Source organism: Pseudomonas sp. Pseu.R1 (assembly GCF_045764065.1).
Taxonomy (GTDB): Bacteria; Pseudomonadota; Gammaproteobacteria; order Pseudomonadales; family Pseudomonadaceae; genus Aquipseudomonas.
This window is the reverse complement of sequence record NZ_JBJGEE020000001.1, coordinates 4,908,553-5,022,026: the sequence shown is the minus strand read 5'-3', so window position 1 is coordinate 5,022,026 and position 113,474 is coordinate 4,908,553. Positions and strand designations below refer to the sequence as shown.

The window sequence follows — 113,474 nt, the reverse complement described above, 5'->3', positions numbered from 1 at the left end:
CTGCTGACGATCATTTCGATGATCATCGGCACCGTGGTCGGGGTCGTCTGTGGCATGGCCCGCGCTCTGTTGCCCCGCAGCACGATCCCTTTGGCGTGGTTGCTCGACGTGTTTCGCAGCGTGCCGCTCTTGATTCAGTTCGTGTTGTTCAACGCGCTGAAAAGCATCGCCGGGCTGAACTGGAGCGCCTTCACCGTCGCCTGCATCGTGCTCGGTCTGTACGTCACCGCGTACTGCACCGAGATCGTGCGCAGCGGCGTGCTGTCGGTGCCGCTGAGCCTGCGCCGCGCCAGCCGCTCGCTGGGCCTGAGTTACTGGCAGGACCTGCGCCAGATCGTCATGCCGATGGCGACCCGCGTGGCCTTTCCGGGCTGGGTCAACCTGCTGCTGTCGGTGATGAAAGACACCGCACTGGTGATGTGGATCGGCATCGTCGAACTGCTGCGCGCCTCGCAAACCATCGTCACGCGGATTCAAGAACCTCTGCTGGTGCTGTGCATCGCAGGCCTCATTTACTACGTCATGAGTCTGGTAATCGCCCGCCTGGGCGCCCGGCTGGAAACAAGGTGGCAGGAAAATGATTGAGATCGACAACGTACACAAATCATTCGGCGAGCTTGAAGTGATCAAGGGCGTGAGCCTGCAAGTGCAGAAAGGCGAAGTGGTGTCGATCATCGGCGGTTCGGGCTCGGGCAAGTCGACGCTGCTGATGTGCATCAACGGCCTGGAGTCGATCAAGAGCGGCAGCATCCGCGTCGACGGCACCGAGGTGCACGCCAAGAGCACCGACATCAACAAGCTGCGGCAGAAAATCGGCATCGTCTTTCAGCAATGGAACGCCTTTCCACACCTGACCGTGCTGGAAAACGTGATGCTCGCCCCGCGCACGGTGCTGGGCAAGAGCAAGGAAGAAGCCGAGGCGCTGGCGGTCAAGCAGCTCAAACACGTGGGGCTGGGCGACAAGCTCAAGGTCTTCCCCGGCAAGCTTTCGGGTGGCCAGCAACAACGCATGGCGATTGCCCGGGCGTTGGCGATGTCGCCGAATTACATGCTGTTCGACGAGGCCACATCGGCCCTCGATCCGCAGTTGGTGGGCGAGGTGCTGGACACCATGCGCATGCTCGCCGAGGACGGCATGACCATGATTCTGGTGACCCACGAAATCCGCTTTGCCCGCGATGTCTCCGACCGCGTGGCGTTTTTCCGCAATGGCCTGGTGCATGAGATTGGCACGCCGGAGCAGGTGATCGGTAACCCGCAGCGGCCGGAGACGGCGGACTTTTTAAGGTCGATTAATTGATGTAACGCGCGGTATTTCGGCTGTATGGAGATCAAAACTGTGGGAGCCGGCTTGCTGGCGAAAGCGGCAGTCCTGCCACAGAGGTGTTGACTGACACACCGCTTTCGCCAGCAAGCCGGCTCCCACAGGTAATCCGGTGTCGTCAGATAAACGTGTTCGACAGGAGGGCTTTGAAGCATGCGCTCATCGAAAGTGATTCATGTGGTCAGTTGCCACGCGGAAGGTGAAGTCGGCGATGTGATCGTCGGCGGCGTCGCACCACCACCGGGGGATACGATCTGGGAGCAGTCGCGCTGGATCGAGAAAGACAACGTGTTGCGCAATTTCATGCTCAACGAGCCGCGTGGTGGGGTGTTTCGTCACGTCAACCTGCTGGTGCCGCCGAAGAACCCGAAAGCACAGATGGGCTGGATCATCATGGAACCGGCGGACGTGCCACCGATGTCCGGCTCCAACTCGCTGTGCGTCGCCACGGTGTTGCTGGACAGCGGCATCCTGCCGATGATCGAACCGGAAACCCGTTTGGTGCTTGAGGCGCCGGGCGGTCTGATCGAGGCCATCGCCCAGTGTCGCGATGGCAAGGTGGAGCGTGTCGAGGTGCACAATCACCCCTCGTTCGCTGACCGGCTGGACGCGTGGATCGAAGTGCCGGGCATCGGCTCGCTTCAGGTCGACACGGCCTACGGCGGCGACAGTTTCGCGATTGTCGACTCGACCAGACTGGGTTTCTCCCTGACCGCAGACGAGGCGAAGGACCTGGTGGAAACCGGCCTGAAAATCACCCTGGCCGCCAACGAACAACTGGGCTTCACCCACCCGCTGAACAAGGACTGGAACCACATTTCCTTCTGCCAGATCGCCGCGCCCGTGAATCACGACGGCGGCGTGGCCAATGCGGCCAACGCGGTGGTGATCCGCCCCGGCAAGATCGACCGTTCGCCCTGCGGCACGGGCTGTTCAGCGCGGTTGGCGGTGCTGCATGCCAAGGGGCAATTGCAGGTGGGCGAGCGCTTCATCGGCCGCTCGATCATTGGTTCGGAGTTTCATTGCCAGATCCAGCGCGTGACCGACGTGGCGGGACGGCCTGCGATTGTGCCGAGCCTGTCAGGGCGCGCGTGGATTACGGGGACCCATCAGCACATGCTCGACCCGAGCGATCCATGGCCGGAGGGATACAAGTTGACGGATACCTGGCCGGTGGGATTGAAGTTGTGACACGACAACGCGATTGATTTCTGTGGGAGCCGGCTTGGTGGCGAAGGCGTCAGGACAGAAACGCTTGTGGTGGATGGCACACCGTATTCGCCAGCAAGCCGGCTCCCACGAAAAGCGTCGTGAAGCCATAGATCGTCCAAGCCGGAAAAACTGCGGGTGAGGTCTGCCCAAACCAAAACGTATACGAAATACATTTCATCCAACAAGGAGTCACTCATGAGCCAGTCCGTATCCTGGAGCGGTGTTTTCCCCGCCGTCACCACGCAGTTCAACGAAGACTTTTCCCTCAATCTGGAGGCCACTCACAAGGTCATCTCCAATCTGGTGCGCGATGGCGTGTCGGGCCTGGTGATCTGCGGCACCGTGGGTGAGAACACCTCGCTGAGTGTGTCGGAAAAGATTAGCCTCGTCGAAGCCGCGAAAGACGCCTCGGCCGGGCGCGTGCCGGTTATTTCCGGGATCGCCGAGTTCACCAGCGCCAACGCCAGCGCCGTCGCCAATGAGGTGAAGAAGGCCGGAGCCGACGGGATCATGCTGATGCCTGCGCTGGTGTATTCATCGAAGCCGTTCGAGACCGCCGCGCATTTTCGCACCGTCGCCTCCGCCTGCGACCTGCCGATGATGGTGTACAACAACCCGCCCATTTACAAAAACGACGTGACCCCGGACATCCTGATTTCCCTGGCCGACTGCGACAACGTGGTCTGCTTCAAGGACTCGTCAGGCAACACCAACCGCTTTATCGACGTGCGCAATGAAGTCGGTGATCGTTTCGTACTCTTCGCAGGGCTGGATGACGTGCTGGTGGAAAGCGTCGCGGTGGGCGCGGTGGGCTGGGTGTCAGGCATGTCCAACGCCTTCCCGAAAGAGGGCGAAACCCTGTTCCGACTGGCCAAGGCAGGTCGTTTCGCTGAGGCGATGGCGCTTTATGAGTGGTTCATGCCGCTGCTGCACCTGGATGCACGTCCGGATCTGGTGCAGTGCATCAAGCTGTGCGAAGCGATCATGCAACGCGGCAGCGCCCTGACCCGCCCACCGCGCCTGGCGCTGCCAGACAGTGACCGGACGTATGTCGAGGGGCTGATGAAGACGGCGCTGGCGAACAAGCCGGTGTTACCAGAGGTAGGGCTCTAAAACGCTACCGGATGATCGTTCCCACGCTCTGCGTGGGAACGATCATGCGATGTGTTTAGAGGTTAACCACATTCACAAACCGCGAAGCGGCGGTCTCGTCGATCTTCAGGCTGGTGAAGTCGAACAGGTTGCGGTCGGCCAATTGCGAAGGCACGACGTTCTGCAAGCTGCGGAAGATCATTTCCGAACGGCCTGGGGTCTTGCGGTCCCATTCCTGAAGCATCTCCTTGACCACCTGACGCTGCAGGTTTTCCTGCGAACCGCAGAGGTTGCACGGGATGATCGGGAATTGCTTCATGTCCGAATACGCCTGGATGTCTTTCTCGGCGCAGTAGGCCAGCGGGCGGATCACCACGTTGCGACCATCGTCGGCACGCAATTTCGGCGGCATGGCCTTGATGGTGCCGTTGAAGAACATGTTCAGGAAGAACGTTTCGACAATGTCATCGCGGTGGTGCCCCAAGGCCATCTTGGTCGCGCCGATTTCGTCAGCGAAGGTGTACAGCGTGCCGCGACGCAGACGCGAACACAGCGAACAGGTGGTTTTGCCTTCCGGTACCAGTTCCTTGACCACCGAATAGGTGTCTTTCTCGACGATGTGGTACTCGACGCCCAGCTCTTTCAGGTACGCAGGCAGCACGTGCTCGGGGAAGCCCGGCTGCTTCTGGTCCATGTTCACGGCGACGAGGTCGAACTTGATCGGCGCGACTTTCTGCAAGTGCATCAGCACATCGAGCATGGTGTAGCTGTCCTTGCCGCCGGACAGGCAGACCATCACCTTGTCGCCCTCTTCAATCATGTTGAAATCGGCCACTGCCTCGCCTGCAAGCCTGCGCAGACGCTTCTGCAGTTTGTTCTGATTGACGGAAAGGGTGCCCATGGCGCTGGTATCGCTCGCTGTAACTTGAGGAAAGGGGCGGTATTTTACGCATAAACGTGATGGGGGGTAATGCCTGTTGATCGTGTCGCACAGATGAACTCTGTGGGAGATGAATTCTGTGCCGGCTTGCTGGCGAATGCGGCGTGTCAGCCACATATGAGATGAATGACACACCGCTTTCGCCAGCAAGCCTGCTCCCACATGAAATATGCCGTTCATCCTACCGAGACAGACTGTTGATCACCTTCCGCTATTAACGCGGTCTTTTAAGACGTAATTACTCTAAAGCCCACGTTTTTCGGGGCCTTCAGCTTTCTATACTGCCATTGAGGTCGCAGCCGTTTTCCCTTGTGAGAGTGTGACCTTGCCCTGACAGCATCTGGCCGTCAGGCGCGACGGGTTTCACCATGAGGAGTCAAGCGCATGATCCATCACGTTTTGGGGCTGTTCACACACCCCGATCAGGAATGGCAACAGATACGTGGAGAAGAAGAAACCATCGGCCACATGTACCTCACCCACACCTTGATATTGGCGGCGATCCCGGCGGTTTCCGCGTACATCGGCACCACTCAAGTCGGCTGGGTCATTGGCAGCCGTGCGCCGGTCATGCTGACCAGCGAAAGCGCGATCTGGATGACGATCATGTCCTACATCGCCATGCTCGCCGGAGTCGGGGTCATGGGTGGTTTCATTCACTGGATGGCGCGAACTTACGATGCCAGCCCGAGCCTGGCGCGCTGCGTGGCTTTTGCCACCTATACCGCCACGCCGCTGTTCATCGGCGGGCTGGCCGCGCTGTACCCGCACATGTGGCTGGGCATGATGGTCGGCCTGGCGGCGGTCTGCTACACGGTGTACCTGCTGTATGTGGGCTTGCCGGTGTTCATGAACATCCACCCGGACGAGGGCTTTATGTTCTCAAGCTCGGTGCTGGCAGTGGGTCTGGTGGTACTGGTGGCGATCATGGCGTTCACGGTGGTGCTGTGGGGGATTGGGGTGGGGCCTGAGTACACCAATTGAATGGGTTTTCCCAACGTATTGATTCATGCACAACCCTGTAGCAGTCCGGCTTGGCGGACTGCTACAGGGTAGAGCGCTACCATTCGGCCCCTGGCTGTTCGACAACGCTTCGCTTTACGGCATACTCGCCTTCTCTGGAGACCGATGAAGCATGCTCGAACCACTCAACACCCGCGTCGAATCCTGCTACCAACTCGCTGAAGATTTTTTCAAACGTCCTTTCAAACGCCCTGTCGTCAGCCTCAAGTTACGAGGCCAGAAGGCCGGTGTCGCGCACCTGCACGAAAACATGCTGCGCTTTAACCCGCAGTTGTACCGGGAAAACACGGAAGACTTCCTGCGTCAGACCGTGGCCCATGAAGTCGCGCATCTGGTCGCCCATCAACTGTTCGGCGACACCATCCAGCCTCACGGCGAGGAATGGCAACTGATCATGCGCGGTGTATACGAACTGCCGCCCAATCGCTGCCACAACTACGAAATCCAGCGCCGCAGCGTGACCCGCTATATCTACCGCTGCCCCTGCCCGGAAAGCGATTTTCCGTTCTCGGTGCAACGGCACAAGCTGGTGCGCAAGGGGCGGCGGTATCTGTGTCGCCGTTGCCGGGAGATTTTGGTGTTCAGCGGTGAGACGCGGGTGGAGTAACGCTCACCCCAGCGCGCCCGCCTCACGCAGGGCCAGGACGTCCTGCTCGCTGAAGCCCGCATCTTTCAAGACCTGATCGCTGTGCAGCCCCACCGAAACACCCCTATGCCGGGGTTCTGGCAAACCTTCGGAAAACTTGATCGGACACGCCATTTGCGCCTGCGATGTTCCATCGCCCCGAGGCACCTGCGTCACGACCTGCCGCGCTTGCAATTGTGGATGCGCCACCGCCTCGGAAAAGCTCAATACGGGCTCAACACAGGCATCGATACCGGCAAATAACACCTGAAGTTCGTCGAAACCCCGCCGTTCGAACTCAATCTGCAATTCAGCCTTCAGTGCCGTCTGATCCTCAGGCTGAGGCGACAAACCGCGCCTGGCCAACTCTGGTCGACCCAAAGCGTCGCACAGCGCCTGCATGAACACCGGCTCCAGGCTGCCCACGGAAAACCAGCGCCCTTCCCGGCTGCGGTAGTAATCATAAAAACTGCCGCCGTTCAGCATGTGGCCTTCGGGCTCCGGCTCCACGCCTGCCGCCAGTGCGCCCGCGCCTGCCAGCGTATTCAGGCTGAACGCACAGTCGGTCATGCTGATATCGACGAACTGCCCCAGCCCGGTCTGCTGCCGGGCCACCACTGCGGCTAACAGGCCGATGACGCCGTGCAGAGAACCCCCTGCCACATCGGCGACCTGAACACTCAGCGGCAGCGGGCCGCTGTCCTTGCGCCCGGTGTGACTTGCCAACCCTGCCAGTGCCAGATAGTTGATGTCATGCCCGGCGCGCTCGCGATAAGGGCCGGTCTGGCCGTAACCGGTGATTGCCACGTAGATCAGCTTCGGGTTGATCGCCTTGAGCGTTTCATAGCCAATGCCCAGTCGTTCCATCACCCCGGGCCGAAACTGCTCCAACACAATGTCGTAATCGGCCACCAGACGCTTGACCACCTCCACGGCTTCGGGCCGCTTGAGGTCCAGCGCCAGGCTGCGTTTGTTGCGATTGAGGTACGCGTGACTGGCTGACACGCCATGGTCATGAGGCGGTAATACACGCAGCAGGTCCAGCCGCGTCGGCGATTCGATGCGCAACACCTCGGCGCCCATGTCAGCCAACAGCAGCGAGGCGAACGGACCGGGCAAGAGCGTGGAGAAATCGAGGACCTTGAGTGAAGCGAGCGGGCCTTGCATGTGCAGACGTCCCTGAATCAGTGGTGAGGGACAGCGTAGGTGGCGGGGTTCGAGGGAGCAACCCAGCACTGCTACGCCCTTCGGGCAGAAACAAAGCCGCGAACAACAAAAAGCCCGCCGCGGTTTCCCGGGGCGGGCTTTTGTTCAATGCAGCGCTAACCGGTTACGAACGGGTCGCCTGCGCAGGGCCTTCGGCCACGCCCAGATCGTCGTGCGGACGGTTTTCTTCGATGGCACGACCGCCCGACGCCAGTTCGGCATTCATTTGCGGTACGTCCAGCTCTTTCACCCACTTGGCAACCACCAGCGTGGCGACGGCGTTACCGACCAGGTTGGTCAATGCGCGGGCTTCGGACATGAAGCGGTCGATACCCAGAATCAGCGCCAGACCGGCCACCGGCAGGTGACCTACGGCCGACAGGGTAGCGGCCAGTACGATGAAGCCCGAACCGGTCACGCCAGCGGCGCCTTTGGAGGACAGCAGCAGCACCAGCAGCAGGGTGATCTGATGGGTGATGTCCATGTGGGTGTTGGTCGCCTGAGCGATGAACACAGCGGCCATGGTCAGGTAAATCGAGGTACCGTCCAGGTTGAACGAGTAGCCAGTCGGGATCACCAGACCCACGACGGATTTCTTCGCACCCAGACGCTCCATCTTGATCAGCATGCGCGGCAGTGCCGATTCAGACGAGGAGGTACCCAGTACGATCAGCAGTTCTTCGCGGATGTACTTGATCAGTTTCAGGATGCTGAAGCCGTGTGCGCGGGCGATAGCACCCAGCACCACCAGCACGAACAACAGGCAGGTGATGTAGAAGCACACCATCAGTTGGCCCAGTTGCACCAGCGTGCTCACGCCGTAAGCACCGATGGTGAAGGCCATGGCACCCAGAGCACCCAGCGGTGCCAGCTTCATGATCATGTTGATGATGTTGAACATGATGTGGGCGAAGCGGTCGATGAAATCAAGAACCGGCTTGCCGTAGGCGCCCAGGCGATGCAGCGCGAAGCCGAAGATCACCGAGAACATCAGCACTTGCAGGATGTCGCCGTTGGCGAAAGCACCGACGATGGTGTTCGGGATCACGTTCAGAATGAAGCCGATGACGCTCTGATCCTGACCTGCGGTGACGTAGGCAGCGACTTTCGAGGCGTCCAGGGTCGAAACGTCGACGTTCATGCCGGCACCCGGCTGAACCACGTTGACCACGACCAGGCCGATGATCAGCGAGATGGTGGAAACGATTTCGAAGTAAAGCAGCGCATAACCGCCGGTCTTGCCCACGGATTTCATGCTCTGCATGCCAGCGATGCCGCTGACCACGGTACAGAAGATGATGGGGGCGATGACCATTTTGATCAGCTTGATGAAGCCGTCACCCAAAGGCTTGAGTGCTTTACCGGCATCGGGATACCAGTGGCCGATCGCAATACCGATGATGATGGCGACGATCACCTGGAAGTACAGGGATTTGTAGAGTGGCTGACGAGTCGTCATTGCAGTTTCCTCAAGAGCCTCGGCTGCATCATGCCTGATACACCGGTGCCTAAAGTGCGAACCCTCCTGCCAGGAGGGATTTGTTGTTGTCGAGCTGCGCGGGGCAGACCTCTGCGCCCTCTATCGCAAGCACCGTGCCATTATCTGAAAAATTCGCTGAAAGCCCCGAACGGCATGGACTGCCTGGTTAACACTAGCCAAAAATCCGCGCCTGCGATGGCGGATTTCCGCCCTTTCCCGACAGAAAGGCTTCGGTATTGGCGGTTATCCGCCTATCGAATGGCCGTTGCCACTGGCGCTCGCTCTTGATCTTGCCGCTGCTCTTCATGCGCAAGAGCGTAGGGCAAAGGGCTTTGGGAGTTGGATGTGGTCCGTAAAATCGGGAGCAGCCCTTAAATCGCAAACTGAATCCTGAACGCTGCCCCGCCCAGCACAGACTCTCCCAGCGTCAATTGCGCGCCATAGCTTTCGATGATGTCCTTGACCACTGCCAGCCCGATGCCCTGCCCCGGATTCTGCCGGTCCAGCCGCTCGCCACGCTCCAGAATCCGCGCCCGCTGGCTTTGAGGCACGCCGGGGCCGTCGTCTTCGATGCACAACTCATCGCCCATCATCGACGGCCGCCAACTCACGCGCACTTCGCCCAGACAAAGCCGATAAGCGTTTTCCAGCAAATTGCCGAGCATTTCCAGCAACGCGCCCTCTTCCATCTGCACCTGACAGTCATCCGGCAGATCGAGGGTGACGCCGACGCGCTTGTCTCGGTAAACCTTCTCCAACGTGTTGCACAGGCTCTCGACCACCGGTTTTAGGTCCACATGGTGTCGCACCAGGCCGCTTTTGCGCAGGCTCGCCCGCTGCAATTGGTAGCCGATCTGTTGGCTCATGCGCTCGATCTGCGATTGCAGAATGCGCGCCTGTTCAAGATCTTCAGGGCGTTTGGCGATTTTCTCACTGACCCCTTGCAACACCGCCAGCGGGGTTTTCAGGCTGTGGGCCAGGTCGCCCAGTGAGTCGCGGTAACGAATGCGTTGCTCGCGCTCGCTGCGCAGCAAACGGTTGAGTGAATCGGTCAAACGCAGCAGTTCGCTGGGGTGCTCTTCACTGAGGCTTTCACGCGATCCGGCCTCGACCTGATCCAGTTCCTGGCTCATGCCCCGCAGCGAGCGCAAGCCCCAGGTCAGGCCGACCCACAACAGGATCAGCAACACCAGCAAGGCCGCGCCAAAGCCTAGATAGAGCTTCTCTCGCAGGCCGGAAATGGTTTGTTGATATTCACGCACAGGCTGAACAGCCACGATGCTATAGGCCGCATTGCGCCCACCGAGCAGCTTGATTTCCACGTCGTAGACGAAAAACTCCTCGCCGTCGTCCTGACGAATCTTGGCGAATTCGGTGCCCAGCCCGTCGTAACGCGGCTGGTAATTGATGTTTTCGTCCTCGGTCGCTCGGGAGCGCCACACCAGTTTGCCCGCGCGGTTGTAGATGTAACCGAGCAGGCGGCTGTCAGGCAGGCTGAATTGCTCACCAGGCAAGAGCGTCGGCATCAGCAGCCGATCGTCCTCGACACGGGCCGCCGAAATGAGCGTGGTCACGTCCGACGCCAGACGTTTTTCGATGGAGCTTTCCAGCGCCAGGCTGAACGCGCTCTGCAAGGCGGGGAGCATCAGCAGCATGAAAATGACCGCCAGGGTCGCGGCGGCCAGCATCAAGCGAACGCGTAGCGATCGAATCATCGACAGCGCTCAGTGAACAGATAGCCCAGACCGCGCACGGTATCGATCGGTTTGAAGCCGTCCGGCCCTTCCAGCTTGCGCCGCAGGCGACCGACCAGCACTTCGATCACGTTCGGATCACGCTCGTCGTCGTCCGGGTACAACTGCTCCATCAGGCGCTCTTTGGGCACCACTTGCTGGTGATGGCGCATGAGGTATTCGAGGATTCGGTATTCATAAGCGGTCAGCGCCAACGGCTGCTCGTCCAGCGAGGCCTGCTTGCGGTTGATGTCCAGGGTCAACGGCCCAGCCACGATGGTCGACTGGGTGAAGCCGCTGGAGCGACGCAGCAACGCATTCAAGCGGGCTTCCAGTTCCTCGAACTGAAACGGCTTGACCACGTAGTCGTCCGCCCCGGCCGCCAGCCCTTCGACTTTGTCTTGCCAGTTGCCACGGGCGGTGAGAATCAGGATGGGGAACGCCTTGTTCTGCGCACGCAGTTGACGAATCAGGTCCAGCCCGCCAATGCCCGGCAAACCGAGGTCGATCACCGCCAAATCGTGATTGAACTGGCCGACCTGATACAACGCCTCATCGGCATTGCCCACCGCTTCGACCACATGACCGCTTTCCGTCAGGCGGGTCTGCAAGTGATGGCGCAACAGGGCTTCATCTTCGACAACCAGCAGTTTCATGACGCTCTCCCAGGCACAGACATACCTCACGGTGGGTGATCCTTTGACAGTGACGGCTTACAACCGGTGATGCACAGGCAAATAGTTGTCGGGACCCTGACTCAGGCTAGACGATCGTGACGCATAGGCACTGCTCGTTGCAGAGGTCGCGTCGGACAGTTTAACCGCGCTCGCCATCATGATTCCCGAGAGTTTTTTGCTGTTGCGGGTCAGGTCGACGCGCGAGACGTCGGAATTGCCCTCAGAGGCCTGAGCGGCTGCGCTGCCGCCCAAAAAAGCCAGTGCCAGGAAAAACTTGTTGATCGTCAGCATGTGCAGGTCCTCCGGCGCCAGGCGCCTTGTTGGGTACGGCACCGAGAATACGCAGCAGGCGCTGAACCCCTCCTGAACACGTTCTGAACCTGGGCTGAACACATATGTACCGCACGGAGTCGGAATCCATGAGACACAATCGTCTAGGCTCAACGCCAGACAAGCCCTCGATCATTCGATTAAAAGGAGACGAACATGCGCTATCTGATCGCCCTCGCCCTGATGTGTCTGGCGGGTCTGGCACAGGCCGAAATCAAGACCCGCACGATCGATTACCAAAGTACCGACGGCACGAAACTGGTCGGTTATTACGCCTATGACGACGCCATCAAAGGGCCGCGCCCTGGTGTTGTGGTGGTCCATGAATGGTGGGGCCTGAACGATTACGCCAAGCGTCGCGCCCGCGATCTCGCCGCACTGGGCTACAGCGCCATGGCCATCGACATGTACGGCGAAGGCAAGAACACCGAGCACCCCAAAGACGCCATGGCCTTCATGCAAGCCGCGAGCGCCGACGCGGCGGCCTCGGCCAAACGCTTCGATGCCGGTGTCGCGCAATTGAAGAAGCAACCGGAAACCAACCCGCAGAAGATCGCGGCCATCGGCTATTGCTTCGGTGGTGGGGTGGTGCTGGATGCAGCACGACGGGGTGAGCCACTGGCGGCGGTGGTGAGTTTCCACGGCGCGCTGGCCACCAAAACCCCGGCCAAAGAAGGCGTGACCAAAACACCGATGCTCGTCGAGCACGGCAATGGCGACACCATGGTCACGGCGCAGAACGTCGCGGACTTCAAGAAGGAAATGGACACCGCCAAGGCTGACTACAAATTTGTCGGCATCGACGGAGCCAAGCACGGCTTCACCAATCCGGACGCCGACAAGCTCAGCCACGGCGACCACGGCGGCCCGGACATCGGCTACAACCAGGCTGCCGATATGAGTTCCTGGGCTGACATGAAGGCGTTTCTGAAAGAGCAGTTTGCGAAGAATTCGACGATGTGATCCCACAGCAAACACTTGCCGCTGTGGGATCACCTGTGGCACAGCGAATCGGAAAATCTGTAGGAGTGAGCTTGCTCGCGATGGCAATGTCAGCATTCACCACCTGATGTGTCTGACGAATCGCAATCGCGAGCAAGCTCACTCCTACAGTGTTGGCAGCATTCAGTCGGTCGGCTCGCTACTGCGCCAGCCCAACCTTCAAAAGCTTGCCGCTGTCTTCATCGGTCAACACATAAAGGTAACCATCAGGCCCTTGGCGCACATCACGAATGCGGGATTTCAATTCGCCCAGCAGTCGCTCCTCGTGCACCACCTTGTCGTCCTTCAACTCCAGACGGATCAGCACCTGCGCTGCCAACGCGCCGATGAAGACGTTGTGATCCCATTGTTTGAAGCGGTCCGAATCGTAAAACGCCATGCCGCTGATGGCCGGCGATTTTTCCCAGACATGGAAAGGATTCTTCACGCCCTCGACGATCTTGCCCTTGGACTCAGGAATGGGCTGACCGCTGTAGTCGATGCCAAACGTGGAAATCGGCCAGCCGTAGTTTGCGCCACGCTCGATGATGTTGATTTCGTCCCCGCCCATGGGACCATGCTCGTTGGTCCACAAAGTGCCCGTCCACGGATTGAGCGCCGCCCCCTGCTGGTTGCGATGGCCGTAACTCCAGATTTCAGGCCGTACATTCTTCTGACCGACGAAAGGGTTGTCCTTGGGAATCGAACCATCGGGATACAGGCGCACGACCTTGCCTTGCAGCTTGTCCAGATCCTGCGCCGTGGGGCGATTGTTGTTCTCGCCTAGCGCGATGAACAGGTAGCCGTCGCGATCAAAGACGATCCGCGAACCGAAGTGATTGCCCACGGACAACTTGGGCTGCTGCTGGAAAATCCGGGTGAAGCTTTCCAGTTTGGTCAAATCATCCGACAGTCTTCCCCGGCCCGCTGCCGTGCCACCGGTCTTGCCGTCCGCGGCCGCCTCGGCATAGGTCAGGTACACCATGCGGTCCTTGGCGAAGTCCGGCGACAACTCCACGTCCAGCAAGCCGCCCTGCCCTTGCACCCAGACTTTTGGCACGCCGGAAATCGGCGCCGACAATTTTCCTTCGGGCGTCACCAGACGCAGGTTGCCCGTGCGCTCGGTCACCAGCATGCCCTTGTTGCCCGGCAGGAACGCCACCGCCCACGGATGCTGCAAACCGCCCACCACCTCATCCACCGTCAAGGTACCCTCCTCGCTTTTGTAGGTGGCGGCGGACGCTTGCAGCGGGAAACTGAAAAATGCACTGACGCACAGGCTGGCGAGCAGCGTCTGGCGGATCAGATGCGGGCGGATCAGAGAGCTACACAACATGGGCGATTCCTTTTGCTGAAGTTGGACGTGATCGATCGAGGCGTGGGTCAGGTCAATTGTTCCCACGCTGAGGGGTGCTGGAGGGACGGGGCGCGTTCTGTCGGGTCGGGTAGCCATTGCCGATGCCGCCATTTTCCAAGGTGGGCGTGCGAGACGGCGTCGGGCTCAGATTAGGCCCTCGCATACTCGGCGAGATGGATTCGGTACCTTGGCGGCTGTTGGGATTGGCCCGGCGAATAGCGCCGTTGTCGGTAGCGTTGTTGCTGCGGTTGGGGTAAGTGGCCGAGGCCAGCAGCGTCGAGGACTGCGCAGAGCGCTCTCCCGCGTGGGCAAGACCGAGGCCAAGCAACCCACTGAAAAAGAACAGCGCCAGGCACCGCAGAAAACTGTTCATCATTTACCTCGTCTGATACAGGCAGGAATGAGTGACGATTTCGGTCTTTGATGGCCATCGAAGGCGTAGGTTCGCGCTGCGCGAATGGATGAGCAACGCGTAGGACAATGCAGTTTGTAACAAGGATAGTCAGAGGACTGCCGGTCGGGTACTGCACAAATGTTCCAGACGCGGGGGCGGAGCAACGATACAGTTGGCCATGCACGCCCGGTTTCGACAGGCAACACACCGCCCTGTAGCAGTCCAGCTTGCCGGCGGCAGCAATTTCAAGAACGCCACCATCGGCACGTGAACCCACTTCGCCAGGAACCCGCCATGCCCGACCGCAACTGGATCGATCTCAAGCAGGACCCGGTGTCCGGCATCGAGACGATGCGCGCGCATTTCGAGGGCCATGCCTACGACCCACATTGGCATGACAGCTATCTGGTGGGCCTCACCGAGCAAGGGGTGCAACAATTCAACTGTCGTCGCCAGCAATACAACAGCACGCCGGGCAAGGTGTTTCTCCTGGAGCCCGGCGACATCCACGACGGCCACGCGCCGGAGGCCGAAGGCTTCACCTACCGCACGCTGTACATCGACCCGCACTGGCTGGATCGCGAATTGCGCGCGCAGTTCGATGAAGCGCCGGATAACGCCCAACTGAGTGTCGCCGCGACGCTGGCTGATGATCGCCGTCTGACCATCGCCACGGCCAACGCCTTCGAAGCGTTGCACAGCGATGAATTGCTGATCGTGCGCCAAACCGCGCTGGATGATCTGTTATCGACGCTGACCCGCCATCTGCGCTGGCGCACACTGATCAGCCCCGATCCGCGCTTGCCCTTGGTGGCGCAACGCGCACGGGATTATCTGCACAGTCATATGCATCAGGACATCGGCCTGGACGATCTGGCGCACGCGGCCGGTGTCGACCGTTTTCGCCTGACCCGGGCCTTCAAGGCGGCGTTCGGTCTTGCGCCTCACGCCTACCTGATCCAGTTGCGCCTGAGCCGCGCCCGTCGCTTGCTCGCCCGTGGCGAACTGCCCGTCAGTGTCGCCGCCGCATTGGGCTTCGCCGACCAGAGCCACATGGGGCGCTGGTTTCAGCGCGCCTACCGCATGACGCCCGCCGACTACCGCAGGCGCTGCTCAAATATTCCAGACTGACAACCTCCTCGCCGCGATCATCAACGTCTGATCAATCGCTGCCGAGTTGTCACCCATGGAAACCTTTCTGCCTTTTCTGCTGTTTGCGTTCGTCGCCTCCATCACCCCCGGACCGACCAATATTCTGGTGCTGACCAACAGCTCCCGGCATGGCCTACTGCGCACCTTGCCCATCGTGCTGGGCGCCTGCGGCGGCGCCGCGTTGCTGGTGCTGATGGTCGGCACGGGACTGGGCGACGTGCTGGCGCGCCATCTGCAAATCCAGACCGTGATGTCGTGGATCGGCATCGCCTGGCTGACATGGCTGGCGTGGCAAATCTTCAGTGCCCCCGCCGAAGCCATCGACCCTGAAAAAACCGGCAACGGGCCACGTCTTGGCCTGTGGAGCGCCGCCAGTTTGCAACTGATCAACCCCAAAGTCTGGATGATGGCCGTGGCGGTGATCAGCGTGTTCGCCGGGACCGACGCCGACCGGATGTTGCGGGTGATGTGGCTGTCTGCGTTGTTCTTTCTGGTGTCGATCCCGTGCATGAGCGCCTGGGCCTATCTAGGCGTCAGCGCCGCGAAATTCTGCCGCTCGGCCCACAGCATGAAACGCTTCAATCAGGCCATGGCGCTGCTGTTGGTGGTCTCGGCGTGGTTGACGTTGGTGGTGTGACTACCTGAGCTACCGATTTCCCGCTGTGGGAGACTCTATGTTGCCTGATTAACAGCTTTCGCCACCCAGTTGGCTCCCACAAGGACCGCGTCGGACCCATGCCTGATGTTCGACGCCGAACCTGTGGGATCGGCGTCAGCCTGAACTGCGTGATTTAATGCAGCCCTTCCCCCCAACACCGGACCCACCATGGCCCTTTTCTACGATGCACGCGGCAATATCTACGCTGTGACTTCCCCCGAAACCCTGCGTTCGATGGGCATCAACGTTCCCGCATCGGCGGCCCAAGCGGCTCAATCCCGTCAAAGCTGGGCGCCTCAGGCCGTGGCAGCAATCTGTGACTGGCCCGAAGGTGCACGCCCTGCGGGCAGCAAGGCGCATCGTTCGGACGGTTTGTTGGTGGGACCCTTTCAGCAGTCGGCGCCCTTCGACGTGCTGATCGTCAACACCGACGGCACACTGGCTGAACGCAGTGGCAACGGGCTGACGATTTTTTCGCAGTCGCTGGCCGACTCGGGCCTGACGCCGAAAGAGGGTGGTTTCACCCTGCGCGTGCATCACGACCATGACGACGCCATCAGCCCCTCGCCCACCGAGGTTGTTCCTGCGACCATCGACGGCGTTTCAGGCTTCTGGCTGGACATCGGCGCGCCAGGGTTCGGCCCTGCCGCGGTGGGAGCCAAAGGATCTGGCGTGAGCGCTGCTGTGCTCGGCGCTGCCTCAGTCAATCGCGTCGAACGTCTCGCCCGTCTGCATCCCGACTGGCACACCAGCGCGTTCGTCAGGGTAGGCAATCCGCATTGCGTCACGCTGGTGGCAGACACCGCGTCGCTGCCCACTTTCGAGCAGTTGCATGAAAACCCGCTCAATGACGCCCTCACCCGCATCGCCTTCGCGCAGGGTGAGTTCGGGGAAGGCGACCCCTGCCCTGCGGGCGTGAATCTGCAATGGGCAACGAAGGTCGAGCCGAACCGCGTCATGGCCCGGGTGTTCGAGCGCGGCGAAGGACCAACGGCCTCGTCGGGCACCAGTGCCAGCGCAGTGGCGTCGGCGGCGTGGCTCTGCGGCTGGGTGAGCGAAGGTCTGGTGGAGGTGGTGATGCCCGGTGGCACGGCCCCCCTGCGTCTGATCGAGCAGGATGGCGAATTGCAGCAGGTGCAGCTTTTTGGCACGGCAAAACCGCAGCCGTGACTGGCCGCTGATCGGCGTCCCCGCAATCGAATGTGAAATAGCCACTATTCGGATTGCAACCCGCCTGCCCTTGTCTATGCTCTGAGCAATCGCCCAATGGCCTCGAATTCCGGGCCTGCGGGCGAGTGGCAGCACTCATCGACCAGGGACGTGAGGTAGGTGGCAGATGTTCAATTCACACCGCAAAGCCGTCGAATACGAATTGCAGGTTTCCACCGCCGCGCTGTGCCAATCGAAGGCCAAGCTGGCAGCGATCAGCCGCTCCATGGCGATGATCGAATTCACCCCCGACGGGATCATTCTCGACGCCAACGAAAACTTCTGCCTGACCATGGGGTATCAACCCGGCGAACTGGTGGGCAAACATCACCGGATCTTCTGCGAAAAGGCGTTCTGCGACAGCGACGCCTACACCAAGCTGTGGCGCGATCTGGCACGTGGCGAGCCGCTGTGCGGCGAGGTCATGCGGCTGGATAAGTCCGGCCGCGAAATCTGGCTGGAAGCCAGTTACATGCCGGTCTACGACAACGACGGCGTGGTGCAGAGCGTGATCAAGGTCGCGTCCGACATCACTGATCGCGCCTACAAGGATCACGAAAACCAGAGCATGATCGACGCCATCAGCCGCTCCATGGCAATGATCGAGTTCGCGCCGGATGGCAAGGTCATCACGGCCAACGAAAACTTCCTGCGCACCATGCACTACACGCTCGATGAGGTGGTGGGCCATCACCACAGCATCTTTTGCACCCGCGAAGAAGTCGACTCCCCGGCGTACAAGGCGTTTTGGGCCTCGCTCAATCGCGGCGAATATCACTCACATCGTTTCGAGCGGGTGAACAAGCTGGGGCAAACGGTGTACCTGGAAGCCACGTATAACCCGTTGTTCGACGTCAAAGGCCGACTCTACAAAGTCGTGAAGTTCGCCAGCGACATCACTGAGCAAGTGACCGTGCAGCGCAATGCCGCCACCACGGCGCATGACACGTCCGTGCACACCGACGCCTGCGCGCAGAAGGGTTCGAGCGTGGTGCAACAGGCCGTGGACGTGATCCAGCAAATCTCCAGCGACCTCAACGAAGCGGCGCGCAGCATCGACGCGGTGAACAAGCAGTCGGAGGTCATCGCTACCATCGTTCAGACCATTCGCAGCATCGCCGACCAGACTAACCTGCTGGCCTTGAACGCGGCCATCGAAGCGGCCCGCGCCGGAGAGCACGGGCGCGGGTTTGCCGTGGTGGCCGACGAAGTGCGAGGGCTGGCGGCGCGAACGAGCAAGGCCACGGTGGAAATCGTCGATGTGGTCAGGCAGAACAACGAACTGGCCAAGAGCGCGGTGTCGAGCATGCAATCGAGTCTGAGCCGAACCGGCACCGGGGTCGAGCTGGCGCATGAGGCGGGAGAAGTGATTCTGGAGATCCAGCAGGGGTCGCGGCATGTGGTGGACGCGATCAGCCAGTTCAATTCGACGTTGCGGCTGGATTGAGAACAATGCATTTCCCGTTGTGGGAGCCGGCCGGGCGGCGCTCCGTTTGCTTACGAAAGCAGTGTGTCAGTCAACAGATGCGTGTCTGATGTACCCCTTTCGCCAGCAAGCCGGCTCCCACAGGTTCGGCGTCGAACATCAGGCATGGGTCCGACGCGGTCCTTGTGGGAGCCAACTGGGTGGCGAACGCGCTTGATCAGGCAACATAGAATCTCCCACAGAAATCTCAGCGCTACCAATTGTGCTGTTATTCCCCAATATCCTCATTCCACAACTCGGGCTTGTCAGCGATGAACTGCTTCATCAGGCCGATACAGGTCGCGTTATGCACCACGTCCACCTGCACGCCCCGTGAGCGCAGCAATTCTTCTTCGCCCATGAACGTCTCGTTCTCTCCAACGATCACTTTGCGAATGCCATACAACAGAATCGCTCCGCTGCACATCGCGCAAGGCGAGAGTGTGGTGTAGAGCGTCGCCTCGCGGTACACCTTCGCAGGCTGGCGTCCGGCATTTTCGAAGGCGTCCATTTCCCCGTGCTTGATCGCGCTGCCTTCCTGAACCCGGCGGTTATGGCCGCGACCAATGATTTTGCCGTCGTGAACGATCACTGAACCAATCGGAATGCCGCCCTCGTCCAGTCCCTTTTGCGCCTCGTCGATGGCCGCCTGCATGAATGGGTCCATGGTCTCTCCTTCCCGTGTCGATCAAAACGAATGCCTCGCGCGCCCCGGTTAAGGGACGCAAGCGTCAAGGCTTGGCTTTTTTCAGAGCGTTGTCCAGTGCTGTCGACACGTAGACCTTGAGCAGCTCACTGGACCGGTTCTTCATGTCCAGCCCAACGTCACGCTGCTTGGTGCGGAATTTGTTGGCGATGTCGGGTGGCGGGTCCCCGACATCGAGGGCGGTGAGTTCTTCAGGGGTGAAAGAGGCCGCGTAGGCCGCCGCAAGATTACGGTCCCACTCCTGTTGATATTGGGGTTGCAGATACTGAAGCTCGTCCTGAACGATCTCCTGGGCTTTGGTACGTCCGACCGCGTCGACAATCGTGGTGAAGGTGACTGTGCGCGAGGCCACCTGATACCCCAACCAGCCAAGGCTTTCGCCCAGATGGCGATCCTGCACGAACGCCAGCGCACTGGGGGGCGCGGCAGGCGGCGACGCGCTCTCCTCGGCCCGCGTGACCAACGGCAGCGCGAGCAACAGGCTCAGCAGGGCCGTATTCAATCCCGTCCACGCAGCCGATCTGCTATATCCCATGTCCTCTCCCCGGCGACTTCACATCGGTGATCAACGCACTGACTGCCCGGGTGAAACTAGCAGGTGAACAAGCGTTTGCCAGTCATCCGGGCCTGAAAGGACGTGAATCGTCACGATCCTGTCGCATTCGGTGTTCAGACCGCGCAAATGGGCCAAGGTTGAAAAGACATGCGCGTTACAGGCTGGCGCTGACCTTCTTCGCCACCTCCGCAGGTACCCACGGGTTCCAGATGTCCGGATGATCCTTGAGGAAAGTCTTGGCCACATCGCTCGGTTCCAGGCGCTTCTCGCTCATCTCGCCCAGCGTCTTGTTCAGTTGATCGATAGGCAGGTCGACTTTTTCAAAGAAGCTGACCAGTTCCGGGTACTGCTTGTGAAACGGCTCCGACACACCAATGGCCAGGTGCGCCGCGAGGGAGCTGGAGCCAATCGGGTTCGGGTTTTTGGCGTCAGCCAGCGTCTTCCATGCCGCCTCATTGAACGGCGGCTCTTCGAGCTTGATCAGTTTGAAGCGACCCAACAGCGGCGTCGGCGACCAGTAGTAAAACAGCACCGGCTTGTTGCGCCGGATCGACGAAGCGATTTCCGCGTCCAGTGCCGCGCCCGAGCCGGTGCGGAAGTTCACGTAGCTGTCGTTGAGCTTGTAGGCCTTGAGTTTTTGAGTGTTGACGATTTCCGAGGTCCAGCCGGTCGGGCTGTTGAGGAAGCGGCCTTTGTCAGGCGATTCCGGGTCTTTGAACACGTCTTTGTATTTGGGCAGGTCCGCCACCGATTTCAGGTCCGGGGCCAGGGGTTTGATGCCCTTCTCCGGGTCGCCCTTGATGACGAATTCCGGCACCCACCAACCCTCGGTCGCGCCTTTGACGATATCGCCCAGGCCGTACACTTTGCCTTCCGCCTCGGCCTTGACCCAAGCGGGGCTGCGTCCTGCCCACTCTTCACCGATCACTTGAATGTCGTTCTTGGCCAGCGCTGCCTCAAGGCTCACGGTGCTGCCCGGCAGTTTGTCGGTCGGGTAGCCGTAGCCCTTTTCCACGATGGTGCGCAGGATCTCGGTGATCAGGCTGCCGCTCTCCCAAGTGATGTCGCCAAAGTGGATCGGTGCAGCCTTTTCCGCGCTGTGCGCAGGCTGCGTCAGGACCGCCAGTGCCAGCAGCGAGCCGCCGAGCAGGTGTTTGATCGATGTCATGAAGGTCTCTCGTGGCTCAAAAAGGGGAACGCTGATTGGGTTTAGCACAGCACGCGCTTCATTCCAGACACGCGCGTTGGCAGCAGGTTTCAGCTTTTTCCATGTAATCGCTGACTGAGCGCGAGGAGATGCCCAGCCGGGTCGCGATTTCAGGGTAGGTCAGACCGACGCTGCGCGAGAGCAGGAAGGTGGTTTTGATCTTCAGTGGCAGGCGGTCCAGACGCTGATCGATGCGGTCCAGGGTTTGCCATGCAGCGACACGATCTTCAGGCGTTGAGGGTTCTGCCTCTCGCTCCGTCGCCAGCGCCTCAAGGTGTTTGCGCTCCAGATCTCGACGTCGCCAGCGCTGGAAAATCAGCCGGTTGGCGATGGTGGTGAGCAGCGCGCGCGGCTCCCGTATTGGAACCACATTGGGCGAGGTCAGCAATTGCACGAAGGTGTCGGACGCAATGTCTTCGGCGCTCTGCGCGCTGTCCACGCGACGACGAAGGCGCTCGCACAACCAGACGTAATCACGCTGAAAAAGATCGTTGAGGTATTGGCGATGGGACGGATCGGCGCCAGACATAACACTTCCCTTGCATGGTTTTATTGTTCTGTCCGGTGGTCCGGTAGGGCCATGCTAGCAAGGTGGTTATGCGATAAAAAATAATTAAAAACGATTCAAATAGACCATAAGGAAATATAGAGCCGCTACAGGACAACCAGACCCGCCGCCTCTGCCTGGTGTTGATAATCGAGCAACACCTGATAATCCGCCTCGCTCGCGGGTATGACCTCGCTGATTGCCAACACCTGCGCCACCTCTGGCAAGTCCGTCAATGCCTGATTCATCGCCAACCGGATGACCTCGCCACCTTCGTCGATACACGTGATGTAAGGCAGACAAGGCCCGAATGCCGTGCGCCCGATAACCTTGATGCCGACGACTTCATCGCTCTGGTCTCGCACCAGGTAATCGAAGGTCACGCTGTCAATGGCCGCCAGATCACCCTGCCCGGCCTTGATCGCCGCAAGGCTGTTGCGATGTCCGCCGGTCAACGACACATGGCCGAAGAACGTCCCGTCGCGCTGCAACGGCGCCAATACGTGGCGAAACAGGTTCATGCCGGAGTTGGAGTCTCGTGAATTGAGCAGCCCATGGCTGCCCCGGAAATCTTCAAGTCGCTGCCGAGGATCGTCCGCGCGCGCCACGATCAGGCTGCAGTGATTGCCCCCGGCGCTGTTCGGCAGGACATAGACCGGACGCCCCACAACCTGCACCTGCCCCCGCAATTGCGTCATCAGCGGATAACCGCAGGTCTGCGTGATCAGCAGTCGGGGCGAGCGCCAGAGCTGTTTGAGGTCTACCCCCTGGGCATCAAGACGCTCGACTGCAAGCAATTGCAGTACACGGCCCAGCCATTGCTCCTGAGCCTGACGCACCCGCTCAGGGGCAACATACATCATTAATTCCGCGAAACCTTGAGCCATGGGCGAGACCGGCGTTAGACGTGAGGGTGCTGTGGGCTGTCCACAGGGTTGAAGCTGTGACGGCGAAACAGTTCACCATAACCGGCCACTCGAAAACCACCGCTGCGCGCCAGCCACTGCTCCCGACGAGCGTGATACACCGTGGGAATGTGATACCAGGCCAGCCCCGGCAAGTCGTGATGCACCAGATGCAGGTTGAGATTGAGGAACAGCCAGCGCCAGGGCCAGGACGCCTCGTTGATCACCGTGCGTTGGTGCGAATGCTCGGCTGGCCGGTGCTCGTAATAGGAACGCACCATGGAAATCGCCAGCGCAGGCACGCTGACCAGCAGCACGTAATGCAGGCTCGAAAACGCGCTGTAGTGCTCGATGAACGTGAACATCAGCACCAGACACAGCCCATGGGTCGCCCACATCGCCCACGCCTCACGATCGCCGCGAATCAGTCGCACCGACTCACCGGCCAGCAAATTGCTTAACGCCAGCGGCACACCGAACACCAGCCTGCCCGGCGGTGTCTTGTCGAGCCAACGCAAAACACGCATCACGGGGCCGGTCTGCGCCCAACGGGACTGACTCAAGTAACGGCTTTCCGGGTCGAGGCCGGGAACGGTCAGGTCTTCGTCGTGGTGGTGCTGCAAGTGCGTGTCGCGATACAGCGTGTAGGGATACCAGACCGCAAACGGCGCATAGCCCAACAGTTTGTTCAGCGCGGGCCGGCGGGTCGGATGACCGTGCAGCAACTCGTGCTGCAACGACATCCACAGTACGGTCAACGGAATCAGCAACGCCGTGGTCGGCCAGACGCCCAGTCGGGGGCTGAGCGATAACAGAACTGGCCAGGCGCCGTACACGCCGATCAACAGCAGCCAGGTCGGCCATTCCGTACGGCCAGTGAACCGCTCACGCAGACGGACAATGTCTTCGCGTTGGGCGTTGTCGAGGTAATGGGCCATGGCCGCTCCTGCATCGGGCTGATAACCCTATGTGCATTGGCGGCGAAGAACCTTGTAGATCGATTGGTTATGACGGTAGAACGAACACCCGAACGTGAACACGAGCCACCGGTCATGCAGTTTCAGCCTCTCCCGTCGCTTCAGCGCCCGCTGCTGGAGAAGTTCTACAAAACCCATCGCTCGGGCATGCGCGCTCGGGGCGAGGCGCAGATGTGGGTGGCAAAAGATCTGGAGATCGTGGCAGCGCTGTGCCTGACGCCAGTCGAGACAGGCCATTGGTTGACCGGCGTGTTCGTGGCGCCGGATCAGCGGGGACAGGGCATCGGCGTGGCGCTGATCGAGGCCGCAATCGGTGCCATCGATGGCCCGGTCTGGTTGTTCTGTGATCCGGATCTTCGGGTGTTTTATCAGCGCTGTGGTTTTACCGAAGCAGGCGAGTTGCCCCGGGAACTCGCTGATCGCCTGGCCCGCTATCAACAGACCAAACCCCTGCTGGCGCTGGCGCGTGCTTAGATCCATTTGTGCCAACCACCAAACCAAATGTGCCATCCACGGCTCACGCTCGCGTGCTAGGGTCGCTCATCACTTTCAGCCGATGAACGGAACACCGATGAAACCGACGCTTCTGGCTTTCTCCCTCACCGCACTTTTTGGATCGGGTCTGGCCGCTGCTGCCACAACGGTCACCCCCTCCTCCACTATCAGTCACGAACAATTTGCCACCGTGCTCAAAGGCGACTGGCGGATGCCGCAAAATGCCGCGCGCGATCAGTACCGCCATCCGGAACAGACGCTGCAATTCTTTGGCGTGCGCACCGATCAGACGGTCATCGAAATCACCCCCGGCAACGGCTGGTATAGCGAGCTGCTGGCCCCGTTGCTCAAGGACAAAGGGCAGTACGTCGCGGCCATCGTTGACCCGGCAGAGAGTGCCTACGCGAAGAAGTCCGCCGACAGCCTCAAGCAGAAATACGCAGCGGATCCTGTGCATTACGGCAAGGTGGAGGTCGTCGAATACGCGCCCAAAGCCCCGGTCTTCGGCAAACCTGGTTCGGCCGACACCGTGCTGACCTTCCGCAACGTGCACAACTGGGTCGATGCAGGGAACGAGGCGGCGACGTTCAAGGCGTTCTACACCGTGCTCAAACCGGGGGGCACGCTGGGCGTGGTCGATCACCGAGCCAGGCCAGGCACCACCGCCAAAGACAACGAGAAGAATGGCTACCTGCCCACCGATTACGTCGTGAAACTGGCGCAGGCAGCGGGTTTCAAGCTGGCGGGAGAAAGTGAAGTGAACGCCAATCCGAAAGACACCAAGGACTACCCGGACGGCGTCTGGACCTTGCCTCCGGCATTGGTGAAGGGTGAGCAGGACAAGGCGAAATATCTGGCGATTGGTGAGTCGGATCGCATGACATTGCGGTTTGTGAAGCCCGCGAAATAGGCATCCCCCTGTGGGAGCCGCCTCTGGTGCGGGCGGCGTTCCGGCGAAAGCGGTGTGCCGGTTGACGAGGTGGTAGCTGACATACCGCTTTCGTCAGCAAGCCGGCTCCCACAAATTCAGCGTCGAACAAAAAATCTGGATTCGGCGCAATCACTCTCGGAGCCAACTGGGTGGCGAATGCAGCCCTCAATCATCCGCATTCGGGTCCATGTCGGGGAACAGCACTTCGGTGAAGCCAAACCGGCTGAAATCCTTGACCCGTGACGGGTACAAGCGCCCGATCAGGTGATCGCATTCATGCTGCACCACCCGCGCATGAAAACCTCGGGCGACGCGCTGGATCGCCTTGCCATCGGGGTCGAAGCCTTCATAGCGAATGTGCTCGTAACGCTCAACCACCCCGCGCAGGCCGGGCACCGAAAGGCAGCCTTCCCAGCCCTCTTCCAGTGTCGGCTCCAGTGGCGTGATCAACGGGTTGAGCAGGATTGTCTGCGGCACGGCTTCAGCATCCGGATAACGTTCACTGCGCTCGAAACCAAAGATCACCAGTTGCAGGTCGACGCCAATCTGCGGCGCCGCCAGGCCAACGCCGCCGACGCTGCGCATGGTTTCGAACATGTCGTCGATCAGGCTTTTCAGCTCGCCAGAGCCGAACATCGATTCGGGCACAGGTGGCGCGATGCGCAGCAAACGCTCATCACCCATTTTCAGAATTTCACGAATCATGGCAGAACCTTTCGAGAGGGCGAATGCGCCGGACAGAAGCGCATGCTGCCACAGTACCGAACAGGAGTGTCGATCAGGACTTGTCGGTTTCAAGGCCCTGCATCGGCTGCTGATAATCGTCGTGGTCATGACTATGGTTGCGTCCGAGTCCGGAAACATGCTGTTTCTCGTAGGCCACCTCAGGGTCCGCGTCTTTGCCGCCGTCTCCCTGAACTTTCTCGCCCTTGTCCTTGCCCTCCGCCGACATGTGCTCGATCACCGCATTCATTTCAGCGCCCAGCAGCAATACCGACGCCGAGATGTAGAAATACAGCAACAACACAATGATCGCCCCGATGCTGCCGTACATGGCGTCATAGTTGGCGAAGGTCTTCACATACCAGGCGAAGCCCAACGACGCGAGAATCCACACCACCACCGCCAGCACCGAACCGGGCGAAATGAAACGGAACTCCTGCTCAACATCAGGCATGACGTAATACATCATCGCCACGGAAATCATCAGCAGCAGGATGATCACCGGCCAGCGCAGGACGGTCCACAAGGTGACGATGAACTCTTCCATGCCGATCTGCGCGGCGAGCCAGTTCATGACCACCGGTCCCGTGACCATCAGCGCCGCAGCCGCCAACAGCATCCCGGCAAAGCCCACGGTGTACAGCACCGACAGCGGAATGCGCTTCCACACGGGACGCTCTTCGACCACGTCGTACGCCGCGTTCATCGCGCTCATCATCAGGCGCACACCGGCCGACGCACTCCACAGCGCAATGACGATACCGATCGACAGCAACCCGCCCTTGGATTGCTGCAACTTGTCGATCACCGGGTTGACCTGGTCCAGCGCCACAGGCGGCAAGACGAGTTCCGACTGCAAACGCAGCCAGCTGAAAAAATCGGGAAGGTGCAGAAAACCGATCAGTGCGATCAGGAACAACAGGAACGGGAACAGCGAGAACAGCATCTGATAAGCCAGCGCCGAGGCGTAGGTCGACATCTCGTCGTCGAGAAACTCTTTGACCGTTCTGACCAGCACCGTCGTCAGACGTAACTGGCGCAAATCCGGGAATATCATGGCGTCTCCTTTCGCGACGTAGACGTATCTGAAACACATTCACCTATACGAGCGGGCAAACGCTTTGAAATTCCGTGTGCCCCCTCACAAGCGCGGGGGTTTTACAGAGAGTTAAGCACTTTTGCCATGGCCGGGACGTTTCAGCATGTCTCGGACGGGTCTTGACCAGACACAATAACGGCCATCACAGGATGGCCGCCAATGCTTGCCGACATCATCGTTTCAGGCGTGCAAAACCCGAACGAACAGCCCCTCAGGCCTTATCGACGCCTTTTTTCACGGCATCCTTGGTTTTGCCGACAGCTTGCTGGGCCTCACCTTTCAACTCCTGGGCCTTACCCTCAGCGCGCAGTTTATCGTTGCCGGTGGCCTTGCCCACGCCTTGCTTGACGTTGCCTACAGCTTCGTTGGCCATGCCTTTGACTTTATCGGTGGTGCTGCTCATGAGAATTCTCCAGTTCAGAAAATAAGGTGTCATCACCTCGACACAGGATTGACCGACCGACGTTTCCAAGAGTTTCAACTATTTTCCGAGCGGTTTCATGCGTCTGTAACCACACGTTTCGACGACAGGGCTTTATGTTTGCCCGGCAACCCCGGAGAATGCGCGGCCGAGCCAGACCGGGCCTATCCTGCAATCACCCGATGCACACTCAGGCTCACGCAACAGGCTCATGAGCAAGAGCCACACAGGAACCCTATGAAAATCAACAAGCAGCAGGCCATCGCGCGCCGTAACGAGCAACTGGGCGGCGCCGTGCTGGGCACCAACAACACCCATTTCGCCACCCTGGACCACAAGCGCAACATCTGGTGGTTCGACCTGCCGGTGAGCCGCCTGGCGGTCGGTCAATACGAGTGGCTGCACCTGCTGCTGCACAACCCGAGCACCGACGAGTTGATTCACCTGAAGGTGACGACCAAATTCCTGCGTGAGCAAAAAGACGGCATGGTCATCCGCAACGAAGGCAAGCGCAAGTCCACGGTCAGCCTGGAGCTGTCAGCGGACAAGGATTCGTACCTGAAAGACATGCGCCCCAATGGCGCGAATTTGAGTTTTGCGGGGTTTGTGCAGAAGTAACGGCTGCCCCCCCCTGTGTCCCTGTGGGAGCGAATTCATTCGCGAATCGATGTCCGGCGCAATGCATCTTTGCCGGATGTACCACCGCATCGCGAATGAATTCGCTCCCACAGGAGGTCGGCGTTTGCTGCGCGACGCGTGTGGTCTGAACGACGGCGATCTTCTACAGGGAATCTTCTAAACCCGGAGTTTGCGAACGGCCAGGTAGCCCACCGCCCCCGCCACACCCGACGCAAACGTCCCCCACACCCAATCCACCAGCGCCAGTTGCGACGGCCAGCCCTGCAACGTGGCCCAGTTGGTCAGGTCATACGTGCCGTAAGCCATCACCCCGAGCAATGCGCTGTGTCCCACTGCGTGCCGCCAACTTGCGCGATGAAGGCCGGGCAACACGCCAATCAGCACGATGCCCACGATGTAGATCAGGTAGAAAAGCACGGCCGGAAGGATGACGGGCTGAGCCAGCATCAACGGCCCAAGCCAGGCGCGATAGGTCGGCCCCATCAATACGCCCAGCCAGATGCCGTCGAGCACTGCGAAGGCCACGAGCGTGGCCAGGTATGCGTAGATAAACCGTTTCATGCCGCCCCTCTCGCAAAGGGCAGCGGGTACACGTCAGACCAGCTCGATCCGGTCAGCGTGAATCACGATCTGCCCCTGTTTGTACAAACCGCCAATGGCTTTCTTGAAGTTGCCTTTGCTGACGCCGAACAGGTTGCTGATCACCTCCGGGTCGCTCTTGTCACTGACCGGCAGCACGCCATTGTGTTCACGCAATTTAGCGAGAATCTGGGCACTCAGGCCGGTGGCCAGTTGTTCGCCCACCGGCTGCAGGCTCAGGCTGATCTTGCCGTCGCTGCGCACTTCCTTGATGAATCCCTTTTCCTGTTTGCCCGAACGCAGGAACTTGAACACTTCGTTCTTGTGAATCAGCCCCCAGTGTTTGTTGTTGATGATGGCCTTGAAACCCATCGCGGTTTCTTCCACCACCAACAGGTCCACTTCCTGGCCGACGGTGTAGTTAACCGGCGCTTTGTCCAGATAGCGGTCCAGACGCGTGGTCGCCGTGATGCGGCGGCTGTGTTTATCCAGATAGACGTGCACCACGCAATAGTCACCGGCCTTGAGCGGGCGCTTTTCTTCGGAGTACGGCAGCAGCAAATCCTTGGACAATCCCCAGTCCAGGAAAATACCGATGCTGTTGACCTCAACCACTTTGAGGCTGGCGAACTGACCGACCTGAACCTTGGGTTTTTCAGTCGTGGCGATCAGTTTGTCGTCGCTGTCCAGGTACACGAAAACGTTGACCCAGTCTTCGTCTTCGCTGGACACGTCCTTGGGCACATAACGATTGGGCAGCAGGATTTCGCCGTCCTGCCCGCCGTCCAGATACAAACCGAAGCTCGTATGTTTCACCACTTGCAAACTGTTGTAACGCCCGACTAAAGCCATTTCCAGATACCCTCAATGCGTGGGCGGCATTCTACCCGACTTTGGAGGTAGGTTGCGGACGGGGCAAACGGCCCCGACGTGCTGAATGAACGCGAGCGGAACGATTCCCCGACCACGCGCACAAAACCTCTGCTTTACTGTCTTTTCATAGCTTGCGTCTTGGTGCGCCTGTGCTGCCCATGCTTAAAACGAATCGACAGACCGTACGATGCCTGTTCACTCAACGTCATTGCGGAAACCGATATGAACAAATGGATGTTTTTCGGCGCCCTGCTCTTGCTGGGTCTGGGAGGCTGCGCGAGCCGCGGTTGTGATGTGTCCACGGTGGGCAGCGGTTGCCGGGCAGACTACCTGCTTTACCAGAACGACATGCTTCAGGCGAAATGGATCATCAACGAACGGCGTCAGGACAACTACGAGTTGGCCAACGCACTGTTGAACCGTGCTGCCCGCCAGGACAAGACCGGCGAAGCCGAGTTTTATCAGGCTGTCCTGCTGCTGCGTCTGAATGCAGAAAGTGATCAGGTCCACGGCATGCTGGAAGATTCGGCGAACCGTAAATACCCGCTGGCCATCGCGTTGCTGGCTCAGATGTCAGGCTCGGTGGATCAGGAAAAGGCCAGGGCGTATCGCGTGAAATACGACGAACTGGACGTGGCGAAGAGTGGTTACCCGTCGTTTCAACAGGCGCTGATCGTGGTCAACAAGCTGATTTCCCCGAACAACTGATCACGAAGTTCAATTTTTCTGCAACCAATCGACCAACGGTCTGTTCATACCCGCTCACACCGGTATGCTTGCGAGGCTCTAGCTCGCGGTTCCTATCGAGCTGTTCGGCATTTCGATACGACACCTTCGATCCACTCCTCTGAACCTGAAAGGAGTGAAGCATGCCTTATGCTCGCTATTTTTTGCGTGGCGCGCCTCGCTGCACCGGGGCGGCGTTCCTCTGCGCGCTGTTCACGTACCAGACGGCCAATGCTCAAGTCATGGAGCGGGAGCTGGGTGATTTCAGCCTCAAACTCGGCACGACCCCCAGCCGTAGCATGGCTCAGGGGTTGGTCACGCCCAGCACGGGCGATTCGAAGTTTCACGGCGGGCTGGACCTGACCCACGACAGCGGTTTCTACTTCGGCCAGTGGTCCCCCAGCGCAGGTCTCATGCCGGACAGCACGCTGGAGCTCGATTCCTACATGGGTTTCAAGAAGCCTTTCGACCAAACCCTGGGCTATGAATTAGGGGTCATTCGCTACAGCTACCCCAATACCAGCCAGATCGACAGCCATGAGCTGTACGCCGGATTTCGTATCTTCGACAGCCGTATCGGCACGGCTGTCAGTGCAGACGCCGGACGCCAGGACAGCACGCTGTTTCTCGACCTTGGGGCTTTGTCCTGGCTAGGAATGGACCTGCGCATGCAATACGGCAATCATCAGCTCGACACCCCGACCACCATCGATGGCGGCGGCCTGGTCAGCGGCTACAACGACTGGTCCTTCAACATCTCGCGTTCCTGGCTGGGGATGGACATGAACCTGATGTATAGCGGTTCAAGCCTGAGCGGCGCCGATTGCAGCGCCTACAGCGGCCACAACAGCCAGTGTGAAGGTGCTGTGACGCTCAAGCTGGTGCGTTCATTGTTCTGATCGGCTGAACCGGCGTCGCCTGATTGCCTCTATAACTGGGAGACGAACCAGCAAGGAGCTGTCATGCGTACCGTGTTAAAGGCCTGTATTTCGTGGTGGATGTGCTTGGTGTTCGTCGCAGGCTGCAACCAGATTGGTCTGACGTATCGCCATCTGGACCTGATCATCCCATGGTCGCTCAACGACTATCTGGACATGAACGCCACCCAAAAGGACTGGCTCGATGAGCGCCTCAAGGAACATCTGAACTGGCACTGCACCACGCAGATCCCCGGCTATCTGACCTGGCTCGATCGCTTGCAGGGCATGGTTCAAACCAACCAAGTCAACGAAGAACAGCTCCGCGCCCGCACCGCCGAAGCCCGGGAGGCCATCGCCACCGTCTCTCGGGAAATCACGCCCACCGCCGTCGACTTGCTGCGTCAACTCAACGATCAGCAGGTGGGAGAAATGCAAGCGACGTTTGACAAAGACCTGCGCAAACATGAGTCGGACTATGTCGATCAGCCATTGGATCAGCAGATCAAGGAGCGCGCCCAGCGCATGGAAAAACGCTTGAGCCCCTGGATCGGCAAACTGAGTCCCGTGCAGCGGGAACGTGTGATGCAATGGTCAACGTCGCTGGGCGAACAGAATCGTCTGTGGATCGATAACCGGGCGCATTGGCAATCGCTGCTGGTCAGCGCCGTCAAACAGCGGGCCGCGCCGGATTTCGATCAGAAAATCGCGAAGTTGCTGCAGGACCGAGAGACATTCTGGACGCCGGAATACCGGGCAGCGTACGACCGCACCGAACAGGCGGCAATTTCATTGATTGCGGATTTGATGGCGCAAAGCTCGCCTGATCAACGCCAAAAGCTGTTGGAGAAAATTGCGGATGTACGGGAGGACTTTACTAATCTGGCGTGCCTGAAAGGCGCCGGGAAAGCGTCGTGAACGCAGTCGTTATGCATCGTCCCTCCCTGTAGCCGGCTTGCTGGCGAACGGCGATGTGTCAGTCGACATCGCATGCGCCGAACAAACGCATTCGCCAACAAGCCGGCTCCCACAGGTTAAGCGTCAAAAAAAAGTCTGGATTCGGTGCGATCTTTCTTTGTGAGAGCCAACTGGGTAGCGAATGCAGTTGACCAGACAACACAAAATCTCTCACCCATCAGATAGCACCAGGCGCCACCTGCGCATGGGCCGATATCCGGTCGAACGTATCCGGGTCCAGTGCATCTCCCTCCTCATCCAGCACCTGACGCGGCGGCGCATTGCCGGGAATGCTGCTGTCGATCATTGCCAGCAGGCTCGATCCGCGCGGGGTCAGGACGAAGTTTTCGCCATTGCCGCCCTCGTCTTCGGGCCTCGACTCGATGAACCCGCGCTTGAACAGCAACGCCTCCAGATCGGCCGCCTGCATTTTCAACGCATCCAGATCGCCCGTACTTTCGCCTTCTGCGGCTCTGGCGGCAGCATGTTCTTCAGCATACTTACGCGGCGCAAACGGTTTGCCGGCGCTGTTCTGCACTTCGTGCAGCAGGCGTTCGATCAAATCCCAATCGTATTTGTCAGCCATGTCTGAACCTCCACAACGAGGGTTACCCGTGACGTCCGGCCAGCGGGTTTGGTGCTCTGGAGGTGTGACCGGGGCGGGTTGAGGGCGTTCAGCGGATTCGCTGAGCGGTTGTGGCCGGGGAGAAACAGGAGGGGGATGAAGATCGCGCTGTGGGAGCGAACTCATTCGCGATACGGTTTATCAGACGACACATTTCTATCGACTGAACCGACGTCTCTCGAATAAATTCGCTCCCACAGGGGGGCATCACAGCACTTCAGGCTTACTCAGAAACCGGCGGGCGCACCACACGCTTCTTCAGCGGCGCCATACCGTCCTGGCTCACCAGCGACTCGGCTTTCGGGCGGTTGGTCGACTTGCGTTTGGTCGGTGCCTTGGCGAGCGCTTTTTTCTTGTCGCTCTTGCCGTCGGTTTTTTTCTTCTTGGTGCCCGCTGCCTTGCCGGAAGCCTTGACCTTTTTCGGCCCCGTGTAGCTGCCTTTCACTTCCTTGATGGTGCGACGCTCGAACTTCTGCTTCAGGTAGCGCTCGATGCTCGACATCAGGTTCCAGTCGCCGTGGGTGATCAGCGACACCGCCAGCCCTTCAGCGCCTGCACGACCGGTACGGCCGATGCGGTGAACATAATCGTCACCGGTACGCGGCATATCGAAGTTGATGACCATGTCCAGACCTTCGACGTCCAGACCACGGGCCGCCACGTCGGTGGCCACCAGAATCTTCACCGCGCCCTGCTTCAGACGGTCGATCGCCAGTTTGCGGTCTTTTTGATCCTTTTCGCCGTGGAGTACGAAGGTTTTGTACTCCAGCGCCACCAGACGACCGTAAATGCGGTCCGCCATGGCGCGGGTGTTGGTGAAAATGATCGCCTTCTGATAGGTCTCGTTGGCCAACAGCCAGTGCAGGATCTGCTCTTTGTGCACGTTGTGGTCGGCGGTCACGATCTGCTGACGAACGCCCTCGGCCAGTTCACTGACGTTGTTGACCTGCAAATGCTGCGGATCTTTCAGCACCTTGGCGATCATCTCGCGCAGGCCCGAACCTCCGGTGGTCGCCGAGAACAGCAACGTCTGCTGACGGTTGGCGCATTCGTTGGCCAGACGCTCGACGTCTTCGGCAAAGCCCATGTCCAGCATGCGGTCGGCTTCGTCGAGGACCAGCAGTTCGACTTCCTTGAGGTCCAGGTTGCCCGCATTCAGGTGCTCCAGCAGGCGGCCCGGCGTACCGATCAGGATGTCCGGCACCTTGCGCAACATGGCGGCCTGTACCTTGAAATCTTCGCCGCCCGTGATCAGGCCGGCCTTGATGAAGGTGAACTGCGAAAACCGCTCGACTTCCTTGAGGGTCTGCTGGGCCAGCTCACGGGTCGGCAACAGGATGACTGCACGAATGTCGACACGGACTTTGGCCGGGCCAATCAGACGATTGAGCATCGGCAATACAAATGCGGCAGTCTTGCCGCTGCCGGTTTGCGCCGTCACCCGCAGGTCACGCCCCTCCAGCGCCAGCGGAATGGCCGCTGTTTGCACAGGCGTAGGCTCGACGAAATTGAGTTCGGCCACGGCTTTGAGCAGGCGTTCGTGCAGGGCGAATTGGGAGAACACGGGTGTTACCTCGGCGGTGTGCAAAAAAACAGTCGCATAGGTTACCGGTTTAAGCGGCTTTCGCCGAGTTTCTTTAGCTCAACGGGGGCATTTTGTTTCCGGATTTGCCCTTTGCAGCACTGTTGCGCTCATCAATGATTTAATCGCGCCTTTTTTCTGCAGGAGAACTTGCGTCCATGGACACTTCATCACTCTGGCTGCGCATTCAGTCACTCTGGGACGTGCTCGAACACCAGCCCATGCTGCGCACCGGCTTGGGCCTGCTGATGTTGTTGGTCGCAGCGCTCGCATTGGGTCGTCTGATGCGTTTCGTGATTCTGTACGCCATGAAGGCGCTGGGGCGCCAGCCTGCGCTGTTCTGGATCAACGACTTCCTTCACAACAAGGTTTTTCATCGATTGGCGCAGGTCACGCCGTCGCTGGTCATCCAGTTCGGCCTGAATCTGGTGCCCGACCTCAGCGCCACCACTGCCCATGTGCTGGGCAACATCGCACTGGCGTTCACCATTCTGTTTCTGATGCTGACCGTCGGCGCTCTGCTCAACGCCCTGCTGGATCTCTACGCACGCACTGAACATGCTCGTACCCGCTCGATCAAGGGCTATGTGCAACTGGCGAAGATGATCCTCTACGTGTTCGCCGCGATCATCATCGTCGCCACCCTGATCGACCGTTCTCCGCTGTTGCTGCTGTCGGGACTTGGCGCGATGTCGGCGGTGATTCTATTGGTCTACAAGGACACCCTGCTGTCGTTCGTCGCCAGCGTACAACTGACCAGCAACGACATGCTGCGCGTGGGCGACTGGATCGAAATGCCGCAAGTCGGGGCCGATGGCGACGTGGTGGACATCACCTTACACACCGTCAAAGTGCAGAATTTCGACAAGACGATTGTCTCGATCCCCACTTGGCGCCTGATGTCCGAGTCGTTCAAGAACTGGCGCGGGATGCAGCAGGCGGGTGGTCGTCGCATCAAACGTAGCCTGTTCATCGACGCCAGCGGCGTGCGTTTCGTCGCCGATGCCGAGGAGCAAAAGTTGACCCAAGTGCGCCTGCTCACCGATTACATAGGCCGCAAGAAAGCCGAGCTGAAAGCCTGGAATGAAGCACAAGGCAATGTCGCCGAGTTGTCCGCCAACCGCCGCCGCATCACCAACATCGGCACCTTCCGCGCCTACGCGTTGGCCTACCTGAAGAGCCACCCCGACATTCATTCGGACATGACCTGCATGGTCCGCCAGATGGAAGCCACCGCTCAGGGCGTGCCGCTGGAAATCTACTGCTTCACTCGCACCACCAGTTGGGTGGATTACGAGCGGATTCAGGGGGACATTTTCGATTACCTGCTGGCAGTGCTGCCGGAGTTCGGGTTGAGTTTGTATCAACAGCCGAGCGGGTCGGATATGCGGGTGGGGTTGGGGGTGCGGTGAGTGAGACCGCAAACAAAAAGCCCGGCATCCGCCGGGCTTTTGATTTCACTGCCGAGTGTCGGCAATCAGTAGCGCTGGTACTGCGAGCCGAATTCGCTGCGGTTTTCAGCGACGATCACGGTGCTGGTCGACTGGCTGGCGACGGTTTTGGCGCTGGATTTGTCAGCGACTTTGGTGTCGATGGCGATGGCGTGAATGTAGGTCGGTGCAAGGTAGACAGTCTGGCCGACGCTGGTGGTCTGTGGGCTGGCGAAGGCAGATGTGGCCGCCAGAACTGAAAGTGCGAAGCCAAGGACGATTGATTTTTTCATGATGTTCTCTCCGGTAAGTTGGGATGAATCGTTGTGTTGAAGCCAATTTATTCGGACAGACTCACCATTAAAAAGCATCGTTATTCATGCCAAACATCAAGTGAGCTGATAATAGCAACCTCACTATTGGCCCAATAGTTTCCGTGAATTCAATAAACATCCGCCCAATAAAAAACCCGGCATCCGCCGGGCTTTTAAAGTGCGTTCAGGTGGAGCTGAACGGTGTAGCTTGACTCAGTAACGCTGATAGCTCGAACCGAACTCTTTGCGGTTTTCAGCGACGATCACAGTGCTGGAAGCCTTGGTATCAAAGGGTTTGACGGCATCTTTGCTGGCCACTTTGCTGTCCAGAACGGTGGTGCTGGAAGCATCTACGATAGCCCGCTGGTAAGTTTTCTCAGGGCTGGCGAAAGCAGAACCTGCTGCCAGGATCGAAAGTGCAAAGCCGAATGCGATGGATTTTTTCATGATCTGAATCTCCGGTAAGTGAATAACTTCTTAAGTTGAGTTTCGCTGTAAGCGGTTTAATTCGTTTCGTTGGGGCCAATGTATTCGGTTGACCCCAACATGAAAAACCACGCATACAGATATCGAACATCAACTCCAATGATGTCGGGCACCGGAGCGTCTAGACCGACACTTTCAAGGATTTGCCAAGCGTTGATGGAGGCCCCGACGACTGATCCACACCGAGGAAACGATCACTAAACCGCCAAAAAACAGCTTCGCCAAGTCCTCGTTCTGCCCCCAGATCAACAGATTGATCAGCAACCCGACTGGCACATGCAGGTTATTCATCACCGCCAGGGTCCCGCCATTGACCAGGCACGCCCCCTTGTTCCACCAATACATGCCCAACGCGGTCGAACACAGGCCCAGAAACAGCAACACGACCCACTGTTGCGGTGCGTCCGGCAAATGCTGCGCGTTGCCAAACAGCAGGAATGCAGGCAACGCCACGGCCAATGCGCCGAGGTAGAAGTAGCCGAAACGTCGATAGTGCGGCAGATCGCTCGGATGGCGCGCCACCAGATGCTTGTACAGCACCTGACCGGCGGCGTAGGTGAAGTTGGCCAGTTGCAGCAGCAGGAAGCCGCCGAGGAAATTGGCATCAACGCGGTCGTAACGAATGATCACGGCGCCCAGCACCGCAACGATGGCGGCCAGCAGGCCCCATGCATTGAAACGACGATTGAGAGCGTCTTCGATCAGCGTCACATGAAGCGGCGTGAGGATGGTGAACAGCAGCACTTCCGGGACCGTGAGCACGCGAAAACTCAAATACAAACAGACGTAGGTCACACCGAATTGCAACGCGCCGATCAACAGCATGCCGCGCATAAAGGTCGGTTCCACCTGACGCCAGCGGGTCAGAGGGATGAACACCAGCCCGGCCAGTACCACGCGAATCAGCACAGCGAAGTAGCTGTCGACGTGCCCTGCCAGATATACGCCGATCAGGCTGAAGGAAAATGCCTGGATCAACGTGACAAACAATAGATAAGCCATAGTCGCCCCTTTTTCGAAGGCCGCGACCTTAGCCGCTTAGCGCCCCGTCCTTCAAGCATTACACCGTTCCTGGAGGAATACCGGCCGGGCAATAAAAAACCCGATCACCCAGCACTATCAGGCGGGTGGATCGGGCGATGTACTCAGGAGCGGTTCGAGTACCAAAGGAGAGTCGATGAACGATGAAGAGCATCCCTCGCAGGCATTAACAGACGATTAAGCGTTACCCCCTCAGGCCACTTGAGCCAGTTTGGCGACGGCTTGGTTCAGGCCCTTCTCGGAGAAGTCACCGCCCATGTTCAGGCCTTCAGCGTGAATGAACGTGACATCGTGAATGCCAACGAAGCCCAGTACCTGACGCAGATACGGTTCCTGATGATCCAGCGTGCTACCGGCATAAATGCCGCCGCGAGCGGTCAAGACGTAGGCGCGCTTGCCGGTCAGCAAACCTTGAGGGCCGGCCTCACCGTACTTGAAGGTCACGCCTGCGCGCAGTACATGATCGAACCAGGACTTGAGCGTGCTCGGAATCGCGAAGTTGTACATGGGCGCAGCCAGGACCACGACGTCTGCGGCGATCAGTTCATCCGTCAGTTCGTTGGAGCGTTCCAGAGCCGCTTGCTCAGTGGCGCTGCGTTGATCCTGAGGCTTCATCCAGCCACCCAGAAGCTCGATATCCAGGTGAGGCACCTGTTTGACGGCCAGGTCGCGGACGGTGATTTCGTCCGCCGGGTGCGCGGCGCGCCATTGGCTGATGAACTGCTGAGTCAGTTGACGGGAAACGGAATCTTGCTGACGAGCACTGCTTTCGATGATGAGTACGCGAGACATGGGGTGTGGCCTCCAGCGAATTGAATGGGTGTGTGAATTCGATGGAGTGAAGGTTAGTGGTGATTTATTCGATAAAAAAGCGTAAAAAACTGCTACTAAATATCTAATTATTTGTTTTGTTGGCGAGAGACCTTTAGGCTCTCTCGCCATGGCCGCTGGCGCTTATTGCGGATCGCAAGTCAATTTGATGCGCAATTTGACAATTTCGCGGCTGAATTTGACGGTAACGTTGGCGCTGCTTTTCGGCGCAATCTGCACTCGCCGTGTTTTTGGGGCCTCAGGGCCGTTGCTGAAGACCGCCGAGCACTTGGCCGGAACATCGCCGTAGTTGTTCACCGTGATGTTGCCGATGTCGTAGGCCGTGTCGTGGCTGTTGTAGTCGATTTGCACGCCGTTGATGTGCTTCTCCACATCGATTGGGTAGGCAAAGGCACTCAAGGGCAACATCGTCAGCAGCACACAACAGATTTTTTTCATGCGGCAGTCTCCAATAAAGACTGCCAGCTTAGGACAGAAGGAACGAGAGATGAAAGCGCCCCGCGTGACCCTTGATCAATGGCGCACGCTGCAAGCCGTGGTCGATCATGGCGGCTTTGCCCAGGCGGCCGAAGCCTTGCACCGTTCGCAGTCCTCGGTGAGCTACACCGTGGCCAGAATGCAGGATCAATTGGGCGTGCCGCTGCTGCGCATCGACGGACGCAAGGCGGTGCTGACCGACGCCGGGGAAGTGCTGCTGCGTCGCTCACGACAGTTAGTGAAAAACGCCAGCCAACTGGAAGACCTGGCCCACCACATGGAACAGGGCTGGGAAGCGGAAGTACGACTGGTGGTGGACGCCGCCTACCCCAACGCTCGACTGGTGCGCGCACTGACGGCCTTCATGCCGCAAAGCCGGGGTTGTCGCGTGAGGCTGCGTGAGGAAGTGCTATCCGGTGTCGAAGAGGTGTTGCTCGAAGGCGTGGCAGACCTGGCCATCAGCGGCTTCAACATTCCAGGTTATCTGGGTACCGAGATGAGCAGCGTCGAGTTCGTGGCCGTCGCTCACCCCGATCACGCACTGCATCAGATGCAGCGCGAGTTGACCTTTCAGGATCTGGAAAGCCAATTGCAGGTGGTGATTCGTGACTCCGGGCGCAATCAGCCCCGCGACGTCGGCTGGCTGGGCGCCGAACAACGCTGGACCGTGGGTAGCCTGGCCACAGCCGCAAAGTTCGTCAGCAGCGGGCTGGGTTTCGCCTGGCTGCCTCGGCACATGATCGAACGCGAAATTCGCGAAGGCGTGTTGAAGCCTTTGCCGCTGGATAAAGGTGGCAGCCGCAACCCGACCTTCTATCTTTACGCCAGCAAGGAAAAACCACTGGGGCCTGCCACGCAGATTCTGATCGAGTTGATCCAGAGCTTCGACACCGCGCCGCTGGATGCGCCGTTCGCTGCGCCACAGCCGGTGGTTTGATCTCGACAACAAGGACGTATTTCTCATGCCCTACTTCGAACACGACGGCTGCGCTCTGCACTACGAAGAATACGGCCGCGGCGATCCCGTGCTACTGATTCATGGCCTGGGATCGAGCTGCCGGGACTGGGAATATCAAATCCCGACACTGGCTGCGCACTACCGAGTGATTGCCGTCGATGTCCGGGGCCACGGGCGCTCCGACAAGCCCCGTGAACGCTACAGCATTGCCGGTTTCAGCGCCGATATCGAAGCCCTCCTCGATCATCTGCTACCCGGCCCGGTGCATGTTGTGGGGCTGTCGATGGGCGGGATGATCGGCTTCCAACTGGCGGTCGATCATCCGCAACTGCTGAGAAGCCTGACCATCGTCAATAGCGCCCCCGAGGTGAAAATCAAAGGGTTTGATGATGTGAAGCAATTCGCCAAGCGCTGGCTACTGGCGCGGGTGTTCAGCATGCAAGCCATCGGCAAGGCACTGGGCAAGAACCTGTTCCCCAAGCCCGGACAGGCCGATTTGCGGGAAAAGATTGCCAAGCGTTGGGCACAGAACGAAAAACGTGCGTACCTGGCCAGTTTCAGCGCGATTGTCGGTTGGGGCGTGCAGGAAAAACTCTCGCGCATCCAGTGCCCGACACTGATCGTGACGGCGGATCGCGATTACACGCCGGTAGCGCTCAAGGAGGCCTATACGCGGCTGATTCCGAATGCCCGGATGGTGGTGATTGCCGACTCGCGGCATGCCACGCCGCTGGATCAGCCAGAGGAATTCAATCGCGTTCTCATGGCATTCCTTTCGACCCGTTGACGCAATCATTGTGGGAGCCGGTTTGCTGGCGAAGGCGTCGGGCCTGAAACATAAATGTTGAATGACATACCCCATTCGCCAGCAAGCCGGCTCCCACAATGATTGCCCACACCAAGGCATCTCCACCCACCTCAAAGATCGCGTCGAACTCACCCACCCCTGTCAAAATCCCCGCAAACGTGCTTCCCTTGCCAACGTTTGCAGTTGAACAATCATTCAGGACCACTGCCCCATGCTGAAAAAAATCGCCCTCTCTGCCGCCGCTGTACTGTTCGCTTCCAACCTGATGGCCGCTCCGGCGCCCCACGTTGTGCTGGACACCAGCTTCGGTCAGGTTGAAATCGAGCTGAACCAGGACAAGGCGCCCGTCAGCACCGCGAACTTCCTCAAGTACGTGGACAGCAACTTCTACTCCAACACCATTTTCCACCGTGTGATTCCGGGCTTCATGGTTCAGGGCGGCGGCTTCACCGCGCAGATGGTGCAGAAGCCAACCAACGACCCGATCAAGAACGAAGCGGACAACGGCCTGCATAACGTGCGCGGGACCATCGCCATGGCACGCACCTCGGATGTGAACTCGGCCACCAGCCAGTTCTTCATCAACGTGGTGGACAACAGCATGCTCGACCACGGTGTTCGCGATTATGGCTACGCGGTGTTCGGCAAGGTCGTCAAAGGCATGGACGTGGTGGATCAGATTGTCAATGTCCAGACTGGTAACGTAAAAGGCATGCAGAACGTGCCGCTGGACCCGATTTACATCAAGTCGGCCAAGCGCGTGAACTAAGCTGCCTGAAGTGCACGAAAGCCGGGCACGCGCCCGGCTTTTTCGTTTATGGGGGACAGATCACATGAAAAAACCTGAGCAATCGGGGCCACCTGTGGTCTGATCCGGGGATGCGCGTAGCATCGTGCAAAGAAGTTCGCACAACAGCCCATCAGCAAGGAGAGCCCGCTCAAGCGTGGGCGTCATAGCCAATGCTCTATCGTCGTTTTGAAAAGCTGATCGACATTTTCCGCGAAGCACCGACCGACGCGCCGCCCAATCAGGTCGTCGCATTTTACGTGTATTACCTCAAGCAAGTCTGGCCGAGTTTTCTCGCCCTGCTGGTGGTCGGCCTGATCGGCGCGCTGATCGAGGTGTCGCTGTTCAGCTACCTGAGCCGCATCATCGACCTGGCGCAAGGCGCGCCGAACCCGAATTTCTTCAGTGATCACGCCTTCGAGCTGACGTGGATGGTGATCGTCGCATTGGTCCTGCGCCCGATTTTCGTCGGCCTGCACGACCTGCTCGTGCACCAGACGATCAGCCCCGGCATGACCAGCCTGATCAACTGGCAGAACCACACCTACGTGCTCAAGCAGAGCGTGAACTTCTTCCAGAGTGACTTCGCCGGACGCATCGCCCAGCGCATCGTGCAGACCGGTAACGCGCTGCGCGATTCGGCCGTGCAAACCGTGGACGCCATGTGGCACGTGCTGATTTACTCGATCGGCGCGCTGGTGCTCTTCGCCGAAGCCGACTGGCACCTGATGATCCCGCTGTTGAGCTGGATCGCCGGTTTCGCCCTGGCGCTGTGGTACTTCGTGCCCCGGGTCAAGGCGCGCTCAGTGGTGTCCTCAGATGCACGCTCCAAGCTGATGGGCCGCATCGTCGATGGCTACACCAACATCACCACGCTCAAGCTGTTCGCCCACACCAGTTCCGAACAACAGTACGCCCGCGAGGCGATCAGCGAACAGACCGAGAAGACTCAACTGGCCGGTCGCGTGATCACCGAAATGGACACCGTGATCACCACGCTCAACGGCATCCTGATCGTGTGGACCACGGGGCTGGCGCTGTGGCTGTGGAGTCAGTCGGTCATCTCGGTGGGCGCGATTGCCCTAGCGACCGGCCTGGTGATCCGTATCGTCAACATGTCGGGCTGGATCATGTGGGTGGTCAACGGCATCTTCGAAAACATCGGCATGGTGCAGGCCGGCTTGCAGAGCATCTCGCAACCGGTCGGCGTCACTGATCGCGACAACGCGCCGAAGCTGAACGTGAGCCGTGGCGAGGTGAAATTTGAGCACCTGAGTTTCCAGTACGCCAAGAACAAGGGCGTGATTCACAACCTGAATCTGGACATCAAACCGGGTGAGAAGATTGGCCTGATCGGGCCTTCCGGGGCGGGTAAATCGACGCTGGTGAACCTGCTGCTGCGTTTGTACGACGTACAAGGCGGTCGCATCACCATCGACGATCAAGATATCGCCCACGTCGCTCAGGAAAGCCTGCGTTCGCACATCGGCATGATTACCCAAGACACTTCGCTGCTGCATCGCTCGATCCGCGACAACTTGCTGTACGGCAAGCCCAACGCGACGGACGCTGAGCTGTGGGAGGCCATGCGCAAGGCACGGGCCGATGAGTTCATTCCGCTGCTGTCGGACTCCGAAGGCCGCACAGGGCTGGACGCTCACGTGGGCGAGCGTGGGGTGAAGCTGTCGGGCGGTCAACGGCAGCGGATCGCGATCACCCGAGTGCTGCTCAAGGACGCGCCAATCCTGATCATGGACGAGGCGACGTCAGCGCTGGACTCGGAAGTGGAGGCGGCGATTCAGGAAAGCCTGGAAACGCTGATGCAGGGCAAGACCGTCATTGCCATTGCCCACCGGCTCTCGACCATTGCGCGCATGGACCGGCTGATCGTGCTTGAAGGCGGACGTATTGCCGAGAGCGGCACCCATGCCGAGCTGCTGGCGCATAAAGGGCTGTATGCGCGGCTGTGGGCGCATCAGACCGGAGGGTTTGTGGGCGTCGAGGATTTCCCGCTCGCGCCGCAATCGCTGTAACAACGCAGAACCTGTGGGAGTGAGCTTGCTCACGAGAAGGCATTTAAAACGCTAGAGATGTAGCGGATGTACCGGCCTCTCGTGAGCAGGCTCACTCCCACAGTTGTTCCGTGTACAGATGACGCTCGGTTTCACTCCCCCTGCCGGTACGGCAGTGCTCTGCGCGCCTCTTCGGCGTAGGCCAGAATCCCCGCCCGCTCCTGCGCCAGAAAATCCGTCACCGCCTCACGCAAGCCAGGGTGCGCCAAGTAGTGCCAAGAGTGGGTGATCACCGGCTCGAAGCCGCGAATCAGCTTGTGTTCACCCTGCGCTCCCGCATCGAAACGCTGAATGCCATGAGCGATGGCGTAATCCAGCCCCTGATAAAAACACGTCTCGAAATGCAGCCGGTCGAACTCGGCCAGGCAGCCCCAGTAACGCCCGTAGAAACTGCCTCCACCGATCAGACTGAAAGCCATCGCCACCGGCCGTGCGCCCTGCCTGGCCAACACCACGCGAATCGCCTCGGGCATGCGCTCGGCCACCAGGCTGAAAAATTCGCGAGTGAGGTACGGCGCCTGCCCGCGTATCTCGTAGGTGTTCGAATAGCAGGCGTAGACGAAATCCCAATGTGCCTCGCTCAGCGCATGACCTTCCAACCATTCGAACTCAAAGCCCTGCCCCGCCACTTGCTCGCGCTCCTTGCGCATTTGTTTGCGCTTGCGAGAACTGAGAGCGTCGAGGAAATCCTGAAAGTCGCGATAGTTGCGATTTTGCCAGTGATACTGACAGCCGATGCGTTGTAACCAGCCCGGCTGCTCGGCGAGCAACGCGTCAATCACCGGTTCGGTGAAATTGACGTGCACGCTTGAGAGCCCCTCTGCCTCGGCATAACCGGGTAGACACGCGATCAGCTCACGCCCCTCTTCCGGGGTCTTCGCCAACAACCGCGGCCCGCTGACCGGGCTGAAGGGCACGGCCACCAGAAGCTTGGGGTAATAGGCAATACCCGCGCGGCGGCAGGCATCGGCCCAGCCGTGATCGAACACGTACTCGCCGTAGGAATGCCATTTACGGTAAGTCGGCAGCGCGGCGATCAAGCGGTCGTTCTCGTAGTGCAGCAGGTGCTCGGCGCGCCAGCCGGAACGAGGCCCGAGGCTGCCACTGTCTTCCAGCGAGCTAAGAAACGCATGACGCAGGAAAGGCGAATCACCGGGAATCAACACGTCCCATTCTGCGGCCGCCAGATCCGACAACCTGTCCAAACGATGCAACGACATCGACCTCTCCCCCTACCCGCCAACGTTTGCGCAGTATCACCTATTGAGAACATTTGCACATGAAATTTGCGGGACAACGCTCTAGCCCGCGGGTTCCGCAAATCATATAGATGTCATCGACATGCCATCACCTAGCCATCTCCCTGTCATAAACGATCGTGATACTGGCGCCTGTTTTTAGAACCCCACGTTCCTAAAACCTGAATTTTTTTCCGTCCATCAAACGGTCGGTTGTTCCCTGGATGGCTTTGTCATCCCTCTCATCTACGGAGATTGATATGCGTCTTGCTTCCACGAAAACTGCGGCAGCCCTGTGTGGTGGTTTGCTGCTGGCCGCCAGTGTTCCGGCCAGAGCCGCAGTCGACGCGAAACTGCTCGACATGCTCAAGGCCAACGGTTCGATTTCGCAGGCTCAATACACCGAACTGCAAACCGAACTGGCCAAGGATCAACAGGCTCAAGCACAAGCTCAGAAGGCACAGGCCGACCAGATCGCTGCTGCCACCGCCAAGTCCTCTGAACTGTCGGCGTTCGAACAGAAAGTGGCCTGGGCTGCCAAGACCCAGTTCAAAGGTGACGTTCGCGTTCGTCAGGAAACCGTCAAGATCGACGATCAGAACAACAGCCAGGATAAAAACCGTCAGCGTATCCGTGTCCGCCTGGGCGCCTATACCGACGTGACCCCGCAAGTCAGCACCGGTATCCGTATCGCCACTGGCGGCGATAACAAGGCCAACTCTACCAACGTCGACCAGAACGACTACTTCACCAAGAAAGACCTGTGGCTGGATCAAGGCTACATCGACTTCCACCCGGACGCGGTCAAGAACCTGCACCTGATCGGCGGCAAGATGCCTCAGCCGTGGGTCAGCGAAGGCGACGTCATCTGGGACGCCGACATCAACCCGGAAGGTCTGGCCGCCACTTACAGCCTGCCAGTGAGCAAGGGCTTCGAGCTGTTCGGTAGCGCGGGTACCTACACCCTCAAAGACAACATCAGCGGTGACGGCACCCAGTTCAAGAATGACCTGCGCCTGAACGCTGCTCAGTTGGGTACACGTATCGGTATCGCCGACGCGGCGAAACTGACCGTTGGTGGTTCCGTCTACCAATACTCGAACTCAAACGACTGTAACCCGGCCGCTGCCAGCACCAGCACCACGTTCTGTGGCCTGGGCATCAACGGTAACAACACCAATGACTTCCGCCTGTATGAAGGCTTCGGCCAACTGGACTTCACCGGTCTGGCAGTTCCGCTGGGCCTCTACGGCCAGTACGTGGTCAACAGCGCTACCGACAGCAACCAGGACACTGCATGGTTAGCCGGTGTAAAAACCAAAGTGCTCGGTTTTGGTCTGGACTACAACTACCGCGATACTCAGCGTAACGCAGTGGTGGGCGCGTTCACCGACTCCGACTTCGCCAACGGCACTACCGGTTCGCGCGGCCATAAGCTGAGCGTGACCTATGATGTCGACAAGAACTTCACCCTCGGCGCGACTTACTTCCTGACCAAAGCAGACTTCGCTTACTCCGGCGCACCGCGCGACGAAGACGCGAACACCCTGCAACTGGACGTGAATGCCAAGTTCTAAGAAGCACCGCCCCAAGCTTCACGTTAAAAGCTTCAAGCCCTGAGCGCTCCCTCAGGGCTTGAAGCGACTCTCACAGCCTGGTGTCGCCCTGTCGGATCCCCATCATCCGTTCCGAAAGGGCAGCCCAGGCTGTTTTTATTTCCAACATCAAAACAGATTCACACCGAACACAAAACTACTGTGGGAGTGAGGCGTCTGTCGGGTTACTTCTTACGCAAAATCACGCTACCAATCGAATACCCGGCCCCAAACGAGCTGAGCACACCCAACGCGCCGCTGGGCAAATCATCCTGGTATTTGTGAAACGCGATCACCGACCCCGCCGAACTGGTGTTGGCGTAACTGTCGAGAATCACCGGGGCCTCTTCCACAGTCGCATCACGGTCGAGCAACTTTTTCACGATCAGGTGGTTCATGCTGAGGTTGGCCTGATGCAGCCAGAAACGTTTCACATCGCTGGCATTGAGGCTGTTTTCCCCCAAGTGGGTGCCGACCAGCTCAGCCACCATCGGGCAGACTTCGCGGAATACTTTGCGGCCTTCCTGAACGAACAGCTTGTCCGGCTTGCCCTCGCCCTCTTCGGCAGCGCGATTCAGAAAGCCGAAGTTGTTGCGGATGTTGTTGGAGAAGCTGGTCAGAAGCTTGGTGCTGACGATGTCGAACTGGTGCTCGGAGGTCGCCAGATCAGCACGCTCGACGACGACCGCCGTCGCCGCATCGCCAAAAATGAAATGGCTGTCGCGGTCACGGAAGTTCAGATGGGCGGTGCAGATTTCCGGGCTGATCACCAGCAACGCTCGGGCCTGGCCCAGTTTGACGCTGTTGTAAGCCGTCTGAATCCCGAACGTGGCCGACGAGCACGCCACGTTCATGTCGAACCCGAAGCCCTGAACGCCCAGCGCCGCTTGAATCTCGATAGAGATTGCGGGGTACGCACGCTGTAGATTGGAGCAGGCGACGATCACGCCATCGATGTCGGCAGCGGTTTTGCCAGCGCGTTCCAACGCGTGCTTCGCGGCGGCGACACCCATTTCGCACAGAATCGACCACTCCTCGTTCGAGCGTTCCGGCAGGCGAGGCTTCATGCGTTGCGGGTCGAGGATGCCATCCTTGTCCATGACGAAGCGGCTTTTGATGCCGCTGGCCTTTTCGATGAAAGCAGCGCTGGATTCGGTCAACGCCTGAACTTCGCCGGCCTCGATGGCGGCAGCGTTGTCGGCGTTGAACTGCGCGACGTAGGTGTTGAACGAATTCACCAGCTCATCGTTGGAAATGCTGTTGGCCGGGGTGAAAAGCCCTGTGCCACTGATCACGACGTCGTACACGGTCGTTCCTCTCTTTTTGGATGGCAGCAGACAAAACGCCTGCGCAAGCACGGTGCTGGCTGTTTATGGAACGACAGTACCAATGCAACGATAAAAATCCCCCGCTGGCGGGAGACGGGTATTTGTAATGCGTTGCTGTTTTAGCCGCGAAGTGTGCCACAACGGCCGGAATTTGGCGCTACCGGGCAGGTGAATGGCGGCCACAAAAAAACCGCCTGGTCCGTGACCTCCAGGCGGTTTTTTTCAGACACCGAATGACCAGTGCCTGTACTGACTCGATCGCGGACGAACCTGCTCGCACAGTGACTGCGCGAGGATTTCATCCACGATGGGGTCGGATCTCTGGCCTGCACATCCGTGCAAGCCGATCAGGCTTACTTCTCGACGAAGGCGCGCTCGATCAGGTAATCACCTGGCTCGCGCATGCGTGGCGAAACGGTCAGGCCGAAGTTGTTCAGCACTTCACTGGTTTCGTCGAGCATGCTTGGGCTGCCGCACAGCATGGCGCGGTCGTCCTGCGGGTTGATCGGTGGCAGACCGATGTCGCTGAACAGCTTGCCGCTGCGCATCAGGTCGGTCAGACGGCCCTCGTTTTCGAACGGCTCGCGGGTAACGGTCGGGTAGTAGATCAGCTTGTCGCGCAGCGCTTCGCCGAAGAACTCGTTCTGCGGCAGGTGCTCGGTGATGAACTCGCGGTAGGCGACTTCGTTCACATAACGCACGCCGTGGCACAGGATGACCTTTTCGAATCGCTCATAGGTTTCAGGGTCCTGAATGACGCTCATGAATGGCGCCAGGCCAGTGCCGGTGCTCAGCAGGTACAGGTGTTTGCCAGGCTTGAGGTCGTCCAGCACCAACGTGCCGGTAGGCTTCTTGCTGATGATGATCTCGTCGCCTTCCTTCAAGTGCTGCAACTGAGACGTCAGCGGGCCGTCTGGCACCTTGATGCTGAAGAATTCCAGATGCTCTTCCCAGTTCGGGCTGGCGATAGAGTAGGCACGCATGAGCGGGCGCCCGTTTGGCTGCTGCAGACCGATCATGACGAACTGACCGTTCTCGAAGCGCAGACCTGGATCACGGGTGCACTTGAAACTGAAGAGGGTGTCGTTCCAGTGATGAACGCTGAGGACACGCTCGTGATTCATGTTGCTCATGGTACGTGGGAACTCCTGAAAATTTGCATGCGCCAGTGAAAGCGCCATTGCGCGATATTCTAGTGGCAGACACAATATCTGTTAACTGAATTATCAAGATATGGGTTATCGGTTATATAGATATGCGATTCACACTTCGTCAGTTGCAAGTATTTGTCGCCGTCGCCCAACAGGAAAGCGTTTCCCGGGCCGCCGTGCAGCTGTCGCTGTCGCAATCGGCAGCCAGCACCTCACTTACTGAGCTTGAGCGGCAATCGAGCTGCCAGTTGTTTGACCGTGCGGGCAAACGCCTGAGTCTTAACGCAACCGGTCGCCAACTGCTGCCGCAAGCCGTGGCCCTGCTCGATCAGGCCAAGGAAATCGAAGACCTGCTCAATGGCAAATCCGGGTTTGGCTCGCTGGCGGTCGGCGCCACGCTGACCATCGGCAATTATCTGGCAACGCTGCTGATCGGTAATTTCATGCAGCGTCATCCGGAAAGCCACGTGAAACTGCATGTGCAAAATACCGCCAACATCGTGCAGCAGGTCGCGCATTACGAAATCGACCTAGGCCTGATCGAAGGCGATTGCGGGCATCCGGACATTGAAGTGCAAACCTGGGTGGAAGACGAACTGGTGGTGTTCTGCGCCCCCCAACACCCGTTGGCCAAACGCGGGCAAGCAACCCTGGAGGAACTGACGCGGGAAGCCTGGATTCTTCGAGAGCAAGGGTCAGGCACGCGATTGACGTTCGATCAGGCCATGCGCCACCACCTCAACAGCCTGAACGTGCGCCTGGAGCTCGAGCACACCGAGGCCATCAAACGAGCCGTGGAATCCGGACTGGGGATTGGCTGCATATCCCGGCTGGCGCTGCGGGATGCCTTTCGACGCGGCAGCCTGGTGGCCGTGGAAACCCCGGAGCTGGATCTGGTGCGGCAGTTCTATTTTATCTGGCACAAACAGAAGTACCAGACCAACGCCATTCGCGAATTTCTCGACCTGTGCCGTTCGCTGACAGCGGGTGTGCGCCGCAGTGACGAGATCGTGCTGCCCAACATCGCCTGATCGTTCATCTCAGGATCAACGCATTCGCCAGCAAGCGGAGCGCCGCCCGGCCGTCTCCCACAGGTTCGATGTCGAAAACGAGATTTCGATTCGGTACGATCAGTGTGGAAGCCACCTCGGCGGCGAAAGCACTAGCCCAGCAGAATCAGCGCCCACACCACCGCAATCATGCTCAACGCCACGAACTGGGCCGCACTCCCCATGTCCTTGGCGTTCTTGGACAGCGGATGGCGATCCAGCGAAATCCGGTCAATCGCTGCCTCAATGGCCGAGTTCAGCAGCTCGACGATCAGCGCCAGCAGGCAGACCGCGATAAGGATCGCCCGCTCGCCGCGACTGACATGAAACAGGAACGACAGCGGGATCAGGATGACGTTGAGCAACACCAATTGACGAAAAGCCGCTTCGCCTTTGAAGGCAGCCTTCAAGCCATCGATCGAGTAACCGGAAGCGTTGAGAATACGTTTGAGGCCAGTCTGGCCTTTGAAGGGCGACGTCATAGAAGAAACTACTGATAAATGAAGACGTTGGAGGCTAGTTCAGCGGCGGTCAAAAAAGTGTGAAGAACGACCGCCGATTACGGGGATAGAGCACCGGATCCGGCTTATCCACTCGGCGAAATCGATTCCAGTTGTTGCAGCAACAGCGCGGCCTGGGTACGGGTGCGAACGTTGAGTTTGCGGAAAATCGCCGTAACGTGGGCCTTGATGGTGGCTTCAGACACATTCAGCTCGTAAGCAATCTGCTTGTTGAGCAAACCTTCGCAGACCATCGTCAAAACACGGAACTGTTGAGGCGTGAGACTGGCCAGACCTTCGCTGGCCGCTTTGGCCTCGGCGGAGACACTGACGCTTTCGTTGACCTGCGCTGGCCACCAGACATCACCGTCGAGCACCGTACGCACCGCTTGTTGAATGGTTTCCATCGAACTGGATTTTGGAATGAAACCACTGGCGCCGAACTCGCGAGACTTGACCACCACCGCGGCCTCTTCCTGCGCCGAGATCATCACGACAGGTACCTGCGGGTACTGGCCACGCAACAGGACCAAACCTGAAAAACCGTACGCCCCCGGCATGTTCAAATCGAGCAGAACCAGGTCCCAATCTGCCTTTTCGGTCAAGAGCGCTTCCAGATCGGCAATGCTCTCAGCCTCCACCAACCGGACATCAGGCCCCAAACCCAGTGTCACGGCTTGCTTCAACGCACTGCGAAACAAGGGATGGTCATCGGCGATCAGGATTTCGTAGGTCATTTCATGATCCTGTTGATGAGTGGGCGCTGACGGATTCGGCGCTCACGGCGGCGTCCAGAGACACCAGCCTTCACGATGCGTCAATCTGACGCAAACAATCACGTCCAAGGCAGACAGATTGCGGTGTTCGGCATTCACGCGGCGCCAAGAATGCCCAGCGAAGTCGGGGTGGTCAAGCCTGCCGCTTTCCGGCACAGTCTGCGGCCCTGAATATTCCGAGTGCCATCATGCAAAAACGCGCCCTGCGAGCGGACCTGCTCATGCTTCTGACCGCCATGATCTGGGGCAGTGGATTCGTCGCACAAACCGCCGGTATGGATCATATTGGCCCCTATCTTTATTCCGGACTGCGTTTTGCGCTCGGCTCGGCCTGCCTTCTGCCACTGGTCCTGCGCTGCCCTGCCAATGGCCCTCGACCCGAGCCTCTGCTGACACGGGGCCTGCTGCAAGGCGGCATCGTCATGGGGATCGCGCTGGCGCTGGGGATCAATCTGCAACAGGTGGGCCTGCTGTTCACCAGCGTCACCAACTCGGGATTCATTACCGGGCTATATGTGATTGTAGTTCCGCTTCTGGGCCTGCTCCTCGGCCATAAAACCGGAATGGGCACCTGGCTGGGCTGCCTGCTGGCGGTGCTGGGCATGTTTCTGCTGAGTGTGGGCGACAACTTTCATGTGGCGCCGGGTGACTGGTTGCAACTGATCGGCGCCTTCGTCTGGGGCGGGCACGTGATTCTGGTGGGCGTGTTCGCCAGTCGACACGACCCGATTCGCCTGGCCTTCCTGCAATTCGTCACCTGCTCAGTGGTGAGTCTGGTGCTGGCGTTGATTTTCGAACCCGTTACGCTGCGAGGCATTATCGGAGCTGGCCCTGCGCTCCTTTATGGTGGAGTGGTGGCCGTCGGCATCGGGTATACGTTGCAAGTTGTCGCACAGAAAGACGCGATCGCCTCCCACGCCGCGATCATCTTGTCGCTGGAGGCTGTATTCGCCGCCATTGCCGGAGCGTGGATTCTCGGTGAGGCCCTGCAATTGCGTGGGTATGTCGGTTGCGCGTTGATGATGGCCGGGATGCTGTTGGCACAGTTGTGGCCGAGGAAAGTACACGCCTGAGCAATACCTGTCGGATATCCCTCAATCTGTGGGAGCCGGCTTGCTGGCAAACCGTGCGTATCAGTCACCTCATGAGGCACTGACCCACCGCTTTCGCCAGCACGCCAGCTCCTACAAAGGTTGCGACCTCAGCATGGCTGAATGAAAGGCTTCAGGCAGCTGTGCGGCGCATCTTCCGGATCGATCAGCAACTGAAACTTCGCGCCCAGATAATGGGCGCTGAATACATCCAGGTATGCATCCAACACTTCAGCCGCTTGCTGATCACCCGCCAGTTCCAGACACAGAGCCGCCACCTCCGCTGTACAAAAATGGTCATCGCGCTTGGAACGACGCAAGCGATAGCGTGACATCTGCTCCGGTTCCAGACTGAGCACCGGCAAGCGGTCCAGGTAAGGGCTTTTGCGGAACATCTTGCGCGCTTCGGGCCAAGTGGCATCAAGCAGGATGAACAGCGGTCGCTTGCCCGGCGCCAGGTTAACCTCTGTCACGACTCGCTCACTCGCCACGAACTCACCTGGAAACACGATGTAAGGCTGCCACTGCGGGTCGTCCAGCAGCGCGGGCAGCCGCTCATCCACCTCCGTGCGCGACCAGCCAAAGGCTTCGGTGTCTTGAATCACATCAGCGATGAGCCAGCCGGTATTGGTGGGCTTGAGCGGCTCGGTGTCGTACATCAACAGGCACACGGCCGATTTGGCCTCGACCGTGGGCTTCCACTTGCACAGACAATAGCTTTCGATCACCCGACATCTCGGGCAACGAGGTGCACGCGAGCCTCTGGCAATGAAAGGTTTGGTACTGCGAGCCAGTCGTTCAGCACGTAACCGCGAGACGGCATGACTCATAAGAAAGCGCACCCCAATAATGGCAATGGGCAGCAGGAGAACAGCGGCACGACGAACATCCGGCAGTGAAAAAGTGGGCGCAGTCTACCAGAGGCGCCCGTCTCTCTGGTGTCCGGCTCGCTGGTGACAGCCGAGGTGACTCACTTATACTGCACGGCCTCTAAAGCCCCAGTCACCAGTGAACGCCCGTGGCCTCTGCCGGTCCAACGACGTTCACTGCCCCAGGAGAATCCAATGCTGCGCCTCATCGCCCCCGCCCTCACGCTTTTGCTCGTCGCTCCGCTGAGCGCCAACGCGGCGTCCAAAGCGGATTACGAACTGAACAAAGAGCTGGAAAAAGTCGCGGCGCAAAGCAATGTCGGCAAGCCGAACGCGATCAGCGAGGACATCCTTGACGAAGGTTACACCGTCGACGGTCGCGTACTGATCAACCATCTCAGTGTTCAGGCTGGGCAGGCGCAGCAGATGCGCGAAAACCCTGAGCTGATGGGCCGTCAATTGGGAACCAGCGTTTGCCGTAATACGGGTTTCCGCCAGTTGCTGGCCAAGGGGGCGGTATTGCGCTACGAGTTCAAGGAATACAAGACCAACCGCCCAATCACCACCCAGCAACTCACCGCTGCCGATTGTGCCGCTAAGCCGCCCGTCAAGAAGAAGTAAACTCAGGTATCAGGAGGCTGCGCGCCGCTGCTGATCCTCCGCGCGCAGCTCTGCCACCAACGCCTGAAGGTAATAGGACCGTCTCCCCGTCTGACTCAGGCGCCTGAGGCATTCTTGCTCCAGCGTAGTACGGTGTTGGCGCGCGGCCTCGGTCAGTGAACGAAACAATTCCTGATCGACTTCCAGTCTGATGATTTCCATTTCATCTCTCCATCGGCTGCCCATCCTCACATGAGGGAACAGCATACCTCGATGACTTCTGGTCACTGCTCCAAAGGCAACGACGCTATCCAGGTCGCAATGGCGTCTACCTGCCATCACTCTTCAGTAAATCAGAGCCTGCAAACGCAATCGGATTGGCCGACGAGCGGAAAAACATTCACTGCGATACGCAAACAGTCGTTGCCAGCCTGCCGCTTCGGGCACATCATCAAGCCATCGACTTTACGAATGGTCATGTTTTCGTCATGCATTCGAGGCAAAAGGGGGTTGCCTGTCGCGATCGTTGCGCTCAATGTTTTTTTCTTTTCAACCAAGGACATAGGCAGAATCAGCGTGGCATCCCTGTTGCCATCCCGTATCTGTACCGCGCCCGTGAAGGGCGATGAGCAGCGACGCATGAAGCGTCGTGATCCTGTCGAGATGGACAGGGTCGATGATTCTGCACAAGGAGAAAGCCTGAATGCCTTACGTACCGAATGACGCATTGTCGCGTCACTTTCAAAGCAATGGACTCGACCTCACCCAGCAGGTCGAAGCACAACTCGCCCTCGTCGCACCCAATAGCCCAAACCTTCCGCTCTACCGCGACATGATGCTCACCGTTCTGCGCATGGCTCAGGACGATCGCAATCGCTGGAACGCCAAGATCGTGCTCCAGGCCCTGCGCGAACTGGACAACGCCTTTCGCGTGCTGGAACAGTTCCGAGGCCGCCGCAAAGTCACCGTATTCGGATCGGCCCGTACGCCTGCTGAACATCCCATGTACGCGCTCGCCCGAGACCTGGGCATGAAACTCGCAGCATCCGATCTCATGGTCATTACCGGTGCCGGTGGCGGCATCATGGCAGCAGCCCATGAAGGTGCAGGTCTGGATCACAGCCTGGGATTCAATATCACACTGCCGTTCGAACAACACGCGAACGCCACCGTCGATGGTACGGGCAATCTCCTGCCCTTCCATTTCTTCTTCACTCGCAAGCTGTTCTTCGTCAAGGAGGCCGATGCACTGGTGCTCTGCCCCGGTGGTTTCGGCACGCTGGATGAAGCACTGGAAGTGCTGACGCTCATTCAGACCGGCAAAAGCCCCCTGGTTCCGGTTGTTTTGCTGGATGCGCCGGGTGGCACGTTCTGGGAAGGCGCGCTGAACTTCATCAAGCATGAACTGGAAGACAATCGCTACATCCTGCCCACCGACATGAACCTGCTCAAACTGGTGTACAGCGCAGATGAAGCCGTTGACGAAATCAACCAGTTCTACAGCAACTTCCACTCAAGCCGCTGGCTGAAAAACACCTTCGTCATTCGTATGCACCATGCGCTGACCGAAGAGGCGCTGGCTCACATGCAACAGGCTTTCGCTGACCTGCGTCTGAGCGAGGACTTCCAACAGTACAGCCATCAGGACGAATACGACGAAGCGCAGTTCAGCCACCTCACCCGATTGGCGTTCAAGTTCAACGGGCGGGACCATGGGCGTCTTCGAGCTTTGGTCAATTACCTCAACCAGAGCGAAAACTGGGCTAAACCTGTCCAGCCTCAACAGGTTCGCGGGCGAGAGCCGCTGAAAACTATCTGACGCCTTCCTTCATAGCAGCACGGCTTGCCGACAGTGACGGAGTATCAGCCAACGTTCGAGGCTGACACTGCGCTGCCGTCGGCAAGATGGACGGCTACAGGATGGTGTGTACCGATCGAGCGAGAATCAGATCAATAGTCGTCCCGGCCCTTGCCGCTCAGCAACCGGTTGATGAGTTCCGGAGGAAATCCTCTGTAGCTCAAAAAGCGCACTTGCTGCCCACGTTCTCTGGCGTCCAAGGGGAGTTTCCCACCGAACTTGCGCTGCCAGGACTCTTCAAGTTTCTCACGCCAGTCGATACCGCATTCGCGAAGCGCCTGCTCGATGTCGGAACGCTGCAGCCCACGCTGTCCCAGTTCTTCGCGAATACGCAAAGGTCCATAGCCCGAACGGGCGCGGTAGGAAACAAAGCTTTCAAGATAACGGGATTCGGACAGCAGCCCCTCTTCCGTCAAACGGTCGAGAGCCGCTTCGATCAACTCAGGGGAGGCGCCGCGCTGACGCAGCTTGCGCGTCAGCTCGACTCGACCGTGCTCGCGTCGTGCGAGCAGGTCCATTGCAGTACGCCGTACAGCGACGGGCGTATCAAGCACTACCGACATGGCTGCGATCAGATGTCAGCGTCTTCGACTTCAGCCATATCGTCTTCGGCAACACGAGACGATTGAGCTTTGACACCTGGAGAGGTGTTCAGCAGTTTTTCGCGGATTTGCTTCTCCAGGGTCGCACCGATTTCCGGGTTGTCCTGCAGGAACTTCGCCGAGTTGGCCTTACCCTGACCGATCTTGTTGCCTTGGTAGCTGTACCAGGCACCGGATTTCTCCAACAGGCCATGCAGTACACCCAAGTCGATGATCTCACCATTACGATAGATACCCTTGCCGTACAGGATCTGGAATTCAGCCTGACGGAACGGAGGGGAAACCTTGTTTTTCACGACTTTGACGCGGGTTTCACTACCGACCACTTCGTCACCATCCTTGACAGCACCCGTGCGGCGGATGTCCAGACGTACCGATGCGTAGAACTTCAGCGCGTTACCACCGGTGGTGGTTTCCGGGCTACCGAACATGACGCCGATCTTCATACGGATCTGGTTGATGAAGATGACGAGGCAGTTGGCGTTCTTGATGTTACCGGTGATTTTACGCAGTGCCTGAGACATCAGACGGGCCTGTAGGCCGACGTGCATGTCGCCCATTTCACCTTCGATTTCAGCTTTCGGCACCAGCGCGGCCACGGAGTCGACGACGATTACGTCGATGGCGTTGGAGCGCACCAGCATGTCGGTGATTTCCAGTGCCTGCTCGCCGGTATCCGGCTGCGAAACCAGCAGGTCATCAACGTTGACGCCCAACTTGCCTGCATACTCAGGATCAAGTGCGTGTTCAGCGTCGACGAACGCACAGGTGGCGCCCATCTTTTGCGCTTCAGCGATGACCGACAGGGTCATGGTGGTTTTACCGGACGACTCAGGACCGTAGATTTCAACGATCCGGCCTTTTGGCAGGCCGCCGATACCCAGTGCGATATCGAGACCCAGAGAGCCGGTGGAGATAGCAGGAATAGCCTGGCGGTCGTGGTCGCCCATGCGCATTACGGCGCCTTTGCCGAACTGACGCTCGATCTGACCCAAGGCCGCAGCCAAGGCTTTCTTCTTGTTGTCGTCCATTGAAGTCCTCTCGTAATCGGTTAGGCCTCACGGCCGATTTAACTGTATAAGTGAACAGTATTATTCCACAGGGTTGAGCGCGCGCCTACCCCCGATTTGGTATTTCTCCGCGAGTGAGCTGAATCAGCCCCTCTAGCGCGGCCTTCACCGTTTGTCGGCGTACTGCATCACGGTCACCACTGAACTGAAAGCGTTGCGCAATCCGCTGCTCCCCCGCCCCCCAGCAGATCCAGACCGTCCCCACGGGCTTCTCCGCCGAACCGCCATCAGGACCGGCAACGCCACTGACGGCTACCGAAAATGTCGCAGCACTTTTGGCCTGCGCACCACGCGCCATCGCCTCGACGACCTCCTGACTGACAGCACCCACACGGGCGAACAACTCCTGAGGGACATCCAGTTGACGCGTCTTCTGATGGTTGGAGTAGGTGACGTAACCAGCTTCGAACCAGACCGAACTTCCGGGGATGCGCGTGATGGCCTCGGCAATTCCGCCACCGGTACAGGATTCAGCCGTACTGACCTGGGCTTGAACAGCAAGAAGACGTTGGCCAAGGGTCGCAGCCAGTTGAGTAATCTCGTCCACAGAATGCACTCCGTTGGGTTCAGGCGATGGGCACACGCTACACGAGCGCGGCCGATGCGCAAGGCGAGGCACGGCTCGATACGAACCGTGCCTGCCGATATTCACTTCGATGGTCTCTTTTCGGGGCATGGCTTCTTGACCGTTTCGATCACGGTTTCCCGAGGCCGCTGCCGCGCTTCGTCGAGAGTGATGAAGCGCCCGTTGGTTGAATCCCTTGCGCGTTTACGTCGCATATAAAGTCCTTTTATTGACAGGTCTGCCCGGAATCGGACAGTCGCCTCGACAGCCTAGACACCTCTTGGCGCCTTATGTCGATCTGGAAATGAGTCGTGACGAATCCGCCGACTCGGCGCCCGGCAGGCACGCGTGGTAACCTTGCCGCCATCGCAAAAGCAATCGGATCTGACGTCAACCCACGTAGGTGGTGTTCCACGCAGTGCCCCATATTTGCCCCAATCTCCCAACGAATTTTCCTAAACCACTGATGAACAAAGCAATTTCTGATCTCTCCGCGCACACCCCCATGATGCAGCAGTATTGGAAGCTGAAGAATCAGCATCCAGACCAATTGATGTTCTACCGAATGGGCGACTTCTACGAGATCTTCTACGAAGACGCGAAAAAAGCCGCCAAATTGCTGGACATCACTCTCACCGCACGCGGGCAGTCGGCCGGTCAGAGCATTCCCATGTGTGGCATCCCGTATCACGCTGCCGAGGGTTACCTGGCCAAGCTGGTGAAGCTGGGCGAGTCGGTGGTCATTTGTGAGCAGATCGGCGATCCGGCTACCAGCAAAGGCCCGGTCGAACGTCAGGTCGTGCGCATCATCACGCCAGGCACGGTGAGCGACGAGGCCCTGCTCGACGAGCGCCGCGACAACCTGATCGCTGCCGTGCTGGGCGACGAGCGTCTGTTTGGCCTTGCCGTGCTGGATATCACCAGTGGCAATTTCACCGTTCAGGAAATCAAGGGCTGGGAGAACCTGCTGGCCGAGCTTGATCGCCTGAACCCTGCCGAACTGTTGATTCCGGACGACTGGCCACAAGGATTACCCGCCGAAAAACGGCGTGGCTCGCGCCGCCGGGCGCCATGGGATTTCGAACGTGATTCAGCCCATAAAAGTCTGTGTCAGCAGTTTTCGACGCAGGACCTGAAAGGCTTCGGCTGCGAAACGCTGACCTTGGCCATCGGTGCTGCGGGCTGCCTGCTGGGCTACGCCAAGGAAACCCAGCGCACTGCTCTTCCGCACCTGCGCAGCCTGCGCCATGAGCGTATGGATGACACTGTCATTCTGGACGGCGCCAGCCGCCGTAATCTGGAACTGGACACCAATTTGGCAGGCGGCCGTGACAACACGTTGCAATCGGTCATGGACCGTTGCCAAACCGCGATGGCCACTCGCCTGCTGACCCGCTGGCTGAACCGGCCTTTGCGCGACCTTAACGTGTTGCAGGCACGTCAGGAATCGATCAGTTGTTTCCTTGAGCGCTACCGCTTCGAAAATCTGCAGCCTCAATTGAAGGAGATCGGGGACATCGAGCGCATTCTGGCGCGCATCGGGCTGCGCAATGCGCGCCCACGGGATCTTGCACGTTTGCGCGATGCACTGGGCGCCTTGCCAGAACTGCAAATGGCCTTGAGCGAGCTAGAAGCCCCGCACATTCAGCAACTGGCCAAGACTACCAGTACCTATCCAGAGCTGGCGGATTTGCTGCAACGGGCGATCATCGATAACCCGCCGGCGGTCATCCGTGATGGCGGCGTTCTCAAGACCGGGTATGACGCCGAACTCGACGAATTGCTCTCGCTGAGTGAAAACGCCGGGCAATTCCTGATTGACCTGGAAGCACGCGAGAAAGCCCGCACCGGCCTGGCCAATCTGAAAGTCGGCTACAACCGTGTCCATGGCTATTTCATCGAGCTGCCGAGCAAACAGGCCGAACAGGCGCCCGCCGATTACATTAGACGCCAGACCCTCAAGGGCGCCGAGCGCTTCATCACTCCCGAACTGAAAGAATTCGAAGACAAGGCGCTGTCCGCGAAAAGCCGGGCGCTGGCACGGGAAAAAATGCTGTACGAGGTGTTGCTGGAGGACCTCATCGGCCATCTGGCGCCGTTGCAGGACACCGCCGCGGCACTGGCGGAACTGGACGTGCTGAGCAACCTGGCCGAGCGGGCGCTGAATCTGGACCTGAATCGCCCTCGCTTCACCGACGAGCCGTGCATGCGCATCGAGCAAGGTCGCCACCCGGTGGTCGAGCAGGTGCTGTCGTCGCCGTTCGTGGCCAACGACCTGGATTTGAATGACAACACGCGCATGCTGGTCATCACCGGTCCGAACATGGGCGGTAAATCTACCTATATGCGCCAGACCGCGTTGATCGTGCTGCTCGCCCACATCGGCAGCTTTGTGCCCGCCGCGAGTTGCGAACTGTCGCTGGTGGACCGCATTTTTACCCGCATCGGCTCCAGTGACGACTTGGCGGGCGGCCGCTCCACCTTCATGGTGGAAATGAGCGAAACCGCCAACATTCTGCACAACGCCACCGACAAGAGCCTGGTGTTGATGGATGAAGTCGGTCGGGGCACCAGCACCTTCGATGGTCTTTCGCTGGCTTGGGCTGCGGCAGAATGTCTCGCCCAGTTGCGCGCTTATACCCTGTTCGCGACGCACTATTTCGAGCTGACCGTACTGCCGGAAAGCGAGCCGCTGGTGGCCAACGTGCATCTGAATGCGACAGAGCACAACGAACGCATCGTGTTTCTGCACCGCGTACTGCCAGGCCCGGCCAGCCAAAGCTACGGCCTCGCCGTGGCCCAGTTGGCGGGGGTTCCAGGCAAGGTGATCACCCGCGCCAAGGAGCATTTGCAGCGTCTGGAAACCACCAGCCTGCCCCACGAGCAGCCCAAACCGAAACCCGGCAAAGCGCCAGCACCGCAGCAGGCTGACATGTTTGCCTCGCTGCCCCATCCGGTGCTGGAGGAGCTGTCGAAGCTGAAAATCGACGACATGACGCCGCGCCAAGCTATCGAATGGTTATATGGACTGCAAAACCGGATCTAACGGTGTTCGTAACAAGCTGTTAGAATCCCGCGCGGTTTGGGCGCAGTAAGGGCGATCAGCCTGCTGCTGGATATCCGAGCCGCGTTCGAGCACCACCGAACCAAAGCCATACCCTCATGCCCCATGGGCATGTGTTGAGCTGGTGGTGTTGCGAATGGCCCGGGAATGTCCCCGACCGAGCAACCCTGACGTGAGGGGCTCTGCTGCCGCCGCCTGAGGAGAGAATTAGAAATGACCTTCGTCGTCACCGACAACTGCATCAAGTGCAAGTACACCGACTGCGTAGAAGTCTGTCCGGTGGACTGCTTCTACGAAGGCCCGAACTTCCTGGTGATTCACCCGGATGAGTGCATCGATTGCGCACTGTGCGAGCCTGAGTGCCCTGCCGTAGCGATTTTCTCGGAAGACGAGATCCCGGCTGGTATGGAGAATTTCATCGAGCTGAACGCTGAATTGGCGGATATCTGGCCAAACGTCACCGAGCGCAAGGATCCGCTGCCGGATGCTGCAGAGTGGGACGGCAAGACGGGCAAGATTGAACACCTGGAGCGCTAAGCTCAGGCTGCACATGCAAAAGGCCCTTTGGGGCCTTTTTGCATTTTTGGCGTGAGCGCCCTGCCAGGGTTCGCGGGCAAAAAAATGGGGAGCGGTTTGAGCCGCCCCCCATTTTCGTAATCCCTTCAGTCCTTTTTCATCATCCTGATGAATCGCTTCCTGCGATGTCCCTGAGCAGTCTTCCTTGACCGCCTGTGCCAATCCGTCGGCACAGTTATGATATTAGTGATTTCCAGACTCAGGGCAATAGGGCCTCGCTCTCACAAAAATTAACAACATCGAATCAATCAAAAAATAAACTTCCATCTATTCAAACACATAACAATTATCCTTCACCCGTAGCGGCTTCTGTCGGTCAACGGGAAGCGCTTTTTCTGACAACACACGTAAGAAAAAACCTACAACTAAAGTTATATATTCCTACACAAATTAGACATATTAAACCCACCATATAGGCAGCGACAAAAAACCCATTGCTTCGTCTAATAATCATTAAATAGCCAGCATAAAAAAGCCCCGAACAATCGGGGCTTTTAATTGACGCCATATAGCCATCCTTAGCGATAACAACGGCTCCCGTCCTTATTGAAACAATGACTCACTGGACAGCCCATTTTTCTCAAGGATTTCTCGCAGGCGCTTGAGCCCTTCGACCTGGATCTGCCTGACACGCTCACGCGTAAGCCCAATCTCAAGCCCCACATCTTCCAGCGTGCTGCTCTCGTGCCCGCGCAAGCCAAAGCGACGGACCACTACTTCACGCTGCTTGTCGGTCAGCTCGGACAGCCATTGATCGATGCTCTGGGACAGGTCATCGTCCTGCAGCAGCTCACAGGGATCGGTTGGGCGATCGTCCGTCAGCGTGTCGAGCAAGGTCTTGTCGGAGTCCGGGCCCAGCGAGACGTCCACGGAGGAAACGCGTTCATTGAGTCCCAACATGCGCTTGACCTCACCCACCGGCTTCTCAAGCAGATTGGCGATCTCTTCAGGGGAAGGTTCGTGATCGAGCTTCTGAGTCAACTCACGCGCCGCGCGCAAATAGACATTCAGTTCCTTGACCACGTGAATCGGCAGGCGGATGGTCCGCGTCTGATTCATGATGGCGCGTTCGATGGTCTGACGAATCCACCAGGTCGCGTAGGTGGAGAAGCGGAAGCCGCGTTCCGGATCGAATTTTTCGACCGCTCGAATGAGGCCGAGATTGCCCTCTTCGATCAGGTCCAGCAATGACAGGCCACGATTGACATAACGTCTGGCGATTTTGACCACCAGCCGCAGATTGCTTTCAATCATGCGTTTGCGCCCAGCCGGATCACCCTTTTGCGACAGACGCGCAAAATGGACTTCTTCTTCCGGGGACAGCAGCGGCGAAAAGCCGATTTCGTTGAGGTAAAGCTGCGTGGCGTCGAGCGCTCGGGTGTAGTCGATGTACTTGTGTTGCTTGAGTGCTGCAGAGTTTTTGGTCTTCGCACGAACAGAAGGTGAAGCTGGCTTCTCATCCGTTGCAGAATCCAGGACGATCCCGTGCTCCATGAGGAGAACTTCGTCGTCTACGTCAAACTCCGGCACTTCTCTGTTGAGAGCCATTGTTATAGTCCTTTGATGAGTTCGACCTCAAGCTCCAGCAACGCCCTTTTCCTTGGCATCGCTTGAGCCTGTCCCCTCTACGACAGGACAGGCTGGTAACCGATCAACGACGCGGCAAGAATTCCAGTGGGTCTACCGGTTTGCCCTGACGACGGATTTCAAAATGCAGCTTCACCCGGTCAGTCCCTGTGGACCCCATCTCGGCAATTGCTTGTCCTGCCTTGACCTGTTGCCCCTCCCGTACCAACAGCCTACGGTTGTGACCGTAAGCACTGACGTAGGTATCGCTGTGTTTGATGATCACTAACTCGCCGTAGCCCCTTAATCCACTTCCGGCGTAAACCACTGAACCATCAGACGCGGCTAAAACAGGCTGTCCCAAATCTCCGGCGATATCAATTCCTTTATTCAAACTACCGTTTGAAGAAAATTTACTGATTAATACACCACTGGTCGGCCATGCCCAGCCACTTGGAGAGCGGGCTCCCGCAACGACGGGCGTATTAACCGGTGTCGTGACAGGTGTAGTTGCCGGTTGCGCGGTACTACCTGAAGTTGAACCAACAGGACGTGTAATCACCGTGGTCTTGATTGAACCCGAAGGGGACGAACTTGAACTACCCGAGGTTGCAGGAGCAACGACAACCGGTGCGTTCGCTAGAGCGGCGGGGGCGGAACTGGATCGGCCGTCGAAGCGAATCGCCTGACCCACATGAATCGTATAAGGCTCGGGGATGTTGTTGCGGGCCGCCAGCGCTTTCCAGTCCCAGCCGTAGCGGAAGGCAATGGAAAACAGCGTATCGCCACGCTTGACCACGTATTGCCCGGTCGTGACGGGTTGACGGGTCGGCGCAGCGGGTTTGCTGTTGTTGCGGTCGACTACACGCACACCGCTGGACGGCGCGCTGGAGCAGCCAACCAAAAGGACACTCAGGGCAATGCCAATCACCAGACGTGGAAAACTTGTTGAAGACGTACGCTGCCGAATGACTGTGAGACTCACCCGCCACTCCCTTTACCGGTGACTGAATTAAAGCTGCCAATTGTGTCTTGATCGTGACCGGCAGCCACGGAAAAACAGGTTACAAAACCATTCACGACGATGCGCAGTGGCCAGGTGCAATGTCCATCGCAAATCGCCAGCCTGTAGACAGGCGGCGTCTTGCGGAATTCAGTGCAGCCGTAAATCGGTGACTACGCCAGAGGCCCGTTGAGCAAAGGCACGAAGCGTACAGCACCCAGCACATGCCGTGAAAAACCGTGCTCCTCCCGAATGATCAACATCAATTGCTGTACTTCGCCCGAACCGACCGGAATCACCAGCCGACCGCCAGGGGCCAGTTGATCCAGCAATGCCTGAGGTACGTCAGTCGCAACCGCAGTCACGATGATGCCGTTGTAAGGCGCCAATGCAGGCCATCCCTCCCAACCGTCCCCCCAACGAAACACCATGTTACGCAAGTTGAGTTCGGCCAGACGCTCCTTGGCGCGGTCCTGCAACACCTTGATGCGCTCGACCGAAAACACACGCTCGACCAATTGCGCCAGCACCGCCGTCTGGTAGCCGGAACCGGTTCCGATTTCCAGCACCTTGTCCAACGGACCCGCGGCCAGCAGCAGCTCGCTCATCCGCGCAACCATGTATGGCTGCGAGATGGTCTGGTTGTTGCCGATCGGCAGTGCGGTGTCTTCATAGGCGCGGTGTGCCAGCGCTTCGTCGACAAACAGGTGACGCGGCGTCTTGCGAATGACGTCGAGTACGTGGGTGTTACTGATCCCCTCCTCGTACAACCGCTGAATCAGGCGCTCGCGAGTACGCTGCGAGGTGAAGCCCACGCCACGTCGCAACAGGTCATCTTGTTCACGCGACATCAGGCCATTCCCTCCAGCCAAGCGTTCAGGCTTTTGAAACCGTCCTGATAGGTTCGATCCAACTGCAAGGGGGTGATCGACACATACCCTTGCATTACGGCATGAAAATCCGTTCCCGGACCGCCGTCCTCAGCGTCTCCAGCCGCCGCAATCCAATAACCGGCACGACCGCGGGGATCAACCACCCGGACCGGCGCGGCGGCACGGGTGCGATGCCCCAGGCGCGTCAATTGAATGCCGCGGACATGCTCAAGCGGCAGGTTCGGGATGTTGACATTCAAGACCGTGCGCGGTGGCAGGTCGAGTTGCTCATGGGCCTCGACCAGAAGCCGGGCGTAATGCGCGGCCGTCGCCAGGTTATCGACCTGACGCGACAGAAACGAAAAAGCGAATGACGGGCGTTGCAGGGACCGGCCTTCCAGCGCAGCGGCGACGGTGCCCGAATACAACACATCATCACCCAGGTTTGCACCCAGATTGATGCCTGACACGACCATGTCCGGCTCATGCTCCAACAGGCCATGAATGCCCAGATGCACGCAGTCGGTCGGGGTGCCGTTGAGGCTGATGAAACCGTTGTCCAGCCGATGAGGATGCAGTGGACGATCCAGTGTCAGCGAACTGCTGGCGCCACTTTTGTCCTGATCGGGTGCGATGACTGCGCACTCGGCGTAGTCCGCCAGCGCTCCGTGGAGCGCAGCGAGTCCGGGTGCCGAGACCCCATCATCATTTGAAATCAGAATACGCATGAGCTGTCCGTCTGTCCTGCGGGCGCCAGGTCGATGAGTTCACGCACCAGGGCGGTGGCGAAACAGCCGACGGGCAGGACGAATTCCAGTTGCAGAATGTCAGGCTCGGGATAATGCCACGACAACCGCCCAATGGGCAGTCGCAGGATGCGACGTTCGTGTTCCATTCCCGCCTTTATCAACCAGTTACAGAGCGAAGACTCGCGGCGGGCCAGGTTGTTTTCAAGCTCGGCGGTCGCGCCGGATGCCGGAGAATCGCCCTCTCCCCATTGAGGACCGGTCGGGTGCAGATCGAGGATCGCCAGACGCGGATCGCTGCACTCGGCCTCACCGGCCTGAAAGAAGCTGCGACTGTCGGTAAACGCCAGCAGATCGCCCACCTGAGCGCGCTGCCAACTGCCATCCGCCACCCGGGCAGCCAGCACTAGATTGAACAGGTAACTGCGAGCGGCAGACAGCAACCGAGAGCGCACATTGCGCTGCTCCGGTAGAGCCTGGCGCTCGGCGTATTGACGCGCCTCAACGACGTTGCCGCCGTTGAAACCGAAACGCTGGGCACCGAAGTAATTGGGAATACCGTACTGCTTGATGGCTTCGAGGCGCGCATCGAGCGCGGCCTTGTCTGCCTGCAATTGCGTCAGGCGCAGGGTAAAGCCGTTGGCGGCGTGGGCACCACGCTGTAATTTGCGTTTGTGGCGCTTTCTGTCGAGGATTTTCAGCGTATCGTTTTCGGCCGTCGACATGTCAGGATCGGCTTTGCCCGGCAACTGAATGCTGAACCATTGACGCGTCAACGCCTGACGGTCCTTCAATCCGGCATAGGCGACGGTGCGCAACGGCACACCAGCGGCCCTGGCCAGGCGCCTCGCAGCCTCTTCAGTATTCAAGCCACGCTTTTCGACCCACAGCCACAGGTGCTCGCCATCACCGGACAACGGGATGTCCAGCACTTCATCGACCTGAAAATCTTCGGCGGTGGCCTTGAGCACCGCAGTGCCCAGCGCATCGCCCCAGGCCCGAGGCCCCAACAGTTCGAATTCGGTCATGCGGCGATCAACAACGCAACGGCATGAACCGCGATGCCTTCTTCACGGCCAGTGAAACCCAGCTTCTCGGTGGTGGTGGCCTTGACGTTGACCTGGTCGAGTTCGACCTGAAGGTCTTCAGCGATCAATGCACGCATGGTGTCGATGTGAGGAGCCATTTTTGGGGCCTGAGCGACGATGGTGGCGTCGACGTTGCCGACTTTCCAGCCCTTGGCCCGCACTTGCTTGAGGACATGGCGCAGCAACACGCGGCTGTCAGCGCCCTTGAATTGGGGGTCGGTGTCAGGGAAATGCTTGCCGATGTCGCCCAGAGCAGCGGCGCCCAGCAAGGCATCGCTCAACGCGTGCAACAGGACATCGCCATCGGAATGTGCGAGCAAACCGAATTTGTGTGCGATGCGCACACCACCCAAGGTAATGAAATCGCCTTCAGCGAAACGGTGCACATCATAGCCGTGGCCAATACGCATAAAAAAACGCCCTGAAAAAGTCAGGGCGTGATTCTACCTGCTTTGTCTGACATTAGGACCTGCTGGCACTCAATTGAGAGTGAATGGCATTTCCTCAGCCCGCCAGCGCCACCGCGTGATAACGAAGGTGATCTTCGATGAAGCTCGCGATGAAGTAATAGCTGTGGTCATACCCCGGTTGCATGCGCAGCTCCAGGGGATGACCTGCCGCTTTGGTCGCCTGCACCAGCGCTTCGGGTTTGAGCTGATTGGCGAGGAAGTCATCACGGTCGCCCTGATCCACCAGCAACGGCAAGCGCTCAGTCGCCTCGGCGATCAACACGCTGGCATCCCACTCACGCCAGCGAGAGCGGTCTTCGCCCAGATAACGGGAAAACGCCTTCTGCCCCCACGGACAATCCATCGGGTTACTGATCGGTGAAAACGCCGACACCGACCGATAACGTCCCGGATTGCGCAAGGCACAAACCAGCGCGCCATGACCGCCCATCGAGTGACCACTGATACTGCGCTTGTCCGATGCCGGGAAGTGCGCCTCGATCAACGCAGGCAGTTCGCTGACCACGTAATCGTACATGCGATAGTGCCGCGCCCACGGCTGCTGGGTGGCATTGAGATAAAAGCCAGCCCCCAGGCCGAAGTCATAGGCGTTGTCCGGATCGCCCGGCACATCAGCACCGCGAGGACTGGTGTCCGGCGCAACGATGATCAACCCCAGTTCGGCGGCGATGCGTTGGGCACCGGCCTTCTGCATGAAGTTTTCATCAGTGCAGGTCAAGCCCGAGAGCCAATAGACCACGGGCAGCTTACCGCCTTGCTCAGCCTGCGGCGGCAGATATACCGCGAACACCATGTCACAACCCAGCACATCGGAATGATGCTTGTAACGTTTGTGCCAGCCACCAAAACTCTTCTGGCACGAAATATTCTCAAGACCCATGGTCGTTCCTCCCAGCGATCAGCTTCAAGCCGCAAGAGGTCTTGCAGCTGGCAGCTCGTGACTTGTCGCCGCTTTTTAGAAATGAATGACAGAACGAATGCTCTTGCCTTCGTGCATCAAATCAAAAGCTTCGTTGATCTTGTCCAGGCCCATGGTGTGGGTGATGAAGGTGTCCAGCGGGATCTCGCCCTTCTGCGCTTTTTCCACGTAGCTTGGCAACTCGGTGCGGCCTTTGACGCCACCGAACGCCGAACCGCGCCAGACGCGACCGGTGACCAACTGGAATGGACGGGTGGCGATTTCCTGACCGGCAGGTGCGACGCCGATGATGACCGACTCGCCCCAACCTTTGTGGCAGCACTCAAGCGCTGCGCGCATCAATTGCACGTTGCCGATGCACTCGAAGCTGTAATCCACGCCGCCATCGGTCAGTTCAACGATGACATCCTGAATCGGCTTGGTGTGGTCTTTCGGGTTGACGAAATCAGTGGCCCCCAGCTCACGGGCCACATCGAATTTCGACGGATTGATGTCGATGGCGATGATGCGCGAAGCCTTGGCCATTTTCGCGCCGATGATCGCGGCCAGGCCGATGCCCCCCAGACCGAAGATGGCAACAGTCGCGCCCTCTTCCACTTTGGCGGTGTTCAGCACCGCACCGATACCGGTGGTTACGCCGCAACCGAGCAGGCAGACCTTTTCCAGCGGGGCCTCTTTCGGGACTTTCGCCAAAGAGACTTCGGCCACAACGGTGTATTCAGAGAAGGTCGAGCAGCCCATGTAATGGTAAATCGGCTGGCCGTTGTAGCTGAAACGGGTGGTGCCGTCCGGCATCAGACCCTTGCCTTGGGTCGCGCGGACTTTCTGGCACAGGTTGGTCTTGCCGGATTTGCAGAATTTGCACTCGCGGCATTCGGCGGTGTAAAGCGGAATGACGTGGTCGCCCACCGCCACGGAGGTGACACCCTCACCTACCGCTTCAACGATGCCGCCACCTTCGTGACCGAGGATGCATGGGAAGACGCCTTCAGAGTCAGCACCGGACAGGGTGTAAGCGTCGGTGTGGCAAACGCCGGACGCCACAGTGCGGATCAGGACTTCGCCCGCCTTCGGCGCTTCGACATCCACTTCGACAATTTGCAGAGGCTCGTTAGGCGCGAAGGCAACGGCAGCACGTGACTTGATCATCAATCTTCTCCAACGGAATGAGTACGGAAATTCTGGGGAAGAGTGTAAAGCAGTGCCGTTTGATAAATAATCCAGGCAAAAGCAAAACATTAATGCTGTACAGGGATAATCGATGTACGCCAATCGCTGGGAAGGTCTGGATGAGTTCGTCGCCGTTGCCGAATGCGGTCAATTCACGGCGGCGGCGGAACGTCTGGGCGTGTCGTCCTCACATATCAGTCGGCAGATCGCCCGGCTCGAAGAACGCCTGCAAACCCGTCTGCTGTATCGCAGTACCCGGAAGGTGGCCTTGACCGAAGCGGGCCAGACCTTTCTTCACCATTGTCAGCGCCTGCAAGATGGTCGCGAAGAAGCCCTTCGCGCAGTGGGTGATTTGACCAGTGAGCCCAAGGGCTTGCTGCGCATGACCTGCGCCGTCGCCTACGGCGAGCGTTTCATCGCGCCGCTGGTGACGCGCTTCATGGACGAATACCCACAGCTACGCGTCGATATTGAGTTGACCAACAACACGCTGGACTTGGTGCATGAAGGAATGGATCTTGCGATACGCCTCGGCCGGTTGCAGGAATCCCGATTGGTAGCCACCCGCCTCGCCCCCCGCCGAATGTACCTGTGCGCATCACCTTCTTATATAGAGCGCTATGGCCGTCCCCACAGCCTGTCGGAACTCAACCGGCACAACTGCCTGATCGGCAGCTCGGACAGCTGGCTTTTGCAACAGAACAGCAAGGAGTTTTCCCAAAAAGTGCATGGAAACTGGCGCTGCAACAGTGGGCAAGCGGTGCTGGATGCTGCGCTACAGGGCATGGGGTTGTGTCAGTTGCCGGATTATTACGTGCTTGAACACCTGAAAAGCGGCGCGCTGATTTCTCTGCTGGATGCCCATCAGCCGCCTAACACGGCGGTCTGGGCGCTGTATCCACAGCAGCGGCATCTGTCACCGAAGGTGAGGAAGCTGGTGGATTATCTGAAGGTGGGGTTGGCGTTGCGGCCGGAGTACACATAGCCGCCCCGCCTCTGCCCGAAGGGGCGTAGAAGCAGGTCAGCGGTTCTGGACGCCCCGCCGCTGCCGCAACCACTCCAGGTCTTCTGGCCGGGTCACTTTGATGTTGTCGGCGCGGCCTTCGATCAGGCGTGGCGCTTGCCCTGCCCATTCGATGGCCGAAGCTTCGTCGGTGATCGAGACATTGGAGACCAGGCTGTCCGCCAACGCCCGATGCAGCGCGCCCAAGCGGAACATCTGCGGCGTGTAGGCCTGCCAGATCAGGCTGCGATCAACCGTTTCGCTCACCCGGCCATTGGCATCGGCCCGCTTGAGGGTGTCTTTGGCAGGCACCGCCAGCAATCCGCCCACGGGGTCATGCGCCAGTTCGCCCAGCAGGTTGTCCAGATCCGAACGCGCCAGGTTTGGCCGCGCCGCATCGTGCACCAGCACCCAATCATTATCATCGGCGCCACTGGCATGCAGATGGAGCAATGCATTGAGTACCGAGTCCGCCCGCTCTTTGCCGCCCGCGACGCGCTGGATTCGCGAGTCCAGTGCACAGGGCAAGGTGGGCCAGTAAGGGTCGTCCACAGCCAGACTGATCACCAAACCCTTGAGGCCGGGATGATCGAGAAAGCAAAGCAGGCTGTGTTCAAGAATCGTGAGGCCGCCCAGTTGCAGGTACTGCTTGGGACGGTCTGCCGCCATGCGAGCACCAACGCCCGCTGCGGGAATCACTGCCCAGAAGGCAGGAAGGGAGTGTGTCATTTACGCGAACGTCACTGTGCCAACTGATAGAGGGTCTCGCCGTCCTTGACCATGCCCAGCTCATGACGGGCACGCTCTTCAACGGTCTCCAGGCCTTTCTTCAGCTCCAGCACCTCCGCGTCTAGCACCCGGTTGCGCTCCAGCAGAGCATCGTTTTCGGCATGTTGATCGGCGATTTGCTGCGTCAGACTGGCCACCTGCGCAAGACTGCCATTACCCACCCATAGGCGATACTGCAAGCCCGCGAGCAGCAAGAGCAGAACGAGGAACAACCAGTTAGGACTGCGCATTGTGAATATCTGTTACCCGGTGGAGAACGACAGCAAAACCGACCATTTCAAATGCCCAAAAGCCCGGTGGTCACCGGGCTAATGGATCAGGACGCTGAGAAAACCCGCCTTTCGACGAAAACCCCTACAGCGCCTGCTGCCTTTTTACCATCTTGCAATCAGCCGCGAAACTCGGCGCGACCATTGTATTTGGCCTTGCCTGCCAATTGCTCTTCGATACGCAGCAACTGGTTGTACTTGGAAACGCGGTCGGAGCGGCACAGCGAACCGGTTTTGATCTGGCCTGCCGAGGTGCCCACTGCCAGGTCGGCGATGGTCGAATCTTCGGTTTCGCCCGAGCGGTGCGAGATGACGGCGGTGTAACCGGCTGCTTTGGCCATCTGAATGGCTTCCAGCGTTTCGGTCAGGGTGCCGATCTGGTTGAACTTGATCAGGATCGAGTTGGCGATCTTCTTGTCGATGCCTTCTTTCAGGATCTTGGTGTTGGTCACGAACAGGTCGTCGCCCACCAGCTGGATTTTTTCGCCGATCTTGTCCGTCAGGATTTTCCAACCTGCCCAGTCAGATTCGTCCAGACCGTCTTCGATGGAGATGATCGGGTATTGTTTGGTCAGGTCGGCCAGGTAATCGGCGAAACCAGCCGCGTCGAAGACTTTGCCTTCGCCGGACAGGTCGTATTTGCCGTCCTTGTAGAACTCGCTCGCGGCGCAGTCCAACGCCAGGGTCACGTCGGTGCCCAGTTTGTAACCGGCGTTGGCGACCGCTTCGGAGATGGCGGCCAGTGCGTCGGCGTTGGACGCCAGGTTAGGCGCGAACCCCCCTTCGTCGCCCACGGCGGTGTTCAGGCCTTTGGCCTTCAGCACGGCTTTGAGGTGATGGAAAATCTCGGTGCCCATGCGCAGACCATCGGCGAAGGTCTTGGCGCCCACTGGCTGAACCATGAATTCCTGGATGTCGACGTTGTTATCGGCGTGCTCGCCACCGTTGATGATGTTCATCATCGGAACCGGCATCGAGTAAACACCCGGCGTGCCGTTCAGGTTGGCGATGTGCGCGTACAACGGCAGATCCTGATCCTGTGCAGCGGCCTTGGCAGCAGCCAGAGACACGGCGAGGATGGCGTTTGCACCCAGCTTGGCCTTGTTCTCGGTACCGTCCAGCTCGATCATCGCGCGGTCCAGTGCCTTCTGGTCAACCGGGTCCTTGCCCAGCAGCAGGTCACGGATCGGGCCATTGATGTTGGCCACCGCTTTCAGAACGCCCTTGCCCATGTAACGGCTCTTGTCGCCATCACGCAGCTCAAGTGCTTCACGCGAGCCGGTGGAAGCACCGGACGGCGCGCAGGCACTGCCGATGATGCCGTTGTCGAGGAGCACATCTGCTTCCACGGTGGGATTGCCACGGGAGTCGAGAACTTCACGACCTTTGATGTCGACGATTTTTGCCATTGTTGTTAACACTCCAAGATTGACGAAAACGACGCAGCTGGGAAAAACGACTGGCGCCCCGGGCACTAGACAGCGGGCAGGCCCGAGATGACAGAAATTCCCGACCCGTTGGTCGGGAATGAAGCGAGCGGCACTGTACCGGAGGCAGCAGTGCCGGAAAAGCAGGTTTTAAGCCGTTTCGATCGCCGGGAAGGCCTTGACCAGATCATCGAGGGCCTTGAGCTGGGTCAGGAACGGCTCCAGCTTGTTCAGGCGCAGCGCGCACGGGCCATCGCATTTGGCATTGTCCGGGTCCGGATGCGCCTCAAGGAACAGGCCTGCCAGGCCCTGGCTCATGCCGGCCTTGGCCAGATCGGTCACTTGGGCACGACGACCACCAGCAGAATCCGCACGACCACCCGGCATTTGCAGCGCGTGGGTCACGTCGAAAAACACCGGGTATTCGAACGCTTTCATGATGCCGAAGCCGAGCATGTCCACGACGAGGTTGTTGTAGCCGAAGCTCGAACCACGCTCGCACAAGATCAACTGATCGTTGCCCGCTTCTTCACACTTGGCCAGGATGTGTTTCATTTCCTGAGGCGCGAGGAACTGGGCTTTCTTGATGTTGATCACGGCACCGGTCTTGGCCATCGCCACGACCAGATCGGTCTGACGCGACAGGAAGGCTGGCAACTGGATGATGTCGCAGACTTCCGCCACGGCTGCGGCCTGGTGAGGCTCATGCACGTCAGTGATCACCGGCACACCGAAGGTGCGCTTGATCTCTTCGAAAATGCGCATGCCCGCTTCCAGACCCGGACCGCGGTACGAGGTCACGGAAGAGCGGTTGGCTTTGTCGAAACTGGCCTTGAACACGTAAGGGATGCCCAGTTTCTGGGTCACCCGTACGTATTCCTCGCAAACCTGCATGGCCATGTCGCGCGATTCCAGGACATTCATGCCGCCGAACAGGACCATGGGCTTGTCGTTGGCAATATCAATGGAGCCTACGCGGATGGTTTTCTGTGCCATGTAATGAATTCCCGATCAGGCGTTCTTTTGGTGTTGAGCGAGCGCTGCCTTGACGAAGCCACTGAACAGCGGGTGACCGTCGCGAGGCGTGGAGGTGAACTCAGGGTGGAACTGGCAGGCCACGAACCATGGGTGGTCCAGCGACTCGACCACTTCGACCAGCGCGCCGTCACCGGAACGACCGGAAACCTTCAGACCGGCTTCGATCAGTTGCGGCAGCAGGTTGTTGTTCACTTCGTAGCGATGGCGGTGACGCTCGACGATGGTGTCGTTGCCGTAGCAATCGTGCACCAGAGAACCCCGCTCCAATTGGCATTCCTGCGCGCCAAGGCGCATGGTGCCGCCCAGATCGGAGGTTTCGGTACGGGTTTCGACCGCGCCGGTGGCATCCGCCCACTCGGTGATCAGGCCCACGACCGGGTGCGCACTGTTGCGCTCGAACTCGGTGGAGTTGGCATCTTTCCAGCCCACGACGTTACGCGCGAACTCGATGACCGCCACCTGCATGCCCAGGCAGATGCCCAGGTATGGAACCTTGTTCTCACGAGCGTATTGAACGGCTGTGATCTTGCCTTCGACGCCACGCAGACCGAAACCGCCCGGCACCAGAATCGCGTCAACGCCTTCCAGCAGGCCAGTGCCCTGATTCTCGATGTCTTCGGAATCGATGTAACGCAGGTTGACCTTGGTGCGGTTGGTGATGCCTGCGTGGCTCATCGCTTCGATCAGCGACTTGTACGCGTCCAGCAGTTCCATGTACTTGCCGACCATGGCGATGGTGACTTCGTGCTCAGGGTTGAGCTTGGCATCGACGACCTTCTCCCACTCGGAAAGGTCAGCGCCGCCGCATTGCAGGCCGAAACGCTCGACGACGAAATCGTCCAGACCCTGTGCATGCAGCACAGCCGGGATCTTGTAGATGGTGTCGACGTCTTCCAGCGAAATCACCGCACGCTCTTCGACGTTGGTGAACAGCGCGATCTTGCGACGCGACGACACATCCACGGGATGGTCGGAGCGGCAGATCAGCACGTCGGGTTGCAGGCCGATGGAGCGCAGCTCTTTTACCGAGTGCTGAGTGGGCTTGGTCTTGGTCTCGCCAGCGGTGGCGATGTACGGAACCAGCGTCAGGTGCATCAGCATCGCGCGCTTGGAACCGACTTCCACGCGCAGTTGGCGAATGGCTTCCAGGAACGGTTGCGACTCGATGTCGCCCACGGTGCCGCCGATTTCGACCAGTGCGACGTCAGCATCGCCGGCGCCCTTGATGATGCGACGCTTGATTTCGTCGGTGATGTGCGGGATCACCTGGATGGTCGCGCCCAGATAATCACCACGGCGCTCTTTGCGCAGGACGTGTTCGTACACACGGCCAGTGGTGAAGTTGTTGTTCTGGGTCATGGTGGTGCGAATGAAACGCTCGTAGTGACCCAGGTCCAGGTCGGTCTCGGCGCCGTCGTGGGTGACGAACACTTCACCGTGCTGGAACGGGCTCATGGTACCCGGGTCGACGTTGATGTAGGGGTCCAGCTTGAGCATGGTGACCTTAAGTCCCCTCGCCTCCAGGATGGCCGCCAATGAAGCCGAGGCAATGCCTTTCCCCAATGAAGAAACAACACCGCCCGTGACGAAGATGTAGCGCGTCATGAAAAACCCTAGAAGTCTGCGTTAAAGCGGTCAGAGCCGCCGGGGAAAGCGAAGGAAGGCCGAAGCCCCCGATGACCTGCGTGTTTCACAGTGCATTCCTGAAACTGCTGCGTTGAAAGCGACTGGCCGTATACGGACCTGTCCATTGCTCGCCACATTTTGAGAATCGCCCAGTAAAGACTGGCTGGTAATCGGCAACTTGTGTCGTTCCGAAAGGGCCGACATAAGCTGTATCAAGAAGGGAGCGTAGTCTACCGGAAACAGGCTCTCATCTCAAACTGTGGTCATTCGTCGGTGGCTGCCAGTGCAATCGCCAATCGCCACGGGGGTCTGCGTCGAGTCCGGGAAGATTGGCGACCGCCAGCAATTGCTCGCCGCGATAGAGCAGCGGCAATCGGCCGCGCAAAAACACAGGCACCCTTTTTTCGTTGAGTAGACGCTTGAGGTCGCGGCGACCGCGGTCCGGCACATCGAGCACTTCGCCGCCTTGACGATAGTGAACGTGAAGCCCGCCCCGAGGCACATCTCCGAGAATCTGCAACATCCCGTTGCCCGGCAGGTGCAGGGGCTGAGACGCGGTTGACCAGTGCTGCGAACCGGCGACGTCTTTCAACCAGATCCCCGACAGCCACCAGATGCGCCCCTCTGCCCTATGCAATTGCCCGTCGGCCAGCCGCCAGATCGGACGTCCCTCCAGGCCTGCATCACGCAGCGAATCCCAACCGGCCCAATGATCGCTGTCCGGCAGGCGGGTCAGCGGGCCGAGCCAGTGTCGCAACGCATTGCGTTGGCGCGCGGGGGATAACCCCTCCAAGGGGGCCAACTCCAGCGAGGGCAGATTCAGCCAAGGCCATGAGCAGGGAGTGTCCGCGAGCGACAGGTCCTGCACCGCCAGCTCTTCAAGCAACCCTTGCGCTTCTGCCAAATGCGCGGCGCTGCGCGTCATGCTGGCAGTCGCCTGAGGCCAGCGGGCGGTGAGCAGGGGCATGACATGATTACGCAGGTAATTGCGGGAAAAACGGCTGTCCTTGTTACTCGGGTCTTCAATCCAGCTCAGCCCTTCCTCCTGCGCATAACGTTCAAGCAACGCACGGGGCTCGTCCAGCAGCGGGCGGAACACATGCCCGTTGCCAAGAATTCGCTGCGCAGGCATCGCGGCCAAACCGCGCACTCCGGCACCGCGCAACAGGCGAAACATCAGAGTTTCGGCCTGATCGTCGCGGTGCTGTGCCGTCAACAGCACAGCACCGGATGGCAAGGCGTGTTCGAACGCCGCATAACGGGCATCCCGCGCGGCCTGTTCAAGGCTGGCGCCGGGCTGCACCTGAACGTCGATGACCTGCAATGGCACACCCAAAATCTGGCACATCTGGCGGCAATGCCCCGGCCACGACGCGGCAACGGCCTGCAACCCGTGATGGACGTGAATGGCAGTTAAGGGAGGAATGCGCTGACTCCGAGCCAGTTCGGCAAGCAGGTGCAGCAGGACGGTGGAATCAAGGCCACCCGAGAAGGCAATGCACCAACCGGTTGCGTCACGCCAAGGGGAAAGGCGTGACAGCAGCCGCTGGTTGAGCTCTTTCTTGAAATGGTCCGGTTTGCTCATGCTGGTAGACCCCGCGCTGGCTCACCGGACCTCGAAAGCTGGCTCCGGTTAGACGCCGTAACTCATCAGACGCTCGTAACGACGCGCCAGCAGTTCATCGTGACTGAACTTCTTGAGCATGGCCAACTGGCTGCTCAGTGCTTCACGAATCGAAGCGGAGGCCGCAGCCGGATCGCGGTGCGCACCACCCAGTGGCTCGCTGATCACTTTGTCAACGATACCCAGACCTTTCAGGCGCTCGGCAGTGATGCCCATGGCCTCAGCAGCATCCGGCGCCTTCTCGGCGGTTTTCCACAGAATCGACGCACAGCCTTCCGGCGAGATCACCGCATACGTGGAGTACTGCAGCATGTTTAACTGATCGCAAACACCGATGGCCAGCGCACCACCCGAACCGCCTTCTCCGATGACTGTGGCAATGATCGGAGTCTTCAGGCGCGCCATGACGCGCAGGTTCCAGGCAATCGCTTCGCTCTGGTTGCGCTCTTCAGCGTCGATGCCCGGGTAGGCGCCCGGTGTGTCGATGAAGGTCACGATCGGCATCTTGAAGCGCTCGGCCATTTCCATCAGACGGCAGGCTTTGCGATAGCCTTCAGGACGAGGCATGCCAAAATTGCGACGCACCTTTTCACGCACTTCACGGCCTTTCTGGTGACCGATCACCATGACAGGCTGATTGTCCAGACGGGCGATGCCACCGACGATGGCAGCGTCATCAGAGAAGTGTCGGTCGCCGTGCAGTTCGTCGAACTCGGTGAAGATGTGTTCGATGTAATCCAGCGTGTACGGACGACGCGGGTGACGCGCCATCCGCGCGATCTGCCAACTGGTCAGGTTGCCGAAAATGCTTTCGGTGAGCGTTTTGCTCTTATCTTGCAGTCGAGAGATTTCGTCGCTGATGTTCAGCGAGTTGTCATTGCCCACCAGACGCAGCTCTTCAATTTTGGCTTGCAGGTCAGCGATCGGCTGTTCGAAATCCAGAAAATTCGGGTTCATAGGCATCCGTCTTGGGTCGACGGCCAAGAGGCCGGCCGGTTGATCCGTAAGCGCCATACCTTAAAGGAGCAGGCGCCTTGCGGTCGAGTTTTAATAAATTCGTCTGTTGGCTTTCAACGATACTGCAGGAAGACGTTCTCTCGTCCGAACTGGTCACGCAGCGCCTGAATCAGGCTGTCTGCGGGATCGATCCGCCACGCTTCGCCAAACTGCAGCAGCGCTCTGGCATCCTGCCCGGTGTAATCGAGCGTGATCGGGCACGCCCCCCGATGCTTCCTGCACAGGTCCCCCAGCCAGCGTAGACGATCGCCTTTGAGCGCTTCGCTACGCACGGTCAGGCGTAAACTTTCAGCGAGGCCGGTCCGCGCCTCTTCCAGACTCATGACCCGCTTGGCCCGCAGGCGCAGCCCTCCGGAGAAGTCGTCCGAACTGACCTCGCCTTCAACGACCACCATCGCGTCGGTTTGCAACAGCGATTGCGCGGCCTGGAACGAGTCGGCGAACAACGACGCCTCGATGCGCCCTGAACGGTCGTCCAGGGTGATGAAGCCCATCTTGTCGCCCTTTTTGTTCTTCATCACCCGCAACGCGATGATCAGGCCGGCCACGGTCTGAGTGTCGCGCGCAGGCTTGAGATCAACGATGCGCTGACGCGCGAAGCGGCGAATCTCGCCTTCGTATTCGTCAATCGGGTGCCCGGTCAGATAAAGACCCAGCGTTTCTTTCTCCCCGCGCAAACGCTCCTTGAGAGTGACCTCGCGGGCATTGCGATGGTTCGCGTAAACATCGGCATCGGCCTCGTCGAACAGGCCACCAAACAGGTCGGAGTGACCGCTGTCGTGGCTGCGCGCGGTCTGTTCGGCGGCTTGAATCGCCTCTTCCAGCGCAGCCAGCAACACGCCGCGATTGCGGTCGATATTGGCGTGATATTGCTTGGGCTCGTCATAGAAAAACGGGCCGAGACGATCCAGCGCACCACTGCTGATCAACCCGCCGAGGGTCCGTTTGTTGACGCGTTTGAGGTCGATGCGCTCACAGAAATCGAACAGATCCTTGAACGGCCCGGCCTGGCGCGCTTCGGTGATGGCCTCGACCGGCCCCTCGCCCACGCCCTTGATCGCGCCGAGACCGTACACGATGCGGCCTTCGTCGTTCACCGTGAACTTGAATTCGGAGTTGTTCACGTCCGGCGCATCGAGGCGCAGCTTCATGGTCCGCACTTCTTCGATCAAGGTCACGACCTTGTCGGTGTTGTGCATGTCCGCTGACAGCACCGCCGCCATGAACGGCGCCGGGTAGTGCTTCTTCAGCCACGCGGTCTGGTACGACACCAGGCCATAGGCCGCAGAGTGGGATTTGTTGAAACCGTAACCGGCGAACTTTTCCACCAGGTCGAAAATGTTACCGGCCAGATCGGCATCGATGCCGTTCGTGGCGCAGCCTTCGATGAAACCGCCACGCTGTTTGGCCATTTCCTCGGGTTTCTTTTTACCCATGGCGCGACGCAGCATGTCTGCACCACCAAGGGTGTAACCGGCCATGACCTGTGCGATCTGCATCACCTGCTCTTGGTACAGGATGATGCCGTAGGTCGGTGCCAACACCGGCTGCAGACCTTCGTACTGGTAATCCGGATGCGGATAAGCCAACTCTGCGCGACCGTGCTTACGGTTGATGAAGTCATCCACCATGCCCGATTGCAACGGACCGGGGCGGAACAGAGCCACCAGTGCGATGAGGTCTTCCAGGCAGTCGGGCTTGAGCTTTTTGATCAGCTCTTTCATGCCACGGGATTCAAGCTGGAACACTGCCGTGGTTTCGGCCTTTTGCAGCAGATCGTAGGTCGGCGCGTCGTCCAGAGGGATGAAGGCAATGTCCAACGGCTCCTCGCCTGCCTTGGCGCGGTCGCGGTTGATGGTTTTCATCGCCCAGTCGATGATCGTCAGCGTCCGCAGGCCGAGGAAGTCGAACTTCACCAGACCCGCCGCCTCGACATCGTCCTTGTCGTACTGGGTCACCAGACCGCTACCCTCTTCGTCGCAGTAAATCGCGGCAAAGTCAGTCAGCTTGGTCGGCGCGATCACCACCCCACCGGCGTGCTTACCGACGTTACGCACAACGCCTTCCAGCTTGCGCGCCATCTCCCAGATTTCCGCACCTTCTTCGTCGGTCTTGAGGAAGTCGCGCAGGATCTCTTCCTGCTCGTAGGCTTTTTCCAGGGTCATGCCGACTTCGAACGGGATCATCTTGGACAGACGATCCGCCAAACCGAAGGATTTACCCTGCGCCCGCGCCACGTCCCGAACCACCGCCTTGGCGGCCATGGAACCGAAGGTGATGATCTGGCTCACCGCGTTGCGGCCATATTTGTCGGCCACGTACTCGATCACGCGGTCGCGACCATCCATGCAAAAGTCGACGTCGAAGTCGGGCATGGAAACCCGCTCCGGGTTAAGGAAACGTTCGAACAGCAGGTCATAGGCCAGCGGATCGAGGTCGGTAATTTTCTGCACATACGCGACCAGCGACCCGGCACCCGAACCCCGGCCCGGCCCCACCGGCACACCGTTGTTCTTGGCCCACTGAATGAAGTCCATAACGATGAGGAAGTAACCGGGGAACCCCATCTGGATGATGATATCCAGTTCGAAATTCAGCCGGTCGACGTAGACCTGACGCTTGGCTTCATAGTTGGGCGTGGTGTCTTTCGGCCACAGCACCGCCAAGCGCTCTTCAAGCCCTTCGAAGGACACCTTGCGGAAATATTCGTCGATGGTCAGACCATCGGGGATCGGGAAATTGGGCAGGAAGTGCTTGCCCAGACGCACATCGATGTTGCAACGCTTGGCGATCTCGACGGTGTTCTGCACCGCATCGGGCAAATCGCTGAACAGCTCGATCATTTCATCGGCGCTTTTCAGGTACTGCTGGTCGCTGTAATTTTTCGAGCGGCGCGGATCGTCCAGCGCCCGGCCCTCCCCGATGCACACACGCGTTTCGTGGGCTTCGAAGTCTTCCTGTTTGATAAAACGCACATCGTTGGTCGCTACCAACGGCACACCGTGACGGTCTGCCAATGCGACAGCGGCGTGCAGATGTTCCTCGTCGTTGACGCGGTTGGTGCGCTGGATCTCGATGTAGAACCGATCCCCAAACACCGACACCCACTCCTTGAGCAGTTCGTCAGCTTCCGCTGGATCGCCGCCCAACAAGGCCATGCCGATTTCGCCTTCTTTCGCAGCGGAGAGCGCAATCAGCCCCTCGTTCGCCTCGGCCACCCAATCGCGCTCGATGATGACCAGGCCGTTGCGCTGGCCGGTCATGAAGCCCCGGGAAATTAACTCGGTCAGGTTCAGGTAGCCTTTGGGATTCATCACCAGCAGGCTCATGCGGCTGAGCGGCGCGTCCTTGCCGCGACCCGCCAGCCAGATGTCGGCGCCACAGATCGGCTTGATGCCCGCGCCCATCGCAGCCTTGTAGAACTTGACCAGCGAGCACAGGTTGTTCTGATCGGTCACTGCCACCGCAGGCATGTTCATCCCGGTCAGCGCCTTGACCAGGGGTTTCACCCGAACCAGGCCATCGACCAGAGAATATTCGGTGTGCATGCGCAGATGAACGAAAGAAGCCGACATGGGTGATCCTATGGCGCACAGAAAACAAAGGCCGGATTGTACCGGCCTCTCAAAAAAACATCAGCCCGCGATTCAGCTGATCGGTAACGACGAGAATCCAGTGGACACCATGAGTTCCCGCGCTTCATAAGCCGCCCGGACGGGGCCGAAAGAACGACGATGAATCGGGGTAGGCCCCAGCCGTGCCAACGCTTCCAGATGAACGGCGGTCGGATAACCCTTGTGCCCAGCCATGCCATAGCCCGGATAGGTCAACTCCATCGCTGCCATTTCCCGATCGCGGGTGACTTTCGCCAGAATCGAGGCCGCCGCAATGGCAGGCACCTTGGCGTCGCCCTGAACCACCGGCGCGCAGGGCACCGACAGTTGGGGGCAACGGTTGCCATCGATCAGCACCAGTTTGGGCGTGATGATCAGGCCCTCGACCGCACGCTTCATGGCCAGCATGGTGGCGTGCAGGATGTTCAGCTCATCGATTTCGTCGACCTCTGCCCGCGCGATGTGCCAGCACAGGGCCTTTTCACATATCTCGTCGAACAGCTTTTCGCGCTTGGCTTCGGTGAGCTTTTTCGAATCGTTCAGCCCCAGAATGGGACGATTGGGATCGAGAATCACCGCAGCGGTCACCACCGCGCCACAGAGCGGGCCACGGCCCACTTCGTCGACACCGGCGACCAGATCCTCGACCAGGTTGAAGTCCAGACCCATTTGCATTGATTGAAGGCTCATTGTGAAGGCGAAGCGCCAATCAGGCTCAATACCGCATCAGCGGCTTGATTGGAGGCGTCGCGTCGCAAGGTACGGTGAATGGCATCAAAGCCTGCTGTCTGTTCCGCGCCGTTGTCGAGCAACGGCAGCAGGGTGTGTGCCAGGGCATCGGGGGTCGCCGCGTCCTGCAGAAGTTCCGGGACCAGCAGTCGCTGGGCCAACAGATTCGGCAGAGACACATACGGACTTTTCACCATCCGCTTGAGGATCCAGTAGGTCAGTGGCGCCAGACGATAGGCCACCACCATCGGTCGCTTGTACAACAGGGCTTCCAGCGTGGCCGTGCCCGAGGCGATCAGAACGGCATCGCAAGCGGCCAGTGCCACATGAGAACGGCCATCGAGCAAGGTCAGTGGGAGTTGGCGTCCTTGCAGGAGCTGTTCGATCTGCACGCGACGTTGCGGGCTTGCACAGGGCAGCACGAAACGCAACTCAGGCCGCGCGGCGAGCAAACGCTCAGCGGCATCGAAGAACAACGCGCCGAGGCGTCCGACTTCGCCGCCACGACTGCCTGGCATCAGAGCAACCACAGGGCCATCACCCAACCCCAGTTCGGCGCGAGCCGCCTGACGATCGGCTTCCAGAGGAATGGTGTCGGCCAGCGGATGCCCAACAAAACGCACCGGAACGCCTTTCTCTTCGTAAAAACGCGCCTCGAACGGCAGCAGCGTCAGCATCAGATCGCACCCTTCGCGAATCTTCAGCACCCGCTTCTGTCGCCACGCCCATACGGACGGACTGACGTAATGAACGGTCTTGATACCGGCCTGGCGCAGTTTGAGTTCGATATTGAGGGTGAAATCCGGGGCATCGATGCCAATGAACACGTCCGGTTTTTCACCGATCAGGGTCTGGATCAGCAGTTTGCGGCGCGCCAGCAACTCTTTCAGTCGGCCCAACACTTCCACCAGCCCCATGACCGACAAACGTTCCATGGGGAAGTAAGAGTCCATGCCCTCGGCTTCCATGAGCGGACCGCCCACACCGATGAACTGCGCATCCGGATGGCGAGCTTTAATCGCACGCATAAGCCCGGAACCGAGAATGTCGCCGGAGGCTTCCCCGGCGACCAGCGCAATACGCAAGGCCGCCATGGTCAGCGAGTAATGCCGCGAGTCGAGTTCTGAATGGACTCAAGGAACAGCGCGACTTCCGGGAACTGCGCAGCCGGTTCGGCCAGCTCGACAATCGCCTGCTCAACGGTGAGGCCCTGGCGATAAACCGTTTTGTAGGCACGACGCAGTGCGTGGATCGAGTCGTCCGAAAAACCGCGACGGCGCATGCCTTCGAAGTTCATGCTGCGCGCCTCGGCCGGGTTGCCGAATACGGTCACGAATGCCGGAACGTCCTTGCCGATTGCCGTGCCCATGCCGGAAAAGCTGTGAGCACCGATGTGACAATACTGGTGAACCAGAGTGAAACCGGACAGGATCGCCCAGTCCGCCACATGAACGTGGCCAGCCAGCGCGGTGTTGTTGACCAGGATGCAGTGATTGCCGATGACGCTGTCGTGCCCGATGTGGGCGTACGCCATGATCAGGTTGTGATCGCCAATGGTGGTCTCGGCGCGGTCCTGAATGGTGCCCCGATGAATCGTCACGCCTTCGCGAATCACGTTGTGATCGCCAATGACCAGGCGCGTCGCTTCGCCCTTGTACTTGAGATCAGGCGTGTCCTCACCTACCGAGGAGAACTGGTAGATGTGGTTATGTTTGCCGATTTTGGTCGGGCCACGCAGGATCACGTGCGGGCCAATCACCGTACCCTCGCCAATTTCCACACCAGGTCCGACGATCGACCACGGGCCGACCTCCACATCGTCGGCCAGAATGGCCGTCGGATCGATGATCGCGCGAGGGTCAATCAAACTCATAGCTTGCGTTCCGCACAGATGATTTCAGCGGAGCAGACCGGCTTGCCATCGACCGACGCCTGGCATTCGAACTTCCAGATCTGACGCTTGCAGCTGATGAACTTGGCTTCAAGGATCAGTTGGTCGCCCGGCAACACTGGCTGGCGGAAACGCAGCTTGTCGGAGCCCACGAAGTAATACAGAGTGCCGTCCGCAGGTTTCACGTCAAGCATTTTGAAACCCAGAATACCGGCAGCCTGAGCCATGGCTTCGATAATCAACACACCCGGCATGATCGGATGCGCCGGGAAGTGCCCATTGAAGAACGGCTCATTGATGCTGACATTCTTATAGGCACGAATGCTCTTGTTCTCAACATCCAGCGCCACCACACGGTCCACGAGCAGGAACGGGTAACGGTGGGGCAGATATTCGCGGATTTCGTTGATGTCCATCATTTCGAGAGGAAGCCTGTAGTCAAGAATGGGAGTGCGCGACGAACGCGCAGCACTCCTCTAGCAAATCAAGGAGGCAGTTTATCGGCTGTACACGCTTGATAAGAAAAAAATATCAGCTATCAGATGACGCTTTACCGCCCGAGGTCACGGCCTCGACAATCTTTTCCAGCTGCTGCAGCCGCCGCGACATGCCATCGAGCTTACGAATACGGGCCGCGCTCTTGCGCCACTCAGCAGCAGGCTGCATCGCCGTGCCGGAGGAATAGGAACCCGGCTCGGTGATCGAATGGGTCACCATGGTCATGCCGGTGATGAAAACTCCGTCGCAAATATCGATATGCCCCACCAGCCCGACACCGCCTGCGAGCATGCAGTGCTTGCCGATTTTCGTGCTGCCGGAAATGCCGACACACGCCGCCATGGCCGTGTGATCGCCCACTTGAACGTTGTGCGCAATCTGAATCTGGTTATCCAGCTTCACGCCATTGCCGATACGGGTGTCGTCCATCGCACCACGGTCGATGGCCGTGTTCACGCCGATTTCCACGTCATCACCAATGGTCACACCGCCGATCTGAGCGATTTTCTGCCAGACGCCCTTCTCGTTGGCGAAACCGAAGCCCTCGCCACCCAGAACCGCGCCGGACTGGATCACCACACGCTGACCGATACGCACATCGTGGTAAAGCGTCACGCGAGGTGCGAGCCAGCCGCCGTCGCCAATGACACTGCGCGCACCGACGTAGCACTGCGCACCGAGGGTCACGCCTGCACCAATCTTCGCGCCGCTTTCAATGACCACGTAGGGACCGACACTGGCGCTCGGATCAACGAACGCATCCTGCGCGACGACCGCCGTCGGGTGAATACCCGCCGCAGCCTTGGGCTTGGGGTCGAACAGGTGGGAAATTCGCGCGTACGCCAGATACGGATCGGCGATCAGCAAGGCATTGCCGTCGTAATCTTCAGCATCTGCTGGCTTGAGTAGTACGGCAGCGGCCTGGGTCGTGGCGAGGAATTTTCGATATTGGGGGTTGGCCAGAAAACTGACCTGCCCGGCGCCCGCCTCCTGCAAGGTGGCGAGTCCGGTGATTTCCTTGTCCGCCGGGCCACGCAGTGTGGCCCCGAGGAACTCGGCCAACTGGCCGAGGGTGGTAGTCGCAGTCATGAAGTTACTTCAACTGGTTCATGCGCTCGATCACCTGGCGAGTGACGTCGTATTGTGGCTTGACGTCAATCACGGCACCGCGCTCGAACACCAGGTCATAGCCGCCTTTCTTGATGACTTCTTCAACGGCCTGATCCAGCTTCGGTTTCAGTTGCTTGAGCATGTCGCGGTCAGCAACGGCTTTGGCTTCGTTCAGCTCCTTGGACTGGAACTGGAAGTCACGGGCTTTCTGTTTGAAGTCCAGCTCCAGCTTCTCGCGCTCAGGCTGAGCCATCTTGTCGCCGCCCGCCACCAGACGATCCTGAATACCCTTGGCGCTGCTTTCCAGTGCTTTGAGCTTGGTCAGTTGCGGGCCGAATTTCTTTTCTGCGTCAACGGCATACTTCTTGGCAGCATCCGATTCCAGCAGCGCCATCTGATAGTTCAGGACAGCGATTTTCATGTCAGCGAATGCCGGGCCTGCAACCAAAACCGTTGCCAGCAATGCCAATTGGGTCAACTTACGCACGTTGTAACTCCTACAGAATCCGTTGTCGTGACAGTGATCAGACCCTTAGAAGGTCTGACCGAGAGAGAATTGGAAGACCTGGGTTTCGGTGTTGTCGTCCGGCTTCTTGATCGGCATCGCCAGTGCGAAGCTCAATGGACCCAGAGCGGTAACCCACGTCACGCCAACACCGACCGAGCTGGCCAGGCCAGACAGGTCAGGGCCGTTACATTCAACTTTTTCACCGTTGACTGTGGTTTTGGTGCTACCACAGTTGGTGTTGAACACGTTACCCACGTCCCAGAACAGCGAGGTACGCAGAGAACGCTGGTCCTTGATGAACGGCAGCGGGAACAGGATCTCGGCACCGCCAGTGATCAACACGTTACCACCGAACGGCAGCGGGTCTTGATCCGGGTCTTGGGAAGTACCCGGGTTACGTCCGCTACTTGGTGTACTACGAGGACCCAAGGTGCTGTCCTTGAAGCCACGTACCGAGTTGAAACCACCTGCGTAGTAGTTCTCATAGAACGGCAGACCGGAGGTCGAACCGAAACCGTCACCATAGCCCAGCTCCGAGTGCAGGCGCAGGGTGGTGTTGGTGGTCAGTGGATGGAACAGCTGGCCACGGTAGTCAAGTTTGTAGAACGACAGGTCGCTGCCCGGAATGGTGGTTTCCAGCGTCAGGCTTTGGGAATGACCACGAGTTGGCAGGGTGCCTTTGTTCAGGGTCGACTCGGACCAGCCCACGGATGCCTTGAAGTTGGTGAAGCTGTCGCCTTCCTTCTCCAGGAAGTCGAAGATCTCGTCAACGGTGTAAGTACCGGTGTTGATCTCGTCACGCTGCACCGACAGACCGAAGTTCAAACGCGAGGTTTCGCTGATCGGGTAACCCATGTTGATACCGGCACCGATGCTGTCCACCGAGTAGCTGGCGATATCGACATCGAGGTCGTCGTAGTTGGTCTTGCGGTAGAACGCGCTGTAACCCAAGCTCACACCGTCAGGCGTGAAGTACGGATCGACATAGCTGAAGTTGTAGCGGGTCTGGTATTCACTTTTGGTCAGGCCGATGCTGACCTTGTTACCGGTGCCCAGGAAGTTGTTCTGGCTGATCGAACCGCCGAGGATCAGACCGGCACTCTGTGCAAAACCGACGCTCGCGGTGATCGAACCGGAGGCCTGCTCTTCCACGGCATAGTTCACGTCAACCTGATCGTCGGTGCCTGGCACCGCCGGGGTTTCAACGTTCACTTCCTTGAAGAAGCCCAGACGATCAAGACGGGTCTTGGACTGGTCAATCAGATAGGTGGAGGCCCAACCGCCTTCCATCTGACGCATTTCGCGACGCAACACTTCGTCCGCGGTCTTGGTGTTGCCACGGAAGTTGATGCGGTTCACGTAGGCACGCTTGCCCGGATCGACAGCGAACAGAATGTCGACGGTATGGTCTTCATCGTTCGGGGTCGGAACGCCGTTGACGTTGGCGAAGGTATAGCCTTCGTTACCCAGACGACGTGTGATCAGCTCGGAAGTAGTGGTCATGACCTTGCGCGAGAACACCTGGCCCGGTTTGACCAGCAACAGCGAGTTGACCTGATCTTCAGGCACTTTCAGGTCGCCACTCAACTTGACCGACTTGACGGTGTATTTTTCGCCTTCATGAATGTTGACGGTGATGTACACGCTTTTCTTGTCAGGGGTGATCGACACCTGAGTCGAGGCGATATCCATGTTGATATAGCCACGGTCAAGGTAGTAGGAACGCAGACGTTCCAGGTCGCCGGACAGTTTTTCCCGGGCGTACTTGTCGTCGTTCTTGAAGAAAGAGAGCCAGTTGGTGGTCTTCAGTTCGAACAGGTCGGTCAGGTCTTCTTCTTTGAAGACCGAGTTGCCGACCACGTTGATGTGCTGGATGGCGGCCACTGCGCCTTCGTTGATGTTGATCTTCAGACCAACGCGGTTACGCGGCTGAGGAACGACTTCAGTGGCGACTTCTGCCGAATAGCGGCCCTGAGCGACATACTGACGCTGCAGCTCGTTACGCACGCCTTCAAGGGTTGCACGCTGGAAGATTTCGCCTTCAGCCAGACCGGATTGCTTCAGGCCCTTCATCAGGTCTTCAGTGGTGATTGCCTTGTTGCCCTCGATCTCGATGCTCGCGACCGACGGACGTTCCACGACAGTGATCACCAGCACGTTGCCATCACGGCCCAGCTGGATGTCCTGGAAGAAACCGGTTTTGAACAACGCGCGCGTGGCTTCGACCAGGCGTGCGTCATCGGCCTGTTCGCCCACGTTCAACGGCAACGCGCCAAAGACGCTGCCTGCGGACACCCGCTGCAGCCCGTTGACACGGATATCGGAGATAGTGAAGGACTCGGCGTGAACTTCGGCGATCATCAGTACGGCAAGAACCGCAGTTAGCAGCAGACGTTTCATGAAGTCCTTTCTTATTCCAACTGGCAATAAACAAACTGCCGCAAAATGCGGCAGATTCACAATTCGGCGTAGCTTTTACAGTCGTCCCAGATCGTTGACCAGTGCGAGTAACATGACTCCGACCACCAGACTGACTCCGATCTGAACCCCCCAGCCCTGAACCTTTTCCGACAGCGGACGACCACGCGCCCACTCGATCAGATAAAACAGCAAGTGCCCCCCGTCCAACACTGGAATGGGCAGCAAATTGAGAACCCCCAGGCTTATGCTCAGATAAGCGAGGAAATTCAAGAAGTCACCAACACCTGACTGGGCCGAAGCGCCCGCCACTTTAGCAATGGTTATCGGTCCGCTCAAGTTTTTTACCGAGAGCTCGCCGAACAGCATTTTCTTCAGCGAATCGAGGGTCAGCACGCTCATCGTCCAGGTACGACGAGCCCCTTCTGCAACAGCAGCCACAGGCCCGTAGCTGACTTCGCGAAGCATCTCCGGCGGCCAGTCAACGGCTTTGACACCAGCCCCCAAGTACCCCGTTGCCGCTTTGCCCTCACCGCGAACCGCGAGCGTGACCGGGACCTCGATTGTCGCACCGTCACGCTCGACACCGAGTGTGATCTTGGTATCAGGACGGACACGAACCCAATCGACGACCTGCTGCCACTCCTCGACCGATTGCCCATTGAGCGTCAGCAGACGATCTCCGGTCTTCAAGCCTGCCGCCTGGGCCGGGCCTTTGGGGTCAAGTTCTGCCAGAACAGGCAACAAGGCCGGGCGCCACGGACGAATCCCCAGCGAATGAATCGGATCTGGCTCATCGGCGCCTTTGAGCCAGTTATCCAGAACCAATGTGCGCGGCATATCGACGTCAGAGCCCTTGTCGCGGACCTTCAAGGCGATGCTGCCGGTCTCCCCCAGACGACGAACCAGCTGCAAATTGACCGCTGCCCAGCCCGTGGTGGTTTCGCCATCAATGGAAACAATTTCCTGGCCGGAAACGAGGCCCGCCTTTTCTGCAATGCTCCCCGCCTCCACGCCACCGATGACAGGGCGAAGCTGCTGACTGCCCAGCATGGCCAGCACCCAGAAGAATGCGATGGCCAGCAAAAAGTTTGCAACCGGGCCAGCGATGACAATGGCGATACGCTGATACACGGTTTTGCGATTGAACGCCTGATCGACGAGGTGAGCAGGCACATCGCCTTCGCGCTCGTCGAGCATTTTCACGTAGCCACCCAGCGGAATGGCAGCTACGACATATTCGGTTCCCTTACGGTCATGCCAGCGCAGCAGCGGCATGCCGAAGCCCACCGAGAAGCGCAGCACTTTTACGCCGCAACGCCGGGCCACCCAGAAGTGGCCAAATTCGTGAAACGTCACCAGCACGCCCAACGCAATCAGGGTGCCGACAATCATGTAAAGCGCGCTCATCGCAGTTCTCCGGGTATCGGTCCGGCGCTGCGGGCAGGTATTGCTTGAGCACCCACCCCCGCCGACACACCTGCATCGTGTGACACATGTCGCCTATCGATCATTTCGCGCGAGCCACTGCTCAGCCAGGCTTCGCGCCCTGGCGTCGACTTGGAACACCGTCTCCAGCTCGCCCATCGCCATGATCGGCTCCGCATTCAAGACTTCGTCGATCATACTCGCGATTTCCGGAAAACGAATGCGTCGATCAAGAAACGCCGCCACCGCGACCTCATTGACCGCGTTCAGCATGGCCGGAGCACTGCCCCCTGCCTCCGCAGCTTGCCGTGCCAGACGCAGGCAAGGGAAGCGCACTTCGTCCGGCGCCTGAAAATCCAGCCGCGCAATGCTGAACAGATCCAGAGGCGCAACGCCCGAATCAATTCGCTCAGGCCAGGCCAGTGCGTGGGCAATGGGAGTACGCATGTCGGGATTGCCCAACTGAGCCAGCACCGAACCGTCCACATAATCCACCATCGAGTGGATGACGCTCTGAGGGTGGACCACGACTTCAATACGAGCCGGCGCACAATCGAACAGCCAGCAAGCCTCGATCAGCTCAAGCCCCTTGTTCATCATGCTGGCTGAATCCACGGAAATCTTGCGACCCATGGACCAGTTTGGATGCGCGCAGGCTTGCTCGGGGGAGACATGCTCCAGCTCCGAAAGCGGCGTTTCCCGAAACGGACCACCGGACGCGGTCAGCAACACCCGGCGCACGCCCACGGCGTCGAGGCCCTTGGCGTAGTTGCCGGGCAGGCATTGAAAAATAGCGTTGTGCTCGCTATCCAGCGGCAACAAAACGGTCCCGCTGCGCTGAACCGCTTGCATGAACAGCGCGCCAGACATGACCAACGCTTCCTTGTTGGCCAGCAGTACCTTCTTGCCCGCTTCAACGGCGGCGAGCGTAGGCCTCAAGCCAGCAGCACCTACGATCGCGGCCAGAACAGTATCGACTTGCGGATGGGCAGACACTTCACAAAGGCCACCCTCCCCTACCAAAACCCGCGTATCAAGCCCCGCAGCGCGCAGGTCGTCCTGCAACTGCCGTGCGGCCAGCGTCGTTGGCACCACCGCGAACTGCGGAGTGTGCCGCACGCACAGCGCCAGCAACTCCTTCAGCCGTGTATAACCCGTCAGCGCGAACACCTTGTAGCGCGCGGGGTGACGGGCAATGACGTCAAGGGTACTAAGGCCAATGGAGCCGGTGGCGCCGAGCACCGTGATGTGTTGAGGCTTGCTCACATTAAGCCCCAATCTTTGGCTGCCCACAGCAGCAGCGCGAACACCGGGATCGCAGCGGTCAGACTGTCGATGCGGTCCAGTACGCCGCCATGCCCGGGCAACAGGTTACTGCTGTCCTTCACGCCGGACTTGCGCTTGAACATGCTCTCTGTGAGGTCACCCACAACAGACACCAGCACCACGATGGCGGCACACACCAGCGCAAAGATGATTTCGGAAACCGCCCAACCACGACCGATCCCCACCGCCAGTGTGATCAACAGGCACGCCGCCAGACCACCGTAAAGACCTTCCCAGCTTTTTCCCGGACTGACTTTCGGCGCCAGCTTTCGCTTGCCGAATGCCTTTCCGGAGAAATAGGCACCGATGTCTGCCCCCCAAACCAGAACCATGACAGCGAGGATCAGCCAGTTACCCGATGGCGAAAGCTTGATGAGAATCAGCCCTTGCCAGGCAGGCAGCAGAATCAGCAAACCGATGACCAACTTGCACAGCACGCTGGACCAATGCTCGCTCGATTCCGGGTAGGTCAAGACCAGCCAGGTCGCTGCCAGCCACCAGAGCAGTGCCGCGACCAGTAGCCACGGTGCGAGGCCCGGCAACAGGTAGAGCAGAAAAAGCAGCACCGCCACCGCAGCGGCATACACCACACGAATGGACTGGCTTTCAAAACCGGCGAGACGTGCCCATTCCCAGGCACCCAGGGCAACGACAGCGCCAATGAACAGTGCGAAGTAACCGCCTTCAAGCAGAAAAAAACCGCACAGCGCCAGAGGCGCGAGAATCAACGCCGTAATGATTCGTTGTTTGAGCATTAAGCACGGGCTCCGGCTTCCACCTGCTCGCTGGTCTTACCAAAGCGGCGCTGGCGCGAAGCGAAATCGGCCAGCGCATGGCGCATGGCATCGTGTTTGAAGTCCGGCCAGAACAGGTCGGAGAAATACAGCTCGGCATAAGCGAGCTGCCACAGCAGAAAGTTGCTGATGCGATGCTCCCCCCCGGTACGAATGCACAGGTCGGGTAGCGGCAGATCACCGGTCGCAAGACAGGTTTGCAACAACTCGGGCGTAATGTCTTCCGGGCGCAAATGCCCGGCCTGAACCTCACGCGCCAAACGCTGCGCCGCTTGAGCAATATCCCACTGACCGCCGTAATTGGCGGCGATCTGCAGGACAAAGCGACTATTACCGGCGGTAGAGGCCTCAGCTTCGCGAATCGCGGCCTGAAGTTCCGGATGAAAGCGCGAACGGTCACCAATGATGCGCAAGCTGATGCCGTTCTCGTTCAAGCGCCGGGTCTCCCGACGCAGGGCGGTGAAGAACAACTCCATCAACGCCCCGACCTCTTCCGCAGGGCGCTGCCAGTTCTCACTGGAGAAGGCGAACAGCGTCAGCACCTCGACCCCGGCCTCGGCACACACTTCAATCACTGCCCGAACAGCATCCACCCCAGCCTTGTGACCCGCCACACCTGGTAACAGACGCTTCTTCGCCCAGCGATTGTTTCCATCCATGATGATCGCGACATGGCGCGGTACCGACGACGGCACAGCCAGCTTTGTCTTTTCCATGAAAGCTTCCCGACCCTTAAACGGCCATCAGGTCCGCTTCTTTGTCATCCGTGGCCTTGGTGATCTGAGCCTCGAAGTCCTTGATCAGCTTGTCGATATCAGCGCTGGCGCGACGCTCTTCGTCTTCGCTGATTTCCTTGTCCTTGACCAGTTTCTTCAGGTCACCCATGGCGTCACGACGAATGTTGCGCACTGCGACGCGAGCGTCTTCGGCAGCACTGCGCGCCTGCTTGGTGAAGCCCTTGCGGGTCTCTTCAGTCAGCGGCGGCATGTTGACCAGCAGCAGCTCTCCCAGGTTGGTCGGGTTCAGATTCAGTCCAGCACTGGCGATGGCCTTGTCGATCGCCCCCAGCATGTTGCGCTCGAACGGGACAACTTGCAGCGTACGAGAGTCTTTCACGGTGACGTTGGCAACGCCGGTCAGCGGCGTGTCCGCACCGTAGTAAGGAACCATTACGGTTCCCAGCACGCTAGGGTGCGCCTTGCCAGTACGAATCTGGCCGAATGCGTGGTGCAGGGATTCCAGGGATTTCTGCATGCGCTCTTTAGCGTCTTTCTTGATGTCGTTGATCATTGTTCGCCTTCCTCGATCAAGGTTCCTTCCGCGCCGCCATGCACGATGTTCAGCAGGGCGCCGGGTTTATTCATGTTAAAGACACGCAGCGGCATCTTGTGGTCACGGCACAGACAAATGGCCGTCAGATCCATTACACCCAGCTTGCGATCCAGCACTTCATCATAAGTAAGATGATCGAACTTCTCGGCATGCGGGTCCTTGAATGGATCGGCAGTGTACACACCATCGACCTTGGTTGCCTTCAATACGACGTCGGCATCGATTTCGATGGCGCGCAGGCAAGCGGCCGAGTCGGTGGTGAAGAACGGGTTACCGGTGCCCGCCGCGAAAATCACCACTTCCTTGGCGTTCAGATGACGCATGGCCTTGCGACGATCATAGTGATCCGTCACGCCCACCATGGAAATAGCCGACATCACGATGGCCGAGATGTTGGCCCGCTCCAGCGCATCACGCATCGCCAGGGCGTTCATCACGGTCGCCAGCATGCCCATGTGATCACCCGTAACGCGATCCATACCGGCAGCGCTAAGGGCAGCACCGCGGAACAGGTTGCCACCGCCGATCACCAGACCGACCTGTACACCTATCCCTACCAGTTGCCCCACCTCCAGCGCCATGCGATCCAGCACTTTAGGGTCGATCCCGAACTCTTCGGACCCCATCAGGGCCTCGCCGCTAAGCTTGAGTAGAATGCGTTTATAGCGAGCTTGATAACCACTGCCCTGCTGAGCCATTGCGAATCTCTCCTGCGGCGTTTGAAAAAAAATCTTCTGAGCGGCGGGCCGTTTTCAGCCTGCGCTAACTCTAGCTATTCACTCGGGGTGTTGCAGCCTTGTGGGCCACCCGCCCGAAAAAAACAAATTCGTGCAGCCGTTTTGAAAAAGAGGCTGCGCGCGTGAGCGGGCAGCCTCTTTGGTCGACAGTTGAAAAACCGTCTTATTGCTTGCTGGCAGCAGCCACTTGAGCGGCAACTTCTTCAGCGAAGTTGTCAACTGGCTTCTCGATGCCTTCGCCGACTTTGAAGTAGGTGAAGGAAACGATTTCAGCACCGGCTTTCTTGGCCAGAGCACCAACGGTGACTTCAGGGTTCATGACGAACGCCTGCTCAACCAGGCTGGCTTCAGCCTTGAACTTGGCGATACGGCCAGCAACCATCTTCTCGGCGATGTCAGCAGGCTTGCCCTTCAGCTTTTCTTCGTTCAATTGCAGGAAGACGCCCTTCTCGCGCTCGATCGCTTCGGCGGAGATTTCTTCCGGCTTCAGGAACTCAGGGTTGCTGGCAGCAACGTGCATCGCGATGTTCTTGGCCAGCTCGCTGTCGCCGCCTTTCAGAGCGACAACTACACCAATCTTGTTGCCGTGCAGGTAAGCACCCAGAACGTCACCCTCGATACGGGCCAGACGACGGATGTTGACGTTTTCGCCGGTTTTGGCAACCAGAGCCAGACGAGCAGGCTCTTGCGCTTCGATCAGCGGCTCAACGGTGGTCAGCTTGTCAGCGAATGCTTTTTCGACGCTGGCAGCGACGAATGCCTTGAAGTCGTCCTGCAGAGCCAGGAAGTCGGTCTGAGAGTTGACCTCAACCAGAACGGCAACCTTGCCATCGCTCTTGACGCCGATGGAACCTTCAGCAGCCACGTTGCCTGCTTTCTTGGCAGCCTTGATGGCGCCCGATGCACGCATATCGTCAATGGCTTTTTCGATGTCGCCGCCAGCCTTGGTCAAGGCCTTCTTGCAGTCCATCATGCCTTCGCCGGTACGCTCGCGCAGTTCTTTGACCAACGCTGCAGTAATCTCTGCCATTTCAAAATCCTCTTTGGATAGGTCTTCAACCATTCCACCCGCCGAGCGGGCGTACAATTCTTGAAAAACCATGGTGACAGTTGCGCATGACAATCAGATCGATGGCAACGCCAAATGGTTTTCGAGGTGGCAAAAAGGGGGCTTAGCCCCCTTTTTGCGTACCGAGTGAACGCTAAGCGTCAATTACTCGGCAGCAGGTACAGCCGCTTCTTCAGCGTAAACTTCGGTGCCGCCAGCAACATTGTTGCGGCCACGGATAACGGCGTCAGCCATCGAACCCATGTACAGCTGGATGGCGCGAATGGCGTCATCGTTACCTGGAATGATGTAGTCAACGCCTTCCGGGCTGCTGTTGGTATCGACAACGCCGATGACCGGAATGCCCAGCTTGTTGGCTTCGGTGATCGCGATGCGCTCGTGATCGACGTCGATGACGAACAGTGCGTCTGGCAGACCGCCCATGTCCTTGATACCGCCCAGGCTGCGATCCAGTTTTTCCAGATCGCGAGTGCGCATCAGCGCCTCTTTCTTGGTCAGCTTGGCGAAGGTGCCGTCTTCAGACTGAACTTCCAGCTCGCGCAGACGCTTGATCGAAGCACGAATGGTTTTGAAGTTGGTCAGCATGCCGCCCAACCAGCGGTGATCGACGTACGGCGAACCGCAACGTGCTGCTTCTTCAGCAACGATCTTGCCAGCGGAACGCTTGGTGCCGACGAACAGAATCTTGTTTTTGCCCTGAGCCAGACGCTCTACGAACGTCAGCGCGTCGTTGAACATTGGCAGGGTTTTTTCAAGGTTGATGATGTGGATCTTGTTACGCGCGCCGAAAATGTACTTGCCCATTTTCGGGTTCCAGTAACGGGTCTGGTGGCCGAAGTGCACACCGGCCTTCAGCATATCGCGCATGTTGACTTGGGACATGATAGTTCCTTGATAAGTCGGGTTAGGCCTCCACGTATCCCAATGACCAACCAGCGGCAAGAGCCGAGGGCACCCAGGTCATCGTGTCGACACGTGTGTGGGGTTTAGGCTTTCGGGGCATACCCCGTAAAGCGGCGCATTTTATATCACAAAAGACTGAATAACGGAACCCGTAATAAGATTCTGTTTTCTCGACGCTTTTGCACCCGGCGCGCTATCGGGCGGCATACTCTGCCAGCTTCCATATGAAGACGCGATGATCACCCGCCCGGCGGTGGTCTGATAGAATCCCGTTTTTCCGTGTTTAGCTGCGGCCTTGCCGCGCCGAGAGAGCCTTGTATGACCGTTACCATCAAAACCCCTGAAGACATCGAGAAGATGCGCATCGCCGGTCGTCTGGCCGCCGAAGTTCTGGAAATGATCGGGGCGTACGTCAAGCCTGGCGTCACCACCGACGAGTTGGACCGCATCTGCCACGACTACATCGTCAATGAGCAGAAGGCCATCCCGGCTCCGCTCAATTACAAGGGCTTTCCGAAATCCATCTGTACCTCGATCAACCATGTCGTCTGCCACGGCATTCCGAACGAGAAGCCGCTGAAGGAAGGTGATGTACTGAACATCGACGTGACCGTGATCAAGGACGGCTACCACGGCGACACCAGCAAGATGTTCCATGTCGGCAAAGTGCCCGAGTGGGCTGAACGTCTGTCGAAGATCACCCAGGAATGCATGTACAAAGGCATCGAACTGGTCAAGCCGGGTGCGCACCTGGGCGACATCGGTGAAGTGATCCAGAAGCATGCCGAGAAGAATGGCTTTTCCGTGGTTCGCGAATACTGCGGTCACGGTATCGGCAAAGTGTTTCATGAAGAACCGCAGGTCCTGCACTACGGCAAGGCCGGTACGGGCATGGAGCTGAAAGAAGGCATGACCTTCACCATCGAGCCGATGATCAACCAGGGCAAGGCCGACACCCGCCTGCTGGGTGATGGCTGGACAGCCATTACCAAGGACCGCAAGCTCTCGGCGCAGTGGGAACACACCATTCTGGTGACCGCCACCGGCTATGAAATCTTCACGCTGCGAAGCGACGACACAATCGCCCGCACCTCTGCCTGATCAACTTCGTCCGATTCGGCCTATATATAGAAGGAAAGCAGTTCGATGCCGCAAGTGGACCCAGATTTGTTTGATCGTGGCCAGTTTCAGGCCGAACTGGCACTCAAGGCCAGCCCCATCGCCGCCTTCAAGAAAGCCATCCGCCAGGCACGCGAGGTGCTGGATGAGCGTTTTCGCGCAGGCCGGGAGATTCGTCGACTGATCGAAGACCGGGCCTGGTTCGTCGATAACATTCTGCAACAAGCCTGGGAACAGTTCGATTGGAGCGAAGACGCCGACATCGCACTGTTGGCGGTCGGTGGCTACGGTCGTGGCGAACTGCACCCCTATTCCGATATCGACTTGCTGATTCTGCTGGACAGCGCCGACCATGAGATTTTCCGGGACTCCATCGAGCGTTTTCTGACGCTGTTGTGGGACATCGGTCTGGAAGTCGGTCAGAGCGTGCGCTCGGTGGACGAATGCGCCACTGAAGCGCGGGCCGACCTGACGGTGATCACCAACCTGATGGAAAGCCGCACCATCGCCGGTCCCGAGCACCTGCGCCAACGTATGCTGGAAGTCACCAGCACCTCCGAGATGTGGCCGAGCAAGGAGTTCTTTCTCGCCAAGCGCGCCGAACAGAAGACCCGCCATCACAAGTATTTCGACACCGAGTACAACCTTGAGCCCAACGTCAAAGGCTCGCCCGGCGGCCTGCGCGACATTCAGACCATCCTCTGGGTAGCCCGCCGTCAATACGGCACGCTTAACCTGCACGCACTGGCCGATCAGGGCTTCTTGCTGGAAAGCGAACATGCCCTGCTCGCCTCGTCTCAGGAATTTCTGTGGAAAGTGCGCTACGCGCTGCACATGCTCGCCGGTCGTGCGGAGGACCGCCTGCTGTTCGATTATCAAACCAATATCGCGCGCCTGCTGGGATACCAGGACAGCGACGCGAAGTTGGCCATCGAACGCTTCATGCAGAAGTATTACCGCGTAGTGATGAGCATCGCCCAGTTGAGCGACCTGATCATTCAGCATTTCGAAGAAGAGATCCTGGCGGACGATCAGGGCTCTGTCACCGAATCGATCAACTCACGCTTCCAACTGCACGACGGCTACATCGAGGCGACCAACCCGAACGTCTTCAAGCGCACGCCGTTCGCGATTTTGGAGATTTTCGTGCTGATGGCCCAGCACCCGGAAATCAAGGGCGTCCGTGCCGACACCATTCGCCTGCTGCGCGAACATCGGCACCTGATCAACGACGATTTCCGCAACGATATTCGCAATACCAGCCTGTTCATCGAACTGTTCAAGTGCGAGATCGGCATTCACCGCAATCTGCGGCGAATGAACCGCTACGGCATTCTGGGCCTCTACCTGCCCGAGTTCGGGCACATCGTTGGGCAGATGCAACACGACCTGTTCCACATTTATACGGTCGATGCCCACACGCTCAACCTGATCAAACACCTGCGCAAGCTCCAGTACACGCAGATGTCGGAAAAATTCCCGCTAGCCAGCAAGCTGATGGGCAAGCTGCCCAAGCCGGAACTGATCTATCTCGCGGGCCTGTACCACGACATCGGTAAAGGCCGCGGTGGCGATCACTCGGAACTGGGCGCGGTCGACGCCGAGGCGTTTGGCATTCGCCATCATCTGCCGAACTGGGACACCCAACTGATCGTCTGGCTGGTGCAAAACCATCTGGTGATGTCGACCACCGCCCAGCGCAAGGACTTGTCCGATCCACAGGTGATCCACGACTTCGCCCAGTTCGTAGGCGACGAAGTGCATCTGGACTACCTCTATGTGCTGACCATCGCCGACATCAACGCGACCAACCCGACCCTCTGGAACTCCTGGCGCGCCAGCCTGCTGCGCCAGTTGTATACCGAGACCAAGCGCGCCCTGAAACGCGGTCTGGAAAACCCGGTCGATCGCGAAGAACAAATCCGTCGCACGCAAAGCGCCGCGCTGGATATTCTGGTACGCAATGGCACAGACCCCGACGACGTCGAGCAATTGTGGTCGCAACTGGGCGATGATTATTTCCTGCGCCACACGGCAGGCGATGTGGCCTGGCACAGCGACGCCATTCTCCAGCAACCCGCCGACGGCGGCCCGCTGGTGCTGATCAAGGAAACCACGCAACGAGAATTCGAAGGCGGCACGCAGATTTTCATCTATGCCCCCGACCAACACGATTTCTTCGCCGTGACCGTGGCGGCAATGGACCAGTTGAACCTGAACATCCACGACGCCCGAGTCATCACCTCGACCAGCCAGTTCACCCTCGACACCTACATTGTGCTCGACAGCGACGGCGGCCCGATCGGCGATAACCCGGAGCGGATCAAAACCATTCGCGAAGGTCTGACCGAAGCGTTGCGCAACCCTGACGACTACCCGACGATCATCAAACGCCGGGTGCCGCGCCAGCTCAAGCACTTTGCCTTCGCGCCGGTGGTGACGATTTCCAATGATGCGCAACGGCCGGTGACCGTGCTTGAACTGAGCGCGCCGGACCGCCCGGGCTTGCTGGCCCGCATTGGCAAAATATTCCTGGAATTCGACCTGTCGCTGCAGAACGCCAAGATTTCCACTCTGGGCGAGCGCGTAGAAGACGTGTTCTTTCTCACCGACGAGAAAAATCAGCCGTTGTCCGATCCTCAACTGTGCAGCCGATTGCAGGACGCCATCGTCCAGCAACTGAGCGTCAACCAGGAGCCTGGCAGCGAACTGCGCATCAGCATTTGAACGCCCTGAAAATTCGATTCATCGGCGCCGGATGCAACAACGCCCGGCGCCCCGCTCTCCGAGAACGACTGCTCATGAACAATGCTTTGCAACAGCTTCAGCCCTACCCGTTCGAAAAACTGCGCGCCCTGCTGGGCAGTGTCACACCGAACCCGGACAAACGCCCGATAGCCCTGTCCATTGGCGAGCCGAAGCACACCTCCCCCGAATTCGTCGCCAAGGCACTGGCCGACAACCTGGACAAGATGGCGGTCTACCCGACGACAGCGGGCATCCCCGCGCTGCGTGAAGCCATCGCAGGCTGGTGCGAACGCCGCTTCAGCGTGCCGCAAGGCTGGCTGGACGCGGGCAAGCACGTACTTCCGGTCAATGGCACCCGAGAAGCACTGTTCGCGTTCACTCAAACCGTGGTCAACCGCAGCGATGACGGTCTGGTGGTCAGCCCCAACCCCTTCTATCAAATCTACGAAGGCGCAGCGTTCCTCGCGGGCGCCAAGCCGCACTACCTGCCCTGCCTGGTAGAACACGGCTTCAACCCGGACTTCGACGCCGTACCGGCTGACATCTGGAAGCGCTGCCAGATTCTGTTCCTCTGCTCGCCAGGCAACCCGACCGGCGCGCTGATTCCGCTGGAAACCCTGAAAAAGCTCATCGCACTGGCCGACGAACACGACTTCGTCATTGCCGCCGATGAATGCTACAGCGAACTGTACTTTGACGAAGGCACCCCGCCGCCAGGTCTGCTGACTGCCTGCGCCGAACTGGGTCGCGAGGATTTCAAGCGCTGCGTGGTCTTCCACAGCCTGTCCAAACGCTCCAACCTGCCAGGGCTGCGTTCCGGCTTCGTGGCGGGTGACGCCGAGATTCTCAAGGGGTTTCTGCTGTATCGCACCTACCACGGCTGCGCGATGCCGGTTCAGACTCAACTGGCGAGCATCGCCGCCTGGAACGATGAAGCCCACGTACGCGCCAACCGTGACCTGTACCGCGAGAAATTCGACGCAGTGCTGGAGATCCTCTCCCCCGTGATGGACGTACAACGTCCTGACGGCAGTTTCTACCTGTGGCCTAACGTCGGCAGCGATGACGCTGCGTTCTGCCGCGACCTGTTCGAAGCGGAACACGTGACGGTAGTACCAGGCTCTTATCTGTCCCGCGACGTTGATGGCGCCAACCCCGGTGCAGGGCGTGTTCGCATGGCATTGGTTGCGTCATTGTCCGAATGTGTGGAGGCGGCAGAACGCATTCGAAACTTCGTGAAAACCCGCTGACCGCTCGACGCTGAAACGGCATCAACCCTCGAAAGGGCTGTCCGCTAACGGTCAGCCCTTTTTATATGCGTTTATCGCAGCACGTTGAAAATCGGCTTCGTGGAGGAATCGATCGACAATGCATTGACCATTGGCGAGTGGGCGTGAATTTAACATTGAGCGAGAAAGACAAGTCGTTCATGCGCCTGGCCTATCCGCGAAACCGACCCGTTCGTATAAAACACCGAAAATCATCACGCTATACATATGTACGGCAACTCGCTGAATTCAAAGGATTATTCTTTCGTGACTCAAGGCATTGTCTGCAACAAGCAGGCAGTGCCCTCACCTCGAAAGGACTCGACCATGAAAACCGCGCTTTACCTTTGCAACACGTCTCACCACGTAGACCTGAAAGCTGCCTACGACGCCGCCATCAACGAAAACCCGGCCAACGCCCAGATCACGCCCAGCTATCTCACAGAGCATCAATCTTCGGATCGGGACTCGCGCATCGTGACCTCATTCACCAAATACTGGGCCCGCGGTCGGACGCTCAAAATACGCTTTCTGGAAAAAAGCCCCGCTTACCTGCAGCAGCTATTTTTCGACACAGCGAGCCAGTGGCTCCCGCACATCAATCTCAAGTTCGAGCTGGTGACATCAGGAGATGCAGAGATACGTATCTCGCTTGCGCAGCCGTTTCATGCCAGCGCCGTAGGGACTGACGCCCTGCTTGCGTACCATGATCAGTCGGTCCCGACGATGGGGTTCAATCTGACCAGCCTGGTCGACGCCCAGAAACTCATCAAACAGCAGGGAAAACCCTCTGCCGGATTCGATATCCGCACCGTACTCAGCGCCGACTTCGATCGGGTCGTTCTACACGAATTCGGGCACGCACTGGGTGCCGAGCACGAACATCAACACCCCAACGCAAACATCCCATGGGACGAACAGAAAGTGCTGAGCGATTTCGCCGCCAGAGGCATGAGTGAAGCCTTCATCCGCAAGAACATCCTGGATCGCTACGAAGCTGCCGACTTTTCCTACTCAGAATATGACCAGGAATCTGTGATGCATTACAACGTGCCCGAAAAACACACACTCGGCAGTTTCCGGATCGACAATACCGGCAAAACGTTGAGCGAGAAGGACAAAGCCTTCATGAAGGCCATTTACGGCGACCGACAGAACGATCGCGGTCCATTTGATTGAGCTCGTCGTCACTTGACGACACCCAAATTGGCCTCACTCAGATCAAGTTCAGCAAGTATCAGACGCAGCACGTCATCGCCAATCTTGCGGTGACGGTGCAAGCTGTACAACTCCAGACGTTGGGCACGCAGAGCATTAATTCGCATGCGCTTCTCCAGCTGATCCATCTGGAATGCCAGTGCCTGGGCTTCTGCGGTGTCGTTGAAAATTTCGAGCCGATGGCGGTACTCGGACATGATGCGCGACTTCACTTCTGTCGCGAGCACCGCCTGGGCCGCATCGGGCGAGCCGGTCGCCCCTGGGACGTCTTCGCTTTCCAGCGTCTTGATCGCCGCTTGAGCAGTCAACTTCCATGCGTCGCGCACTTCGCGCTTCAGACGAAGATCAGGCTCGCTGACCAGACCGCGCAACAACAGCGGAAGGCAGACGCTTGCCACCACCAGCGACAACAGAATGACCCCGGCGGCGATGAAGATCAGCAGGTCCCGCTCGGGAAACTCGACCCCGGCGGCGATCAGCATGGGTACCGACAACGTACCGGCCAGCGTCACGGCACCGCGCACGCCCCCTACCGTCAGCAACAACGCAGAACGGGCAGACAGCTCAAGAGCGCCATCACTCTGCCCACGCCAGCGCCTGAATTGCACCATCAGTCGCCAAACGCTGCGTACCCAGACATAGCGCAAAATGGCCAGCACGATGAAGATCGCCAAGACATCCAGCCAACGCCAGAGTAACGCTGGCCAGAGTGTCACTTCCTGATGCGTGACGGCGCTGACAATGTCCGGTAACTGCAATCCGAGCAGCAGAAAAATGAGTCCATTGAACGCGAATTCCAGAAGGGTCCACACGCTGCGATTGAGTAGACGGGTGCTGGTCTGGCGCGGCAGCAGATCGACCCAACTCTGCATCATCCCCGCCGCGACGGCAGAGAGAATGCCCGACACCTCAAGTCGCTCCGCTAACACATAGGCCGCAAAGGGCAGCAACAACATGAACACGACATGGGTTGCCGGATCGTCCCAGCCCCGGGTGATCATCCAACTGCGAAAGCGCCCCACCACCCAGCTCAGCACCACCCCGACAGCCAGCCCACCAACGGCCACCAAAATGAACGTCAGACTGGCATCGGTCAGGGAAAACACCCCCGTGATCGCGGCCGCCAGTGCGAACTTGAAGGTCACAAGGCCCGACGCATCGTTCATCAGCGCCTCACCCTGCAACATGCGCATGATGGGCGCGGGCAATCGGTCCTGTGCAATGGCGGAGACCGCGACGGCGTCTGTCGGCGACAGCACGGCGGCCAGCGCAAATGCCACCGGCAGCGGAACACTGGGCAGCAACCAGTGAATGAAGTATCCCGCACCGATGACCGTGAAAATCACCAACCCCACCGCAAGTGTCAGGATCGGACCGCGATAGTGCCAAAAGTCGCGCTTGGGCATGCGCCAGCCATCCGAGAACAGCAGTGGCGGCAGAAACAGAAAAAGAAACAGCTCCGGGTCAAGCGCCACATGCAGGCCCAGCGTCGGCCATGCGAGCAAGGCTCCCGCCGCAATCTGGACCAGCGGCAGAGGCAGCGGGATCACTCGTGCCAACAAACGTGAGACCCCTACCAGCGTCAACAGAATCAGGACGGTATAGGCGGTCTGCATTGCGTTTTTCCCCAAACGAGCGACATGTGACTGTTGCCCGGAGTCACTCCGGGTACAGCGTCGAAGTGCCATATTAGCGGCTTAAGCTGCCCTCTCGGGTTAATACATAGGTCTTAACGCGCACAAAAACACTCGCCAGAAGACACAAAGCTTCGGCGGGCCGCACCCAAGCCCGCTGTACGTGGCATAATCCGTCACCGTTTTTTTCGCAATCCCAAAGGGGGCAAGCTCATGGCTGACAAAACGTTGCACCTGTTCGGGATCAAAGCCTGCGACACCATGAAAAAGGCCCGCACCTGGCTCGATGAAAAATCGGTGAACTACGATTTCCACGACTACAAGACGCTGGGCATCGACCGCGAACACTTGACCCAGTGGTGCAACGAGCACGGCTGGGAAACGGTGCTGAACCGCGCGGGCACGACCTTTCGCAAGCTGGATGAGGCGCAGAAAGCCGACCTCGACCAGAACAAGGCGATTGAGCTGATGCTCGCCCAACCCTCGATGATCAAGCGCCCGGTGCTGGATCTCGGTGGCAAGACCCTGATTGGCTTCAAACCTGACCTGTACGCAGCGGCTATCGCCTGATTGAGATAGCCCCAAAATGAGAGGAATTTCCATGTCCACTTCCCTGTTCAGCCTGGCCTTCGGCGTCGGCACTCAAAACCGCCAAGGCGCCTGGCTGGAAGTTTTCTACGCCCTGCCCCTGCTCAACCCTTCGGCTGAAATCGTTGCCGCTGTTTCGCCAATTCTGGGTTACACCGGTGGCAACCAGGCCATCGCGTTCACCACCGACCTGGCCTCGAAACTGGCCGAATCACTGAAGTCGGTCGACGCTGCACAAGCCGCGCTGCTGACCCGCCTGGCTGAAAGCCACAAGCCGCTGGTTGCCACGCTGCTGGCCGAAGACGCCGCGCTGACCTCCACGCCCGAGGCTTACCTCAAGCTGCATCTGCTGTCCCATCGTCTGGTCAAGCCGCACGGCCTGAGCCTGGCCGGTGTGTTCCCGCTGCTGCCAAACGTGGCCTGGACCAGCCAGGGCGCCATCGACCTGAGCGAGCTGGCAGAGCGTCAACTGGAAGCACGCCTCAAAGGCGAGCTGCTGGAAGTGTTCTCCGTCGACAAATTCCCGAAAATGACCGACTACGTCGTACCGGCCGGTGTGCGTATCGCTGACACCGCACGCGTTCGCCTGGGCGCTTACATCGGCGAAGGCACCACCGTCATGCACGAAGGTTTTGTCAACTTCAACGGCGGCACCGAAGGTCCGGGCATGATCGAAGGTCGTGTGTCGGCAGGCGTGTTCGTCGGCAAGGGTTCAGACCTGGGCGGCGGTTGTTCGACCATGGGCACCCTGTCGGGTGGCGGCAACATCGTGATCAAGGTCGGCGAAGGCTGCCTGATCGGCGCGAACGCCGGTATCGGCATTCCGCTGGGTGACCGCAACACCGTGGAAGCCGGTCTGTACATCACCGCAGGCACCAAAGTGGCGCTGCTGGATGAGAAGAACGAGCTGGTCAAGGTCCTCAAAGCCCGTGATCTGGCCGGTCAGCCTGACCTGCTGTTCCGTCGCAACTCGCAAACCGGCGCCGTGGAATGCAAATCCCACAAGTCGGCCATCGAGCTGAACGAAGCGCTGCACGCTCACAACTGATCGAATCTGAGGGCCAGTTCATTCGCCAGACGGGCACATCCGACACAGGCGTGTCGGATGATTCAGCCTCTCGCGAATGAATTCGCTCCCACAGGTGAGAGAGTCAACTTTTCATGTCCCTTATTTCTCCGTGGCGCGCTGACTTCCCCGCTCTCGATGCCTTAGAACGGCAAGGCCAGACCTATCTGGACAGCGCCGCCACTGCACAAAAACCTCAAGCCCTGATCGACGCCCTGGCCCATTACTACGGCAACGGCGCTGCCAATGTGCACCGTGCCCAGCATCTACCCGGCGCCATGGCCACGCAGGCGTTTGAGGACACCCGCCACAAGGTCGCCGACTGGTTGAACACAGGCTCGTCCGGGCACATCGTGTTCACCCATGGCGCCACCTCGGCCTTCAATTTGCTCGCCTACGGGCTGGAGCATCTGTTTGAGGCGGGCGACGAGATCGTCATCAGTGCCCTGGAACATCACGCCAACCTGCTGCCTTGGCAGCAACTGGCCAAACGTCGTGACCTGAAACTGGTCATTCTGCCGCTGACGCGCGAAGGCGTTATCGATCTGAGTGCCGCCACTTCACTGATCAACCCGCGAACTCGTTTGCTGGCGGTCAGCCAACTGTCCAACGTGCTCGGCACCTGGCAGCCAGTCAGCGAACTGATGACGATGGCGAGGGCGCACAACGCGCTGACCGTGATCGACGGCGCTCAGGGCGTGGTACATGGCCGCCACGACGTGCAGGCGCTGGGTTGTGATTTTTATGTGTTCTCCAGCCACAAGCTGTACGGCCCGGATGGGGTTGGCGTTCTGTTCGGTCGTCATCAGGCTTTGGCGCACTTGCAGCATTGGCAGTTTGGCGGCGAGATGGTCTTGCAGGCCGGCTATCAGGACGCGACGTTCCGCCCTGCTCCATTGGGTTTTGAGGCCGGTACGCCACCGGTTTCCGGGGTGATCGGTCTGGGCGCAACCCTCGACTATCTGAACGATGTCAATCAAGTGGCCGCCGCTGAACATGAAGCCCGACTGCATGAGCTGCTGTGTGCAGGTCTGCGTCTGCGCGAGGGTGTGCGACTGGTCGGTGCACCTCAGGTGGCACTGGCGAGCTTCGTCGTTGATGGCGTGCACAACGCAGACCTCGCGCATCTGCTGACCGAGCAAGGCATCGCCGTCCGCGCAGGGCACCATTGCGCAATTCCCCTGATCAGCAGTCTGGGCCTGTCGGGCGCAATTCGGGTGTCGCTGGCGCTGTACAACGATTCAGAGGATCTGGAGCGCTTCTTCAATGCGCTGGATCAGGCGCTGGAGCTGTTGCGATGAGCCTGCCCGTTGACGCACAGACCGCCCTCGACACCTTCAACGCGTCGCTCAGTTGGGAGCAACGCGCACGCCTGTTGATGCAATGGGGCGAGCGTTTGCCCGCGTTGGCAGATGACGAAAAAACCGATGAGCACCTGGTCGACGGTTGCGAAAGCAAGGTATGGCTGCTGGGGGATGTGATCGACGGCCATTGGCAGTTTCGCGCCGCCAGCGACGCCCGTTTGGTTCGCGGACTGGTGGCGTTGCTGCTGGCGCGGGTCAACGGGTTGTCCGCTGACGACTTGCAACAAGTCGATATGAATGATTGGTTCAATCAGTTGGGTCTGAGCCGCCAGCTCTCGCCATCACGCAGCAATGGGTTGAATGCCGTACTGCAGAAGATGCGGCAACTGGCGGGTTGACCACATAGAGGCTGACACCATCCGCCCCTGTGGGAGTGAGCTTGCTCACGAGGCACTGGCAGATTCAGCGGATTTACATCGCTTGGAACACAGTCTTCGTGAGCAAGCTCACTCCCACAGAGGTCACGTTGGCGCACCAACAGGATTCGACCCGACCGCTCCTCCGTTCAGGACTGAACCGGGTCCTGCGACTTCACCCGCTCCGACGGACGCCGCGCACCCGCCACGATTTTCTCCACGGCCTTGGTGGCCGCGACCATGCCGAAGGTCGCCGTCACCATCATCACGGCTCCGAAACCGCCCGTGCAGTCAAGCTTGACGCCCTCTCCAACGAAACTCTTCTGCAAACAAACGCTGCCGTCAGGCTTGGGATAACGCAGTTGTTCGGTGGAAAACACACACGGCACGCTGTAATGCCGGGTCACGGTGCGGGAAAAACCATAATCGCGACGCAAGGTCGAGCGGACTTTTGAAGCCAACGGGTCGTTGTAGGTGCGGTTCAAATCGCAGACCTGAATCTGTGTCGGGTCAATCTGCCCGCCCGCGCCACCCGTGGTGATGATCTGGATCTTGCGGCGCTTGCACCAGGCGATCAGCGCTGCCTTGGCGTTGACGCTGTCGATGCAGTCAAGCACGCAATCGATGTCGGGGGTGATGTATTCGGCCATGGTTTCGCGGGTGACGAAATCTGCGACGGCGTGCACCACGCAATCAGGGTTGATCTCGCGGATGCGCTGCGCCATCACCTCGACCTTGGATTGACCCACAGTGCTGGTCAACGCGTGCAACTGGCGGTTGCTGTTGCTGACGCAAACGTCGTCCAGGTCGAACAGCGAAATCTCGCCCACACCACAGCGGGCCATGGCTTCCGCTGCCCACGACCCCACGCCGCCAATGCCAACCACCGCCACATGGGACGCGCGCAGGCGTTCGAGGCCCTCAACGCCGTACAGACGAGCGACGCCAGCAAACCGTGGATCTTCTGTGCTCATGACCAATACCCCAAAAAACCGGCGCGCATTATAGGCCTTGTACGGGATTGGGACAGCTGTTTGGTCGGGGTGTTTGCTCTGATCGTTCGACGGCGGCCTTTGATCCACTGTTTTGCTTTAAGATACCTGCCGTTTTGTAGGAGCGCGCTTGCCCGCGATGGTGGGTCAGTCAGCAATAGACCACTTGATGCAGCATTCGCGGGCAAGCGCGCTCCTACAGCGTCAACACTCTCATTTGCGCGGACTTTTCATGACAGCCCCAGCCGATCTTTCGCCCACTCTGCAACTCGCCTGCGACCTGATCCGTCGCCCATCGGTCACGCCGCTCGACGCCGATTGTCAGGCCGTGATGATGAAACGCCTGGGCGATGCCGGTTTCATGCTAGAGCCGATGCGCATCGAAGACGTCGACAACTTCTGGGCCACCCACGGCACACAAGATGGCCCGGTGCTGTGCTTCGCCGGCCACACCGACGTGGTGCCGACAGGCCCGGTGAAAGCCTGGCAGAACGACCCGTTCGATGCACTGATCGACGAAAACGGCATGCTCTGCGGCCGTGGCGCAGCGGACATGAAAGGCAGTCTGGCGTCGATGATCATCGCCACCGAGCGTTTCGTCGCTGATTACCCGAACCACAAAGGCAAAGTCGCGTACCTGATCACCAGCGACGAAGAAGGCCCGGCCCACCACGGCACCAAAGCCGTCGTCGAGCGACTGGCCGCGCGCAATGAGCGTCTGGACTGGTGCATCGTCGGCGAGCCGTCGAGTACGACGCTGGTGGGCGATGTGGTCAAAAATGGCCGTCGCGGCTCGTTAGGCGCCACCTTGACCGTAAAAGGCGTGCAGGGCCACGTGGCCTATCCGCACCTGGCCAAGAACCCGATTCATCTGGCCGCCCCGGCGCTCGCCGAACTGGCCGCCGAGCACTGGGACGAGGGCAACGCGTTCTTCCCGCCAACCAGCTTCCAAATCTCCAACCTCAACTCGGGGACTGGCGCGACCAACGTAATTCCGGGTGATCTGACGGCGGTGTTCAACTTCCGCTTCTCCACCGAATCGACGGTCGAAGGCCTGCAGAAACGCGTGGCCGACATTCTCGACAAACACGGGCTGGACTGGCACGTGGAGTGGGCACTGTCGGGCCTGCCGTTTTTGACCGAGCCAGGCGCGCTGCTCGATGCCGTGTCCTCCAGCATCAAAGACGTGACCGGTCGTGAAACCAAGGCTTCCACCAGCGGCGGCACCTCCGATGGCCGTTTCATCGCCACCATGGGTACGCAAGTCGTCGAGCTCGGCCCGGTCAACGCGACGATCCATCAGGTCAACGAACGCATCCTGGCCAGCGATCTCGACGTGCTCACCGAGATCTACTACCAGACGCTAGTCAAGTTGCTCGCCTGATGCTGACCTGCCCAATCTGCTCTGCCCCGCTCGACACAGCGGACAACGGCGTGGTGTGCCCGGTGGGCCACCGCTTCGACCGCGCCCGTCAGGGGTATTTGAACCTGCTGCCAGTGCAGCACAAGAACAGCCGCGACCCCGGTGACAATCAGGCGATGGTCGAGGCGCGCCGGGACTTTCTCAACGCCGGGCATTACGCCCCGGTGGCGAAACGTCTGGCGCAACTGGCGGCTGAACGTGCGCCTGCGCACTGGCTGGACATCGGCTGTGGCGAGGGCTACTACACCGCGCAAATCGCCGATGCCCTGCCCACCGCCGACGGCTACGCGCTGGACATCTCCCGAGAAGCGGTCAAACGCGCCTGCAAGCGCAACCCGCAACTGACCTGGTTGATCGCCAGCATGGCCCGCGTGCCACTGCCGGACGCCAGCATTCAGTTCATCGCCAGCGTGTTCAGCCCGCTGGACTGGGACGAGGCCAAGCGCCTGTTGTCGCCAGGCGGTGGCCTGATGCGCGTAGGACCGACCAACGAACACCTGATGGAATTACGTCAGCGCCTGTACGACGAAGTTCGCGACTACGCCGATGACAAGCACTTGGCGCTCGTCCCTGAAGGCATGCGCCATGCCCACAGCGAAACCCTGCGCTTCACGCTGACGCTGATCGACGGCCAGGCCCGCGCCAACCTGCTGGCCATGACGCCCCACGGCTGGCGCGCCAGCGCCGAACGCCGGGCCAGCGTCATTGAACAGGCCGAGCCGTTCGAGGTCACGGTGTCCATGCGCTACGATTATTTCGTTCGGCACTGACCGAAACACTTTACGAGGCCCCCATGCGCCAACCCGATATCGAGATTTACTTGAAAGACGCCGACGTGGACCACAAGGCGATCACCGCCTGGCTGAGCGCCGATATCGGCCCCTGCAGCGAGTGGGTCCAACGCGGCCAGACCTGGAAGTGCAGGGCAGGCGACATCCCCGTGACCTGGATTCCCAAGGCCGTGGGCAAATGGAACAGCCTGTGCCTGGACAGCGACGACACCCCGTGGGACGACGACATCGCCTGCGCCCGCGCGGCCTTCAAGGCCATGAACGTCGAAGTGCGTTGCGCACCGGGGACGTGGGTTGAGGAAGAAAGCGAAGAAGACGCCGACCGCTGGATCCGCATCAGCGCCGATGGTGAGGAAGAGATTACCTGGCGTACGTCGTAAGGCATCGCTGTCGACTGTGGGAAGCTCTATGTTGACGGGTCAACTGCATTCGCCACCAAGGCGGCTCCCACAAGGATCGCGCCGGATCCTGACCTCCTGCTCGACGCCTAACCTCTGGGAGCCGGCTTGCTGGCGAATGTGCCAGACCATTCACCCTTGTGCTGAATGACACGCCGCTCTCGCCAGCAAGTTGGCTCCCACAGGGTTTAACGCCGTGTCCTACGGCGAGCCGCTTTGCCCATCCCCGCCATATCCGGCACACTGACCGCTTCGTGGGCCATGGCCCCTCAGCGCAGAATTCGTATGACCCGTTCCCCGTTTCGCCGTCTTGTCTTCGGCACCCTGCGTCGCCTGCTGTACCTGTGGGTGCGTTCGGAGACGATCAATCAATCGTCCTTCACCCTCAATCTGGACCGCAGCCGCCCGGTGTTTTACGCGCTGCAAAGCCCTTCACTGGCCGACCTGGCCGTGCTCGACCGGGAATGCGTCAAAGCCGGTCTGCCGCGCCCGGTCCTGCCCGTAGCGGTGGGCAATCTCACCGAGCCCGCAGCGTTTTTCTACCTGACGCCGGAGCCGGACTGGCTCGGCCGTCAAGACAAACGCGGTGCGCCCCCGACGCTTGAGCGGCTGGTGGGCGCGGTGTCGCAGAGCGCCACTGAAGACGCGCAGATCATCCCGGTCAGTGTGTTCTGGGGTCAGTCACCGGACAAGGAAGACAGCCCGTGGAAACTGTTGTTCGCCGACAGTTGGGCCGTCACGGGCCGCCTGCGCAAGTTCATCACCATCCTGATTCTGGGCCGCAAGACCCGGGTGCAGTTTTCCGCGCCGATTCACCTGCGTGAGCTTGTCGACGAGAACAAGGGGTACGAGCGCACCGTACGCATGGCTCAACGGCTGCTGCGCGTGCATTTCCGCAATCTGAAAGCCGCGGTCATCGGCCCCGACATTTCCCACCGTCGCAATATGGTCAAAGGCCTGATCAACGATCCGCTGGTCAAGCAGGCCATCCTCGATGAAGCCACGCGGGAGAACATCCCTGAAGCCAAGGCCCGGGAAAAAGCCCTGCATTACGGCAACGAAATTGCCTCGGACTACACCTATACCGCCATCCGCTTTCTGGAAGTGGTGCTGAGCTGGTTCTGGAACAAGATCTACGACGGCATCAAGGTCAACCACATCGAAGGCGTGCAGGACGTCGCGCAGGGCAACGAGATCATCTATGTGCCCTGCCATCGCAGCCATATCGACTATCTGCTGCTGTCCTATCTGCTGTTCCGCAATGGCCTGACCCCACCGCACATCGCGGCAGGCATCAACCTCAACATGCCGGTGATCGGCGGCCTGCTGCGCCGTGGCGGCGCGTTTTTCATGCGTCGCACGTTCAAGGGCAACCCGCTGTACACCGCCGTATTCAACGAATACCTGCACACCTTGTTCACCAAGGTTTTTCCGGTGGAATACTTCGTTGAAGGCGGGCGCTCACGCACCGGGCGCATGTTGCAGCCCAAGACCGGCATGCTCGCAATCACGATGCGCAGCTACCTGCGCAACTCGCGTACGCCGATCGTCTTCGTGCCGGTTTACATCGGTTACGAGCGGGTGCTCGAAGGCCGTACCTATCTGGGCGAGTTACGCGGCGCGGCGAAGAAGAAAGAATCGATCTTCGACATCTTCAAAGTCATCGGCGCGCTCAAACAGCGCTTCGGTCAGGTCGCGGTCAACTTCGGCGAGCCGATCAAACTGGCTGAATTCCTCGACCACGAACAACCCGACTGGCGTACCCAGGAACTGGGGCCGGTGTTCAAGCCTGCGTGGCTGAACGAAACCACCCATCGCCTTGGTGAACGCGTGGCCCGTCATCTGAACGAGGCCGCCGCCATCAACCCGGTGAACCTGGTGGCGCTGGCATTGCTGTCCACCAACAAACATGCGCTGGACGACCAGGCACTGGTTCGCGTGCTCGACCTTTATCTGACCCTGTTGCGCAGCGTGCCCTACTCGCCGCACACCACGCTGCCGGAAGGGGATGGCCGTGAGTTGATCGAGCACGTGAAGGGCATGGACCTGTTGTCCGAACAGAAAGA

The 113,474-nt window shown here is 59.1% G+C and carries 112 protein-coding genes and 1 pseudogene (2 of these 113 only partly in view); 44 read left to right on the top strand and 69 right to left on the bottom strand.

Annotated features, from left to right (window positions below; all coding sequences use genetic code 11):
* The 4 genes from ACI5GA_RS22900 to ACI5GA_RS22885 all read left to right on the top strand — a co-directional run.
* Positions 1-585, top strand: the 3' portion of a protein-coding gene (locus ACI5GA_RS22900; protein WP_404638541.1) for an amino acid ABC transporter permease. The gene continues 66 nt to the left of window position 1, outside the view; 585 of the gene's 651 nt are visible here — the last part of the coding sequence; its start codon lies off the left edge, out of view; it ends in the stop codon at positions 583-585.
* Positions 578-1,300 (top strand): amino acid ABC transporter ATP-binding protein, encoded by a 723-nt coding sequence (locus ACI5GA_RS22895; RefSeq protein WP_404638539.1) that lies wholly within the window; start codon positions 578-580, stop codon positions 1,298-1,300. Before ACI5GA_RS22900 ends, ACI5GA_RS22895 begins: the two co-directional genes overlap by 8 nt.
* 177 nt (positions 1,301-1,477) lie before the next feature.
* Positions 1,478-2,515 carry a trans-3-hydroxy-L-proline dehydratase gene (locus ACI5GA_RS22890; protein ID WP_421424354.1) on the top strand — a complete coding sequence of 346 codons (1,038 nt, stop codon included), beginning with the start codon at positions 1,478-1,480 and terminating at the stop codon, positions 2,513-2,515.
* A 216-nt stretch (positions 2,516-2,731) separates the two neighbouring features.
* Positions 2,732-3,649, top strand: a complete 918-nt coding sequence (locus tag ACI5GA_RS22885) for a dihydrodipicolinate synthase family protein (RefSeq protein ID WP_404638535.1) — start codon at positions 2,732-2,734, stop codon at positions 3,647-3,649.
* A 55-nt stretch (positions 3,650-3,704) separates the two neighbouring features.
* On the opposite strand, the gene ttcA is transcribed toward ACI5GA_RS22885, so the two are convergent.
* A complete protein-coding gene (gene ttcA / locus ACI5GA_RS22880) occupies positions 3,705-4,529 on the bottom strand; it encodes a tRNA 2-thiocytidine(32) synthetase TtcA (protein ID WP_404638533.1) in 825 nt (274 codons plus the stop codon).
* A gap of 423 nt (positions 4,530-4,952) precedes the next feature.
* Here ttcA and ACI5GA_RS22875 point away from each other — a divergent pair, with 423 nt between their 5' ends.
* Together ACI5GA_RS22875 and ACI5GA_RS22870 are read left to right on the top strand one after the other, a co-directional pair.
* Complete coding sequence (locus tag ACI5GA_RS22875; RefSeq protein ID WP_404638531.1) at positions 4,953-5,552, top strand: Yip1 family protein; 600 nt, start codon at positions 4,953-4,955, stop codon at positions 5,550-5,552.
* Between the two features lie 151 nt (positions 5,553-5,703).
* Positions 5,704-6,198: a SprT family zinc-dependent metalloprotease gene (locus ACI5GA_RS22870; RefSeq protein WP_404638529.1), complete on the top strand. Its 495-nt coding sequence runs from the start codon at positions 5,704-5,706 to the stop codon at positions 6,196-6,198.
* A gap of 3 nt (positions 6,199-6,201) precedes the next feature.
* Here ACI5GA_RS22870 and ACI5GA_RS22865 read toward each other — a convergent pair whose 3' ends face one another.
* The 5 genes from ACI5GA_RS22865 to ACI5GA_RS22845 all read right to left on the bottom strand — a co-directional run bounded on the left by ACI5GA_RS22865 (position 6,202) and on the right by ACI5GA_RS22845 (position 11,603).
* Complete coding sequence (locus tag ACI5GA_RS22865; RefSeq protein WP_421424353.1) at positions 6,202-7,383, bottom strand: CaiB/BaiF CoA transferase family protein; 1,182 nt, start codon at positions 7,381-7,383, stop codon at positions 6,202-6,204.
* 163 nt (positions 7,384-7,546) lie between these two features.
* A complete protein-coding gene (locus ACI5GA_RS22860; protein ID WP_404638525.1) occupies positions 7,547-8,881 on the bottom strand; it encodes a dicarboxylate/amino acid:cation symporter in 1,335 nt (444 codons plus the stop codon).
* Between the two features lie 392 nt (positions 8,882-9,273).
* Positions 9,274-10,617: an ATP-binding protein gene (locus tag ACI5GA_RS22855; RefSeq protein WP_404638523.1), complete on the bottom strand. Its 1,344-nt coding sequence runs from the start codon at positions 10,615-10,617 to the stop codon at positions 9,274-9,276.
* On the bottom strand, positions 10,614-11,291 hold the full coding sequence (locus ACI5GA_RS22850; protein WP_421424351.1) for a response regulator: 678 nt from the start codon (positions 11,289-11,291) through the stop codon (positions 10,614-10,616). The genes ACI5GA_RS22855 and ACI5GA_RS22850 overlap by 4 nt, the downstream gene beginning before the upstream one ends.
* A gap of 57 nt (positions 11,292-11,348) precedes the next feature.
* Positions 11,349-11,603, bottom strand: coding sequence for a hypothetical protein (locus tag ACI5GA_RS22845; protein WP_404638709.1), 255 nt, complete (start codon positions 11,601-11,603; stop codon positions 11,349-11,351).
* Between the two features lie 195 nt (positions 11,604-11,798).
* Between ACI5GA_RS22845 and ACI5GA_RS22840 the strand changes: the two genes are divergently transcribed.
* On the top strand, positions 11,799-12,605 hold the full coding sequence (locus ACI5GA_RS22840) for a dienelactone hydrolase family protein (protein WP_421424350.1): 807 nt from the start codon (positions 11,799-11,801) through the stop codon (positions 12,603-12,605).
* Between the two features lie 178 nt (positions 12,606-12,783).
* Here ACI5GA_RS22840 and ACI5GA_RS22835 read toward each other — a convergent pair whose 3' ends face one another.
* Entirely contained in the window at positions 12,784-13,929 is a 1,146-nt protein-coding gene (locus ACI5GA_RS22835) for a PQQ-dependent sugar dehydrogenase (protein WP_421425516.1), read from the bottom strand.
* Positions 13,930-14,011: 82 nt separating this feature from the next.
* Positions 14,012-14,353 carry a hypothetical protein gene (locus ACI5GA_RS22830; protein ID WP_421424349.1) on the bottom strand — a complete coding sequence of 114 codons (342 nt, stop codon included), beginning with the start codon at positions 14,351-14,353 and terminating at the stop codon, positions 14,012-14,014.
* Between the two features lie 315 nt (positions 14,354-14,668).
* On the opposite strand from ACI5GA_RS22830, the gene ACI5GA_RS22825 reads away from it, so the two are divergent.
* From ACI5GA_RS22825 to ACI5GA_RS22805, 5 genes and pseudogenes are all read left to right on the top strand, one after another.
* Positions 14,669-15,505, top strand: coding sequence for an AraC family ligand binding domain-containing protein (locus ACI5GA_RS22825; protein ID WP_421424348.1), 837 nt, complete (start codon positions 14,669-14,671; stop codon positions 15,503-15,505).
* A 55-nt stretch (positions 15,506-15,560) separates the two neighbouring features.
* Entirely contained in the window at positions 15,561-16,163 is a 603-nt protein-coding gene (locus ACI5GA_RS22820) for a LysE family translocator (RefSeq protein WP_421424346.1), read from the top strand.
* A 189-nt stretch (positions 16,164-16,352) separates the two neighbouring features.
* Entirely contained in the window at positions 16,353-17,354 is a 1,002-nt protein-coding gene (locus tag ACI5GA_RS22815) for a diaminopimelate epimerase (RefSeq protein ID WP_404638511.1), read from the top strand.
* A gap of 166 nt (positions 17,355-17,520) precedes the next feature.
* Positions 17,521-18,306, top strand: a pseudogene (locus tag ACI5GA_RS22810) (PAS domain-containing protein); the annotation flags it as partial.
* The gene (locus ACI5GA_RS22805; RefSeq protein ID WP_421425515.1) at positions 18,301-18,840 is read left to right on the top strand and encodes a methyl-accepting chemotaxis protein; all 540 of its coding nucleotides are present in this window, start codon (positions 18,301-18,303) and stop codon (positions 18,838-18,840) included. The pseudogene ACI5GA_RS22810 and the gene ACI5GA_RS22805, both read left to right, overlap by 6 nt.
* Before the next feature lie 247 nt (positions 18,841-19,087).
* Here the strand turns inward: ACI5GA_RS22805 and ACI5GA_RS22800 are convergent, their stop codons facing one another.
* From ACI5GA_RS22800 to ACI5GA_RS22775, 6 genes are all read right to left on the bottom strand, one after another.
* Entirely contained in the window at positions 19,088-19,525 is a 438-nt protein-coding gene (locus ACI5GA_RS22800; protein WP_404638509.1) for a nucleoside deaminase, read from the bottom strand.
* Positions 19,526-19,589: 64 nt separating this feature from the next.
* Positions 19,590-20,099: a hypothetical protein gene (locus ACI5GA_RS22795; protein WP_421424345.1), complete on the bottom strand. Its 510-nt coding sequence runs from the start codon at positions 20,097-20,099 to the stop codon at positions 19,590-19,592.
* Between the two features lie 175 nt (positions 20,100-20,274).
* Positions 20,275-21,288 carry an ABC transporter substrate-binding protein gene (locus tag ACI5GA_RS22790; RefSeq protein ID WP_404638505.1) on the bottom strand — a complete coding sequence of 338 codons (1,014 nt, stop codon included), beginning with the start codon at positions 21,286-21,288 and terminating at the stop codon, positions 20,275-20,277.
* A gap of 58 nt (positions 21,289-21,346) precedes the next feature.
* The gene (locus ACI5GA_RS22785; protein ID WP_421424343.1) at positions 21,347-21,856 is read right to left on the bottom strand and encodes a sigma-70 family RNA polymerase sigma factor; all 510 of its coding nucleotides are present in this window, start codon (positions 21,854-21,856) and stop codon (positions 21,347-21,349) included.
* 125 nt (positions 21,857-21,981) lie between these two features.
* Positions 21,982-22,761, bottom strand: a complete 780-nt coding sequence (locus ACI5GA_RS22780; RefSeq protein ID WP_421424342.1) for a phosphate/phosphite/phosphonate ABC transporter substrate-binding protein — start codon at positions 22,759-22,761, stop codon at positions 21,982-21,984.
* A 14-nt stretch (positions 22,762-22,775) separates the two neighbouring features.
* Positions 22,776-23,717: a fatty acid desaturase gene (locus ACI5GA_RS22775; protein WP_421424341.1), complete on the bottom strand. Its 942-nt coding sequence runs from the start codon at positions 23,715-23,717 to the stop codon at positions 22,776-22,778.
* Positions 23,718-23,831: 114 nt separating this feature from the next.
* On the opposite strand from ACI5GA_RS22775, the gene ACI5GA_RS22770 reads away from it, so the two are divergent.
* Both ACI5GA_RS22770 and ACI5GA_RS22765 read left to right on the top strand, forming a co-directional pair.
* On the top strand, positions 23,832-24,230 hold the full coding sequence (locus ACI5GA_RS22770; protein WP_421424340.1) for a GNAT family N-acetyltransferase: 399 nt from the start codon (positions 23,832-23,834) through the stop codon (positions 24,228-24,230).
* A gap of 97 nt (positions 24,231-24,327) precedes the next feature.
* A complete protein-coding gene (locus ACI5GA_RS22765) occupies positions 24,328-25,161 on the top strand; it encodes a class I SAM-dependent methyltransferase (protein ID WP_421424339.1) in 834 nt (277 codons plus the stop codon).
* Positions 25,162-25,347: 186 nt separating this feature from the next.
* On the opposite strand, the gene def is transcribed toward ACI5GA_RS22765, so the two are convergent.
* From def to ACI5GA_RS22750, 3 genes are all read right to left on the bottom strand, one after another.
* Complete coding sequence (gene def, locus ACI5GA_RS22760) at positions 25,348-25,887, bottom strand: peptide deformylase (RefSeq protein ID WP_421424337.1); 540 nt, start codon at positions 25,885-25,887, stop codon at positions 25,348-25,350.
* 73 nt (positions 25,888-25,960) lie between these two features.
* Positions 25,961-26,962, bottom strand: a complete 1,002-nt coding sequence (locus tag ACI5GA_RS22755) for a YihY/virulence factor BrkB family protein (RefSeq protein WP_404638491.1) — start codon at positions 26,960-26,962, stop codon at positions 25,961-25,963.
* 253 nt (positions 26,963-27,215) lie between these two features.
* Positions 27,216-27,407, bottom strand: coding sequence for a CsbD family protein (locus ACI5GA_RS22750; protein WP_404638489.1), 192 nt, complete (start codon positions 27,405-27,407; stop codon positions 27,216-27,218).
* 255 nt (positions 27,408-27,662) lie between these two features.
* On the opposite strand from ACI5GA_RS22750, the gene ACI5GA_RS22745 reads away from it, so the two are divergent.
* Positions 27,663-28,043, top strand: a complete 381-nt coding sequence (locus ACI5GA_RS22745) for a hypothetical protein (RefSeq protein WP_421424336.1) — start codon at positions 27,663-27,665, stop codon at positions 28,041-28,043.
* 177 nt (positions 28,044-28,220) lie between these two features.
* Here ACI5GA_RS22745 and ACI5GA_RS22740 read toward each other — a convergent pair whose 3' ends face one another.
* On the bottom strand, positions 28,221-28,625 hold the full coding sequence (locus tag ACI5GA_RS22740; protein WP_404638485.1) for a DUF2177 family protein: 405 nt from the start codon (positions 28,623-28,625) through the stop codon (positions 28,221-28,223).
* Positions 28,626-28,658: 33 nt separating this feature from the next.
* Positions 28,659-29,495 (bottom strand): CvfB family protein, encoded by an 837-nt coding sequence (locus ACI5GA_RS22735; RefSeq protein WP_404638483.1) that lies wholly within the window; start codon positions 29,493-29,495, stop codon positions 28,659-28,661.
* Positions 29,496-29,738: 243 nt separating this feature from the next.
* Here ACI5GA_RS22735 and ACI5GA_RS22730 point away from each other — a divergent pair, with 243 nt between their 5' ends.
* The 3 genes from ACI5GA_RS22730 to ACI5GA_RS22720 all read left to right on the top strand — a co-directional run bounded on the left by ACI5GA_RS22730 (position 29,739) and on the right by ACI5GA_RS22720 (position 32,077).
* On the top strand, positions 29,739-30,224 hold the full coding sequence (locus ACI5GA_RS22730) for a hypothetical protein (protein WP_421424335.1): 486 nt from the start codon (positions 29,739-29,741) through the stop codon (positions 30,222-30,224).
* Between the two features lie 161 nt (positions 30,225-30,385).
* Complete coding sequence (locus ACI5GA_RS22725) at positions 30,386-31,141, top strand: TorF family putative porin (protein WP_404638479.1); 756 nt, start codon at positions 30,386-30,388, stop codon at positions 31,139-31,141.
* A gap of 63 nt (positions 31,142-31,204) precedes the next feature.
* The gene (locus tag ACI5GA_RS22720; RefSeq protein WP_421424334.1) at positions 31,205-32,077 is read left to right on the top strand and encodes a DUF6279 family lipoprotein; all 873 of its coding nucleotides are present in this window, start codon (positions 31,205-31,207) and stop codon (positions 32,075-32,077) included.
* Positions 32,078-32,294: 217 nt separating this feature from the next.
* On the opposite strand, the gene ACI5GA_RS22715 is transcribed toward ACI5GA_RS22720, so the two are convergent.
* Together ACI5GA_RS22715 and ACI5GA_RS22710 are read right to left on the bottom strand one after the other, a co-directional pair.
* Positions 32,295-32,702 carry a transcriptional regulator gene (locus tag ACI5GA_RS22715; protein ID WP_404638475.1) on the bottom strand — a complete coding sequence of 136 codons (408 nt, stop codon included), beginning with the start codon at positions 32,700-32,702 and terminating at the stop codon, positions 32,295-32,297.
* Positions 32,703-32,964: 262 nt separating this feature from the next.
* Positions 32,965-34,305 (bottom strand): DEAD/DEAH box helicase, encoded by a 1,341-nt coding sequence (locus tag ACI5GA_RS22710; protein ID WP_421424332.1) that lies wholly within the window; start codon positions 34,303-34,305, stop codon positions 32,965-32,967.
* A 176-nt stretch (positions 34,306-34,481) separates the two neighbouring features.
* On the opposite strand from ACI5GA_RS22710, the gene ACI5GA_RS22705 reads away from it, so the two are divergent.
* A complete protein-coding gene (locus ACI5GA_RS22705) occupies positions 34,482-35,735 on the top strand; it encodes a mechanosensitive ion channel family protein (protein ID WP_421424330.1) in 1,254 nt (417 codons plus the stop codon).
* 65 nt (positions 35,736-35,800) lie between these two features.
* Here the strand turns inward: ACI5GA_RS22705 and ACI5GA_RS22700 are convergent, their stop codons facing one another.
* From ACI5GA_RS22700 to ACI5GA_RS22680, 5 genes are all read right to left on the bottom strand, one after another.
* Positions 35,801-36,046: a hypothetical protein gene (locus tag ACI5GA_RS22700; protein ID WP_421424329.1), complete on the bottom strand. Its 246-nt coding sequence runs from the start codon at positions 36,044-36,046 to the stop codon at positions 35,801-35,803.
* Positions 36,047-36,280: 234 nt separating this feature from the next.
* Positions 36,281-36,514 (bottom strand): hypothetical protein, encoded by a 234-nt coding sequence (locus tag ACI5GA_RS22695; RefSeq protein WP_404638463.1) that lies wholly within the window; start codon positions 36,512-36,514, stop codon positions 36,281-36,283.
* A gap of 174 nt (positions 36,515-36,688) precedes the next feature.
* Positions 36,689-37,555, bottom strand: a complete 867-nt coding sequence (locus ACI5GA_RS22690; protein WP_421424327.1) for a carboxylate/amino acid/amine transporter — start codon at positions 37,553-37,555, stop codon at positions 36,689-36,691.
* Positions 37,556-37,786: 231 nt separating this feature from the next.
* Positions 37,787-38,386, bottom strand: a complete 600-nt coding sequence (locus ACI5GA_RS22685) for an FMN-dependent NADH-azoreductase (RefSeq protein WP_404638459.1) — start codon at positions 38,384-38,386, stop codon at positions 37,787-37,789.
* Positions 38,387-38,548: 162 nt separating this feature from the next.
* The gene (locus ACI5GA_RS22680; RefSeq protein ID WP_404638457.1) at positions 38,549-38,863 is read right to left on the bottom strand and encodes a 3-phosphoglycerate kinase; all 315 of its coding nucleotides are present in this window, start codon (positions 38,861-38,863) and stop codon (positions 38,549-38,551) included.
* A gap of 49 nt (positions 38,864-38,912) precedes the next feature.
* Between ACI5GA_RS22680 and ACI5GA_RS22675 the strand changes: the two genes are divergently transcribed.
* The 4 genes from ACI5GA_RS22675 to ACI5GA_RS22660 all read left to right on the top strand — a co-directional run bounded on the left by ACI5GA_RS22675 (position 38,913) and on the right by ACI5GA_RS22660 (position 43,488).
* Positions 38,913-39,839 carry a LysR family transcriptional regulator gene (locus ACI5GA_RS22675; protein ID WP_404638455.1) on the top strand — a complete coding sequence of 309 codons (927 nt, stop codon included), beginning with the start codon at positions 38,913-38,915 and terminating at the stop codon, positions 39,837-39,839.
* A 25-nt stretch (positions 39,840-39,864) separates the two neighbouring features.
* Positions 39,865-40,647: an alpha/beta fold hydrolase gene (locus ACI5GA_RS22670; RefSeq protein ID WP_421424326.1), complete on the top strand. Its 783-nt coding sequence runs from the start codon at positions 39,865-39,867 to the stop codon at positions 40,645-40,647.
* 232 nt (positions 40,648-40,879) lie between these two features.
* Positions 40,880-41,437 carry a peptidylprolyl isomerase gene (locus ACI5GA_RS22665; protein ID WP_404638451.1) on the top strand — a complete coding sequence of 186 codons (558 nt, stop codon included), beginning with the start codon at positions 40,880-40,882 and terminating at the stop codon, positions 41,435-41,437.
* A gap of 191 nt (positions 41,438-41,628) precedes the next feature.
* Entirely contained in the window at positions 41,629-43,488 is a 1,860-nt protein-coding gene (locus ACI5GA_RS22660) for an ABC transporter ATP-binding protein (protein ID WP_421424325.1), read from the top strand.
* A 131-nt stretch (positions 43,489-43,619) separates the two neighbouring features.
* On the opposite strand, the gene ACI5GA_RS22655 is transcribed toward ACI5GA_RS22660, so the two are convergent.
* Positions 43,620-44,747 carry a GNAT family N-acetyltransferase gene (locus ACI5GA_RS22655; protein ID WP_421424322.1) on the bottom strand — a complete coding sequence of 376 codons (1,128 nt, stop codon included), beginning with the start codon at positions 44,745-44,747 and terminating at the stop codon, positions 43,620-43,622.
* A gap of 278 nt (positions 44,748-45,025) precedes the next feature.
* Between ACI5GA_RS22655 and ACI5GA_RS22650 the strand changes: the two genes are divergently transcribed.
* A complete protein-coding gene (locus ACI5GA_RS22650) occupies positions 45,026-46,342 on the top strand; it encodes a putative porin (protein ID WP_421424320.1) in 1,317 nt (438 codons plus the stop codon).
* A gap of 203 nt (positions 46,343-46,545) precedes the next feature.
* Here ACI5GA_RS22650 and ACI5GA_RS22645 read toward each other — a convergent pair whose 3' ends face one another.
* Together ACI5GA_RS22645 and ACI5GA_RS22640 are read right to left on the bottom strand one after the other, a co-directional pair.
* Entirely contained in the window at positions 46,546-47,667 is a 1,122-nt protein-coding gene (locus tag ACI5GA_RS22645; protein ID WP_421424319.1) for a beta-ketoacyl-ACP synthase III, read from the bottom strand.
* Between the two features lie 374 nt (positions 47,668-48,041).
* Positions 48,042-48,821: a ferredoxin--NADP reductase gene (locus ACI5GA_RS22640; RefSeq protein ID WP_210040485.1), complete on the bottom strand. Its 780-nt coding sequence runs from the start codon at positions 48,819-48,821 to the stop codon at positions 48,042-48,044.
* A gap of 122 nt (positions 48,822-48,943) precedes the next feature.
* Between ACI5GA_RS22640 and ACI5GA_RS22635 the strand changes: the two genes are divergently transcribed.
* Positions 48,944-49,870, top strand: a complete 927-nt coding sequence (locus ACI5GA_RS22635) for a LysR family transcriptional regulator (protein ID WP_404638440.1) — start codon at positions 48,944-48,946, stop codon at positions 49,868-49,870.
* Between the two features lie 131 nt (positions 49,871-50,001).
* Here ACI5GA_RS22635 and ACI5GA_RS22630 read toward each other — a convergent pair whose 3' ends face one another.
* Positions 50,002-50,370 (bottom strand): diacylglycerol kinase, encoded by a 369-nt coding sequence (locus ACI5GA_RS22630; protein WP_404638438.1) that lies wholly within the window; start codon positions 50,368-50,370, stop codon positions 50,002-50,004.
* A 104-nt stretch (positions 50,371-50,474) separates the two neighbouring features.
* Entirely contained in the window at positions 50,475-51,125 is a 651-nt protein-coding gene (gene erdR, locus ACI5GA_RS22625; RefSeq protein WP_404638436.1) for a response regulator transcription factor ErdR, read from the bottom strand.
* 227 nt (positions 51,126-51,352) lie between these two features.
* Here erdR and ACI5GA_RS22620 point away from each other — a divergent pair, with 227 nt between their 5' ends.
* Positions 51,353-52,237 (top strand): DMT family transporter, encoded by an 885-nt coding sequence (locus ACI5GA_RS22620; RefSeq protein WP_421424318.1) that lies wholly within the window; start codon positions 51,353-51,355, stop codon positions 52,235-52,237.
* A 128-nt stretch (positions 52,238-52,365) separates the two neighbouring features.
* On the opposite strand, the gene ACI5GA_RS22615 is transcribed toward ACI5GA_RS22620, so the two are convergent.
* Positions 52,366-53,085 (bottom strand): tRNA-uridine aminocarboxypropyltransferase, encoded by a 720-nt coding sequence (locus tag ACI5GA_RS22615; RefSeq protein ID WP_421424316.1) that lies wholly within the window; start codon positions 53,083-53,085, stop codon positions 52,366-52,368.
* A gap of 234 nt (positions 53,086-53,319) precedes the next feature.
* Here ACI5GA_RS22615 and ACI5GA_RS22610 point away from each other — a divergent pair, with 234 nt between their 5' ends.
* Positions 53,320-53,745 carry a PA3611 family quorum-sensing-regulated virulence factor gene (locus ACI5GA_RS22610; RefSeq protein WP_404638430.1) on the top strand — a complete coding sequence of 142 codons (426 nt, stop codon included), beginning with the start codon at positions 53,320-53,322 and terminating at the stop codon, positions 53,743-53,745.
* 9 nt (positions 53,746-53,754) lie between these two features.
* On the opposite strand, the gene ACI5GA_RS22605 is transcribed toward ACI5GA_RS22610, so the two are convergent.
* Positions 53,755-53,946, bottom strand: coding sequence for a hypothetical protein (locus ACI5GA_RS22605; protein ID WP_404638428.1), 192 nt, complete (start codon positions 53,944-53,946; stop codon positions 53,755-53,757).
* A gap of 51 nt (positions 53,947-53,997) precedes the next feature.
* Between ACI5GA_RS22605 and ACI5GA_RS22600 the strand changes: the two genes are divergently transcribed.
* Both ACI5GA_RS22600 and ACI5GA_RS22595 read left to right on the top strand, forming a co-directional pair.
* A complete protein-coding gene (locus ACI5GA_RS22600; RefSeq protein WP_404638426.1) occupies positions 53,998-54,447 on the top strand; it encodes a hypothetical protein in 450 nt (149 codons plus the stop codon).
* Complete coding sequence (locus tag ACI5GA_RS22595; RefSeq protein ID WP_404638424.1) at positions 54,428-55,543, top strand: LOG family protein; 1,116 nt, start codon at positions 54,428-54,430, stop codon at positions 55,541-55,543. Before ACI5GA_RS22600 ends, ACI5GA_RS22595 begins: the two co-directional genes overlap by 20 nt.
* Positions 55,544-55,674: 131 nt before the next feature.
* On the opposite strand, the gene recX is transcribed toward ACI5GA_RS22595, so the two are convergent.
* The 3 genes from recX to ACI5GA_RS22580 form a co-directional block, all read right to left on the bottom strand.
* Positions 55,675-56,145 carry a recombination regulator RecX gene (recX, locus tag ACI5GA_RS22590; RefSeq protein WP_404638422.1) on the bottom strand — a complete coding sequence of 157 codons (471 nt, stop codon included), beginning with the start codon at positions 56,143-56,145 and terminating at the stop codon, positions 55,675-55,677.
* An 8-nt stretch (positions 56,146-56,153) separates the two neighbouring features.
* Positions 56,154-57,215, bottom strand: a complete 1,062-nt coding sequence (recA, locus tag ACI5GA_RS22585) for a recombinase RecA (RefSeq protein WP_404638420.1) — start codon at positions 57,213-57,215, stop codon at positions 56,154-56,156.
* 85 nt (positions 57,216-57,300) lie between these two features.
* Positions 57,301-57,801, bottom strand: a complete 501-nt coding sequence (locus ACI5GA_RS22580; RefSeq protein ID WP_404638418.1) for a CinA family protein — start codon at positions 57,799-57,801, stop codon at positions 57,301-57,303.
* Between the two features lie 496 nt (positions 57,802-58,297).
* On the opposite strand from ACI5GA_RS22580, the gene mutS reads away from it, so the two are divergent.
* A complete protein-coding gene (mutS, locus tag ACI5GA_RS22575; protein WP_421425514.1) occupies positions 58,298-60,865 on the top strand; it encodes a DNA mismatch repair protein MutS in 2,568 nt (855 codons plus the stop codon).
* A gap of 231 nt (positions 60,866-61,096) precedes the next feature.
* Positions 61,097-61,420: a ferredoxin FdxA gene (fdxA, locus tag ACI5GA_RS22570; RefSeq protein ID WP_404638416.1), complete on the top strand. Its 324-nt coding sequence runs from the start codon at positions 61,097-61,099 to the stop codon at positions 61,418-61,420.
* 582 nt (positions 61,421-62,002) lie between these two features.
* On the opposite strand, the gene rpoS is transcribed toward fdxA, so the two are convergent.
* The 8 genes from rpoS to ACI5GA_RS22530 form a co-directional block, all read right to left on the bottom strand.
* Positions 62,003-63,007: an RNA polymerase sigma factor RpoS gene (gene rpoS, locus ACI5GA_RS22565; RefSeq protein ID WP_404638414.1), complete on the bottom strand. Its 1,005-nt coding sequence runs from the start codon at positions 63,005-63,007 to the stop codon at positions 62,003-62,005.
* A 103-nt stretch (positions 63,008-63,110) separates the two neighbouring features.
* Entirely contained in the window at positions 63,111-64,010 is a 900-nt protein-coding gene (locus tag ACI5GA_RS22560; protein ID WP_421424312.1) for a peptidoglycan DD-metalloendopeptidase family protein, read from the bottom strand.
* Positions 64,011-64,201: 191 nt separating this feature from the next.
* A complete protein-coding gene (locus ACI5GA_RS22555) occupies positions 64,202-64,879 on the bottom strand; it encodes a protein-L-isoaspartate(D-aspartate) O-methyltransferase (protein ID WP_404638410.1) in 678 nt (225 codons plus the stop codon).
* Positions 64,879-65,628, bottom strand: a complete 750-nt coding sequence (gene surE / locus ACI5GA_RS22550) for a 5'/3'-nucleotidase SurE (protein ID WP_421424311.1) — start codon at positions 65,626-65,628, stop codon at positions 64,879-64,881. Before surE ends, ACI5GA_RS22555 begins: the two co-directional genes overlap by 1 nt.
* On the bottom strand, positions 65,616-66,674 hold the full coding sequence (truD, locus tag ACI5GA_RS22545; protein WP_404638406.1) for a tRNA pseudouridine(13) synthase TruD: 1,059 nt from the start codon (positions 66,672-66,674) through the stop codon (positions 65,616-65,618). The genes surE and truD overlap by 13 nt, the downstream gene beginning before the upstream one ends.
* Positions 66,671-67,144: a 2-C-methyl-D-erythritol 2,4-cyclodiphosphate synthase gene (gene ispF / locus ACI5GA_RS22540; RefSeq protein ID WP_404638404.1), complete on the bottom strand. Its 474-nt coding sequence runs from the start codon at positions 67,142-67,144 to the stop codon at positions 66,671-66,673. Before ispF ends, truD begins: the two co-directional genes overlap by 4 nt.
* 94 nt (positions 67,145-67,238) lie before the next feature.
* Positions 67,239-68,084: an S-formylglutathione hydrolase gene (fghA, locus tag ACI5GA_RS22535; RefSeq protein WP_404638402.1), complete on the bottom strand. Its 846-nt coding sequence runs from the start codon at positions 68,082-68,084 to the stop codon at positions 67,239-67,241.
* A gap of 75 nt (positions 68,085-68,159) precedes the next feature.
* On the bottom strand, positions 68,160-69,272 hold the full coding sequence (locus ACI5GA_RS22530) for an S-(hydroxymethyl)glutathione dehydrogenase/class III alcohol dehydrogenase (protein WP_404638400.1): 1,113 nt from the start codon (positions 69,270-69,272) through the stop codon (positions 68,160-68,162).
* A gap of 112 nt (positions 69,273-69,384) precedes the next feature.
* On the opposite strand from ACI5GA_RS22530, the gene ACI5GA_RS22525 reads away from it, so the two are divergent.
* The gene (locus ACI5GA_RS22525) at positions 69,385-70,278 is read left to right on the top strand and encodes a LysR substrate-binding domain-containing protein (RefSeq protein WP_404638398.1); all 894 of its coding nucleotides are present in this window, start codon (positions 69,385-69,387) and stop codon (positions 70,276-70,278) included.
* 36 nt (positions 70,279-70,314) lie between these two features.
* Here ACI5GA_RS22525 and ispD read toward each other — a convergent pair whose 3' ends face one another.
* The 23 genes from ispD to rpsB form a co-directional block, all read right to left on the bottom strand.
* The gene (gene ispD / locus ACI5GA_RS22520) at positions 70,315-71,025 is read right to left on the bottom strand and encodes a 2-C-methyl-D-erythritol 4-phosphate cytidylyltransferase (protein WP_404638396.1); all 711 of its coding nucleotides are present in this window, start codon (positions 71,023-71,025) and stop codon (positions 70,315-70,317) included.
* Positions 71,026-71,036: 11 nt separating this feature from the next.
* Positions 71,037-71,315, bottom strand: a complete 279-nt coding sequence (ftsB, locus tag ACI5GA_RS22515) for a cell division protein FtsB (RefSeq protein WP_074752716.1) — start codon at positions 71,313-71,315, stop codon at positions 71,037-71,039.
* A 158-nt stretch (positions 71,316-71,473) separates the two neighbouring features.
* Entirely contained in the window at positions 71,474-72,763 is a 1,290-nt protein-coding gene (eno, locus tag ACI5GA_RS22510; protein ID WP_404638394.1) for a phosphopyruvate hydratase, read from the bottom strand.
* Positions 72,764-72,931: 168 nt separating this feature from the next.
* A complete protein-coding gene (gene kdsA / locus ACI5GA_RS22505; RefSeq protein WP_404638392.1) occupies positions 72,932-73,777 on the bottom strand; it encodes a 3-deoxy-8-phosphooctulonate synthase in 846 nt (281 codons plus the stop codon).
* Between the two features lie 15 nt (positions 73,778-73,792).
* Positions 73,793-75,424 (bottom strand): CTP synthase, encoded by a 1,632-nt coding sequence (locus tag ACI5GA_RS22500; protein WP_421424308.1) that lies wholly within the window; start codon positions 75,422-75,424, stop codon positions 73,793-73,795.
* Positions 75,425-75,692: 268 nt separating this feature from the next.
* Positions 75,693-77,030: a tRNA lysidine(34) synthetase TilS gene (gene tilS, locus ACI5GA_RS22495; protein ID WP_421424307.1), complete on the bottom strand. Its 1,338-nt coding sequence runs from the start codon at positions 77,028-77,030 to the stop codon at positions 75,693-75,695.
* A 48-nt stretch (positions 77,031-77,078) separates the two neighbouring features.
* Positions 77,079-78,026 (bottom strand): acetyl-CoA carboxylase carboxyl transferase subunit alpha, encoded by a 948-nt coding sequence (gene accA, locus ACI5GA_RS22490; RefSeq protein ID WP_404637532.1) that lies wholly within the window; start codon positions 78,024-78,026, stop codon positions 77,079-77,081.
* A 113-nt stretch (positions 78,027-78,139) separates the two neighbouring features.
* Positions 78,140-81,661 (bottom strand): DNA polymerase III subunit alpha, encoded by a 3,522-nt coding sequence (gene dnaE, locus ACI5GA_RS22485; RefSeq protein WP_421424305.1) that lies wholly within the window; start codon positions 81,659-81,661, stop codon positions 78,140-78,142.
* 72 nt (positions 81,662-81,733) lie between these two features.
* Positions 81,734-82,375, bottom strand: coding sequence for a ribonuclease HII (gene rnhB, locus ACI5GA_RS22480; protein ID WP_421424304.1), 642 nt, complete (start codon positions 82,373-82,375; stop codon positions 81,734-81,736).
* An 11-nt stretch (positions 82,376-82,386) separates the two neighbouring features.
* The gene (gene lpxB, locus ACI5GA_RS22475; protein ID WP_421424303.1) at positions 82,387-83,523 is read right to left on the bottom strand and encodes a lipid-A-disaccharide synthase; all 1,137 of its coding nucleotides are present in this window, start codon (positions 83,521-83,523) and stop codon (positions 82,387-82,389) included.
* A 2-nt stretch (positions 83,524-83,525) separates the two neighbouring features.
* A complete protein-coding gene (gene lpxA, locus ACI5GA_RS22470) occupies positions 83,526-84,302 on the bottom strand; it encodes an acyl-ACP--UDP-N-acetylglucosamine O-acyltransferase (protein WP_404637524.1) in 777 nt (258 codons plus the stop codon).
* Complete coding sequence (gene fabZ, locus ACI5GA_RS22465; protein WP_279893329.1) at positions 84,299-84,739, bottom strand: 3-hydroxyacyl-ACP dehydratase FabZ; 441 nt, start codon at positions 84,737-84,739, stop codon at positions 84,299-84,301. Before fabZ ends, lpxA begins: the two co-directional genes overlap by 4 nt.
* 112 nt (positions 84,740-84,851) lie before the next feature.
* Entirely contained in the window at positions 84,852-85,907 is a 1,056-nt protein-coding gene (gene lpxD, locus ACI5GA_RS22460) for a UDP-3-O-(3-hydroxymyristoyl)glucosamine N-acyltransferase (protein ID WP_421424301.1), read from the bottom strand.
* Positions 85,908-85,911: 4 nt separating this feature from the next.
* A complete protein-coding gene (locus tag ACI5GA_RS22455) occupies positions 85,912-86,415 on the bottom strand; it encodes an OmpH family outer membrane protein (protein ID WP_108235756.1) in 504 nt (167 codons plus the stop codon).
* 45 nt (positions 86,416-86,460) lie between these two features.
* Complete coding sequence (bamA, locus tag ACI5GA_RS22450; protein ID WP_421424299.1) at positions 86,461-88,836, bottom strand: outer membrane protein assembly factor BamA; 2,376 nt, start codon at positions 88,834-88,836, stop codon at positions 86,461-86,463.
* 75 nt (positions 88,837-88,911) lie between these two features.
* The gene (rseP, locus tag ACI5GA_RS22445) at positions 88,912-90,264 is read right to left on the bottom strand and encodes a sigma E protease regulator RseP (RefSeq protein ID WP_404637517.1); all 1,353 of its coding nucleotides are present in this window, start codon (positions 90,262-90,264) and stop codon (positions 88,912-88,914) included.
* A gap of 93 nt (positions 90,265-90,357) precedes the next feature.
* On the bottom strand, positions 90,358-91,548 hold the full coding sequence (gene ispC / locus ACI5GA_RS22440) for a 1-deoxy-D-xylulose-5-phosphate reductoisomerase (protein ID WP_404637515.1): 1,191 nt from the start codon (positions 91,546-91,548) through the stop codon (positions 90,358-90,360).
* On the bottom strand, positions 91,545-92,363 hold the full coding sequence (locus ACI5GA_RS22435; RefSeq protein WP_421424297.1) for a phosphatidate cytidylyltransferase: 819 nt from the start codon (positions 92,361-92,363) through the stop codon (positions 91,545-91,547). The genes ispC and ACI5GA_RS22435 overlap by 4 nt, the downstream gene beginning before the upstream one ends.
* On the bottom strand, positions 92,363-93,118 hold the full coding sequence (gene uppS, locus ACI5GA_RS22430) for a polyprenyl diphosphate synthase (RefSeq protein ID WP_404637511.1): 756 nt from the start codon (positions 93,116-93,118) through the stop codon (positions 92,363-92,365). Before uppS ends, ACI5GA_RS22435 begins: the two co-directional genes overlap by 1 nt.
* A 16-nt stretch (positions 93,119-93,134) precedes the next feature.
* On the bottom strand, positions 93,135-93,692 hold the full coding sequence (gene frr / locus ACI5GA_RS22425) for a ribosome recycling factor (RefSeq protein ID WP_404637509.1): 558 nt from the start codon (positions 93,690-93,692) through the stop codon (positions 93,135-93,137).
* Entirely contained in the window at positions 93,689-94,432 is a 744-nt protein-coding gene (pyrH, locus tag ACI5GA_RS22420; RefSeq protein WP_019692086.1) for a UMP kinase, read from the bottom strand. Before pyrH ends, frr begins: the two co-directional genes overlap by 4 nt.
* A gap of 202 nt (positions 94,433-94,634) precedes the next feature.
* Entirely contained in the window at positions 94,635-95,501 is an 867-nt protein-coding gene (tsf, locus tag ACI5GA_RS22415) for a translation elongation factor Ts (RefSeq protein ID WP_400596905.1), read from the bottom strand.
* A 183-nt stretch (positions 95,502-95,684) separates the two neighbouring features.
* The gene (rpsB, locus tag ACI5GA_RS22410) at positions 95,685-96,422 is read right to left on the bottom strand and encodes a 30S ribosomal protein S2 (protein ID WP_108235765.1); all 738 of its coding nucleotides are present in this window, start codon (positions 96,420-96,422) and stop codon (positions 95,685-95,687) included.
* 339 nt (positions 96,423-96,761) lie between these two features.
* On the opposite strand from rpsB, the gene map reads away from it, so the two are divergent.
* The 4 genes from map (at position 96,762) to ACI5GA_RS22390 (ending at position 102,757) form a co-directional block, all read left to right on the top strand.
* Positions 96,762-97,544, top strand: a complete 783-nt coding sequence (map, locus tag ACI5GA_RS22405; RefSeq protein WP_404637506.1) for a type I methionyl aminopeptidase — start codon at positions 96,762-96,764, stop codon at positions 97,542-97,544.
* A gap of 45 nt (positions 97,545-97,589) precedes the next feature.
* Positions 97,590-100,289, top strand: coding sequence for a [protein-PII] uridylyltransferase (locus ACI5GA_RS22400; protein WP_404637504.1), 2,700 nt, complete (start codon positions 97,590-97,592; stop codon positions 100,287-100,289).
* A 74-nt stretch (positions 100,290-100,363) separates the two neighbouring features.
* Positions 100,364-101,560 (top strand): succinyldiaminopimelate transaminase, encoded by a 1,197-nt coding sequence (gene dapC, locus ACI5GA_RS22395; protein WP_421424292.1) that lies wholly within the window; start codon positions 100,364-100,366, stop codon positions 101,558-101,560.
* A 345-nt stretch (positions 101,561-101,905) separates the two neighbouring features.
* Positions 101,906-102,757, top strand: coding sequence for a matrixin family metalloprotease (locus tag ACI5GA_RS22390; protein WP_421424290.1), 852 nt, complete (start codon positions 101,906-101,908; stop codon positions 102,755-102,757).
* A gap of 8 nt (positions 102,758-102,765) precedes the next feature.
* On the opposite strand, the gene ACI5GA_RS22385 is transcribed toward ACI5GA_RS22390, so the two are convergent.
* On the bottom strand, positions 102,766-104,412 hold the full coding sequence (locus ACI5GA_RS22385; RefSeq protein WP_421424289.1) for a Na+/H+ antiporter: 1,647 nt from the start codon (positions 104,410-104,412) through the stop codon (positions 102,766-102,768).
* Positions 104,413-104,643: 231 nt separating this feature from the next.
* On the opposite strand from ACI5GA_RS22385, the gene ACI5GA_RS22380 reads away from it, so the two are divergent.
* From ACI5GA_RS22380 to ACI5GA_RS22365, 4 genes are all read left to right on the top strand, one after another.
* Positions 104,644-105,000 carry an ArsC family reductase gene (locus ACI5GA_RS22380; RefSeq protein ID WP_404637496.1) on the top strand — a complete coding sequence of 119 codons (357 nt, stop codon included), beginning with the start codon at positions 104,644-104,646 and terminating at the stop codon, positions 104,998-105,000.
* Positions 105,001-105,031: 31 nt separating this feature from the next.
* Positions 105,032-106,066, top strand: coding sequence for a 2,3,4,5-tetrahydropyridine-2,6-dicarboxylate N-succinyltransferase (gene dapD / locus ACI5GA_RS22375; protein WP_421424288.1), 1,035 nt, complete (start codon positions 105,032-105,034; stop codon positions 106,064-106,066).
* Between the two features lie 113 nt (positions 106,067-106,179).
* On the top strand, positions 106,180-107,385 hold the full coding sequence (locus ACI5GA_RS22370) for an aminotransferase class V-fold PLP-dependent enzyme (RefSeq protein ID WP_421424287.1): 1,206 nt from the start codon (positions 106,180-106,182) through the stop codon (positions 107,383-107,385).
* A complete protein-coding gene (locus tag ACI5GA_RS22365) occupies positions 107,382-107,786 on the top strand; it encodes a SufE family protein (RefSeq protein WP_421424286.1) in 405 nt (134 codons plus the stop codon). The genes ACI5GA_RS22370 and ACI5GA_RS22365 overlap by 4 nt, the downstream gene beginning before the upstream one ends.
* A gap of 167 nt (positions 107,787-107,953) precedes the next feature.
* Here ACI5GA_RS22365 and tcdA read toward each other — a convergent pair whose 3' ends face one another.
* A complete protein-coding gene (gene tcdA, locus ACI5GA_RS22360; RefSeq protein ID WP_421424285.1) occupies positions 107,954-108,778 on the bottom strand; it encodes a tRNA cyclic N6-threonylcarbamoyladenosine(37) synthase TcdA in 825 nt (274 codons plus the stop codon).
* Between the two features lie 250 nt (positions 108,779-109,028).
* Between tcdA and dapE the strand changes: the two genes are divergently transcribed.
* From dapE to plsB, 4 genes are all read left to right on the top strand, one after another.
* On the top strand, positions 109,029-110,180 hold the full coding sequence (gene dapE, locus ACI5GA_RS22355) for a succinyl-diaminopimelate desuccinylase (protein ID WP_421424284.1): 1,152 nt from the start codon (positions 109,029-109,031) through the stop codon (positions 110,178-110,180).
* Positions 110,180-110,989, top strand: coding sequence for a putative RNA methyltransferase (locus ACI5GA_RS22350; protein WP_404637484.1), 810 nt, complete (start codon positions 110,180-110,182; stop codon positions 110,987-110,989). The genes dapE and ACI5GA_RS22350 overlap by 1 nt, the downstream gene beginning before the upstream one ends.
* A gap of 23 nt (positions 110,990-111,012) precedes the next feature.
* On the top strand, positions 111,013-111,390 hold the full coding sequence (locus ACI5GA_RS22345; protein ID WP_421424283.1) for a hypothetical protein: 378 nt from the start codon (positions 111,013-111,015) through the stop codon (positions 111,388-111,390).
* Between the two features lie 303 nt (positions 111,391-111,693).
* A protein-coding gene (gene plsB, locus ACI5GA_RS22340) for a glycerol-3-phosphate 1-O-acyltransferase PlsB (protein WP_421424282.1) crosses the window boundary here: on the top strand, positions 111,694-113,474 show its 5' portion. It continues 712 nt past the right edge of the window; only the first 1,781 of its 2,493 coding nucleotides appear in the window; its start codon is at positions 111,694-111,696; its stop codon lies beyond the right edge, outside the window.

Coding starts and splice junctions, on each gene's coding strand:
- ACI5GA_RS22730 (WP_421424335.1), top strand. CDS start 29,739: ATGAACAAATGGATGTTTTTCGGCGCCCTGCTCTTGCTGGGTCTGGGA.
- fghA (WP_404638402.1), bottom strand. CDS start 68,084: ATGGGTCTTGAGAATATTTCGTGCCAGAAGAGTTTTGGTGGCTGGCAC.
- ACI5GA_RS22655 (WP_421424322.1), bottom strand. CDS start 44,747: ATGTCGTTGCATCGTTTGGACAGGTTGTCGGATCTGGCGGCCGCAGAA.
- ACI5GA_RS22370 (WP_421424287.1), top strand. CDS start 106,180: ATGTCCCTTATTTCTCCGTGGCGCGCTGACTTCCCCGCTCTCGATGCC.
- ACI5GA_RS22860 (WP_404638525.1), bottom strand. CDS start 8,881: ATGACGACTCGTCAGCCACTCTACAAATCCCTGTACTTCCAGGTGATC.
- ACI5GA_RS22615 (WP_421424316.1), bottom strand. CDS start 53,085: ATGAGTCATGCCGTCTCGCGGTTACGTGCTGAACGACTGGCTCGCAGT.
- ACI5GA_RS22700 (WP_421424329.1), bottom strand. CDS start 36,046: ATGAAAAAATCAATCGTCCTTGGCTTCGCACTTTCAGTTCTGGCGGCC.
- ACI5GA_RS22895 (WP_404638539.1), top strand. CDS start 578: ATGATTGAGATCGACAACGTACACAAATCATTCGGCGAGCTTGAAGTG.
- ACI5GA_RS22785 (WP_421424343.1), bottom strand. CDS start 21,856: ATGTCTGGCGCCGATCCGTCCCATCGCCAATACCTCAACGATCTTTTT.
- ACI5GA_RS22640 (WP_210040485.1), bottom strand. CDS start 48,821: ATGAGCAACATGAATCACGAGCGTGTCCTCAGCGTTCATCACTGGAAC.
- ispF (WP_404638404.1), bottom strand. CDS start 67,144: ATGCGTATTGGCCACGGCTATGATGTGCACCGTTTCGCTGAAGGCGAT.
- ACI5GA_RS22840 (WP_421424350.1), top strand. CDS start 11,799: ATGCGCTATCTGATCGCCCTCGCCCTGATGTGTCTGGCGGGTCTGGCA.
- ftsB (WP_074752716.1), bottom strand. CDS start 71,315: ATGCGCAGTCCTAACTGGTTGTTCCTCGTTCTGCTCTTGCTGCTCGCG.
- ACI5GA_RS22765 (WP_421424339.1), top strand. CDS start 24,328: ATGAAACCGACGCTTCTGGCTTTCTCCCTCACCGCACTTTTTGGATCG.
- ispD (WP_404638396.1), bottom strand. CDS start 71,025: ATGACACACTCCCTTCCTGCCTTCTGGGCAGTGATTCCCGCAGCGGGC.
- dapC (WP_421424292.1), top strand. CDS start 100,364: ATGAACAATGCTTTGCAACAGCTTCAGCCCTACCCGTTCGAAAAACTG.
- ACI5GA_RS22875 (WP_404638531.1), top strand. CDS start 4,953: ATGATCCATCACGTTTTGGGGCTGTTCACACACCCCGATCAGGAATGG.
- ttcA (WP_404638533.1), bottom strand. CDS start 4,529: ATGGGCACCCTTTCCGTCAATCAGAACAAACTGCAGAAGCGTCTGCGC.
- ACI5GA_RS22795 (WP_421424345.1), bottom strand. CDS start 20,099: ATGGGATATAGCAGATCGGCTGCGTGGACGGGATTGAATACGGCCCTG.
- ACI5GA_RS22815 (WP_404638511.1), top strand. CDS start 16,353: ATGGCCCTTTTCTACGATGCACGCGGCAATATCTACGCTGTGACTTCC.
- ACI5GA_RS22650 (WP_421424320.1), top strand. CDS start 45,026: ATGCGTCTTGCTTCCACGAAAACTGCGGCAGCCCTGTGTGGTGGTTTG.
- erdR (WP_404638436.1), bottom strand. CDS start 51,125: ATGACCTACGAAATCCTGATCGCCGATGACCATCCCTTGTTTCGCAGT.
- ACI5GA_RS22670 (WP_421424326.1), top strand. CDS start 39,865: ATGCCCTACTTCGAACACGACGGCTGCGCTCTGCACTACGAAGAATAC.
- ACI5GA_RS22800 (WP_404638509.1), bottom strand. CDS start 19,525: ATGGACCCATTCATGCAGGCGGCCATCGACGAGGCGCAAAAGGGACTG.
- ACI5GA_RS22555 (WP_404638410.1), bottom strand. CDS start 64,879: ATGTCGCGTGAACAAGATGACCTGTTGCGACGTGGCGTGGGCTTCACC.
- ACI5GA_RS22820 (WP_421424346.1), top strand. CDS start 15,561: ATGGAAACCTTTCTGCCTTTTCTGCTGTTTGCGTTCGTCGCCTCCATC.
- tsf (WP_400596905.1), bottom strand. CDS start 95,501: ATGGCAGAGATTACTGCAGCGTTGGTCAAAGAACTGCGCGAGCGTACC.
- ACI5GA_RS22755 (WP_404638491.1), bottom strand. CDS start 26,962: ATGATATTCCCGGATTTGCGCCAGTTACGTCTGACGACGGTGCTGGTC.
- ACI5GA_RS22890 (WP_421424354.1), top strand. CDS start 1,478: ATGCGCTCATCGAAAGTGATTCATGTGGTCAGTTGCCACGCGGAAGGT.
- ACI5GA_RS22775 (WP_421424341.1), bottom strand. CDS start 23,717: ATGGCCCATTACCTCGACAACGCCCAACGCGAAGACATTGTCCGTCTG.
- ACI5GA_RS22530 (WP_404638400.1), bottom strand. CDS start 69,272: ATGATCAAGTCACGTGCTGCCGTTGCCTTCGCGCCTAACGAGCCTCTG.
- rseP (WP_404637517.1), bottom strand. CDS start 90,264: ATGAGCGCGCTTTACATGATTGTCGGCACCCTGATTGCGTTGGGCGTG.
- tcdA (WP_421424285.1), bottom strand. CDS start 108,778: ATGAGCACAGAAGATCCACGGTTTGCTGGCGTCGCTCGTCTGTACGGC.
- ACI5GA_RS22715 (WP_404638475.1), bottom strand. CDS start 32,702: ATGGCTGACAAATACGATTGGGATTTGATCGAACGCCTGCTGCACGAA.
- ACI5GA_RS22680 (WP_404638457.1), bottom strand. CDS start 38,863: ATGAAAAAAATCTGTTGTGTGCTGCTGACGATGTTGCCCTTGAGTGCC.
- dapE (WP_421424284.1), top strand. CDS start 109,029: ATGACAGCCCCAGCCGATCTTTCGCCCACTCTGCAACTCGCCTGCGAC.
- accA (WP_404637532.1), bottom strand. CDS start 78,026: ATGAACCCGAATTTTCTGGATTTCGAACAGCCGATCGCTGACCTGCAA.
- surE (WP_421424311.1), bottom strand. CDS start 65,628: ATGCGTATTCTGATTTCAAATGATGATGGGGTCTCGGCACCCGGACTC.
- rnhB (WP_421424304.1), bottom strand. CDS start 82,375: ATGCAAATGGGTCTGGACTTCAACCTGGTCGAGGATCTGGTCGCCGGT.
- ACI5GA_RS22350 (WP_404637484.1), top strand. CDS start 110,180: ATGCTGACCTGCCCAATCTGCTCTGCCCCGCTCGACACAGCGGACAAC.
- ACI5GA_RS22665 (WP_404638451.1), top strand. CDS start 40,880: ATGCTGAAAAAAATCGCCCTCTCTGCCGCCGCTGTACTGTTCGCTTCC.
- lpxD (WP_421424301.1), bottom strand. CDS start 85,907: ATGACTGCGACTACCACCCTCGGCCAGTTGGCCGAGTTCCTCGGGGCC.
- ACI5GA_RS22595 (WP_404638424.1), top strand. CDS start 54,428: ATGCCTTACGTACCGAATGACGCATTGTCGCGTCACTTTCAAAGCAAT.
- ACI5GA_RS22525 (WP_404638398.1), top strand. CDS start 69,385: ATGTACGCCAATCGCTGGGAAGGTCTGGATGAGTTCGTCGCCGTTGCC.
- ACI5GA_RS22845 (WP_404638709.1), bottom strand. CDS start 11,603: ATGCTGACGATCAACAAGTTTTTCCTGGCACTGGCTTTTTTGGGCGGC.
- ACI5GA_RS22380 (WP_404637496.1), top strand. CDS start 104,644: ATGGCTGACAAAACGTTGCACCTGTTCGGGATCAAAGCCTGCGACACC.
- ACI5GA_RS22850 (WP_421424351.1), bottom strand. CDS start 11,291: ATGAAACTGCTGGTTGTCGAAGATGAAGCCCTGTTGCGCCATCACTTG.
- rpsB (WP_108235765.1), bottom strand. CDS start 96,422: ATGTCCCAAGTCAACATGCGCGATATGCTGAAGGCCGGTGTGCACTTC.
- fabZ (WP_279893329.1), bottom strand. CDS start 84,739: ATGATGGACATCAACGAAATCCGCGAATATCTGCCCCACCGTTACCCG.
- ACI5GA_RS22725 (WP_404638479.1), top strand. CDS start 30,386: ATGCCTTATGCTCGCTATTTTTTGCGTGGCGCGCCTCGCTGCACCGGG.
- pyrH (WP_019692086.1), bottom strand. CDS start 94,432: ATGGCTCAGCAGGGCAGTGGTTATCAAGCTCGCTATAAACGCATTCTA.
- ACI5GA_RS22780 (WP_421424342.1), bottom strand. CDS start 22,761: ATGGCTCAAGGTTTCGCGGAATTAATGATGTATGTTGCCCCTGAGCGG.
- ACI5GA_RS22400 (WP_404637504.1), top strand. CDS start 97,590: ATGCCGCAAGTGGACCCAGATTTGTTTGATCGTGGCCAGTTTCAGGCC.
- kdsA (WP_404638392.1), bottom strand. CDS start 73,777: ATGGCACAGAAAACCATCCGCGTAGGCTCCATTGATATTGCCAACGAC.
- ACI5GA_RS22345 (WP_421424283.1), top strand. CDS start 111,013: ATGCGCCAACCCGATATCGAGATTTACTTGAAAGACGCCGACGTGGAC.
- ACI5GA_RS22870 (WP_404638529.1), top strand. CDS start 5,704: ATGCTCGAACCACTCAACACCCGCGTCGAATCCTGCTACCAACTCGCT.
- ACI5GA_RS22825 (WP_421424348.1), top strand. CDS start 14,669: ATGCCCGACCGCAACTGGATCGATCTCAAGCAGGACCCGGTGTCCGGC.
- ACI5GA_RS22675 (WP_404638455.1), top strand. CDS start 38,913: ATGAAAGCGCCCCGCGTGACCCTTGATCAATGGCGCACGCTGCAAGCC.
- ACI5GA_RS22685 (WP_404638459.1), bottom strand. CDS start 38,386: ATGTCTCGCGTACTCATCATCGAAAGCAGTGCTCGTCAGCAAGATTCC.
- map (WP_404637506.1), top strand. CDS start 96,762: ATGACCGTTACCATCAAAACCCCTGAAGACATCGAGAAGATGCGCATC.
- bamA (WP_421424299.1), bottom strand. CDS start 88,836: ATGAAACGTCTGCTGCTAACTGCGGTTCTTGCCGTACTGATGATCGCC.
- ACI5GA_RS22630 (WP_404638438.1), bottom strand. CDS start 50,370: ATGACGTCGCCCTTCAAAGGCCAGACTGGCCTCAAACGTATTCTCAAC.
- ACI5GA_RS22690 (WP_421424327.1), bottom strand. CDS start 37,555: ATGGCTTATCTATTGTTTGTCACGTTGATCCAGGCATTTTCCTTCAGC.
- ACI5GA_RS22885 (WP_404638535.1), top strand. CDS start 2,732: ATGAGCCAGTCCGTATCCTGGAGCGGTGTTTTCCCCGCCGTCACCACG.
- ACI5GA_RS22600 (WP_404638426.1), top strand. CDS start 53,998: ATGACTTCTGGTCACTGCTCCAAAGGCAACGACGCTATCCAGGTCGCA.
- tilS (WP_421424307.1), bottom strand. CDS start 77,030: ATGAGCAAACCGGACCATTTCAAGAAAGAGCTCAACCAGCGGCTGCTG.
- uppS (WP_404637511.1), bottom strand. CDS start 93,118: ATGGAAAAGACAAAGCTGGCTGTGCCGTCGTCGGTACCGCGCCATGTC.
- truD (WP_404638406.1), bottom strand. CDS start 66,674: ATGACCGAATTCGAACTGTTGGGGCCTCGGGCCTGGGGCGATGCGCTG.
- ACI5GA_RS22435 (WP_421424297.1), bottom strand. CDS start 92,363: ATGCTCAAACAACGAATCATTACGGCGTTGATTCTCGCGCCTCTGGCG.
- ACI5GA_RS22735 (WP_404638483.1), bottom strand. CDS start 29,495: ATGGCTTTAGTCGGGCGTTACAACAGTTTGCAAGTGGTGAAACATACG.
- ACI5GA_RS22385 (WP_421424289.1), bottom strand. CDS start 104,412: ATGCAGACCGCCTATACCGTCCTGATTCTGTTGACGCTGGTAGGGGTC.
- dnaE (WP_421424305.1), bottom strand. CDS start 81,661: ATGTCGGCTTCTTTCGTTCATCTGCGCATGCACACCGAATATTCTCTG.
- ACI5GA_RS22365 (WP_421424286.1), top strand. CDS start 107,382: ATGAGCCTGCCCGTTGACGCACAGACCGCCCTCGACACCTTCAACGCG.
- ACI5GA_RS22790 (WP_404638505.1), bottom strand. CDS start 21,288: ATGACATCGATCAAACACCTGCTCGGCGGCTCGCTGCTGGCACTGGCG.
- ACI5GA_RS22745 (WP_421424336.1), top strand. CDS start 27,663: ATGAAAATCAACAAGCAGCAGGCCATCGCGCGCCGTAACGAGCAACTG.
- lpxA (WP_404637524.1), bottom strand. CDS start 84,302: ATGAGTTTGATTGACCCTCGCGCGATCATCGATCCGACGGCCATTCTG.
- ACI5GA_RS22620 (WP_421424318.1), top strand. CDS start 51,353: ATGCAAAAACGCGCCCTGCGAGCGGACCTGCTCATGCTTCTGACCGCC.
- ACI5GA_RS22705 (WP_421424330.1), top strand. CDS start 34,482: ATGGACACTTCATCACTCTGGCTGCGCATTCAGTCACTCTGGGACGTG.
- frr (WP_404637509.1), bottom strand. CDS start 93,692: ATGATCAACGACATCAAGAAAGACGCTAAAGAGCGCATGCAGAAATCC.
- ACI5GA_RS22500 (WP_421424308.1), bottom strand. CDS start 75,424: ATGACGCGCTACATCTTCGTCACGGGCGGTGTTGTTTCTTCATTGGGG.
- recX (WP_404638422.1), bottom strand. CDS start 56,145: ATGTCGGTAGTGCTTGATACGCCCGTCGCTGTACGGCGTACTGCAATG.
- ACI5GA_RS22660 (WP_421424325.1), top strand. CDS start 41,629: ATGCTCTATCGTCGTTTTGAAAAGCTGATCGACATTTTCCGCGAAGCA.
- ACI5GA_RS22635 (WP_404638440.1), top strand. CDS start 48,944: ATGCGATTCACACTTCGTCAGTTGCAAGTATTTGTCGCCGTCGCCCAA.
- recA (WP_404638420.1), bottom strand. CDS start 57,215: ATGGACGACAACAAGAAGAAAGCCTTGGCTGCGGCCTTGGGTCAGATC.
- ACI5GA_RS22695 (WP_404638463.1), bottom strand. CDS start 36,514: ATGAAAAAATCCATCGCATTCGGCTTTGCACTTTCGATCCTGGCAGCA.
- lpxB (WP_421424303.1), bottom strand. CDS start 83,523: ATGGCGGCCTTGCGTATTGCGCTGGTCGCCGGGGAAGCCTCCGGCGAC.
- def (WP_421424337.1), bottom strand. CDS start 25,887: ATGATTCGTGAAATTCTGAAAATGGGTGATGAGCGTTTGCTGCGCATC.
- ACI5GA_RS22605 (WP_404638428.1), bottom strand. CDS start 53,946: ATGGAAATCATCAGACTGGAAGTCGATCAGGAATTGTTTCGTTCACTG.
- ACI5GA_RS22740 (WP_404638485.1), bottom strand. CDS start 28,625: ATGAAACGGTTTATCTACGCATACCTGGCCACGCTCGTGGCCTTCGCA.
- ACI5GA_RS22720 (WP_421424334.1), top strand. CDS start 31,205: ATGCGTACCGTGTTAAAGGCCTGTATTTCGTGGTGGATGTGCTTGGTG.
- ACI5GA_RS22750 (WP_404638489.1), bottom strand. CDS start 27,407: ATGAGCAGCACCACCGATAAAGTCAAAGGCATGGCCAACGAAGCTGTA.
- ACI5GA_RS22610 (WP_404638430.1), top strand. CDS start 53,320: ATGCTGCGCCTCATCGCCCCCGCCCTCACGCTTTTGCTCGTCGCTCCG.
- ACI5GA_RS22855 (WP_404638523.1), bottom strand. CDS start 10,617: ATGATTCGATCGCTACGCGTTCGCTTGATGCTGGCCGCCGCGACCCTG.
- rpoS (WP_404638414.1), bottom strand. CDS start 63,007: ATGGCTCTCAACAGAGAAGTGCCGGAGTTTGACGTAGACGACGAAGTT.
- dapD (WP_421424288.1), top strand. CDS start 105,032: ATGTCCACTTCCCTGTTCAGCCTGGCCTTCGGCGTCGGCACTCAAAAC.
- ACI5GA_RS22865 (WP_421424353.1), bottom strand. CDS start 7,383: ATGCAAGGCCCGCTCGCTTCACTCAAGGTCCTCGATTTCTCCACGCTC.
- eno (WP_404638394.1), bottom strand. CDS start 72,763: ATGGCAAAAATCGTCGACATCAAAGGTCGTGAAGTTCTCGACTCCCGT.
- ACI5GA_RS22390 (WP_421424290.1), top strand. CDS start 101,906: ATGAAAACCGCGCTTTACCTTTGCAACACGTCTCACCACGTAGACCTG.
- ACI5GA_RS22830 (WP_421424349.1), bottom strand. CDS start 14,353: ATGAACAGTTTTCTGCGGTGCCTGGCGCTGTTCTTTTTCAGTGGGTTG.
- fdxA (WP_404638416.1), top strand. CDS start 61,097: ATGACCTTCGTCGTCACCGACAACTGCATCAAGTGCAAGTACACCGAC.
- ACI5GA_RS22770 (WP_421424340.1), top strand. CDS start 23,832: ATGCAGTTTCAGCCTCTCCCGTCGCTTCAGCGCCCGCTGCTGGAGAAG.